The sequence below is a fragment of the Vibrio sp. 1159 genome, from assembly GCF_033340395.1.
Taxonomy (GTDB): Bacteria; Pseudomonadota; Gammaproteobacteria; order Enterobacterales; family Vibrionaceae; genus Vibrio; species Vibrio alginolyticus.
This window is the reverse complement of the sequence record NZ_JAWOWL010000023.1, coordinates 1-89738: the sequence shown is the minus strand read 5'-3', so window position 1 is coordinate 89738 and position 89738 is coordinate 1. Positions and strand designations below refer to the sequence as shown.

The 89738-nt window shown below is 46.2% G+C and carries 91 protein-coding genes and 3 pseudogenes; 47 read left to right on the top strand and 47 right to left on the bottom strand.

Translation table 11 applies throughout. From position 1 onward, the window contains the following. Nucleotides 1-84: 84 nt before the first annotated feature. The gene (locus R7127_RS17520; RefSeq protein ID WP_005379096.1) at nucleotides 85-633 is read left to right on the top strand and encodes a gamma carbonic anhydrase family protein; all 549 of its coding nucleotides are present in this window, start codon (nucleotides 85-87) and stop codon (nucleotides 631-633) included. Nucleotides 634-640: 7 nt separating this feature from the next. Here the strand turns inward: R7127_RS17520 and R7127_RS17515 are convergent, their stop codons facing one another. The 4 genes from R7127_RS17515 to R7127_RS17500 all read right to left on the bottom strand — a co-directional run bounded on the left by R7127_RS17515 (nucleotide 641) and on the right by R7127_RS17500 (nucleotide 3365). Beyond that, nucleotides 641-904 (bottom strand): DUF1488 domain-containing protein, encoded by a 264-nt coding sequence (locus R7127_RS17515; protein WP_005379090.1) that lies wholly within the window; start codon nucleotides 902-904, stop codon nucleotides 641-643. A 3-nt stretch (nucleotides 905-907) separates the two neighbouring features. Beyond that, nucleotides 908-1741, bottom strand: coding sequence for a shikimate dehydrogenase (gene aroE / locus R7127_RS17510; protein ID WP_005379088.1), 834 nt, complete (start codon nucleotides 1739-1741; stop codon nucleotides 908-910). Nucleotides 1742-1842: 101 nt separating this feature from the next. Beyond that, nucleotides 1843-2760 (bottom strand): oxygen-dependent coproporphyrinogen oxidase, encoded by a 918-nt coding sequence (hemF, locus tag R7127_RS17505; protein WP_053350839.1) that lies wholly within the window; start codon nucleotides 2758-2760, stop codon nucleotides 1843-1845. Nucleotides 2761-2807: 47 nt separating this feature from the next. Then, the gene (locus R7127_RS17500; RefSeq protein WP_005379084.1) at nucleotides 2808-3365 is read right to left on the bottom strand and encodes an L-threonylcarbamoyladenylate synthase; all 558 of its coding nucleotides are present in this window, start codon (nucleotides 3363-3365) and stop codon (nucleotides 2808-2810) included. Nucleotides 3366-3564: 199 nt separating this feature from the next. On the opposite strand from R7127_RS17500, the gene purE reads away from it, so the two are divergent. Together purE and R7127_RS17490 are read left to right on the top strand one after the other, a co-directional pair. Then, nucleotides 3565-4050 (top strand): 5-(carboxyamino)imidazole ribonucleotide mutase, encoded by a 486-nt coding sequence (gene purE / locus R7127_RS17495; protein ID WP_005379082.1) that lies wholly within the window; start codon nucleotides 3565-3567, stop codon nucleotides 4048-4050. 4 nt (nucleotides 4051-4054) lie between these two features. After that, entirely contained in the window at nucleotides 4055-5188 is a 1134-nt protein-coding gene (locus tag R7127_RS17490; protein ID WP_158157064.1) for a 5-(carboxyamino)imidazole ribonucleotide synthase, read from the top strand. A 65-nt stretch (nucleotides 5189-5253) separates the two neighbouring features. On the opposite strand, the gene R7127_RS17485 is transcribed toward R7127_RS17490, so the two are convergent. The 4 genes from R7127_RS17485 to R7127_RS17470 all read right to left on the bottom strand — a co-directional run bounded on the left by R7127_RS17485 (nucleotide 5254) and on the right by R7127_RS17470 (nucleotide 8569). After that, nucleotides 5254-5823: a type I DNA topoisomerase gene (locus R7127_RS17485; protein ID WP_047102572.1), complete on the bottom strand. Its 570-nt coding sequence runs from the start codon at nucleotides 5821-5823 to the stop codon at nucleotides 5254-5256. Nucleotides 5824-5899: 76 nt separating this feature from the next. Next, entirely contained in the window at nucleotides 5900-6379 is a 480-nt protein-coding gene (locus R7127_RS17480) for a DUF494 family protein (protein ID WP_005379074.1), read from the bottom strand. A 2-nt stretch (nucleotides 6380-6381) separates the two neighbouring features. Then, entirely contained in the window at nucleotides 6382-7491 is a 1110-nt protein-coding gene (gene dprA / locus R7127_RS17475) for a DNA-processing protein DprA (RefSeq protein ID WP_005379072.1), read from the bottom strand. Beyond that, nucleotides 7475-8569, bottom strand: a complete 1095-nt coding sequence (locus R7127_RS17470) for a LysM peptidoglycan-binding domain-containing protein (RefSeq protein ID WP_005379070.1) — start codon at nucleotides 8567-8569, stop codon at nucleotides 7475-7477. Before R7127_RS17470 ends, dprA begins: the two co-directional genes overlap by 17 nt. A gap of 138 nt (nucleotides 8570-8707) precedes the next feature. On the opposite strand from R7127_RS17470, the gene def reads away from it, so the two are divergent. The 6 genes from def to R7127_RS17440 all read left to right on the top strand — a co-directional run bounded on the left by def (nucleotide 8708) and on the right by R7127_RS17440 (nucleotide 15077). Further along, a complete protein-coding gene (gene def, locus R7127_RS17465; RefSeq protein ID WP_005379068.1) occupies nucleotides 8708-9226 on the top strand; it encodes a peptide deformylase in 519 nt (172 codons plus the stop codon). 33 nt (nucleotides 9227-9259) lie between these two features. Continuing rightward, a complete protein-coding gene (gene fmt / locus R7127_RS17460; RefSeq protein WP_318142057.1) occupies nucleotides 9260-10207 on the top strand; it encodes a methionyl-tRNA formyltransferase in 948 nt (315 codons plus the stop codon). Between the two features lie 80 nt (nucleotides 10208-10287). Then, a complete protein-coding gene (gene rsmB, locus R7127_RS17455) occupies nucleotides 10288-11571 on the top strand; it encodes a 16S rRNA (cytosine(967)-C(5))-methyltransferase RsmB (protein ID WP_258483906.1) in 1284 nt (427 codons plus the stop codon). Between the two features lie 63 nt (nucleotides 11572-11634). After that, the gene (gene trkA / locus R7127_RS17450) at nucleotides 11635-13011 is read left to right on the top strand and encodes a Trk system potassium transporter TrkA (RefSeq protein WP_005379062.1); all 1377 of its coding nucleotides are present in this window, start codon (nucleotides 11635-11637) and stop codon (nucleotides 13009-13011) included. 9 nt (nucleotides 13012-13020) lie between these two features. Continuing rightward, nucleotides 13021-14466, top strand: coding sequence for a TrkH family potassium uptake protein (locus R7127_RS17445; protein ID WP_017821575.1), 1446 nt, complete (start codon nucleotides 13021-13023; stop codon nucleotides 14464-14466). A 26-nt stretch (nucleotides 14467-14492) separates the two neighbouring features. Beyond that, complete coding sequence (locus R7127_RS17440) at nucleotides 14493-15077, top strand: DUF3157 family protein (protein ID WP_054575337.1); 585 nt, start codon at nucleotides 14493-14495, stop codon at nucleotides 15075-15077. Between the two features lie 33 nt (nucleotides 15078-15110). Here the strand turns inward: R7127_RS17440 and trhA are convergent, their stop codons facing one another. Both trhA and R7127_RS17430 read right to left on the bottom strand, forming a co-directional pair. Next, nucleotides 15111-15764 carry a PAQR family membrane homeostasis protein TrhA gene (gene trhA, locus R7127_RS17435; RefSeq protein WP_005379047.1) on the bottom strand — a complete coding sequence of 218 codons (654 nt, stop codon included), beginning with the start codon at nucleotides 15762-15764 and terminating at the stop codon, nucleotides 15111-15113. A 70-nt stretch (nucleotides 15765-15834) separates the two neighbouring features. Beyond that, the gene (locus R7127_RS17430) at nucleotides 15835-16641 is read right to left on the bottom strand and encodes a sporulation protein (RefSeq protein WP_005379045.1); all 807 of its coding nucleotides are present in this window, start codon (nucleotides 16639-16641) and stop codon (nucleotides 15835-15837) included. Between the two features lie 296 nt (nucleotides 16642-16937). Here R7127_RS17430 and R7127_RS17425 point away from each other — a divergent pair, with 296 nt between their 5' ends. From R7127_RS17425 to R7127_RS17405, 5 genes are all read left to right on the top strand, one after another. Then, nucleotides 16938-17105 carry a hypothetical protein gene (locus R7127_RS17425; RefSeq protein ID WP_005379043.1) on the top strand — a complete coding sequence of 56 codons (168 nt, stop codon included), beginning with the start codon at nucleotides 16938-16940 and terminating at the stop codon, nucleotides 17103-17105. 166 nt (nucleotides 17106-17271) lie between these two features. Next, entirely contained in the window at nucleotides 17272-17538 is a 267-nt protein-coding gene (locus R7127_RS17420; RefSeq protein ID WP_033906580.1) for a YihD family protein, read from the top strand. 307 nt (nucleotides 17539-17845) lie between these two features. After that, nucleotides 17846-19267 carry a cytochrome c oxidase accessory protein CcoG gene (gene ccoG, locus R7127_RS17415; protein ID WP_033906581.1) on the top strand — a complete coding sequence of 474 codons (1422 nt, stop codon included), beginning with the start codon at nucleotides 17846-17848 and terminating at the stop codon, nucleotides 19265-19267. Between the two features lie 53 nt (nucleotides 19268-19320). Then, nucleotides 19321-20307 (top strand): serine/threonine protein kinase, encoded by a 987-nt coding sequence (locus R7127_RS17410; RefSeq protein ID WP_005379037.1) that lies wholly within the window; start codon nucleotides 19321-19323, stop codon nucleotides 20305-20307. Nucleotides 20308-20341: 34 nt separating this feature from the next. Beyond that, nucleotides 20342-20944: a thiol:disulfide interchange protein DsbA/DsbL gene (locus R7127_RS17405; protein WP_005379036.1), complete on the top strand. Its 603-nt coding sequence runs from the start codon at nucleotides 20342-20344 to the stop codon at nucleotides 20942-20944. Nucleotides 20945-20990: 46 nt separating this feature from the next. Here the strand turns inward: R7127_RS17405 and R7127_RS17400 are convergent, their stop codons facing one another. After that, nucleotides 20991-21869 (bottom strand): acyltransferase, encoded by an 879-nt coding sequence (locus R7127_RS17400; RefSeq protein ID WP_033906583.1) that lies wholly within the window; start codon nucleotides 21867-21869, stop codon nucleotides 20991-20993. A gap of 149 nt (nucleotides 21870-22018) precedes the next feature. On the opposite strand from R7127_RS17400, the gene R7127_RS17395 reads away from it, so the two are divergent. Next, a complete protein-coding gene (locus tag R7127_RS17395; RefSeq protein ID WP_258483907.1) occupies nucleotides 22019-22975 on the top strand; it encodes a DUF2860 domain-containing protein in 957 nt (318 codons plus the stop codon). Nucleotides 22976-23033: 58 nt separating this feature from the next. Here R7127_RS17395 and R7127_RS17390 read toward each other — a convergent pair. Beyond that, nucleotides 23034-24370 (bottom strand): annotated as a pseudogene (locus tag R7127_RS17390) (YifB family Mg chelatase-like AAA ATPase); the annotation flags it as partial. Between the two features lie 52 nt (nucleotides 24371-24422). Between R7127_RS17390 and R7127_RS17385 the strand changes: the two are divergent. After that, a complete protein-coding gene (locus tag R7127_RS17385) occupies nucleotides 24423-25997 on the top strand; it encodes a recombinase family protein (RefSeq protein WP_053301539.1) in 1575 nt (524 codons plus the stop codon). On the opposite strand, the gene R7127_RS17380 is transcribed toward R7127_RS17385, so the two are convergent. Next, the gene (locus R7127_RS17380) at nucleotides 25990-26211 is read right to left on the bottom strand and encodes a helix-turn-helix transcriptional regulator (RefSeq protein ID WP_318148473.1); all 222 of its coding nucleotides are present in this window, start codon (nucleotides 26209-26211) and stop codon (nucleotides 25990-25992) included. The genes R7127_RS17385 and R7127_RS17380 overlap by 8 nt on opposite strands. Nucleotides 26212-26303: 92 nt before the next feature. Between R7127_RS17380 and R7127_RS17375 the strand changes: the two genes are divergently transcribed. The 11 genes from R7127_RS17375 to R7127_RS17325 all read left to right on the top strand — a co-directional run bounded on the left by R7127_RS17375 (nucleotide 26304) and on the right by R7127_RS17325 (nucleotide 32429). Next, nucleotides 26304-27209: a hypothetical protein gene (locus R7127_RS17375; RefSeq protein ID WP_258484760.1), complete on the top strand. Its 906-nt coding sequence runs from the start codon at nucleotides 26304-26306 to the stop codon at nucleotides 27207-27209. 270 nt (nucleotides 27210-27479) lie between these two features. Beyond that, nucleotides 27480-28244: a hypothetical protein gene (locus R7127_RS17370; RefSeq protein ID WP_276446297.1), complete on the top strand. Its 765-nt coding sequence runs from the start codon at nucleotides 27480-27482 to the stop codon at nucleotides 28242-28244. A 160-nt stretch (nucleotides 28245-28404) separates the two neighbouring features. After that, nucleotides 28405-28605 (top strand): hypothetical protein, encoded by a 201-nt coding sequence (locus R7127_RS17365; protein WP_024699606.1) that lies wholly within the window; start codon nucleotides 28405-28407, stop codon nucleotides 28603-28605. Further along, nucleotides 28602-28823: a hypothetical protein gene (locus R7127_RS17360; RefSeq protein WP_024699607.1), complete on the top strand. Its 222-nt coding sequence runs from the start codon at nucleotides 28602-28604 to the stop codon at nucleotides 28821-28823. Before R7127_RS17365 ends, R7127_RS17360 begins: the two co-directional genes overlap by 4 nt. Continuing rightward, nucleotides 28820-29281, top strand: a complete 462-nt coding sequence (locus tag R7127_RS17355; protein WP_318148472.1) for a hypothetical protein — start codon at nucleotides 28820-28822, stop codon at nucleotides 29279-29281. Before R7127_RS17360 ends, R7127_RS17355 begins: the two co-directional genes overlap by 4 nt. Then, on the top strand, nucleotides 29271-29675 hold the full coding sequence (locus R7127_RS17350) for a hypothetical protein (RefSeq protein ID WP_318148471.1): 405 nt from the start codon (nucleotides 29271-29273) through the stop codon (nucleotides 29673-29675). The genes R7127_RS17355 and R7127_RS17350 overlap by 11 nt, the downstream gene beginning before the upstream one ends. After that, the gene (locus R7127_RS17345; protein WP_318148470.1) at nucleotides 29672-30187 is read left to right on the top strand and encodes a hypothetical protein; all 516 of its coding nucleotides are present in this window, start codon (nucleotides 29672-29674) and stop codon (nucleotides 30185-30187) included. The genes R7127_RS17350 and R7127_RS17345 overlap by 4 nt, the downstream gene beginning before the upstream one ends. An 84-nt stretch (nucleotides 30188-30271) precedes the next feature. Further along, nucleotides 30272-30595: a hypothetical protein gene (locus R7127_RS17340; RefSeq protein WP_077672049.1), complete on the top strand. Its 324-nt coding sequence runs from the start codon at nucleotides 30272-30274 to the stop codon at nucleotides 30593-30595. Beyond that, nucleotides 30564-30830, top strand: a complete 267-nt coding sequence (locus tag R7127_RS17335; RefSeq protein WP_318148469.1) for a hypothetical protein — start codon at nucleotides 30564-30566, stop codon at nucleotides 30828-30830. The genes R7127_RS17340 and R7127_RS17335 overlap by 32 nt, the downstream gene beginning before the upstream one ends. A gap of 97 nt (nucleotides 30831-30927) precedes the next feature. Next, nucleotides 30928-31512, top strand: a complete 585-nt coding sequence (locus R7127_RS17330; protein WP_318148468.1) for a recombinase family protein — start codon at nucleotides 30928-30930, stop codon at nucleotides 31510-31512. 131 nt (nucleotides 31513-31643) lie between these two features. After that, on the top strand, nucleotides 31644-32429 hold the full coding sequence (locus R7127_RS17325; protein WP_318148467.1) for a hypothetical protein: 786 nt from the start codon (nucleotides 31644-31646) through the stop codon (nucleotides 32427-32429). 78 nt (nucleotides 32430-32507) lie between these two features. Here the strand turns inward: R7127_RS17325 and R7127_RS17320 are convergent. After that, nucleotides 32508-32714, bottom strand: a pseudogene (locus R7127_RS17320) (magnesium chelatase domain-containing protein); the annotation flags it as partial. Between the two features lie 465 nt (nucleotides 32715-33179). Here R7127_RS17320 and ilvG point away from each other — a divergent pair. Genes ilvG through ilvA form a run of 5 tightly spaced genes read left to right on the top strand, consistent with a single transcriptional unit; the run spans nucleotide 33180 to nucleotide 39478 of the window. Then, nucleotides 33180-34826: an acetolactate synthase 2 catalytic subunit gene (ilvG, locus tag R7127_RS17315; protein ID WP_005378960.1), complete on the top strand. Its 1647-nt coding sequence runs from the start codon at nucleotides 33180-33182 to the stop codon at nucleotides 34824-34826. Nucleotides 34827-34837: 11 nt separating this feature from the next. Next, entirely contained in the window at nucleotides 34838-35122 is a 285-nt protein-coding gene (ilvM, locus tag R7127_RS17310) for an acetolactate synthase 2 small subunit (RefSeq protein WP_005378958.1), read from the top strand. A 12-nt stretch (nucleotides 35123-35134) separates the two neighbouring features. Continuing rightward, nucleotides 35135-36073: a branched-chain-amino-acid transaminase gene (ilvE, locus tag R7127_RS17305; protein ID WP_258669683.1), complete on the top strand. Its 939-nt coding sequence runs from the start codon at nucleotides 35135-35137 to the stop codon at nucleotides 36071-36073. A gap of 13 nt (nucleotides 36074-36086) precedes the next feature. Next, nucleotides 36087-37928, top strand: coding sequence for a dihydroxy-acid dehydratase (gene ilvD, locus R7127_RS17300; protein WP_005383859.1), 1842 nt, complete (start codon nucleotides 36087-36089; stop codon nucleotides 37926-37928). Between the two features lie 2 nt (nucleotides 37929-37930). Beyond that, nucleotides 37931-39478: a threonine ammonia-lyase, biosynthetic gene (gene ilvA / locus R7127_RS17295; protein ID WP_017635600.1), complete on the top strand. Its 1548-nt coding sequence runs from the start codon at nucleotides 37931-37933 to the stop codon at nucleotides 39476-39478. Between the two features lie 54 nt (nucleotides 39479-39532). On the opposite strand, the gene punR is transcribed toward ilvA, so the two are convergent. Beyond that, nucleotides 39533-40435 carry a DNA-binding transcriptional activator PunR gene (punR, locus tag R7127_RS17290; protein WP_005378948.1) on the bottom strand — a complete coding sequence of 301 codons (903 nt, stop codon included), beginning with the start codon at nucleotides 40433-40435 and terminating at the stop codon, nucleotides 39533-39535. Nucleotides 40436-40587: 152 nt separating this feature from the next. On the opposite strand from punR, the gene punC reads away from it, so the two are divergent. Next, a complete protein-coding gene (gene punC / locus R7127_RS17285) occupies nucleotides 40588-41793 on the top strand; it encodes a purine nucleoside transporter PunC (RefSeq protein ID WP_005378946.1) in 1206 nt (401 codons plus the stop codon). Nucleotides 41794-41837: 44 nt separating this feature from the next. Here punC and R7127_RS17280 read toward each other — a convergent pair whose 3' ends face one another. Further along, nucleotides 41838-42614, bottom strand: coding sequence for a transporter substrate-binding domain-containing protein (locus tag R7127_RS17280; RefSeq protein WP_005378944.1), 777 nt, complete (start codon nucleotides 42612-42614; stop codon nucleotides 41838-41840). Nucleotides 42615-42729: 115 nt separating this feature from the next. Between R7127_RS17280 and R7127_RS17275 the strand changes: the two genes are divergently transcribed. Next, nucleotides 42730-43470 (top strand): amino acid ABC transporter permease, encoded by a 741-nt coding sequence (locus tag R7127_RS17275; RefSeq protein ID WP_005383852.1) that lies wholly within the window; start codon nucleotides 42730-42732, stop codon nucleotides 43468-43470. An 80-nt stretch (nucleotides 43471-43550) separates the two neighbouring features. Here the strand turns inward: R7127_RS17275 and glmU are convergent, their stop codons facing one another. The 23 genes from glmU to R7127_RS17160 form a co-directional block, all read right to left on the bottom strand. Then, a complete protein-coding gene (gene glmU / locus R7127_RS17270) occupies nucleotides 43551-44912 on the bottom strand; it encodes a bifunctional UDP-N-acetylglucosamine diphosphorylase/glucosamine-1-phosphate N-acetyltransferase GlmU (protein ID WP_017635597.1) in 1362 nt (453 codons plus the stop codon). Nucleotides 44913-45061: 149 nt separating this feature from the next. Further along, nucleotides 45062-45484 (bottom strand): F0F1 ATP synthase subunit epsilon, encoded by a 423-nt coding sequence (locus R7127_RS17265; protein WP_005378937.1) that lies wholly within the window; start codon nucleotides 45482-45484, stop codon nucleotides 45062-45064. 18 nt (nucleotides 45485-45502) lie between these two features. Beyond that, nucleotides 45503-46906, bottom strand: a complete 1404-nt coding sequence (gene atpD, locus R7127_RS17260; protein WP_005378933.1) for a F0F1 ATP synthase subunit beta — start codon at nucleotides 46904-46906, stop codon at nucleotides 45503-45505. A 35-nt stretch (nucleotides 46907-46941) separates the two neighbouring features. Then, on the bottom strand, nucleotides 46942-47808 hold the full coding sequence (atpG, locus tag R7127_RS17255) for a F0F1 ATP synthase subunit gamma (protein ID WP_005378932.1): 867 nt from the start codon (nucleotides 47806-47808) through the stop codon (nucleotides 46942-46944). A 44-nt stretch (nucleotides 47809-47852) separates the two neighbouring features. After that, nucleotides 47853-49394, bottom strand: coding sequence for a F0F1 ATP synthase subunit alpha (atpA, locus tag R7127_RS17250; protein ID WP_005378931.1), 1542 nt, complete (start codon nucleotides 49392-49394; stop codon nucleotides 47853-47855). A gap of 13 nt (nucleotides 49395-49407) precedes the next feature. Beyond that, nucleotides 49408-49941 (bottom strand): F0F1 ATP synthase subunit delta, encoded by a 534-nt coding sequence (gene atpH, locus R7127_RS17245; RefSeq protein WP_005378930.1) that lies wholly within the window; start codon nucleotides 49939-49941, stop codon nucleotides 49408-49410. 14 nt (nucleotides 49942-49955) lie between these two features. Next, nucleotides 49956-50426 (bottom strand): F0F1 ATP synthase subunit B, encoded by a 471-nt coding sequence (atpF, locus tag R7127_RS17240; RefSeq protein WP_005378929.1) that lies wholly within the window; start codon nucleotides 50424-50426, stop codon nucleotides 49956-49958. 74 nt (nucleotides 50427-50500) lie between these two features. Further along, nucleotides 50501-50755, bottom strand: coding sequence for a F0F1 ATP synthase subunit C (atpE, locus tag R7127_RS17235; RefSeq protein WP_002540812.1), 255 nt, complete (start codon nucleotides 50753-50755; stop codon nucleotides 50501-50503). 57 nt (nucleotides 50756-50812) lie between these two features. Next, a complete protein-coding gene (gene atpB, locus R7127_RS17230) occupies nucleotides 50813-51625 on the bottom strand; it encodes a F0F1 ATP synthase subunit A (RefSeq protein ID WP_005378922.1) in 813 nt (270 codons plus the stop codon). An 8-nt stretch (nucleotides 51626-51633) separates the two neighbouring features. Beyond that, nucleotides 51634-52023 (bottom strand): F0F1 ATP synthase subunit I, encoded by a 390-nt coding sequence (locus R7127_RS17225; RefSeq protein WP_005378921.1) that lies wholly within the window; start codon nucleotides 52021-52023, stop codon nucleotides 51634-51636. Between the two features lie 189 nt (nucleotides 52024-52212). Beyond that, complete coding sequence (locus R7127_RS17220) at nucleotides 52213-53094, bottom strand: ParB/RepB/Spo0J family partition protein (RefSeq protein WP_005383840.1); 882 nt, start codon at nucleotides 53092-53094, stop codon at nucleotides 52213-52215. A 24-nt stretch (nucleotides 53095-53118) separates the two neighbouring features. Further along, nucleotides 53119-53892 (bottom strand): ParA family protein, encoded by a 774-nt coding sequence (locus R7127_RS17215; RefSeq protein WP_005383838.1) that lies wholly within the window; start codon nucleotides 53890-53892, stop codon nucleotides 53119-53121. 10 nt (nucleotides 53893-53902) lie between these two features. Further along, the gene (rsmG, locus tag R7127_RS17210; RefSeq protein ID WP_005378902.1) at nucleotides 53903-54538 is read right to left on the bottom strand and encodes a 16S rRNA (guanine(527)-N(7))-methyltransferase RsmG; all 636 of its coding nucleotides are present in this window, start codon (nucleotides 54536-54538) and stop codon (nucleotides 53903-53905) included. Continuing rightward, on the bottom strand, nucleotides 54538-56433 hold the full coding sequence (gene mnmG / locus R7127_RS17205) for a tRNA uridine-5-carboxymethylaminomethyl(34) synthesis enzyme MnmG (RefSeq protein WP_005378901.1): 1896 nt from the start codon (nucleotides 56431-56433) through the stop codon (nucleotides 54538-54540). The genes rsmG and mnmG overlap by 1 nt, the downstream gene beginning before the upstream one ends. A 477-nt stretch (nucleotides 56434-56910) precedes the next feature. After that, nucleotides 56911-57345, bottom strand: coding sequence for an FMN-binding protein MioC (gene mioC, locus R7127_RS17200; protein WP_005378900.1), 435 nt, complete (start codon nucleotides 57343-57345; stop codon nucleotides 56911-56913). Nucleotides 57346-57445: 100 nt separating this feature from the next. Then, nucleotides 57446-58807 (bottom strand): tRNA uridine-5-carboxymethylaminomethyl(34) synthesis GTPase MnmE, encoded by a 1362-nt coding sequence (mnmE, locus tag R7127_RS17195; protein ID WP_005383836.1) that lies wholly within the window; start codon nucleotides 58805-58807, stop codon nucleotides 57446-57448. Nucleotides 58808-58937: 130 nt separating this feature from the next. Further along, complete coding sequence (gene yidC / locus R7127_RS17190; protein ID WP_005383834.1) at nucleotides 58938-60560, bottom strand: membrane protein insertase YidC; 1623 nt, start codon at nucleotides 60558-60560, stop codon at nucleotides 58938-58940. A 2-nt stretch (nucleotides 60561-60562) separates the two neighbouring features. After that, nucleotides 60563-60820: a membrane protein insertion efficiency factor YidD gene (gene yidD / locus R7127_RS17185; RefSeq protein WP_005378822.1), complete on the bottom strand. Its 258-nt coding sequence runs from the start codon at nucleotides 60818-60820 to the stop codon at nucleotides 60563-60565. Next, complete coding sequence (rnpA, locus tag R7127_RS17180) at nucleotides 60787-61110, bottom strand: ribonuclease P protein component (RefSeq protein WP_005394102.1); 324 nt, start codon at nucleotides 61108-61110, stop codon at nucleotides 60787-60789. The genes yidD and rnpA overlap by 34 nt, the downstream gene beginning before the upstream one ends. A 46-nt stretch (nucleotides 61111-61156) precedes the next feature. Further along, the gene (gene rpmH, locus R7127_RS17175; protein WP_005378825.1) at nucleotides 61157-61291 is read right to left on the bottom strand and encodes a 50S ribosomal protein L34; all 135 of its coding nucleotides are present in this window, start codon (nucleotides 61289-61291) and stop codon (nucleotides 61157-61159) included. A 242-nt stretch (nucleotides 61292-61533) separates the two neighbouring features. Then, nucleotides 61534-62271 carry an amino acid ABC transporter ATP-binding protein gene (locus tag R7127_RS17170; RefSeq protein ID WP_005378827.1) on the bottom strand — a complete coding sequence of 246 codons (738 nt, stop codon included), beginning with the start codon at nucleotides 62269-62271 and terminating at the stop codon, nucleotides 61534-61536. Next, nucleotides 62268-62939, bottom strand: a complete 672-nt coding sequence (locus R7127_RS17165; RefSeq protein WP_005378829.1) for an amino acid ABC transporter permease — start codon at nucleotides 62937-62939, stop codon at nucleotides 62268-62270. The genes R7127_RS17170 and R7127_RS17165 overlap by 4 nt, the downstream gene beginning before the upstream one ends. Nucleotides 62940-63053: 114 nt before the next feature. Beyond that, nucleotides 63054-63800 carry an amino acid ABC transporter substrate-binding protein gene (locus tag R7127_RS17160; protein WP_005378831.1) on the bottom strand — a complete coding sequence of 249 codons (747 nt, stop codon included), beginning with the start codon at nucleotides 63798-63800 and terminating at the stop codon, nucleotides 63054-63056. A gap of 412 nt (nucleotides 63801-64212) precedes the next feature. On the opposite strand from R7127_RS17160, the gene dnaA reads away from it, so the two are divergent. The 6 genes from dnaA (at nucleotide 64213) to R7127_RS17130 (ending at nucleotide 72034) form a co-directional block, all read left to right on the top strand. After that, on the top strand, nucleotides 64213-65619 hold the full coding sequence (gene dnaA, locus R7127_RS17155; protein WP_005378835.1) for a chromosomal replication initiator protein DnaA: 1407 nt from the start codon (nucleotides 64213-64215) through the stop codon (nucleotides 65617-65619). 63 nt (nucleotides 65620-65682) lie between these two features. After that, entirely contained in the window at nucleotides 65683-66783 is a 1101-nt protein-coding gene (dnaN, locus tag R7127_RS17150) for a DNA polymerase III subunit beta (RefSeq protein ID WP_005394106.1), read from the top strand. Between the two features lie 9 nt (nucleotides 66784-66792). Beyond that, the gene (gene recF, locus R7127_RS17145) at nucleotides 66793-67872 is read left to right on the top strand and encodes a DNA replication/repair protein RecF (RefSeq protein ID WP_005378839.1); all 1080 of its coding nucleotides are present in this window, start codon (nucleotides 66793-66795) and stop codon (nucleotides 67870-67872) included. Nucleotides 67873-67885: 13 nt separating this feature from the next. Continuing rightward, the gene (gyrB, locus tag R7127_RS17140; protein WP_104979886.1) at nucleotides 67886-70303 is read left to right on the top strand and encodes a DNA topoisomerase (ATP-hydrolyzing) subunit B; all 2418 of its coding nucleotides are present in this window, start codon (nucleotides 67886-67888) and stop codon (nucleotides 70301-70303) included. 343 nt (nucleotides 70304-70646) lie between these two features. Further along, on the top strand, nucleotides 70647-71063 hold the full coding sequence (locus tag R7127_RS17135; protein ID WP_025768940.1) for a GreA/GreB family elongation factor: 417 nt from the start codon (nucleotides 70647-70649) through the stop codon (nucleotides 71061-71063). A 533-nt stretch (nucleotides 71064-71596) separates the two neighbouring features. Beyond that, nucleotides 71597-72034: an Hsp20 family protein gene (locus R7127_RS17130; protein ID WP_005378857.1), complete on the top strand. Its 438-nt coding sequence runs from the start codon at nucleotides 71597-71599 to the stop codon at nucleotides 72032-72034. Between the two features lie 127 nt (nucleotides 72035-72161). Here the strand turns inward: R7127_RS17130 and R7127_RS17125 are convergent, their stop codons facing one another. The 4 genes from R7127_RS17125 to glyQ all read right to left on the bottom strand — a co-directional run bounded on the left by R7127_RS17125 (nucleotide 72162) and on the right by glyQ (nucleotide 78944). Further along, complete coding sequence (locus tag R7127_RS17125) at nucleotides 72162-73415, bottom strand: valine--pyruvate transaminase (RefSeq protein WP_005378868.1); 1254 nt, start codon at nucleotides 73413-73415, stop codon at nucleotides 72162-72164. 229 nt (nucleotides 73416-73644) lie between these two features. After that, nucleotides 73645-75729, bottom strand: a complete 2085-nt coding sequence (locus R7127_RS17120; protein WP_213962124.1) for an alpha-amylase — start codon at nucleotides 75727-75729, stop codon at nucleotides 73645-73647. Between the two features lie 217 nt (nucleotides 75730-75946). Next, complete coding sequence (gene glyS / locus R7127_RS17115) at nucleotides 75947-78013, bottom strand: glycine--tRNA ligase subunit beta (RefSeq protein ID WP_262585141.1); 2067 nt, start codon at nucleotides 78011-78013, stop codon at nucleotides 75947-75949. Nucleotides 78014-78026: 13 nt separating this feature from the next. After that, nucleotides 78027-78944 (bottom strand): glycine--tRNA ligase subunit alpha, encoded by a 918-nt coding sequence (glyQ, locus tag R7127_RS17110; protein ID WP_005383818.1) that lies wholly within the window; start codon nucleotides 78942-78944, stop codon nucleotides 78027-78029. Nucleotides 78945-79428: 484 nt separating this feature from the next. On the opposite strand from glyQ, the gene R7127_RS17105 reads away from it, so the two are divergent. Then, a complete protein-coding gene (locus R7127_RS17105) occupies nucleotides 79429-79983 on the top strand; it encodes a TMEM165/GDT1 family protein (RefSeq protein WP_005378877.1) in 555 nt (184 codons plus the stop codon). Nucleotides 79984-80143: 160 nt separating this feature from the next. Further along, nucleotides 80144-80404 (top strand): hypothetical protein, encoded by a 261-nt coding sequence (locus R7127_RS17100; RefSeq protein ID WP_005378878.1) that lies wholly within the window; start codon nucleotides 80144-80146, stop codon nucleotides 80402-80404. 44 nt (nucleotides 80405-80448) lie between these two features. On the opposite strand, the gene tusA is transcribed toward R7127_RS17100, so the two are convergent. Then, complete coding sequence (gene tusA, locus R7127_RS17095) at nucleotides 80449-80697, bottom strand: sulfurtransferase TusA (RefSeq protein ID WP_005378879.1); 249 nt, start codon at nucleotides 80695-80697, stop codon at nucleotides 80449-80451. A gap of 133 nt (nucleotides 80698-80830) precedes the next feature. Between tusA and R7127_RS17090 the strand changes: the two genes are divergently transcribed. Beyond that, entirely contained in the window at nucleotides 80831-81013 is a 183-nt protein-coding gene (locus tag R7127_RS17090) for a hypothetical protein (RefSeq protein WP_005378880.1), read from the top strand. Between the two features lie 167 nt (nucleotides 81014-81180). Continuing rightward, a complete protein-coding gene (locus R7127_RS17085) occupies nucleotides 81181-82125 on the top strand; it encodes a LysR family transcriptional regulator (protein WP_017821924.1) in 945 nt (314 codons plus the stop codon). A gap of 52 nt (nucleotides 82126-82177) precedes the next feature. Here the strand turns inward: R7127_RS17085 and R7127_RS17080 are convergent, their stop codons facing one another. The 3 genes from R7127_RS17080 to fadB all read right to left on the bottom strand — a co-directional run bounded on the left by R7127_RS17080 (nucleotide 82178) and on the right by fadB (nucleotide 86770). Then, nucleotides 82178-83158, bottom strand: a complete 981-nt coding sequence (locus R7127_RS17080) for an MDR family oxidoreductase (RefSeq protein WP_025768943.1) — start codon at nucleotides 83156-83158, stop codon at nucleotides 82178-82180. Between the two features lie 250 nt (nucleotides 83159-83408). Further along, nucleotides 83409-84584: an acetyl-CoA C-acyltransferase FadA gene (fadA, locus tag R7127_RS17075; RefSeq protein WP_006743176.1), complete on the bottom strand. Its 1176-nt coding sequence runs from the start codon at nucleotides 84582-84584 to the stop codon at nucleotides 83409-83411. A 14-nt stretch (nucleotides 84585-84598) separates the two neighbouring features. Continuing rightward, nucleotides 84599-86770, bottom strand: coding sequence for a fatty acid oxidation complex subunit alpha FadB (fadB, locus tag R7127_RS17070; RefSeq protein WP_172563439.1), 2172 nt, complete (start codon nucleotides 86768-86770; stop codon nucleotides 84599-84601). Nucleotides 86771-87031: 261 nt separating this feature from the next. Between fadB and R7127_RS17065 the strand changes: the two are divergent. The 3 genes and pseudogenes from R7127_RS17065 (at nucleotide 87032) to hemG (ending at nucleotide 89695) form a co-directional block, all read left to right on the top strand. Further along, nucleotides 87032-87654: pseudogene (locus R7127_RS17065) on the top strand (YigZ family protein). 46 nt (nucleotides 87655-87700) lie between these two features. Further along, nucleotides 87701-89158, top strand: coding sequence for a TrkH family potassium uptake protein (locus tag R7127_RS17060; RefSeq protein WP_005378893.1), 1458 nt, complete (start codon nucleotides 87701-87703; stop codon nucleotides 89156-89158). A gap of 9 nt (nucleotides 89159-89167) precedes the next feature. Continuing rightward, nucleotides 89168-89695 (top strand): menaquinone-dependent protoporphyrinogen IX dehydrogenase, encoded by a 528-nt coding sequence (gene hemG, locus R7127_RS17055; protein WP_005378894.1) that lies wholly within the window; start codon nucleotides 89168-89170, stop codon nucleotides 89693-89695. Nucleotides 89696-89738: the final 43 nt, after the last annotated feature.

Below are 89738 nucleotides of genomic sequence, written 5' to 3'. Positions count from 1 at the left end.
TGGGTGTTTTTTATTCTAAAAGGCGAGTTTTCACTACTATTCTACCTCCATACACCCTGTAATCGCCCTGAATAAGGAAAAAAGATGAGCTCAATGAGAAGCTACAAAGGTATAAAGCCTGAACTTGGTGAGCGTGTTTACGTTGACCCAACCTCTGTTTTAGTCGGTGATATCCGAATTGGCGATGATTCTAGCATTTGGCCACTGGTAGCAGCGCGAGGTGATGTAAACCACATTCACATTGGTGATCGAACGAATATTCAAGATGGCAGTGTTTTGCATGTCACCCATAAGAACGCCGAAAACCCAAACGGCTACCCATTGATTATTGGTAATGACGTTACGATTGGCCACAAAGTGATGCTGCACGGTTGTGAGATCCACGATCGTGTTTTGGTTGGTATGGGAGCTATTGTTTTAGATGCTGTTGTAATTGAGTCAGAGGTGATGATCGGAGCAGGCAGTTTAGTGCCACCTGGGAAAGTATTAGAAAGTGGCTACTTATATGTTGGAAGCCCAGTAAAACAAGCTCGCCCTCTATCAGAAAAAGAACGAGCTTTCTTGCAAAAGTCTGCCAACAACTATGTGCAGAACAAAAACGACTACTTAAATGAAGTAAAAGACTTGAACTAAAACCCTGTTAACCGATGATGATATGGCCTTCTTCGTTGAAGGCTTCATCTTCTATTAGCTCTTCAGCCATTTCTTCTAGGTCGAATCGGTAATCAGTAAACACTTTAATTGCCGCTTGCTCAGTTTCAATCAGTGAACCACTGAGCTTTTCTAACTTTTGTTTCGTCACAAAGCACTCTATTAGTGCGCCTGATTGTTGCGCCGAAAAGTTTACCGATTGTGATACTTCATCCCATGATTGAATATCTGGGAATAAGATGGATTGATTCATCGCTTATTGACCTTCAAGGTTCTTTCTTAGTTCTCTGAGAATTTGTTTGGCACCAGGACGTAAGCCACGCCAGAGCATAAAGCTTTCCGCAGCCTGCCCAACTAACATTCCAAGACCGTCATACGCATGAGCGGCACCATTCTCTTTTGCCCATAAGTTAAAGCTCGTCACCCCTTTGCCATAAATCATGTCATAGCTTGTACTGTTAGCGGCAAAGATGGAGGATGAAATAGTCGGCAGTTCACCACTAAGAGAAGCGGATGTGGAGTTAATGATGACATCATACTCTTCATCAATACTTGCTATCTCTTTGGCGAGGATAGGACCGTGAGAGACAAACAGCTCTGCAAGCTCCTGTGCTTTACTAAAGGTACGGTTGGTAATGGTTAAAGAGGTCGGCTTTTGATCAAGTAGTGGCTTAATAACACCACGAGCTGCACCACCAGCGCCAATAATTAGGATTCGCGCGCCTTCCAATACAACCTGATGCTGAAGCAGATCTTGCACTAAACCTGCACCATCAGTGTTGTCACCGATGATTTCACCATCGTCTAACTTCTTGAGGGTATTTACCGCGCCTGCTAACTGAGCCCGTTCTGTCAATCGACTAGCAAATTGATAAGCATCTTCTTTAAATGGCATAGTGATGTTGCACCCCTTGCCACCTTCAGCAAAAAACACCTTCGCCGCGTCAATAAAACCATCAACAGGTGCACTTTCTGCGGTATACACCAAAGATTGATTAGTTTGACGAGCAAACAAGGTGTGAATGAATGGCGACTTACTGTGTCCGATAGGATTACCAAACACGGCATAGCGATCAATTTGCTGGGTCATTTCCTTACCTTTGTTCCTTACTTAGATATAGAGAAAGCAGGGCCACCTGATTACAGATGACCCTATCACTATCTATCTATATAGAAAAGGAGATTCCGTGCTTACCACTCTCGTGGCGTTAGGTATCGCTCGTAAAGTTCAGCTTCTGGCGATCCCGCTTCTGGCTCGTAGCAGTACTCCCAGCGAGCGAGCGGCGGCATTGACATCAGAATCGACTCAGTACGCCCACCACTTTGTAAACCAAATAAGGTACCACGGTCATACACTAAGTTGAACTCTACGTAACGGCCGCGACGATATAGTTGGAATTCACGCTCACGCTCACCATACTCGATCTCTTTACGACGAGAAACGATCGGCAAGTAAGCCTGGCAATAGCCTTCACCGACTGCTTTGATGTAAGCAAAACACTTATCAAATTCCCACTGGTTTAGATCATCAAAGAACAAACCGCCAACACCGCGAGTTTCATTACGATGTGGTAGGAAGAAGTATTTGTCACACCATGCTTTATGCTCTTGGTAAACATCGTCACCAAATGGCGCACAAAGCAGTTTTGCAGTGTCGTGCCATGATTGGCAATCTTCTTCAAATGGATAGAACGGCGTTAGGTCAAAACCACCACCAAACCACCAAATTGGGTCTTCGCCATCTTTTTCTGCAATAAAGAAGCGGACATTGGCGTGTGAAGTCGGTACATAAGGGTTTTTAGGGTGAATAACCAAAGAAACACCCATCGCTTCAAAACGACGACCCGCTAGCTCTGGACGATGCGCTGTCGCAGATGCTGGCATTTCTTTCCCTTCCACATGCGAGAAGTTCACGCCTCCCTGCTCGAAAACAAGGCCATCACGCATAACACGTGAGCGCCCACCGCCACCAAGACGTTCGCCCGGTTCACGATGCCATGCATCCTCGACAAAGACGGCCTTTCCATCTTCTTGTTCTAACTGCTGACAAATGGAGTCCTGAAGTGACATCAAGAACTGCTTTACGGCGTGCTTATCGATCGCTGACATACGTTATTACCTATTACGTGAAACCTAATGATGGCTGGCTAGCAGGGTTAACCCTGTCTTAATATTTGTGAAGTTTTGGCGTCACGAATCTCGCTGGGTTTATCACGACCGCTGGTCTCGCCACGAAGAATGGCGACCAGCTTATCACCCAACTGCTCTTCGACTTCTTCCGTGGTCATACACGGTGGTAAGCCGGAAAGATTCGCGCTGGTAGAGGTTAACGGCTTTCCGAATGCATTACACATTTTTTGCACCAAAGGATGATCAGTCACACGAACCGCAATTGAATCAAACTGCCCTGAAACCCAGTTGGATACTTTATCGCTCGCTGGCATGATCCAAGTGTATGGGCCTGGCCAAGTGGCATGAACAGTCTGTAATTGTTCTTCAGTCAACTGAGATTCATCAATATAAGGCAAGAGCTGATCATAACTTGCCGCGATGAGAATCAGCCCTTTTTCTACCGGACGCTGCTTGAGCTCTAATAGCTTTTGAATTGCTTCTGGGTTATCTGGATCACATCCGACACCAAAAACCCCTTCTGTTGGATAGGCAATCACTTCGCCTTGCTTGAGTGCGTTGAGCACTTGTTCAAAGTTATCCACCGATTACTTCCTATTTGTTTGACTGTGTTGTTTTCACTAAGTGTACAAATATTCATTCTCAGACACTAAAGCAATTTTTTTATAAAATGTATCAATAGCGCCAACAACAAGACGCAAACGTTTGCTTGAGATAAAAATCCCCGTATAATGCGCACAAATTTATAGCTCACCTAATTTTTGCAGCTTAAAGGAGTTTGAGATGAAAGTCGGTATCATCATGGGTTCTAAATCCGATTGGCCAACCATGAAACTAGCAGCGGACATGCTAGACCAATTTGGCGTGCCTTACGAAACAAAAGTCGTGTCAGCACACCGAACTCCTCAATTACTGGCTGACTACGCTAGTGGCGCAAAAGAACGCGGCATCAAAGTTATCATCGCAGGCGCAGGTGGTGCAGCCCACCTACCAGGTATGGCGGCGGCGTTTACTAGTTTGCCAGTGCTTGGGGTTCCCGTTCAGTCTCGTGCACTGAAAGGTATGGATTCATTGCTTTCTATTGTACAGATGCCAAAGGGAATTGCGGTTGGTACATTGGCGATTGGCGAAGCGGGCGCAGCAAACGCCGGTATCCTAGCAGCGCAAATCCTAGGCACTCATGATGAAAACATCATGGCGAAGGTAGAAGCATTCCGTAATGAGCAAACGGAAACAGTTCTCGCAAATCCAAACCCTGCAGAGGATTAATCAGATGCATGTACTGGTTCTTGGTGCGGGTCAGTTGGCTCGTATGATGTCTCTGGCTGGTGCGCCACTGAATATTCAAATTTCAGCTTACGATGTCAGCAGCGGTGATGTCGTTCACCCTTTAACTCAACAGGTACTTGGCCATGGCTTGGAAAATGCGATTACGCAAGTTGACGTGATTACTGCCGAGTTCGAGCATATTCCACATGACGAGCTCAAGGTTTGCGAAGCGAGCGGCAAGTTCCTACCAAGTACGCAAGCCATCAAAGCAGGTGGTGATCGCCGTATTGAAAAAGCACTGCTTGATGATGCTGGCGTGCGCAACGCGAAATACTACGTCATTGAAACTCGTGAAGACTTTGACCGCGCAATTGAACACGTTGGTATGCCAATGGTTCTGAAAAGTGCATTGGGTGGTTACGATGGTAAAGGTCAATGGCGCTTAAAAGAAGCTTCTCAAGTCGACGACATTTGGACTGAGATGGCAGAGTGCATTGCCGCAACACCAACTCAAGCGATTGTTGCTGAGGAATTTGTCCCTTTTAACCGCGAAGTTTCACTGGTTGGTGCTCGCGGTAAAGATGGCAGCGTTGAAGTGTACCCTCTGGCAGAGAACGTCCACACCAATGGTGTATTGAGCCTTTCTACTGCGATTGATGCACCAGAGTTGCAAGAGCAAGCAAAACAGATGTTCACGGCCGTTGCCAACAGCTTGAATTACGTTGGTGTGCTAACGCTGGAGTTCTTCGATGTTGACGGTACTTTGCTAGTCAATGAAATCGCACCACGCGTACACAACTCTGGTCATTGGACTCAACAGGGTGCAGAAACCTGTCAATTTGAGAATCATCTACGCGCCGTGTGCGGCATGCCTTTGGGTAGCACGAAGTTGGTTCGTGAAACCTCGATGATTAATATTCTTGGTGAAGACACACTACCAGAAGCATTGCTAGCGATGGATGGTTGCCACATTCATTGGTACGGCAAAGAAAAACGTGCGGGTCGCAAGATGGGACACATCAACGTATGTGGTGACTACACTGGCGAACTTAATCGTAAACTTTGTGCATTAGCAGACGTATTGGATGAACAGGCTTTCCCTGCCGTACATGAATTTGCCAAGCAGTGGCAAGCATAGAAAAGCAGCGGAATAAATAGCAAAAGGGTCGCACGATGCGACCCTTTTTAATTCCTTTGATATATTTACCCTTGCTGGGTGTGCTGACACTTACGATTAGCACATTGCAATTTCACACCACTGGCGAGTTTCTTCTCCACCAACAGAGTAAAACCACACTCTTCGCATCGCCCCTTGACCGGAGCAAGGTTCACAGCAAATTTGCATTTAGGGTAGTTGTCACACGCGTAGAATGTTTTTCCAAATCGGGTTTTACGCCCAACCAAATGTCCTTTGCCACATTCAGGGCAAGCGTGTTGCTCTTGTGACTGCGCCTCTGGCTCTGGTTGATTAATCGACTCAATATGATGACAAGCCGGGTAGTTACTACAACCGACGAACATACCGTAGCGCCCTTGGCGGAGAACCAACTCATTGCCACACTCAGGACAAGGCACACCCAACTCTTTCACGATGTGACCATCATTGCTGTGTAGCGGTTTAATGTAATCACAGCTTGGGTAATGGTTACAGCCGAGGAATGGGCCATGTTTTCCGTGCTTGAGAGTCAGCTCACCACCACATTTTGGACACGGCTCGTGCTCCAAAGCGTGTTCATGGGCAGAGAAAAGGGTGTTGTCGATTTTACTACTCATACTTACCGTTTCGTGAAAAACACACAAAAAGACAAGCTCGCGTTTATTCTAGTTAAACTCGAACTTGCCCAGATGGTTAGTGAAGAATCCCTTGTTCCTTGGTGTACAACAGCTCTTCCATTAGCGTGTAAGCGTTTTCGTTGCCAGGCACATTAAACAGCACCATCAGAATGATCCATTTGAGGTCTTCAAGCTCAAACTCACTCGTTTCTAATCCCATCACTCGGTCAATCACCATTTCGCGAGTTTCTGTGGTTAACACATTGATTTGCTCGAGAAACAATAGAAATCCTCGGCATTCCAAATCTAAACGCTGCATCTCTTTCGCTGTGTAGATACGAGTTGATGACGAAGCCATGCAAGTCGAGATTGCAGAAGAGGTGTCACTTTGCTGCAATGCGGCAAGCTCTTCTAACCAGACAAGGGCTTTGTAGATATCTTTTTGTTGGAAGCCTGCACGAAGCAACTCTTCTTCCAACTCGTCTTGTTCGACCTGTAACTCTGCATCGCTATGGATGTAGGTTTCGAATAGATACATCAGTATATCCATCATCATAGCTAGCCCCTCCCCTTTCGAATATAGCCACCTGAAACCGCAACGACATGCCCAGAGAGTTCTAACTCTAAGAGCTGCATCATGACTTCTTGGACAGGTATATTGGTCCTGTTTGCAAGAATATCAACCGGTGTAGCTTCACTTCCTACGTTAGCTAACAGCTGAGGAAATGGCAATTCTTCTTCATCATTTAACGTAGAAAATAAATCGGTACTCTGATTAATAGACCAATCAAGCAAGGACTGTATTTCATCTAAGACATCTTTCGTCTTTTCTACGAGGCAAGCGCCATGACGTATCAACTGGTTTCCACCGCAGGCATTGGGGGCATTAATTGACGCTGGCAGCGCAAATACTTCTCGACCTTGCTCAAGCGCGTAACGAGCTGTAATTAACGAGCCGCTCTTTTTCGCCGCCTCGACGACCAGTACACCAAGCGATAATCCACTAATAATACGATTACGACGCGGGAAGTTTTCTGGGCGCGGCTTGGCATTAGGCCGAAACTCAGACACCAAAGCCCCATGTTCAATAACACGTTGCGCTAAACCACGATGACGTGCCGGATAAATATTTGCTAAGCCAGATCCTAGCACCGCAATCGTCTTACCACCCGCTTGCAACGCACCATCATGCGCATGACCATCAATGCCTAAAGCGAGACCACTGGTGACAATAAAATCGTGCTGAACAAACTCTGCAGCAAACTGACGTGCATGCTGTAATCCATCAATACTCGCATTTCGACTGCCAACCATCGCGATTTGTGGCTGAGAGAGACAAGTAGAACTTCCTTGCACAAAAAGCAGAGGTGGCGGCGCAACGATTTGTTTGAGTTGAGGTGGATAATGCGGGTCAGTCAGTGTCAGGATATGATGATTTGTAGAAGCTTCAAGCCAGCTTAAACAAGCATCGACTTCTTTATCTGTTGAAGCCCAAGCTTGAATTTGCTTAGTTGTTAACCCAAGTTGTTGTAGCTGTTCAGGAGAGAAGTTTACGATGTTACGTGGCGTGTCTCTTGCCAGTAGCTTATTCATTTTGACGCCGCCAATGCCTGGCAAACAACTCAGTTTTAACCAGGCAGCGAGATCATCGTTATTTCGTCGATTCATCGATGGTTAATTCGTCCGCCAACGGTGACACCACCGAAATATCTTGGTTAATGGGTTTCTTACTGTTAGTGATCAGTGCCAAGCTAAAGTACTCATAAGGACGAATGACCAGCAACTCACCAACTTTGCTTTGAGGCAAAGTGATTTTCTTATCAAGCACGCCAAACTCTTTCTTGAACTCATCGCCGTCTTTGTAAACTGGGTGCGCGTCTTCTTTTAAATCAAACACACTGCCTTGCTTGAGATTATCTGACGTGCCTTTATCAATCACCACGACTTGGTTAGTTGAACTAAAGCGAATACCTTCGATATTACCTAGCAACTTTGCAGAACTGCCTTGTGGCGACGGCAGCGGATAGAACGTAGTCGTGAAGTCAGTATTCTCAACCGATTGATTTGGCAACGCGATATCGTTACGTAGGATTTCTTGCATTTGCGATGTAAGCTTCAAACCTGAATAATCACTCGAAGCTTCAACGAGCTCGCCTTTGGCAATCAAACGCAGCGCGGTAATCTCTTCGGACACATCGTCACGCGAAAAGGTAGCTACTGGTCGGTAAATAGCCCAACCTGTCGCGGTCTGATTGCCATTGATATACAGCACATCTTCTGTAGTCAGATACTTACTGCCTTTGCTGCTACCCATCACTTTTGCAGCATTGTTCAACGAATCTTTATCTAGCAACCGATCCGATTTGAGGTAAGGCATCACCAAACCTTCCGCGACCGTTGGTACGGCTTTCTTTTCTGTGATGCGAGCTTTCGGGCTCAGCTTCTTAACCGGTTTTAGGCTCAACACGGGCTGACCGTTAATCCATACCAAAGACAGCTTGTCTCCGGGATAAATTAAATGAGGGTTATCGATTTCCGGGTTTACTTGCCATAAACGAGGCCACAACCACGGGCTATCCAAGTACATGGCCGAAATATCCCATAGCGTATCGCCCTTCACAACTACATATGTTTGTGGCGCATCATCTTTAACAGTCAGTGGGTTCGCATCCACATTTGCTACAGCGTTGAAAGAGAAAAGTAACGGCAACGTAACACTGGCAACGTTGCGGAAAATTCGATTCATGACCCTCGTCCTTGGTCTATTAAGCAGGAACCAGAATGGAAATTGGTGCAAGGATGCTGTCATTTAGGCTATAAAATGTCTAGAATTGAGCCAACAAGGTTTGTGCTGTTTCGGCACAGTTCAATATTTCGAGTGAATATGTCTGTATTACAAGTATTAACATTCCCGGATGATCGCCTGCGCACAGTCGCAAAGCCTGTTGAAGCGGTGACACCTGAGATTCAAAAAATCGTCGATGACATGATTGAAACCATGTACGACGAAGAAGGTATTGGCCTTGCTGCAACGCAGGTTGATATCCACAAACGTATCGTAGTGATTGATATTTCAGAAACTCGCGATGAGCCGATGGTGCTAATCAACCCTGAGATTCTGGAAAAGCGTGGCGAAGATGGCATCGAAGAAGGCTGTCTGTCGGTACCAGGTGCGCGCGCACTTGTGCCTCGCGCTGCAGAAGTTACCGTTAAAGCACTGGATCGTGATGGCAAAGAGTTCACCTTTGAAGCCGACGACCTGCTAGCGATTTGTGTTCAACACGAGCTTGATCACTTACAAGGTAAGCTGTTCGTGGATTACCTATCGCCACTGAAACGCAAACGCATTCAGGACAAGCTAGCGAAAATCAAACGCTTTAACGAGAAGCAGCAAAACGCTTAATCTCGAACCATACCAATTAGAAGGAAGTCTACCTTGAGTCAGTCTTTACGAATTGTCTTTGCAGGTACTCCGGATTTCGCCGCCCGTCACTTGGCGGCGTTGTTGTCTTCGGAGCATGACGTCATCGCGGTTTACACAAACCCAGATCGTCCAGCGGGTCGTGGCAAAAAATTGGCTGCGCCACCGGTAAAACAACTGGCGCTAGAACACAATATCCCGGTTTACCAACCTGAAAGCTTTAAGTCCGACGAAGCGAAACAAGAACTTGCCGATCTGAACGCCGACCTCATGGTTGTCGTGGCGTACGGTATGCTGCTGCCACAAGCGGTTCTTGATACACCTAAACTGGGTTGTATCAACGTACATGGTTCTATCCTACCTCGTTGGCGTGGTGCGGCTCCAATCCAACGCTCTATTTGGGCGGGCGATGCAGAAACTGGCGTGACCATCATGCAGATGGACATCGGTCTCGATACTGGTGATATGCTGAAGATTGCAACTCTGCCAATCGAAGCGACAGATACCAGCGCTTCAATGTACGAAAAATTGGCTGAGCTTGGTCCAGAAGCCCTGATTGACTGCCTAGTAGACATTGCTGCGGGTAAAGCAGTGCCAGTGAAGCAAGACGATGAGCTAGCGAACTATGCGAAAAAGCTCAGCAAAGAAGAAGCACGCATCAACTGGAACGACGATGCGGCGCACATTGAGCGCTGCGTTCGTGCATTTAACCCATGGCCAATGAGCCACTTTGAGGCGGCAGAAAACAGCATCAAAGTATGGCAAAGCCGTGTGGCAGAGCAAACCAGTGACAAGCCAGCCGGCACCATCGTACAAGCAGATAAAACCGGTATTTATGTTGCGACAGGCAACGGCGTACTGGTGCTAGAGCAACTGCAAGTTCCTGGCAAAAAAGCCATGTCAGTTCAGGATATTCTAAATTCGCGTGCGGCTTGGTTTGAAGTTGGCACTCTGCTGGTTTAAGCCATACTAGGGGTTATTATCCCCGATTATACGAACTTTTAGAGGGCAGAGATGCCCTCCTTTACTTTAAGGTACTCATCATGAATGTTCGCGCTGCGGCTGCTAACGTCCTGTATCTTGTCGTCGACAAGGGCCACTCACTTTCAAGCGCTCTTCCAGCGGCTCAACAAACGGTACGACCTCGTGACCACGCTCTGTTACAAGAGATCTGTTACGGTGCGCTACGTTACCTCCCTCGCCTAGAAATGATCGCAAACCAGTTGATGGATAAGCCCCTCAAAGGCAAACAACGTGTATTCCATCACCTAATTCTGGTTGGTATTTACCAACTGAGCTTCATGCGCATTCCTGCGCACGCAGCAGTTGGTGAAACGGTTGAAGGCACTAAAGAGCTGAAAGGTCCTCGTCTGCGTGGTTTGATTAACGCTGTATTGCGTAACTACCAGCGCAACCAAGAAGAACTCGACCAAATGGCCGTCAGCAACAACGCTGGCAAGTACGGTCACCCAAGCTGGTTACTAAAACTGCTGCAAGAGGCCTACCCACAGCAATGGGAAAGCATTGTTGAAGCGAACAACCAAAAAGCACCAATGTGGCTGCGTGTGAACCATCAACACCACACTCGTGATGAATACCTTGCGCTGCTCAAAAATGAAAACATTGATAGCACGCCACACACAGAAGCAATGGACGCCATAAAATTGGCCGCACCATATGATGTGATGAAGCTACCTGGTTTTGAAAAAGGTTGGGTTTCGGTCCAAGATGCGGCGGCGCAGCTCTCGATCAACTACCTAAAACCACAAGACGGCGAACTGATTTTAGATTGCTGTGCAGCGCCAGGTGGCAAGACGGCGCACATTCTAGAGCGCACGTCAGGCAGTGAAGTGGTCGCGATTGACTGCGACGACACACGCTTGAAACGTGTGCATGAAAACCTGAAGCGTCTCAACCTTCAGGCAAAAGTGGTTTGCGGTGATGCGCGTAATCCACAAGAATGGTGGCAAGGCGAGCAATTTGATCGCATTTTGCTGGATGCCCCATGTTCTGCGACTGGCGTGATTCGTCGTCACCCAGACATCAAATGGCTACGTCGTGCAGACGACATCGCCGCATTAGCAGAGCTGCAAAGTGAAATTTTTGATGCCATGTGGACGCAACTGAAGCCCGGCGGCACAATGGTTTACGCGACTTGTTCAATCACACCGCAAGAAAACGTGGAGCAAGTAAAAGCGTTTTTAGCACGTACCGCGGATGCGCAACTGCTGGATTCTGATCCCGACCAGCCTGGTCGTCAAATTCTACCAGGCGAAGAAGATATGGATGGTTTCTACTACGCAGTGCTAACTAAAACACACGCGTAACAGCATGCTAAATAGGGCGATTGAAGTGATTTCAATCGCCTTTTTCAGATACGAGAAAAGAGTATGAAGATCATTATTCTTGGTGCAGGTCAGGTTGGCGGCACACTGGCAGAAAACCTAGTGGGTGAAAACAACGACATCACCATCGTCGACAATAATGCCGACCGACTGCGTGAATTGCAGGACAAATACGACCTGCGTGTGGTCAATGGCCATGCGAGCCACCCAGACGTGCTGCATGAAGCTGGCGCGCAAGACGCCGATATGCTCGTCGCAGTAACCAACACTGATGAAACCAACATGGCTGCCTGTCAGGTCGCGTTCACTCTATTCAATACCCCAAACCGCGTTGCACGTATTCGCTCTCCAGAATACTTGGCAGAAAAAGAAGCCCTGTTTAAATCTGGCGCCATTCCTGTCGATCACCTTATCGCCCCAGAAGAACTCGTTACGAGCTACATCGAACGTCTGATCCAATACCCGGGCGCGCTGCAAGTGGTGAGCTTTGCTGAACAGAAAGTCAGCCTAGTGGCGGTGAAAGCCTACTATGGTGGCCCGCTGGTGGGTAATGCGTTGTCTGCTTTGCGTGAGCACATGCCGCACATTGATACCCGTGTGGCAGCTATTTTCCGCCAGGGTCGCCCGATTCGCCCACAAGGCACCACGATTATTGAAGCCGACGATGAAGTGTTCTTCGTTGCAGCAAGTAATCATATTCGCTCAGTGATGAGTGAGCTTCAGCGCCTAGAAAAACCGTACCGCCGCATCATGATTGTTGGCGGGGGTAACATCGGCGCAAGCTTGGCAAAACGCCTAGAGCAAACTTACAGCGTGAAGCTGATTGAGCGTAACTACCAGCGTGCAGAAAAGCTCTCTGAGCAACTAGAAAACACCATCGTGTTCTGCGGTGATGCGGCAGACCAAGAGCTTCTCTCGGAAGAGAACATCGACCAAGTCGACGTCTTCATCGCGCTGACCAACGAAGATGAAACCAACATCATGTCTGCAATGTTGGCAAAACGCATGGGCGCTAAAAAAGTGATGGTGCTGATCCAACGTGGCGCTTATGTAGACCTGGTACAAGGCGGCGTAATTGATGTAGCAATCTCACCTCAGCAAGCCACTATTTCAGCCTTGCTAACGCACGTTCGTCGCGCTGATATCGTAAACGTATCCTCACTTCGCCGCGGCGCTGCGGAAGCGATTGAAGCCGTCGCTCACGGTGATGAAAGTACATCTAAAGTGGTTGGACGTGCGATTGGAGATATAAAGCTTCCACCTGGGACCACCATTGGTGCTATCGTTCGTGGCGAAGAAGTTCTTATTGCCCACGACCGTACGGTCATCGAGCAGGATGATCATGTGGTGATGTTCCTGGTCAACAAAAAATACGTATCAGACGTCGAAGCGCTATTCCAACCGAGTCCATTTTTCCTCTAGGATTTTCCTATGGTCAACTTACGTCCCGTACTGTTTGTTATCGGGCTGGTTTTATCCAAACTGGCCCTGTTTATGTACGTGCCGACTTTGGTCGCTTTCTTTACCGGTACGGGGGGATTCCTCGATTTCGCCCAAGCCGTTGTGATCACGCACCTTGCCGCCTTCATCTGCCTAACGATAGGTCGAACCGCCAAGTTCAAACTCAGCGTACGCGATATGTTCCTCATCACCAGTTTGGTTTGGACCATCGCGAGTGCGTTTGCCGCCTTGCCATTTGTGTTTATCAACCACATCAGCTTCACCGACGCCTACTTCGAAACGATGTCGGGTATCACCACGACGGGCTCAACGGTGCTCAGTGGCCTAGACAACATGGCGCCGAGCATATTGCTGTGGCGCTCTATTTTACAATGGCTTGGTGGCATTGGTTTTATCGTGATGGCGGTAGCAGTGTTACCTATGCTGAATGTCGGTGGTATGAAGCTATTCCAAACCGAATCATCAGATTGGTCGGATAAAAGTAGTCCAAGAGCGAAAACGGTCGCCAAAAACATCGTAGCGGTTTATTTGATGCTAACGGGCCTATGTATTTTGGGCTACTTGATCACCGGCATGAACCTGTTCGAAGCAATCAACCATGCCTTTACTACGCTATCGACGGGTGGATACTCTACATCTGATGGGTCAATGAACCACTTCTCTAATGGCGCACATTGGGTGGCCACTACCTTTATGTTCTTAGGTGGTTTGCCGTTTTTGCTCTTTATCGCCGCATTACGTAAACGCCGTATTGATGTGTTGGTTAACGACGCTCAAGTTAGAGGATTTGCGTACCTGTTCGTATTCTCAAGCTTAGTGATTTCAGCTTGGCTAGTGATTCGAGATGGGTACACCATTTTGGATGCCCTGCGAGTGTCGATGTTTAATATTGTCTCTGTCGTCACCACAACTGGCTTTGGCTTAGAAGACTTCACCGCATGGGGCGCATTACCCACCACTCTTTTCGCATTCTTAATGATGGCGGGGGCATGCTCAGGATCAACGTCTGGCGGGATCAAAATCTTCCGCTTCCAAATTGCAATGACGCTGCTAAACAAACAAATGATGAAGTTGATTCACCCTTCAGGGGTGTTTGTACAGCGTTATAACCAGCGACCGGTGAATGATGATATTGTTCGCTCAGTGGTGGCATTTGGCTTGATGTTTTTTATCACCATTATCTTTATCGCGGGTTGTTTAAGTGCTCTTGGCCTCGACCCTGTGACCAGTATTTCTGGCTCAATCACCGCCGTTGCCAATGTTGGCCCTGGTATGGGTAGTGTGATTGGCCCGACAGGCAACTTCGCGCCTCTGCCCGATACTGCCAAATGGCTCTTAAGCTTTGGGATGTTAATGGGCCGCTTGGAAATTCTGACTATTCTTGTACTGTTCTTTCCTGCGTTTTGGCGCCGCTAAGCAGACTCTAATTAAAAGGTATAACAATGAAAACATGGATTACTCTGGCGACCCTACTTGCCGCCTCATCCACATACGCCGCCGAGGTCATCACTTTAGCCGATGGTCGAGAAGTGAAGTTGAACGATGACTTTACCTGGGAATACGTCATGAAAAAACCGGCGCAGCAAGCGACGGAGACACAAACAACAGCAAGCGTAGTTGAAACAATCGCAGCTCCTGCGATTGCGACAATTCCAGTGGTAACGAAAACCGTTGGCACGACCGTGGTGGTAAATGCCAAAAAGCCAACCATGCAGCTATCAGATTCAGGTGTGGATGTATTGATTGGTTCAGCAAGCTATCAAAGCGGTGAGCTTGTTTTACCTACATCAATCACCAACCAAAGCTCTCAATCTGTCATTCAAGTGGAAGTTGAGGTGCAAGTGTTTGATATGTCTGGTCAGCAACTGGCAAAAGAAAACGTAACAGTTTGGCAATCCATCAAGCGCATGGCGGATACCTACCTGCGACCACAGCAAGCGGAACAAGGTAAGAGCATTAAATTGGCTGTACCGCAATCACAGCAATATCAGTTTTCTGCCAAAGTGCTAGAGGTAAAAACTCGCTAATACGTGTTTAATATTCTTTGTTGAGCCTATCGGCTAGATAGGCTCAACAAAGTAATAAATCGCAAAGAAATGGCACACGCAGCCAGCCAAAACAAAGCCGTGCCAGATCGCATGGTTAAAAGGAATGCGCTTCGCAACGTAGAAAATCACCCCCAGTGAATACACAATTCCACCAGCGGCAAGCAGTGTAAGTCCGCCGACATCCAAGTTAATAGCTAATTGATAAATCACAATCAACGATAACCATCCCATCACCAAGTACGTCATCAAAGAAAGCTTTTTAAATCGATAGACGAACGCAACTTTCATGATGATGCCGATCAACGCAATGCTCCAAATAACGATCATCAACCCAAATGCTAGAGGTGTTCTTAAGCTGACTAACAAGAAAGGGGTATAGCTGCCTGCTATCAAAAGATAAATAGCACAGTGGTCGAAGGTTTTTAGCCAACGTTTCGCTTTGGGATGAGGGATCGCATGATAGAGCGTCGAGGCCAAAAATAGCACGATAATACTCGCACCATAAATCGCCATACTGGTAAGCGTTAAAGTGTCAGCTTGATGGTCTATGGCTTTAACTAACAGCAGTATCAAGCCAACAATACCAAAAATCATCCCTATACCGTGGGTGATGGTATTGGCCAGTTCTTCACGTTGACTGTATTGAGGTTTCTGCAGCTCGGACATCAATGCGCCTATACTAGAGTTTGAAATTTGCTCTAGTATGGCACATTAGGCTTACACGTGTAAGCTTAAATTAAGACTCATGAACGGCAGTAGTTTGATCGAGATAATTGAGTACCAGTTCGCCAACTTGATCTGGCTTAGTCGTGGCAGGAATGGTCAGCTCTCGCTTGAGTTTGCCACTACCCAGTAAGCTTGCGAGCATGCCACCTTGCCCCTTGCGTGTGCGGTCAACTTCAAACCACAACTTGAGCTCTTGCTCACTGCGGTGGGCAACAAATTCTAATTCGCGCCACACGCCGTGGTAAGGTCCGTCGGTTGGCACCAGTTCAAACTCTTGCACAAATGGTAGATCGAATCCTTTCACTTCCTCGCATTCCACCTGGCGAATTCGTAAACCTTGCGCTTCAAATGCAGATAGTACCGCATCCATCAGTGGATCAGGTCGGACGGTGAGGATGTCTTTATCAGTCGGATCCAAAGCAGCAGCAACGTCTAAGCCAGTTTCTAACCATACTTTGGCATCACCAATGGTGACAGGCGTGTTCCAAGGCACATCGAGCTTAACATCGAAGGTACGCTCTTCGCCGGAATGGATGGTAAATGCGTAAGGGAGACTCCACTTAGCAAGCACATGAGTTTGAGGTACTCGGCGCATGCTGTGTCCTTCTCGCGCACCACGGTCATCAGGGGCTTCGGCGATGTAGCGGCAACAGAGTTTTAAATCAATGTTGTCGATCGCTTGTTCAGTCGCACCACCATATACATGGATAGACACATCCACACTTTGACCTGGGTATAGCACGTCTTGGTTTAAGATTGAGTCGACCTTCGCGCTCCCAATCCCAAAACTGGCAAGTGTCTTCTTCAAAAATGACATAGGCACCTCCTTCATCGAGATCTCATACTACTACTGCTGATCGTGGGATCAAACAAAAATTGCCTCGAACATCGCGACAAAATGACAAAATCTAAACAATTCAATTGCTCAACTATCGACCAATTATTACAAGGATGCTAATCTTACACTTGATATGCATGCATATCGGTATTCCTGACTCATTAACTGGATTGGCGAGAGCCAGAAGAGTGATTCTTCAATCTTGTTGGAGCCTAGCTCATAATGATTCAGGCCATTACATCGGCAATGGATATGCCTGACAGTTAGGTAAATTAATGCGCCCAACAACAGTCAGGTTCGCACACACTAATACTAGTGCAATGCGCCGCCGCAGTGGCTTTACTACTGCACCAAAGGCAAAGCAAGTTGCGCCAGCAATGACATTGGTTGAGAAGACAGCAATGATGTCGAGTGTTCCGGCCAAAGTTATCAAAGCAGCTTAATCAAAAGCGCGGCGCCAGCTGCGCTTTTTTCTTTGCACGAGACTCATAAAGCTTCAAAGACTTAGAACAAACCACGGTGAAAGAGATCGTTTTTCCTATTTGGTCTTCGCAAAGCAATTTGGTACCTTTACTGCTAATTACACCTATAAATTCTGTGGAGAAAGAAATGAAGTGTCATCGCATTGAAGAGCTGCTTGAGCTACTAGAGCCTGAATGGCATAAAGAGCAAGAGCTGAACCTATTGCAGTTCATCGTTAAGCTGGCAAAAGAAGCAGGCTATGAAGGAAAGCTAGAAGATCTGACCGACGATGTACTGATCTACCACCTTAAAATGCGTAATAGCAGCAAAGATGAAATGATCCCTGGACTCAAAAAAGACCAAGAAGACGATTTTAAAACGGCGATCCTACGCGCTCGTGGCATCATCAAATAACCAGCTCAACAGCCAGTATTCTTTAAGCGACTCTCCTGTGAGTCGCTTTTTTATAACCAAAGTTTTTAGTCCCACAATTGGTTATAACTGTTCAGCCAATTATCAGGTTAACTGTACTGATTTTTGTTGTTAAACATTGACTGCGTTAAAGAAACGGAATTGTTATTGATTGTATAATCGCCGTTCATCAGTATTTACTAAAATAATTATGTTCGGTCATCTTTATGACGGAACGAGCAGCAATGTCATCGAGCGACATCAATAGAAATGACGCCGTACATTATAAAAGCCTAAGAAGGATGAGTGCATGAGTCAGGACAAGATCGATATCAAAGATGTGACTCCTAAAACCTATAATCCCAAAACCCACAAAGGAAACGGGGATCGGTTTAACCCAAGTAATCGCATCTATGTACGCGAAAGCAAAGGGACTTACCAGAAACTGCGTCGTTACGGTGGTTGGTTCTTACTACTTCTCTTCGCTTTGATACCGTGGATCCCTTACGGTGAACGTCAAGCGATCTTGCTTGATATTGGCAACCAGCAGTTCAACTTTTTCGGTACCACACTGTACCCACAAGATCTTACCCTACTCGCCTTGCTGTTTGTGATCGCGGCGTTTGGGTTGTTCTTTATTACCACCTTCTTAGGTCGAGTTTGGTGTGGCTATCTCTGCCCACAAACCGTCTGGACCTTCATGTATATCTGGTTTGAAGAGAAGCTCGAAGGTAGTGCCAATAAACGCCGTAAACAAGACTCCAATAAGCTGACGGCGAATTTAGCGATGCGTAAAACCGTCAAACATATAGCTTGGTTTGCCATTGCACTCGCCACTGGTTTTACTTTTGTTGGCTACTTCGTGCCAATGAAGCAATTGGTTATCGACTTTTTCACCTTTAACGCCAACTTCTGGCCCGTCTTTTGGGTAATGTTCTTTGCCATTTGTACTTATGGTAATGCTGGTTGGATGCGTTCCATCATGTGTATTCACATGTGTCCTTACGCGCGCTTCCAGTCTGCCATGTTTGATAAAGACACCTTCATCGTTGGCTACGATGCAAAACGTGGGGAAAAACGTGGCCCACGTCCGCGTAAAGCCGATCCAAAGCAGCTTGGTTTGGGTGATTGTATTGATTGTGATTTGTGTGTGCAGGTGTGCCCAACAGGTATCGATATTCGTGACGGCTTGCAGTATGAATGTATCAACTGTGGCGCCTGTATTGATGCGTGTGACAACACCATGGATCGCATGGGCTACGAGAAAGGCCTAATTAGTTACACCACCGAACATCGCTTATCGGGTAAGAGTACCAAAGTCATGCGTCCGAAGCTGCTAGGCTATGGTGCCGTACTACTCGTCATGGTCGGTCTTTTCTTTGCCCAAATTGCAGCGGTAGACCCAGCCGGCATGAGTGTTATTCGCGACCGTAACCAACTGTTCCGCGTTAATAGCTCGGGAGAAGTAGAAAACACCTACACCCTCAAAGTGATCAACAAAACTCAGCAAGTGCAAGAGTACTCGTTGGATGTTGAAGGGCTATCCGATGTAAGCTGGTATGGTAAGCAGACAATTCAGGTCCAGCCAGGTGAGGTATTAAACCTGCCAATGAGTCTTGGTGCCGATCCTGACAAGCTAAACTCTGCGATTACGACAATTCAGTTTATACTCACCGATAAGAGCAACGAATTCACCATTGAAGTAGAAAGCCGTTTTATTAAAAAACTATAGTGCTACTTCAGTGACTAACGGAAAAAGGCTCAGTAATGAGCCTTTTTGTTTATATGTCCCAAAGTATGTTTAACTTTGACGCCCTTACCCCAGACTTTATGTGGTACGCGTTAGAAAGCATCGGCGTTCGCGCAGAATCAGGCTTTCTTCCCCTCAATAGCTACGAAAACCGTGTTTATCAATTTACTGACGAAGAGCGTCGTCGTTATGTCGTCAAGTTTTACCGTCCTGAACGTTGGAGCAATGAACAGATCCAAGAGGAGCACGACTTTACTTTAGAGCTGATTGGCAATGAGATACCCGTCGCACCACCTGTGCGCATCAACGGTGAAACCCTGCATCACTATCAAGGCTATGCTTTTGCGCTGTTTGATAGCGTGGGTGGTCGCCAATACGAGGTTGACAATTTAGATCAGCTCGAAGGTGTAGGGCGTTTCCTTGGCCGCATCCATAAAGTCGGCAGCCGCCAAGCGTTCCAACATCGCCCTACGATCGGCTTACAAGAATACCTGTATCAACCAAGAGAGATTCTGCAAAACGCCAATATGATTCCAATGCACTTGGAGAACAGCTTCTTCAATGACTTGGATATGCTGATCAAATCAATTGAAAGCCACTGGCAAGAAGGCTTCAATATGATTCGTTTGCATGGCGATTGCCACCCAGGCAATATTTTGTGGCGAGATGGCCCTATGTTTGTTGATTTGGATGACGCTCGTAACGGCCCTGCAGTACAAGACTTATGGATGCTATTGAACGGTGAACGCCAAGACAAACTGATGCAGTTGGATATTGTTTTAGAGGCTTACCAAGAGTTTTGCGACTTTAATCCTGCAGAATTGAAACTAATCGAGCCACTTCGCGGTCTACGAATGGTGCACTATATGGCATGGCTAGCAAAACGTTGGCATGACCCTGCATTTCCTCTCGCTTTTCCATGGTTTAATGAGCCAAAATACTGGGAAGGTCAGGTCCTTGCATTTAAAGAGCAGATCGCCGCTTTAGAAGAAGCACCGCTGTCTTTAATGCCTCAGTGGTAAGTCAGGCCAAAAATTCAAAAATGGAGATATTTCGATGAAAAAACTGTTCGCACTGTTTTCTATGCTGATGTTAAGCCTGTCGGCACATGCAGCGCAATTCAAAGAAGGTGAACATTACAAAGTATTGGATCTTGAGGCATCAAAAAAACCTCTTGTGACGGAGTTTTTCTCTTTCTACTGCCCGCACTGTAATAGCTTTGAACCGGTTATCCAGCAACTGAAAAAGCAGTTGCCAGAAGGTACTAAGCTATTAAAAAACCACGTTTCTTTCATGGGTGGCAACATGGGCCCATCAATGAGCAAAGCCTACGCAACGATGGTTGCACTAAAAGTGGAAGACAAAATGGTGCCAGTGATGTTTAACCGCATCCACAATCTAAAGAAAGCACCACGTAATGATGAAGAACTTCGTCAAATCTTCCTTGATGAAGGTGTAGATGCGAAAAAATTCGATTCTGCATTCAAAGGCTTCGCGGTTGATTCAATGGTTCGCCGTATGGACAAGCAATTTGAAAACAGCGGTCTAACCGGCGTTCCTGCGGTTATCGTTAACAACAAATACCTAGTTCAAGCACAAAGCATCAAAACGATGGATGAGTACTTCTCTCTGGTGAACTACTTGCTGACACTAAAATAAGCACATCGATATCAATCAAAAGGGGAACACGTCGCTCCCCTTTTGTTTATTTGTAAATCTCTTGTAGCAACCGATCTTTTTCTTGCCACACATCCCCCAACCATTGCTGAAATTGTCGCTTATAGGGCTTATCGTTGAAGTAATCACCAAGCACTCTTTCATCAACGGGTAACACATTTACACGCACAACCACCTTGCTCATGCGGCCCATCAATAAATCCTTGAACGGTTTATGCGTATTTTCTGGGTACGCCAACGTAACGTCGATAATGCTCTCGAACTGCTCCCCCATCGCCGCTAACGTGTACGCAATCCCGCCCGACTTTGGTTGCAGCAAATATTGATAGTTTGCTTTACTCTTACGCTGCTTTTCTTCGGTAAATCGGGTTCCTTCGACATAGTTAACCACTGTGGTTGGAGTGTGTTTGAATTTAGCGCACGAGCGACGTGTCGTCTCTAAATCTTTACCTCGCTTATGAGGGTTGCGGATCAGATACTCTCGCGAATAGCGACGCATAAATGGCATATCGAGCGCCCAACACGCCATCCCGATGAAAGGCACATACAGCAGTTGTTGCTTGAGGAAAAACTTCGGCATGGGAATACGGTCTTTAAACACGCAGCAAAGCACAACAATATCTGTCCAACTGAGATGGTTACTGATCAGCAGATACCACCCGTCTTTTTTAAGCGCTTCACCGCCCTGAACATCCCACTCAACACGGTTAGATACCGCCAGAATGCACGCATTAACGGTAGCCCATAACCACATCACCTTATTGGCACAAACGGTCGCTAGTGCTTTTAGCTTTACGCCAGGAAGCAATATTTTAAATACAGCGATAACACAAATTGCGAGTGAACAAACCGCAGAATTGAGAATCACAAAAGAAGCGTTAAAAAAAAATAACAAATATGCCAACATGATAGTCAAACAACAGTGATAATGTGTGAAGAATAAAACAGCGTGTAATTATACTGCGCCTTTGCCACATTGGAACATGCGTGGAAATGGTCAGATTTGTTACCGCAACCAATATGTGCACCATTCATTCGACAACAAGGAGATAACGAATGAAACCAAGGCTACTTCTCTTGCCTTTGGCCTTTGTCGTCAGTTCTGCTCAGGCTCAACTCGCTGAAACCGCAGGTTTTGGCGGTGAAATTTCGCTGAATGCCGGATTCATATCATCAGAATCCAATTTCAATACAGAAAATAGTAACACCATCGATTCTCTCGATAAGCGTGCCGATAGTGACAGTTCTGTTATCGCTGCACCGCTAGGGAGTGTGACATACACCTTTGGTAGCCGACTCAACCACCAAGTTTACGCCGGTACCACACGCTCAGATGTCGCGGTAGGTACACTCGCTTTTCAGTTGGGCTATCAACACGAGCTACAATCTGGCACCGTGCTCGATGTTTCCTATCTGCCGACGGTACTCAAAGGCGAAACTTGGCGCAACCCTTATCAAGTAGGAACCGCACGTAAAGAGACGGATGTTGACGGCAATGCGTATCGCTTTCAGATCAAAGGGTTGATTGATAAGAACTTCAACCTTGATCTTGCTTATGCTGATAAAGACATCGAGCAGGAGGAAGTGACAGACCGCTCACTTGCTCGCGATGCTAACCTTTACTATGTCAAAGGCGACTATCGCATTCCACTCAACCAAACATCTATGTTGCAACCCGCTTTCACCTACATCAATCAAGATGCCGACGGTAAGGCGGAGTCATTTGATTCGTACGGATTTGACATTAGCTGGTTTAAATTTATCAACCGTCATCGATTGGCCCTCACCGCGGGTTATGCATGGAAAGACTATCAAGCAGCTAGCCAAACTTTTGCTAAAACACGAAATAACGACACCATCAGCCTATTTGCGGCCTACGAATATCAAAACGTATTTGACTGGCAAGACTGGTCGTTCATTTCTTTAGCCGGCTATAGCCAAACTGACTCGAATATCACGTTTTATGAGGAGAAAGAGTACCTATTGTCGCTTGGTCTCAACTACACCTTCTAACGTCCTTCATCGCAACAAGGCGCTCACAACACTTGTTGCGATGACATTTTGCATGTCTCTATACCGCTTGCGCCGTAAGCTGTTTCAGTAAACGGTCCATCGCTCGATACCCAAGTGCCTCGGCCAAGTGCGTTCGTTCAATTTGCTCCGCCCCATCCAGATCGGCGATTGTTCGCGCCACTTTGATAATACGATGATATGCACGAATAGAGAGTCCTAAACGATGCAAAGCGGTTTCAAGAAACTCAGCATCACTCTTATGCAAGGGACAAAACGCCTCAATTTCTCGACTACCTAGCAGTGCATTGACCTTACCACTGCGGTTTAGCATATTGTTACGCGCATGGCTCACACGCGCTTTTACGATAGCAGTCGGCTCACCGCGATCACCACCTTCTGCTAATGTCCCTTTGGGCAAAGCTGGGATTTCTAAAGACATATCAAAGCGATCTAACAGTGGTCCAGATAATCGACCAAGGTAGCGCAAAATAGCTTGTGGATTGGTGCGCGCTTGATTGCCTTCGTAATATCCTGTCGGCTTGGGTTCAAGGCTCCAACTAATTGGAAACGAGCCGGAAAGCGTGTTTTACCTTGCGCTCGAGAGATAATGATCTCGCCAGATTCGAGCGGTTCGCGTAACGAGTCCAGAACTTTACGATCAAATTCGGGCATTTCATCGAGAAACAATAACCCGTTGTGGGCTAAAGAGATCTCCCCTGGTCTGGGTACCGAACCACCGCCGACTAATGCCGCCATTGAACTTGAATGATGCGGAGAACGAAACGGACGCGACTTCCAGTTATGCTCATTAATTTCACTCTGAGTCAACGATGCCACCGAAGCGGTTTCCATTGCTTCTTCGTCACTCATTTCCGGTAATAAGTCACACAAACGCGAAGCCAACATCGTTTTTCCAGTACCTGGCGGGCCAAGGAAAAGTAAGTTGTGGTTTCCAGCGGCAGCAATCTCCAGTGCTCGCTTACCTTGTTGTTGGCCAATAATATCTTGTAAGTCTCGACCATGTTTTTCGATCGTTTTTCGCTTAGGCGTTTGAAAAAGATTCAGTCGATGTTGACCACAAAGCTCGGCACATACTTCCAGTAATGATTGGGCCGATTTATGTTGTTCCTTCCCCACCAGCGCCGCCTGATCGCCATTCACATGTGGGACGACCAAATGGCGTTGAATCTTACTAGCTTCCAGCGCAGCAGGCAGCACACCTTTTACAGGTCTCAGACCACCAGATAGTGCTAACTCACCAACAAATTCGTAATTTTTGAGCTTATCTGTCGCGATTTGCTCCGAAGCGGCCAAAATTCCCAATGCAATAGGAAGATCAAAACGTCCTCCCTCCTTGGGTAGATCTGCCGGAGCCAAGTTCACGGTAATAAACTTTTTGAAATAGACAACTGTGATATAGTTTGTGGCTATTACAGGAAGGGGCGCAATGAAAACAGCTTACTCGTACATTAGATTCAGCAGCAAAGCACAAGAGTTAGGTGACTCACTGCGAAGACAGCTAGACGATACTCGGCGTTATTGCACTGAACACAATTTAAAACTGTCTGAAACGTCATATCAAGACTTAGGTATCAGTGCTTTTAAAGATAGAGATAGGGCGTCTCTTGAGGACATGCTCTCAGCAATTAAGAACGGCTCAATACAACACGGAAGCGTAATCATTCTGGAATCAGTTGATAGGCTTAGTCGCGCAGGTATTGATAAGACTCAAGAGATTGTGAAATCAATACTAAGGCACGATGTTGAGATCGTTTCGCTTCATGATGGTTTGCACTTAACAAAGGATTCTCTGAATGATTTGATTGCTGTAATACGTTTAGCTGCATCAGCAGACTTAGCTCACCAGGAGTCGGTGAAAAAAGCTGAACGAGTTAAAGCGGCGAAGAAGCGGCAGAAAGACGACGCAAGGCAAGGTAAGGCTATCAAAAAGCGCTTGGTTTGGTGGTTATCACGGGAAAGCGATACATATAAACTAAATGAGAACGCTCAGTACGTTCGTAAAATGATTAAGCTACGTCAGCAGGGAGCTGGTTATCACAAAATTGCAATGAAATTAAATGAGTTAGGCATTCAGACAAGGTATGGGAAAACATGGTCTGATACTGCTGTTCGTGAAATGCTATCTCATGATGCACTGTATGGTGGATATCAGGTAGGGACAGTTAAGGATGGCAAATTTATAAAAGAGGAGCTAATTCATAATTACTACCCTCCTCTAATATCCTACAGCGAGTTCAAAGAATTACAGTCTGAATACGTAAATCGGACAGGTGGTCACAAAAAACACAATCATTTAAGTGGGCTGGTTCGATGTGGTCACTGTGGTTCAGCAATGCAAAAAAAACTCAGCAAACGTACTACGAAAAAGCGCACTATCGAATACAAGCAATGGATATGCGTGGCTTCAGTGAGCGGTGGATGTGAATTTAAAAATGGTATACGTGACTTAGATGAGCACATATTCAAGGTTGCTAAAAATTTGGTAATTGAGAATAGCGCGACAATATCGGAGGCTGAAGATACTGCTATCGCAAGGGTAGATGAGCTTCAGTCACGGCTAATAATGCAAAAAGATAAGCTGGCAAATGCAGATGGTGTAACGTTTGATTTAATCTTAGAGGCGACAGAAAGAACAAAAGCAGAGCTAGACTCAGCAAGTTCACACTTAGCTCAGCTTCAAGCAAATTCGCGAGATATTACAACTGAAGATGTGGATAGACTTGCGGAGTATTCAGACGATGCTGTTAGGTTCAACTTACATCTGAAAAAGCTAATTCAGCGGATAGTAGTCAGCAAAAAAGGTGACAACTTGTGGCACGTGAAATTATTTCAACGTAATCAACATACGGTTAATCTGACTGTCTTTAGAGAAACACAACGCAGTGCTTTTAAGTACTATTTGAGTGGTTCAGAAGATAGAGCTAGCTTGATTGAAGACGCTAAGCGAGGCTTCGCGGAAATGCATGAGTGGGAAAAAGACTACTGTGACGAAGTTACTTAAAAAACTCACTCACATCAACTTTTAGCGCTTTAGCGAAGGCAATCAGCTCAAAGTCACGAACTTGTCTAATCTCAAGCTCTACTTTGGAGTAGGTAGAGCGGCTCATGTCTAGGCCGCTCAATTGCAAACGGGCGATCATATCTTTCTGAGTGATTTTTTTACTCTTTCTTATCTCTCTGATTTTCTTGCCGGTCACATTTGGGTTCATAGTCATTTTGCTCTGGTTGTGGAGCAAAATTTTCTCATTTAACATATGTCAAAATGCTCTACTGGCGGAGCATTTGTTTTTTGTATCAAGGGAAAATAATGACAATTTCAAAATCTGATAACGGTAAGAAGCTGCTACGCTTATCTGGAATTACAGCATCGGTACTTCTGGTTACTGCGTGTCAATCTACAGGTGGCGGTCAGTATTCAGGTGGTATCACTCGCACAGCCGAAAGCAACTTACTGCCTTACTCAAATTACGTGTATATCTCAACAGCAAACGAGGAACGGTATACTTTTTACAAAGATAATGGACAGTTTAGGCTTACTCAGCAGCTAACATTTGATCTGCCGCTATCTGAGGTTATTGGTTCTTGCGGATGGAGCTCTTCTTCATCATGGGAAGGTAAGCGTGGCACTCTAACGATCACGCAAGCGAATACGATTCGTAACAAGTCAGGTGGCTCTGGGTACGAACGGAACTATGTTGCACTACAAGGTTATGTGGCCAGCGACGAATACGACGTATCTAACTGCAAGGCATCTGTAGACGTGAGAGAAGGTAAGCAGACTGCTGGCTTTGCTCAAACAGTGCTGCCAGAACTAAAAGCGCAGAAGGATGCAGAGTTTGAAAAACGATATTTAGCAGCATCAGGTAAAGCAAAAGCGGAGCATGAGCAAAAGGTAAACAAGAGCTGGCACATTAATGAGCTGGCTGATACTGCGGAAGGTATCGCAACGCTAAAGGTATGCATGGAAAAAGGTGTGTACTTCTTACCAGGTGACAAGAAAGCAAAACAGGTTATCAGCTCTGCTGAGTCATACGCGAAAAATGACATTAAGTCGAAGGTAGATGGCAAACATTACTGGGACAAAGCAGCATATGAGAAAGCTTATCAAGGCGGTTTGAACAAGGCTCGGTATCATTGGCAAAATGACTTCTTAACGTTCTCAGATCAATGCGCAGCTCTTCGTAATGGGGTTGATGCTGTCACTAACAAGTAGTAATTCACATATGCAATCAGGATTATAATCTTGGTTGCATTTTTTCTTTATACAAGTCAAATGGGATCATGGTTTGCGAAGCAAGGCAGGAAAAGCGCTTTCAAGGTGAGCATTTTTGCAAAAAAATGCGCAATCTTAGAGGCTTAGTACTTTAGAACGTTAGTACTTTAGTGGGTTAGATATTTCGATGGTTAGATGATTGAAAATATATTGTTTAAGATGCACTAGTTGGCGCTTATCATAACTTTACACGCAAATGAGGAGCGCAAAATGCTAACAAAAACAATTGAACTAAACTACGCTAACTACACGATTCCAGATACATCATCGCTAAGAGCAAGCGATTTCAACGTAATCTCACACAGTATCATCAAAAATGTCAACGAACGCGACGTGCTAAAATTCGGCGTGTTTGCATCAGATGTCAACTTTGCTCATGACGATAGCTTTCATGTCGTAAAAGGCCGTGATATGTACGGCGGTATTGACACGAAGCTAGCGTGCATCAGCAATTTTCACAAAAACTCTAAGTCGTTATCCAGACTCAGAGACGCAATAGATCGCAATCAAAAGCTATCTGTCTATGAGCGCGAATCTCAATATCAGTGGCTAAAAGATACACAGATATACTTCAAGAGCTTATTGCAAGAACGTAAGACACAGCGTAAGCAGCCGAATTATTACACGGGTGCGCTCAAGCATAAGAAAACGCGCAGATTTATGCAAAATGCAGCATTCTTGATTATCGAAAATGAAGATAAGTCACTGCACTTATTCGCGAGGATCGGCAAAACTGAATATGACTTTCAGTTCTCAGTGACTGAAGTTGATGTTAAATCAGGTAAGCAGTTACGCTGCGATCACTCAGTCTATGACGCTTCAACGATCGGCGAAACTGATGACTTTTTGCTCGATGATATTGAACTAGAGTGCGATACGCGCTCAGATCTTGCTCAAAATTACATTGAACATTCAGACTTAGCACTGAGAAAAGTGCTTGAGACTGTAGATGCAGAGTATGCTGTTCAGCACTAAATATATGCGAGTGCGTCGCTCGCGATACTCGATTCCTTAATGAAAGCAACTTCGTAATGAAGTTGCTTTTTTTTGCTTGGAACTCGCTCAGTCAGGTTAATCACGCAAAATTAAAGCATAAATAATCACGTAATACATATTAAAAACAAAAGGGTTATGAATGGGATTTACACGTGAAAACGCTGCGCATTATGGAGCGCTTGGCGGCAAAAAATCGAAACGGCTTTCAGCGCAAGAGAAGCAGCGACAATTGAGAATGGCTGATCTGGCTTGGTTGCGTCAGATCTTGGATGGTGAGCATGGAAAAGAGCTTCAGCTTGCATATCTCAACACGATCAAAGATGCATGGGGGCTGGCATGAATTTTTACATTAATCGAGTAGCTGATAGTACGTGGCTTGAATTGCATATCAATGGCAACGTAATCATGCGAGACGAGCTGGCAGAAGACTGTGAAGCACAGATTCGGGATATGAAGTCACGTCTGGAATACATCGTAAAAGTAGAGCAACGCAAAAACGTTCACAAACTGGTAGCAGATCATCTGCTGAACAATGACTTGACGAGGTTTTTCGCATGATCGTAAACGAAGTTCATCTGGCGCACTGTATGCGGAATGTAGATGGTCACTGGTTGCTGGTGGACGTTTTGCATTCGATTGAGGTTCAGCAGGAACATAAACATTACGCAGCACTGGAACACGCTAAAACAAATGCTCTTGGGAAATGGTTAAGAGAGTTCGAAGTTAACGAGCTTTGCTCAGCGTATGACAAAGCTCTGGCAGCAAGAACTTCTGAGCAGAATCTGGCGCTAGCCAATTTTAATCGAGAACAAGCGAAGCTGGTTTATGTAGACGGCATGGCGTTGTTCAAAGTGGAAAAGTCGATTGATGCAGACATGACAGTATCGGATCTAAAAGACTTCATAGAGCAATATCGATCAGGGCTGGGCGTTAAGGATTTAGAGCAGGTTTCTGGGGTGCTGTATAAGTTGGCTTTGACAGGGACAGACAAAATCAGGGTAAAAAATGATGTTTAAAGAATTATACAGCGCTCTGGCGGCACTCACTGACAAAAGCGTATTTGCAACAAGGGTCATAAAACAACTGGCAGATATTGAAGCTCAGGGGCATACAGCAAAGCTACTCAACGTTGACGAAATGGCGGAAATTCGCAGTAGGTTCACAGCTTATCTGGACGGTGATATTGAGGCTCTGCACAAGCTAATTTCAGTTAAAGGAAGGCTAATCGTTGACGGTGAGCAGGACATCAAGGCTGATGTGGACTGGCTTCTGAAAGGTCAGACATTTCAACAGCTAAATCACGAGCTGAAGAATGGGCTGATTCGGACTGTTACAGTAAAGCGCTCTGGCAAAGGCGCATCAATACAGAATAAAAAATATACGATAAAAGACTTTTTGGGAGAAAGATGATGCTTTCATTCGCAGAACATGTATCGGTGATCGACGAAGAGATCGCTAACAGTAAATTTTTAAGCTCTGCAATGGCAGAGGCTCGCGGTGAGCTGAAGAAATGGCTACTCGATAGAGAAAGCGAAAACAACAGGTTGGATTTTGAGCAACGCATCATGATAGCTAAGGCGCGGGAATACAATGCTCAACGCATCAATAAACTGGCTTTCGAGATTGCAGATCTACAGACAGGGTTTACGGCTGATCAGGTGGCTCAGGTAGCAGGGTTTCAGGCGGTAGACACACTAATTCAGCTTGGGGAAGAGTTCGAAGACGACGTGATCGACGAGATGTTAAACGTGGTGCATTCGGTATCAACGGCAAAACTGCTGGTAGTGCTCTTTCGTGATGAAGGGTCGATTGAGGCAAATTTAGACTTAGTACGTGAACTACGCGAAGCAAAAATCACTGGTGACATTGACTTGATCGTATCTGTCTTAGCGAAAGCAAAAGCGCTACGAGCGGTCGAGTAAGCACAGTTAAGGCATGGGAGCACTGGTATTTGAGCGCGAACATGTCTTTTGTGAAGAATAATAACGATAAAATAACGGGGAAATATGGCTAAATTTAATTCAGAAACAGCGTCAACTGCTGGCAGTAAGAGCAAACGTGGTAAGGCTAAAACATTTGATATTGATACTCTGGATGGCGATGATCTTATGCGTAAGTCACTGGCTGGCGAGTTCGGAGCGGTAGTTCAGAGGCAGGTACTACTACTAGCGATTCAAAGTCACTTGAAATCACAGGAGCGTCTCAGCAAGCAGAAAATCGATGAAGAGAACATGGTTTCAGTGTCGTACTTGAAGCATTTAAGTCGCGCTGAGATTGAGGCCATCATGGAGAACGGCAATGCTCAAGGCAGTCAAAGTAGAGTTAACTGATGATGCGGAGTGTCAATGCTGGGAGGGAACGCAACTTGATTTACTTCGTATGGTAGGTTCGCTTGATGAACAGCAGCGACAACGTAAAACTGATGGTAGCGAATTGGATGAGATTCGAGAACGTGTGGAACAGGTGGAACAACAGCGCGCAGAATCTAACAAAGAGTTGCTTCGTACTCAGGCAGAACGGCAACAAAAAATTCGTGAGCTGACACGGCAAATTGAAGAGAGCTAAGTGCTCTCTATTTTACGTCTGGTGTACGGTTGTTTGTCTGGCAATACGCACATGTACGAAAGGTATAGGTTGAGGCATTCGTACGGTGGAGCCTAAGATGTACGAAACTACAAAGATTCGTACAGGTGGGAACATGGCTCTAATTGGGTATGCAAGGGTAAGTACAGCAGATCAAGATTTATCAGCACAACTGGAAGCACTAACAACAGCTGGTTGTCAGAAAGTATTTTACGGCAAACAAAGCGGTAAATCAGACGACAACAAAAATAAACTGGCAGAGCTGCTGCATTATGTTCGAGAGGGAGACACTGTAGTTCTTACGAAGCTTGATCGCATGGGGCGCAGCTTGAATACGATTTTAGCGACAATTCAGCAATTACAAGAGCAAGGTGTGCAGGTAAAGACGCTTGATGGGCAGGTTGATACAGCGAGCGACAACGCTATGCAGAGAGCTATGACTCAATTACTTGGTGTGTTTGCTGAGCTTGAGCACTCAATAATTGTAGATCGTCTTCAATCTGGCAGAGAACGTACGGGAAACAAAGGAGGGAGAAAATCAGCGATTAGTGAGGCTCAGCGTAAAGAGATAAAGCAAAAGCTTTCGGATGGGTCTTCCATTTCAGCACTGGCACGAGAATACTGCACAAGTAGAACAACAATATACCGCATCCAAGTATTGTGAGTGATTGCATGGAAAATATGCAATCAAATTGTTACTATATTGGTTCAAAATATTTAATTATCGCTGCGATATTTAATGACGGTTGAATTTTAATCGGTATAATGCGCGGTCAGTTAAGAGTAAGAATAATAATGACAACAACGGTATATGACGTTGGCGCGTCACTTGTAGCGTCGGACTCTCGATGGTCTGCTTACGTAAATCTGTATGATGGGCAATACTTATTTTTTGTTGATAATACTGGATTCAATAAGCTAGTGGACAGACTAGGTGCAGTGCTAGTTTTAGCGGGTGACGGCGAACTAATCGCAGAATGGAAAAAGTGGTGGGCATGTGATGTATTAAACATCGACAATATGCCGCAAGTTGCACTTGATGAGATTCGAAAAATCTCTGTCATGATAGTATCAAAAGAAGACAGAGAAATTCTCTTTGATGCAGGGCCGAAACTAGCAATAGCGGACGAGTTTGAAGAGGACAATGCAAAGCGATACTTAGCAGTATTTTCAGGCTCAGGGCAACAGTTTGCATCGCAATGTTGGTTTGATAATAGATGCTATAATCAATCAATTACTACAGCATCAGCCAACGATCCATGCACTGGCGGTGACGTGAAATATATTAATTTTGCGACTAACACGCACAATACGAATGATGAAAATTTCGACTACACTTCAATACAGAAGTTATTAATGGAAAGGGGTATGCTTATGAAATTAGCAGATAAAAATGTTATTCCTCTGGACGAACATCTTCAATCTAAAGAGATTAAAGACAAAATCGCAAATGGTGCAATTAGAGCGTCTGCGCCATCTGGTAAAGAATCAACTTTTGTTTGGAATGATGCTCGTCTAGCAAAACTTAGCAAAGCTATCAACAAAGTTGCTGAAATTGAGAATCGAATGAACGCTCAATAAACATAATGTTTTATGTAGAAAGGGAGGCATAGCCTCCCTTTCTTATTTTATTTATTGATATTGAGTTGTCTACTTTAATAAGTTAATTGTGATCCGCTTAGCAGGAAATTGAAAGTTAGAATTAATGATCGCACTGCGTACGCGATCTTTGGACTCTTTTACCGTTGTCTCTGGCAAGCCTACTAAGGTAAACCCTGGCATGCCGTTGCTGATATGAACTTCTACACTAACCGATGGCGCTTGCACCCCGACGCTTGCTCGACTATGAATGATTGCCAGCCCCATACGTTCCTCAATTTTTTTGAACACTCTGTAAACAAATGTTTTATCTGGTTGGTTATGTTATATACCGCGTCCCAATTGAGAGTTAATGTGAAAAAAGAATGACTTTTTGCTTGTCATGCAGCGGAATTGTGTGATACCACTAATGACGCAAACAATTTCGTAGAACATTACACAACATTTTTTAACGAAAAAAGAACGACAGACAGATGAACCTTTTCGCTCATATCAACGCACTGCTAGCCCTGATTATCGTGGTCATTATTGGCACCGCGCGGGGTATTGTGGGCGAAAGGTAACCACAAATTACAAAAAACCCCCGCACTGAAAAGTCCGGGGGTTTTTTTACAACTACAAGTTGTCATCTGTCTAACCCTCGGACAGTTTAACGGGAAGAATGGGAGTGCACATGAAGTGCAATAAATATGGCAATCGCTACGAGCCACAACGTAGCAAAGGAGGTTTACGATGACTGGTGCACAACTTGTCGTAGCCGCTTTAAGACAGCAAGGCATCGAAACCGTTTTTGGCTACCCCGGCGGGGCCATCATGCCAATCTATGATGCTTTGTATGACGGTGGGGTGGAACACATCCTATGCCGTCACGAGCAAGGGGCCGCTATGGCAGCTATCGGGATGGCTCGTTCCACTCAAGACGTTGCTGTGTGCATGGCAACTTCTGGCCCAGGAGCCACTAACCTTGTTACCGGCCTTGCCGACGCTTTCCTTGACTCCGTACCTCTAGTTGCCATCACAGGCCAGGTTGCTAGCTCTCATATCGGTACCGATGCATTCCAAGAAATGGATGTGATCGGAATGTCCCTAGCCTGTACTAAGCACAGCTATCTCGTGACCGAAATTGAAGATCTAGCTCCGACACTTGCCGAAGCCTTTGAGGTCGCAAAAACCGGTCGTCCGGGTCCTGTCATTGTCGATATCGCCAAAGACGTTCAACTCGCTCAAGCACCTACAGACCTTCTTCCTCCATACATAGCACCAGCAATCGAAGATGTCAGCGCTGAAGATATCAAACGTGCGCAAGATGTGCTGGCAGCATCTACTCGCCCAGTGTTGTATGTTGGTGGTGGCGTGCAACTTGCGAAAGCAACCGATGCAGTACGCGAATTTCTTCGCTTAAACCCAATGCCTGCAGTTAGCACATTAAAAGGCCTCGGTACCATTGAACGCCATGATCCTCACTATCTTGGTATGTTGGGTATGCATGGCACCAAAGCCGCCAACCTAGTGGTTCAAGAAGCCGATCTATTGATCGTGGTTGGCGCGCGTTTTGATGACCGTGTGACGGGTAAGCTCGATACGTTTGCACCAAATGCGAAAGTGATTCACATCGACATTGATGCTGCGGAGATTCATAAACTGCGCCACGCCAACGCACCATTACGTGGCGACATCAACACCATTCTTCCTCAGCTAGAGCTGACTCAAGATATCTCACCGTGGGTTCATCACAGTGAAAGTCTGCGCAGCGGCTTTAAGTGGCGTTACGACCACCCAGGCGAGTTAATCTACGCACCGCTATTGCTTAAACAACTGTCTGACATGATGCCAGATAGCTCAATTGTCTCGACCGACGTCGGTCAGCATCAGATGTGGGCAGCGCAACATATCCAGCCACGCGAACCACAAAATTTTATCACTTCTGCTGGCCTTGGCACCATGGGCTTTGGCTTGCCAGCAGCGATGGGCGCTGCAGTCGCACGTCCTGATGATCAGTCTATCCTTATTACAGGTGACGGTTCATTTATGATGAACGTTCAGGAATTGGGCACGCTGAAGCGTCGGCAGATTCCAGTGAAGATTGTCCTTCTTAATAACCAACGTCTTGGCATGGTTCGCCAATGGCAGTCATTGTTCTTTGACGGTCGCCACAGTGAAACCATTCTTGATGACAACCCAGATTTCGTGATGTTAGCAAAAGCATTCGATATCCCGGGCAAAACCATCACCAAGAAAGAAGAAGTCGAACCTGCTCTCAAAGAGATGCTAGCGAGTGAAACTTCTTACATGCTTCACGTTTTGATTGATGAAGAAGAAAACGTGTGGCCATTGGTGCCACCTGGCGCATCAAACAGTGATATGTTGGAAAATACATAGGAGACAATCGCATGGACAGATATTTACTCGACATCAAAGCCGATGACAAACCGGTACTGTTGGAGCGCGTTCTACGTGTGATTCGTCACCGAGGTTTCGTGATCAAACAAGTCGCTGCTACGCAAAACCACGAAAGCAAAGTAGCCAGCGTCGAGATCATCGTCGACAGCGATCGACCAATCTCGTTTTTGATCAATCAAATAGAGAAGTTGTGGGACGTTCGTAAGGTTGAGGTGCTAAAAATCCGCAACGATGAACTGCCAAATCACAACTTACAACAACACGTAAGTGCATAAGGAAGGCAACAAATGGCAACGAAAACTGCAGATTTCATTTGGTTTAATGGTGAGATGGTTCCATGGGCAGAGGCGAACGTTCACGTTCTGACTCACGCAATGCACTATGGTACATCCGTGTTTGAAGGTGTGCGCTGTTACAACACACCAAAAGGCCCAATTGTCTTCCGTCACCGTGAGCATGCACAACGTCTAAAAGATTCTGCCAAGATTTACCGCTTTCCGATCCCTTTCTCTGTAGAAGAAATCATGGAAGCGACCCGCGAAACACTGCGCCAAAACAAACTCGACAGCGCTTACATTCGTCCATTGGGTTTTGTCGGGAATGTTGGCTTAGGCGTATGTCCACCAGTTGGCACTGAGATGGATCTAATCATTGCAGCATTTCCTTGGGGCTCTTACTTAGGCGAAGAAGCGCTAGAAAAAGGTGTCGATGCGATGATTTCAAGCTGGAATCGCGCTGCGCCAAACACCATCCCAACTGCGGCTAAAGCAGGCGGTAACTACCTATCTTCACTACTGGTTGGTGGTGAAGCGCGTCGTCACGGTTACGACGAAGGTATTGCGCTAAGCGTAGATGGTTACCTATCGGAAGGGGCTGGTGAAAACATCTTCGTTATCAAAGATGGCGTAATCACTACACCACCAGCAACTAGCGCGATTCTACCGGGCATCACTCGTGACTCGATCATGACAATTGCACGCGATAAAGGCTACAAAGTACGTGAGGCGAACATTGCTCGTGAAGCCCTTTACCTTGCCGATGAAGTCTTCATGACAGGTACTGCGGCTGAGATTGTACCAGTGGCAACCATCGACAAAATTGAAGTAGGTACAGGTAAACGCGGCCCAACCACTAAAGAACTACAAGCAGCCTACTTTGGCCTATTTGACGGCACCACGGAAGATAAGTGGGGCTGGTTAGACTATGTGTACCCAGAACAGAAGTAAGAAGGATTAGGAAATGCCAAAATATAGATCAGCTACCACCACACATGGTCGTAACATGGCGGGTGCACGAGCACTGTGGCGTGCAACGGGTGTGAAAGAAGAAGACTTCGGTAAACCAATCATCGCCGTTGTAAACTCGTTTACTCAATTTGTTCCGGGTCACGTACACCTGAAAGACATGGGCCAGCTTGTAGCGCGTGAAATCGAAAAAGCCGGCGGCATCGCAAAAGAATTCAACACCATCGCGGTTGATGATGGTATCGCAATGGGTCACGGCGGCATGCTGTACTCACTGCCTTCACGCGAACTGATCGCAGACTCTGTGGAGTACATGGTCAACGCGCACTGTGCCGATGCCATGGTATGTATCTCTAACTGTGACAAAATCACTCCGGGAATGTTGATGGCATCTATGCGTCTCAACATCCCGGTTATCTTTGTTTCTGGTGGTCCAATGGAAGCGGGTAAAACCAAGCTTTCTGATCAGATCATCAAACTAGACCTTGTAGATGCGATGATCCAAGGCGCGGATCCAAAAGTGTCTGATGAGCAAAGCGAGCAGATCGAACGCAGCGCATGTCCAACGTGTGGATCGTGTTCAGGCATGTTCACTGCAAACTCAATGAACTGTCTAACGGAAGCACTGGGTCTTTCTCAACCAGGTAACGGTTCTATGCTGGCAACGCACGCTGACCGTGAACAACTGTTCCTTAATGCAGGTCGTCGTATCGTTGAACTGACTCGTCGTTACTACGAGCAAGATGACGAATCAGCACTGCCACGCAACATCGCTACGTTTGATGCGTTCGAAAATGCGATGGCACTGGATATTGCAATGGGTGGCTCAACCAACACCATTTTGCACCTGTTGGCTGCAGCGCAAGAAGGTGAAGTGGATTTCGATATGGAAGATATCGATCGCCTATCACGCCAAGTACCACACCTATGTAAAGTGGCACCATCTACCCAGAAATATCACATGGAAGACGTACACCGCGCTGGTGGCGTCATGGCAATTCTTGGTGAGTTAGATCGTGCAGGTCTTCTACACAATGATGCGCGCACCGTGCTTGGCCTTTCGATGAAAGAGCAGCTGGCGAAATACGACATCATCCAAACTGAAGACGAAGAAGTACTTAAGTTCTACCGCGCAGGTCCTGCGGGAATTCGTACTACTCAAGCGTTCTCACAAGATTGCCGCTGGGATCGCCTTGATGACGACCGTGCGGAAGGCTGTATTCGTACTATCGATCATGCCTTTAGCCAAGAAGGTGGCCTAGCCGTTCTATCAGGCAACATCGCATTAGATGGTTGTATCGTTAAGACTGCTGGTGTGGATGAGAGCATTCATAAATTCACTGGCCCAGCCGTAGTTTTCGAAAGCCAAGAAGACGCCGTAGAAGGCATCTTAGGCGGCAAAGTAAAAGCTGGCGACGTGGTTGTTATCCGTTACGAAGGCCCTAAAGGTGGTCCGGGCATGCAAGAAATGCTTTACCCAACCACTTATCTAAAATCGATGGGCCTTGGCAAAGAGTGTGCACTTCTGACTGACGGCCGTTTCTCTGGCGGCACATCAGGTCTTTCTATCGGCCACGCCTCTCCTGAAGCAGCAAACGGCGGTGCAATTGGCCTGGTAAAAGAAGGCGATATGATCGCAATTGATATTCCAAACCGTTCAATTTCACTCCAAGTGTCTGAACAAGAACTTGCTGAGCGCCGTGCAAAACAAGACGAACTAGGCTGGAAACCAGTTGACCGCCAACGTGAAGTTTCATTTGCACTCAAAGCGTACGCGAGTATGGCAACCAGTGCTGACAAGGGTGCAGTACGAGACAAGTCGAAGCTAGAGGGCTAGCAATGATGGAAGCTCAACCCGAAAAACAAGTGAACCAAACTGGCGCAGATTATCTGCGCCAAATCCTTCGCGCACCTGTTTATGAAGTAGCAACAGTGACGCCACTGCAAGAAATGCCTCGTTTATCTGCACGTATCGGGAATAACGTGCAGATCAAGCGTGAAGATCGCCAACCCGTACACTCGTTCAAATTGCGCGGTGCATACAACATGGTGGCGAGTTTATCTGAAGCACAAAAAGCCGCTGGTGTCATTGCAGCATCGGCAGGTAACCACGCTCAAGGCATGGCGCTCTCTGGTACTAAGCTAGGCATCAAAACCACCATCGTGATGCCTAAAACCACACCAGACATCAAAGTCGATGCGGTACGTGGCTTCGGTGGCAATGTAGTGCTGCACGGCAGCAACTTTGATGAGGCAAAAGCGGAAGCGGAACGCCTTTCTGATCTGCATGGGTACACATTTGTCCCTCCTTTCGATCACCCACTGGTGATTGCAGGTCAAGGCACCATCGGCATGGAAATGCTGCAGCAAAATGGTCACCTTGATTACATCTTCGTCCCTGTCGGTGGTGGCGGTTTGGCTGCCGGTGTTGCGGTACTCGTGAAGCAGCTCATGCCAGAAATCAAAGTGATTGCGGTCGAGCCAGAAGATTCTTCATGCCTCAAAGCGGCATTGGATGCAGGTGAACCAGTAGTATTAGACCAGGTCAGCATGTTTGCCGATGGCGTTGCAGTAAAACGCATTGGCGAAGAGACGTTTCGTCTATGCCAAAAGTACATTGATGGCCATATTGCAGTCTCTAGCGATGAAATCTGCGCAGCAGTAAAAGACATCTTTGAAGACACCCGTGCGATTGCAGAGCCTTCTGGCGCGCTTGCTCTGGCGGGTTTGAAGAAGTTTGCTGAGCAAAACAAACTGCAAGGTAAGAATTTAGGTACTGTGCTGTCTGGTGCCAACACTAACTTCCATGGCTTACGTTATGTTTCTGAGCGTTGCGAGCTTGGTGAGAAACGTGAAGGTTTGCTTGCCGTCACCATTCCTGAGCGTCAAGGTGCCTTCTTTGAGTTCTGTAACCTCATTGGCGGCCGCGCCGTAACGGAGTTTAACTACCGCTACAACGATGACGCATTGGCAAATATCTTTGTCGGTGTGCGTTTGCAAGGCGGTCAGGAAGAGCTAGAACATATCATTCACGACTTACGTGATGGTGGCTACCCAGTGGTTGATTTGTCTGATGATGAAATGGCGAAGCTGCACGTGCGCTACATGATTGGTGGTAAGCCGTCTAAGCCGCTTAAAGAGCGCCTCTACAGCTTTGAATTCCCAGAATATCCGGGAGCGCTACTCAAGTTCTTAAGCACACTCGGTACTCATTGGAATATCAGCTTGTTCAACTACCGTAACCACGGCGCTGACTACGGACGTGTTTTATGTGGTTTCGAGTTAGATGAAAGCGATTTAGCTCAGTTTTCTGCACATTTACGTGAACTTGGCTATCAATGCAAAGACGAGACAGACAACCCATCGTATAAGTTTTTCTTGTCATAAAACGCCACATTTTAAACATATCAATGAAAACACCTCGCTAATGCGAGGTGTTTTTTATGACTGTAACCAATCTTTATGTAGCTGATTAGGCGACCCAAGATAGTCCACCATCCACTGGATCAATTTATGATTATCATCTTTGCGCCATACTAAGCAGCAGTGACTGAGCGGTTTATCATCCGGCATGACCTTCTCCACCAGCACACCATCATTGATTAAGGGTGTTGCAATATGACGTGGCATGTAACCCACGCCCACCCCATTTTTTAAACATTCAATCGCACTATACCAATTGGGCAATAATAATCGGCGCTGTTGCGGATAATGGCCAGTATGGCGTTTTGGCAGCACGTTCGAAGTATCATCAAGACAGATCGCCGGAAATTGACTCACAAACGCTTCAGTAAGCACTTGTTGTCGAACGCAAGGATGAGCGGGTGACATTACAAATGCCCAATCTAATACGCCCATATCTTTGACTTCAAAATCTCCCCCAACGGGAACCGCAGATGTCGCGCCAACGACAATGTCGGCTCGACCTTGTGCTATGGCTTCCCAAGAACCATTGAAGACCTCCATATTGATCTGCAATTCAGCAAATTCAAACTCGCGATAGAAATCTTCCACCAAAGGTTTGAGTTTTTCTAACTTCACCACGTTATCTAAGGTCAGCTTTAACGTGCTTTTCCATCCTTGAGCCGCTCGCCGCGTTTGTGCTTTCACCTCTTCCATTTGACGCAGCAAAGAGCGCGCCTCGGCCATAAAAAGTTCACCCGCTGGAGTTAGCTCGACTTTCCTTGGTAAACGTCGAAACAGCACCACATCTAAATCTTGCTCGACCTGCCTTACTCCATAGCTGATGGCTGAGGGGACTTTATGCAATACCTCAGCCGCAGCGGTGAAACTGCCTAAACGGGCAACCGTATCCAGCATTTCCAAAGACGCTTTAGAGAACATGATTTAACCTTTCAAAAAATTTGATTGATAACCAACAATTTTAGCGTTTTATTTTCTCAAAATCGAAAAATAGAATAATAAGGTAAATAAATCAGGGTTGGCGCCAACTGATGTTGATTAAAAAATGATTAAATAATTTGACTGGTTGAATCATGAAAATCTCAAAACTACAGCTCATTTATCTGGCAGCATTATCGATGCTTGGCTTCGTTGCTACCGATATGTATCTGCCAGCATTCAAAGCGATGGAAATCGACTTTGCAACAGGCCCTGAGCAAATTGCGCTCTCTTTAACGGTATTCCTCGTTGGTATGGCGATTGGCCAGCTAATGTGGGGATTGGCATCCGATAAATTTGGCCATCGTAATACACTCGCAGCCGGGTTGGTGCTATTTACTATCGCGTCATTCGGTTTGGCTTTCTGTGATCAAGTATGGCAACTACTCACACTGCGCTTTATCCAAGCTATCGGTGTGTGTGCACCAGCCGTGATCTGGCAGGCTATGGTCATTAAACGCTACTCAAGCAGTAGCCAACAAATTTTTGCGACAATCATGCCACTCGTCGCGCTATCACCAGCACTAGCACCTCAATTAGGGGTTGTGTTGGCAGATAACTTCGGCTGGCACAGTATCTTTATTACGCTAACACTAGTTGGCGTCTTTTTGGTCTTTGCGACCATGGCACAAAAAGACGAGAAAGCAGAAATCAAACAAACCAGTATGTCTGCCGACATCAAAGCGCTGCTGAGTTCTAAAAAATACCTTGGCAACGTGTTTATGTTTGCGACGGCTTCAGCTGCATTCTTTGCTTACCTAACTGGGATGCCAGAAATCATGGCGCAACTGGGCTACGAAGCAAAAGATATTGGTTTGAGCTTTATCCCACAAACCATCGCGTTTATGGCTGGTGGCTACTTAGGTAAAGTAGGCGTTCGAAAATTTGGTGATGAAAAGGTTCTGCGCCAACTGATTGGCCTATTTAGTGTCGCGGCATTAATGATTTTCATTGCTTCACAGTGGGAGCTGTCATCGATTTGGCCTATTCTTGCGCCATTCTGTTTGATTGCCGTTGCTAACGGCGCACTGTACCCAATCGTGGTAAACCGTGCACTGGCCAGCGCACAACAGAGCCCTGCAACAGCAGCAGGTCTGCAAAACAGCCTGCAAATCTGTGTAAGTAGCTTCTCAAGTGCATTGGTAGCCGCAATGGCAAGCCAAGCTCAGATGGTTACTGGCATCGCAATCATCATCTGTATGGGTGGGCTGTGGATGGGATACATTCTGTCGAATCGCGAATTATCCAAGCACTTTACGACTCCTGACAACGCCCGAGTCGTGAGTGAAGACGAACTTTAATCGTTCAGATAATAAAAAGAGCCGCGCAATGCGGCTCTTTCTGTTTATAAGCTTTTCAACCCCCATTTCTTGGCAGTCTGCTTAAAAAAGCCTTGAGTCTTTTTCAACTCTACCCAGTGATTGATGTAATTAATCCATACTTGATCGTCTTGCGGCAACAACATAGCAATTGGGGTTGGTTTACGCGGTGCGGTCACTGGCACTATCGCCAACTGTTTAAACTTATCCACCAACGTCGCTGCTTCCACATTGGACGTCACCGATACATCGGCCCTGCGAGCTAGTAGTTCTTGGAAGTCGCGCGCTGGCGCTTCAATAACAATATGCTGAGCAGACGGGAAGAACTCTTTCACCATTTTTTCTTGTACCGTACCTAACGTCGCTGCGACTTTTACTTCTGGTTTATTAAAATCCGCCCAATCAGAAAATTTGGCGAGATCTTTCTTTTGCACCACAGGTACAAAGGCAAGGTAGAAATACGGCTGGCTGTATCCAGCTACTTTCGCGCGCGACATGTTCAGAGATGCGCTGCCAGTAATATCGTATTTGTTGGCGGTAATGCCATTAACTAGCGTCTTCCAATCCGTGGGCACATACTCCACTTTTACACCGAGATCTTTAGCAAGTTCTGTTGTTACATCGATATCGAAGCCACGATAACTGTTTGTCGCGGGGTCTTTCATCGTCATCGGATTCCAATCTCCCGTCGTTCCAACTCGGAGTACGCCATTGTCTAAAATGGATTGAAGACGGCTTTCAGCGTGAGCGACTTGAGTCGCAGCAAGCAAACACATTCCTAGCACTAGTAAAATCTTTCTCATTTTTATTCCCTTAAAAATAATGACCTTATACGGTTTAATAATTAACCTTTATTAGAGCTCTACTGATAACATAGCAGCAACAAAGGAAGTTTTTTAGTTAATTCAGGGAGTAAATGTGACGTTTCGAACTCTATGGCTGTTTTCACTGCTATTACTCACTGGTTGTTCAGATTATCAATGGGGCTGGTATGTACTTGACCCTTCGACGGATCAAGGGCTCACCAATCTAAAGTTTTTAATCGCTGGGTTTAACGACACCATTCAGGTATCACTCCTCAGTATGTTATTTGCGATGAGCTTGGGTCTGATCGTTGCGTTACCCGCTCTGTCGGACTCAGCCTCTCTGAAGTGGATAAACCGTATTTATGTCGAGGTGATCCGTTCAGTGCCAGTTTTAGTCTTACTACTTTGGGTGTATTACGGCATGCCTACACTATTGGATGTCTCACTCAATCACTTTTGGGCGGGTGTTATTGCACTGACTATCGCTGAGAGCGCGTTTATGGCGGAAGTATTTCGCGGTGGAATACAAGCTATCAGCCGTGGCCAGCATGAAGCGGCTGAATCTTTGGGCTTAAGCTATTGGCAAAAGATGCGCTTGGTAATTCTTCCCCAAGCGTTTCGGCAAATTCTCCCACCACTGGGCAATCAATTCGTCTACATCCTCAAGATGAGTTCTTTAGTCAGTGTGATTGGTTTAAGCGATCTCACTCGCCGTGCTAATGAGCTGGTGGTGAATGAGTACTTACCCCTAGAAATTTATACCTTCCTCGTTTTGGAGTACTTGTTGCTCATCCTATTTGTATCTCAAGCCGTTCGTTGGCTCGAAAAACGTATTGCCATTCCTAGCTACTAGCGATGAAGCCTTAGCTAGAAACAACAAAGCCGCTCTTGTTGAGCGGCTTTGACAATATAGAGACAGAGTGTAGGTAATGCTTATTTTTGTTTTACAGGACGCTGCCAGCCAGTAATTTTGCGCTCTTTGACGCGAGTAATTACTAACTCACCTTCTTCAACATCTTTTGTTAGTGTCGTGCCTGCACCGATGGTTGCGCCATCAGCGATAGTGACAGGCGCCACCAGCTGGCTATCAGAACCAACAAAAACATCATTACCGATGATGGTTTTAAACTTGTTCGCACCATCGTAGTTACAAGTGATAGTACCTGCACCGATGTTAGTACGTTGACCGATCTCTGCATCACCTAAGTAAGTTAGGTGGTTCGCTTTTGAACCTTCTCCGATGCGCGCATTTTTCACTTCAACGAAGTTACCCACATGGGAATCGTTACGCATTTCAGCACCAGGACGAAGGCGAGTAAATGGACCAACCGTACATTCTTCACCAACCGTTGCACCTTCAATCACACTGTAAGGGCGAACGATGGTGTTGTCGTCGATTTCACAATCTTTCAGTACACAACCCGCACCGATAACCACGTTATCACCCAGTGAAACTTTACCTTCGATGATAACATTCACGTCGATTTCACAGTCCATACCGCACTGTAACTCACCACGCAAATCAAAGCGTGCTGGATCGCGTAGCATGACACCTTGCTCTAGTAGTTTCTGAGCTTGCATTGACTGGAAAGCACGCTCTAGACGAGCAAGCTGTGCGCGGTCGTTGACCCCTTCCACCTCAATGGCATTGACTGGGTGTACTGCCTCAACGGCACGACCTTCATCGTGTGCAGCTGCAATAACGTCAGTTAGGTAGTATTCGCCTTGTGCGTTGTTGTTGTTTAAGCCAGACAACCAACGCTTAAGATCCCCACCAGTCGCAACCATCACGCCAGTGTTGATCTCTTTAATTTGTTTTTGTTCTTCTGTTGCATCTTTTTGCTCAACGATCGCCACAACAGGACCATTCTTACGGATAATACGACCGTAGCCTGTCGGGTTATCTAGAATCACTGTTAGTAGTGCAATACCGCCTGTTGGCTGTGCATCTAATAGGTTTTCAATCGTTTCAGCTGAAATCAGTGGAACATCACCGTAAAGCACCAGTACTTTTTCATCGTCTTCAAACTTCGGAGACGCTTGATCAACCGCATGACCTGTACCTAGTTGCTCCGCTTGCAGTACCCAGTTTACAGGCTCTTCTGCTAGCGTTTGCTGCATTTGATCACCACCGTGACCATATACTAAGTGGATGTTTTGTGCGCCAAGACCTGTACATGTATCAATCACATGTTTTGCCATTGGCTTCCCTGCCAAAGTGTGTAGCACTTTAGGCATGTTTGAATACATACGGGTACCTTTACCCGCAGCAAGGATCACAGCACTGAATTTCATTAATAACCTATTGACGTTCTATTTTAATTGGGCGTTATTTTAAACACCTTGGAAGGATTAGTTAATGGTGGGATGTAAATTTCCAACTAAAATTAATCAAAAAGGCGACCAATTGGCCGCCTTTTTTCATGCAACGTTGCTAATTGAGCTTAGCGACGCTTTTTTGTCAGCTCGATAACTCGTAGCTGAGCAATGGCTTTAGCCAGTTCACTGGCCGCTTGTGCGAAGTCCATGTCACCATGCTGATTCTGGATTTGCTCCTCAGCGCGGCGTTTGGCTTCTTCTGCCTTCGCTGCGTCTAGCTCTTCACCACGGATAGCTGTATCAGCTAGTACAGTCGCTGTACCAGGCTGAATCTCTACCATACCACCAGAAACATAAATAATTTCTTCGTGGCCGTGCTGTTTCACAATACGCACCATACCAGGCTTGATAGCGGTCAGCAGCGGTGTGTGACCATGGAAAATACCAAGTTCACCTTCGCTACCGGTCACCTGAAACGTTTCAACACGACCAGAGAAGATTTTCTTCTCAGCGCTTACTACGTCTAGGTGAAAGGTTATTGCTGCCATATCGCCTCCTAGTTAGCCTTATAGCTTCTTCGCATTCTCAATAGCATCGTCGATGCTACCGCAGTACATAAATGCCTGCTCAGGAATGTCGTCGTATTCACCAGCTAGTAGACCTTTAAAGCCACGTAGAGTCTCTTTTAGAGGTACGTAAATACCAGGGTCACCTGTAAATACTTCTGCTACGTGGTAAGGCTGAGTTAGGAAACGCTCAATCTTACGTGCACGAGATACAACTTGCTTATCTTCTTCAGATAGCTCGTCCATACCTAGGATAGCAATGATATCTTTCAGCTCTTTGTAGCGCTGAAGAGTCTGCTGAACACCACGAGCAACTTCGTAGTGATCTTGACCAACGACTAGTGGATCAAGCATACGAGATGTTGAATCTAGCGGGTCGATCGCAGGGTATAGACCCATTGCAGCGATGTTACGGTTAAGTACAACCGTTGCATCCAAGTGCGCGAACGTTGTTGCTGGAGACGGGTCAGTCAAGTCATCCGCAGGTACGTATACCGCCTGTACAGACGTGATAGAACCTGATTTCGTTGACGTGATACGCTCCTGAAGTACACCCATCTCTTCTGCAAGAGTTGGCTGGTAACCTACCGCAGAAGGCATACGACCTAGTAGTGCTGATACCTCTGTACCTGCAAGTGTGTAACGGTAGATGTTATCAATGAACAGTAGTACGTCACGACCTTCGTCACGGAAACGCTCTGCCATTGTTAGACCAGTCAGTGCAACACGTAGACGGTTACCTGGTGGCTCGTTCATCTGACCGTAAACCATCGCTACTTTTGATTCTTCAGGCTTCTCAACGTTTACAACGCCCGCTTCCTGCATCTCGTAGTAGAAATCGTTACCTTCACGAGTACGCTCACCAACACCAGCAAATACTGATAGACCTGAGTGCTGTAGTGCGATGTTGTTGATAAGTTCCATCATGTTAACGGTCTTACCTACACCTGCACCACCGAATAGACCGATTTTACCACCCTTAGCGAATGGACAAATTAGGTCGATTACTTTAACGCCCGTTTCTAGAAGTGCAATTTCGTTTGATTGCTCTTCGTAGCTTGGTGCACTACGGTGGATAGAGTAAACCTCTTCCGCACCCACTTCACCACGCTCGTCAATCGCGTCACCTAGGACGTTCATGATACGACCTAGAGTTTTAGTACCTACTGGTACTGAAATTGGAGCGCCAGTGTTAACCACTTCTACTCCACGACGTAAACCATCAGAGCTACCCATTACGATACAACGAACTACGCCACCGCCTAGCTGTTGTTGAACTTCAAGAACTAGACGCTCTTTTGAGTCCGTTACGTTTAGAGCGTCATATACACTAGGTACATCGCTCTGTGGGAACTCTACGTCGACTACCGCACCGATGATCTGTACGATCTTACCTGTAGCCATCGTTAATCCTCTAAACTATTTCGTTTTACCTAAGCTTAAACCGCAGCTGCACCACCAACGATTTCTGATAGTTCTTGTGTAATCGCAGCCTGACGGGCTTTGTTGTACACAAGTTCCAAATCGTCAATCAAACTGGTTGCGTTATCCGTTGCAGCCTTCATCGCAATCATTCGAGCCGCTTGCTCACAAGCAAGGTTCTCAACCACACCTTGGTATACCTGAGACTCTACGTAACGCACTAATAGCGTATCCAGTAGAGGTTTTGGTTCAGGCTCATAGATGTAGTCCCATGAATGCTCACGCTGCATCTCTTCGCTGTCCGATTTAGGCAAAGGTAGCAATTGATCGATCGTTGGTTGCTGAACCATAGTATTTACAAACTTGTTGAATACTACATATAGACGGTCCAGTTCACCTTCATCGTATTTCTTCAGCATTACGCCAACAGAGCCGATTAGGTCTTGTAGGCTTGGATTATCTCCAAGACCAGAAACCTGTGCCGCAACTTTTGCGCCACCATGTTTAAAGAAAGCTGTTGCTTTTGAGCCAACAACGGCTAGCTCAATCTCAGCACCTTTCTCTCTCCATGCTTGCATGTCTGTAACGGCTTTTTTGAACACGTTAATATTCAAACCACCACACAGACCACGGTCTGTCGAAACGATGATGTAACCAACACGTTTAGCTTCACGCTCTTCTAGGTACGGATGACGGTACTCTAGGTTTGCGTTAGCCACATGACCGATCACTTTACGCATTGTTTCAGCGTATGGACGAGAAGCTTCCATTGCATCTTGAGAACGACGCATTTTTGAAGCTGCTACCATTTCCATCGCTTTCGTAATTTTCTGAGTGCTTTTAACACTACCGATTTTATTACGTATCTCTTTTGCGCCGGCCATCGTTACTCTCCGTTAGTTGGTGGCAGAAACTGCCACCGACCTAATTACCAAGTTTGGGTTGCTTTGAAGTCGTCAGTCAGTTTCTTCAACTGAGCTTCGATTTCATCGTTGTAAGCGCCAGACTTGTCGATCTCAGCTGCTAGTTCAGCGTATTGACCGCGAGCGTACGATAGTAGAGCCGCCTCGAAATCTAGAACTTTGTTAAGTTCTACATCATCAAGGTAACCGCGCTCTGCCGCGAAGATAGTTAGAGCTTGGTCAAATACAGACATTGGAGCATACTGCTTCTGCTTCATTAGTTCTGTAACTTTTTGACCATGGTCTAGCTGTTTCTTCGTTGCGTCATCAAGGTCAGAAGAGAACTGAGCAAATGCCGCTAGTTCACGGTATGCAGCTAGTGCTGTACGGATACCACCTGATAGTTTCTTGATGATTTTCGTCTGAGCTGAACCACCTACACGAGATACTGAGATACCTGGGTCAACAGCAGGACGAACACCAGCGTTGAATAGCTCAGTTTGTAGGAAGATCTGACCATCGGTAATCGAGATTACGTTAGTCGGTACGAATGCTGAAACGTCACCTGCTTGAGTTTCGATGATAGGAAGAGCAGTCAAAGAACCAGTCTTACCTTTCACTTCACCGTTAGTGAAACGCTCTACGTACTCTTCGTTTACACGAGCTGCACGCTCTAGTAGACGCGAGTGTAAGTAGAATACGTCACCTGGGAATGCCTCACGGCCTGGTGGACGTTTAAGTAGTAGAGAGATCTGACGGTAAGCTACCGCTTGCTTAGATAGATCATCGTAAACAATCAGTGCGTCTTCACCGCGATCGCGGAAGTATTCACCCATCGCACAACCTGCGTAAGGCGCTAGGTATTGAAGCGCTGCAGATTCAGAAGCTGATGCGACTACAACGATAGTATTTTGTAGTGCGCCGTGCTCTTCTAGTTTGCGAACAACGTTAGCGATAGTCGATGCTTTCTGACCGATTGCTACGTAGATAGAGAAAATACCAGAGTCTTTCTGGTTGATGATCGCGTCGATCGCCAGTGCTGTTTTACCAATCTGACGGTCACCGATGATAAGCTCACGCTGACCACGACCGATTGGGATCATTGAGTCAACTGACTTATAACCAGTTTGCACAGGTTGGTCTACCGATTTACGGTCGATTACACCTGGTGCGATCACTTCTACAGGCGAAGTCATTTTCGCTTCGATTGGACCTTTACCATCGATAGGCTCACCCAGCGTATTTACTACGCGGCCTAGTAGTTCTGGACCAACTGGCACTTCAAGAATGCGGCCAGTACCTGTAACTTTCATGCCTTCCTTAAGGTCAGCATATGGGCCCATTACAACCGCACCAACCGAGTCACGCTCAAGGTTAAGTGCCAGTGCATAACGGCCACCCGGTAATTCAATCATTTCACCTTGCATCACGTCCGCTAGGCCGTGGATGCGGATGATACCATCGCTTACCGATACGATAGTACCCTCGTTGCGAGCTTCACTAACAACTTCGAAAGATTCGATACGTTGTTTGATCAGATCGCTAATTTCCGTGGAATTAAGTTGCATGCTCCAATCCCCATTAAGACTGCAATGCATCGCTCAGGCGGTTCAAACGACCACGCGCTGAGTCATCGATGACTAGGTCTCCGGCTCGAATAATAACCCCACCAAGTAGGGTCTCATCTACACTGCAATTCAGCTTCACTTTGCGTTCAAGACGCTTTTCAAGTTTGCTGCCAATGTTTGCAAGTTGTTCATCAGAAAGCTCTGTTGCTGAAATTACTTCAACATCAATTTCTTTCTCATGTTCTTTTTTCAGAGTAAAAAACTCTTTACAAACATCAGGAAGGGCCGCTAAACGACCATTCTCAGCCATTACCTTCAAAAGGTTTTGACCGTGCGCATCAACTTGTTCGCCGCAAACTGCAACAAAAATTTCTGCCATTTTATCAGCAGAAACCGAACCCGTTAGTAGTTCGTTCATTTGTTCGTTTTTGGCCACTTCAGCAGCAAAAGATAACATTTGGCCCCATTGGTCCAACTGGTCTTTCTCTAAAGCAAAGTCGAAGGCTGCTTTAGCATAGGGGCGTGCGATAGTAGTCAAATCAGACATATGCGCCCCCAGACTTAAAGTTTTGCAGTAATGTTGTCGAGAATATCTTTTTGCGCATCTTTATCGATAGAACGCTCAAGGATTTTCTCAGCACCAGCTACAGCCAGAGTAGCAACTTGTTTGCGCAGCTCATCGCGTGCACGATTGCGTTCAGCTTCAAGTTCTGCTTCTGCTTGCGCTAGGATTTTCTGGCGTTCTGCCTGAGCTTCCTCGCGAGCTTCATCAAGAATTTGAGACTTACGTTTGTTCGCTTGTTCGATGATCTCAGTTGCTGTGCGCTTCGCTTCTTTCAATTGATCAGAAGCGTTGGCTTGTGCTAGATCCAAGTCTTTCGCAGCACGTTCTGCTGCTTGAAGACCATCAGCAATTTTCTTCTGACGCTCTTCGATCGCTTGCATCAATGGTGGCCATACATACTTCATGCAGAACCATACAAATAGTGCGAACGAGATTGCTTGACCTAGCAGAGTTGCGTTTATGTTCACAACAGCTACCCCTCTATTTGGACTTAGTGTTAATCAGTGACAAGCGATAATCGCCCGTCCCGAGTTAAAGGTGATTAACCTAGTTGACCAACGAATGGGTTTGCGAAAGTGAATAGTAGCGCGATTACGATACCGATCATTGGAACCGCATCAAGTAGACCCGCGATGATGAACATCTTAACTTGTAGCATAGGAGCCATTTCTGGTTGACGTGCAGCACCTTCTAGGAATTTACCACCTAGCAGTGCGAAACCAATCGCTGTACCAAGAGAAGCAAGACCGACGATAATACCTACGGCGATTGCAGAAAAGCTCAGTAAAGTTTCCATTACTATCTCCAATTTATAGTTGTTGGCTTAGTGCCCAAATAAAAAGCTTTAAAAAAATTAATGATCAGGATCTTCGTGTGCCATTGACAGGTAAACAATTGTCAACATCATGAATACGAAGGCTTGAATCGTAATAACCAAGATATGGAAGATTGCCCACGGTAGTGAACCCATCCATTGTAAGTACCATGGTAGCATTGCCGCACAAAGAATGAATACAACCTCACCCGCGAACATGTTACCGAATAGACGCATACCAAGTGATAGAGGTTTCGCTAATAGCGATACCACTTCAATTAGTAGGTTAAACGGAATCATCAGTGGGTGATTGAATGGATGTAGTGCAAGTTCTTTTGCGAATCCACCTAGACCTTTTACTTTGATGCTGTAGTAAATCATCAATGCAAAAACGCCTAGAGCCATAGCCATGGTGATATTCACATCAGCAGACGGTACAACCTTAAGGTAAGGAATACCTAGCCAATGCTCTGCTGGGTATGGTAAGAAGTCGATAGGAACTAAGTCCATCACGTTCATCAAAAATACCCAACAAAAGATAGTCAGTGCTAAAGGCGCGATCAGTGGGTTGCGTCCATGGAACGTGTCTTTGACGTTATCGGCGACAAATTCAACGATCATTTCTACAGCACACTGAAGCTTACCCGGTACACCCGCTGTTGTTCTCTTTGCTACTTTGTAAAAAATTCCGAGGAAGATTAAACCAGTAAACCAAGAAAAAAACAGGCTATCGATATGTACGTTCCAGAAACTTGTCTCCGACCCTACTAAACCCAACTTGTATAGCGATAGGTTAGAAAGGTGGTGGGCAATGTAACCGGACGATGTTAGCGCTTCACCTGGCGCAGCCATAACTCATCCTATTTTTTGTTGTTAATGAATAGCACTGGTGCACAGATATTAATACCTAGTACCAGCAAATAGGTTAGTTTGAGGGGAACAAGTTCCACCTGCATATACATGTAGGCAACATAGAACAGTGCAACCGTGATGAGAATTTTCAGTACTTCACCCGTATAGAAGGAAGCAGCGATGCGCTTGGCAGCGCGAGCTCCACTAAACATGAAAGCACACAGCGCGAATACTGCATTGGCAACAACAAAAATGCCTCCGCCAATCAGCGCTGAAAATCCCCAGTCAGGATTTATGGCTACCGCCATTCCTGCTGCCACAAAAATAACCGCGCCAGACTGGATCATTAACAATTGCCTTGCGAGCTCTCGTCCTGGTCTAGCTAACGCAGCTACCATGTATTCGTACCTCTAGTAATATCCACTTCGCACTTAACTCTCTGTGCTGGGAAATTGGCGAAAATTATACGTTCAGTTCAACGTAAAGCAATTCGATTGCATCAAAAACTTACAGTTTTGTTTACAAAACGACAACTTTCGCACAAAATTCGATTAATTAGATTAATTGACCTAAATCAATTATCTCATCTAGGCCTCAAGCTTGGCAATTAGTTGGTCCAATTTGTGAGGCTCATCAAGACTTATCGTCAATTTCGCTTTTCCGTTTGCAGAACGGGTAAGAGAAACTTTTGCATCAAGCAGCTGACTCAATTTATGCGACATTTGCTCGGCTTCGGTATCCTCTTGTTGCCCTTTTTGCTCATTTTGTGGGGCTAAGCACTTTTTTACTAACTGTTCAGTTTGGCGAACAGTCATTTGCTTCTTAGCCACTTGTTGAGCTACTTCGACTTGCTGTTCGCCTTCTAACGCTAACAGAGCTCGAGCATGACCCATTTCCAATTTTTTATCTGCAACCAGACCTTTTACATCAACTTCCAACTGATTCAGACGTAATAGGTTACTCACCGTCGTTCTTGATTTACCAATCACATCGGCCACTTGCTGATGTGTCAGCGTGAATTCATCTTGTAGACGCTCAAGCGCTTGGGCTTCCTCAATCACATTCAAGTCTTCACGTTGAATGTTTTCAATCAACGCCATGGCGATGGCGGCACGATCTTCAACTTTTTTCACCAAACACGGCACGCGTTTTAAACCCGCCTGCCTTGCAGCACGCCAGCGGCGCTCACCTGCGATGATCTCAAACTGACCATTTTCGACCTGGCGAACCACGATTGGTTGAATAATGCCTTGTGATTGAATCGAAGCCGCTAGTTCTTCTAGCGCTTCAGGCGCCATATCTTTACGCGGTTGGTATACGCCCGGCTGCAATTGACCAATCGCTAAATCGGTTAACTCACCGTCTGCCGATAATTCTTGGCTATGCGATGCAATATGCTGTTTTTCACGAGCAAACGAACTGGTCGACAATAACGCATCCAGTCCTTTTCCGAGACCACGCTTAGACATGGGATTGAATTCCTTAGGTTAGAGTTAAACTGGGATTTCTTCGCGGCGGAGCATTTCGCCCGCTAGAGCAAGATACGCTTTGGCACCTGCGGAGTACTTATCGTAGTACATTGCTGGCTTACCGTGACTTGGCGCTTCAGCCAAACGAACATTACGCGGAATGACAGTACGGTAAACTTTATTCCCAAAGTGTTTTTTAAGTTGATCGGATACTTCATTCGATAAGCGGTTGCGTGGGTCGTACATGGTACGCAATAAACCTTCGATTTTTAGGTTTTCATTCACAACAGCCGCTAACTTGCTGATTGTATCCATAAGAGCAGTTAAACCTTCTAACGCAAAGTATTCACATTGCATCGGCACCAGCACAGAGTCAGCTGCCGCCATCGCATTGATTGTAAGAAGGTTTAGAGAAGGAGGACAATCAATAAAGATGAAATCATAGTTATCGCGAACTGACGACAATGCATTTTTTAGACGCACTTCACGAGCGAAAACTTCCATCAATTTGATTTCTGCCGCGGTTACGTCTCCGTTCGCCGCGATCAAATCATACTTCCCTGTTGTTTGGGTACAAACGACTTGATCGAACGGTGTATCTTCGACCAAAAGATCGTATGCGGTGGCGTCGACCATATACTTATCCACGCCACTGGCCATCGTAGCATTGCCTTGCGGGTCGAGATCGATCACCAAAACCTTGCGCTTTGTTGCCGCCATCGAAGCCGCTAAGTTAATGCACGTTGTTGTTTTGCCGACCCCACCTTTCTGGTTGGCGATTGCTACAATTTTACCCACGATTACCTCGCTAATTTTCCTTGCGCGATAAGATTACTAGATGACGATCACCTTCCAACTCAGGAACAGCCAAAGATATGATCTCTGTCACACTGCACCATTCAGGAAGCTGATCCATTTCATCTTTAGGGTGCTGTCCTTTCAGCGCTAGAAACACCCCGTGCTCTTGTTTCGGCAAATGGTGGCACCATTCCACCATGTCTGTCATTGAAGCAAAAGCTCGACTCAAAACGCCATCAAATTTTTCTTCAGGTTGGAATTCTTCGACGCGACTTTGAATTGGTGTCACGTTTTTCAGCCCTAATGTGTGCACGACTTGCTTGATAAAACGAATGCGTTTGCCAAGACTGTCGAGCAAAAAGAAGGTTTTCTCAGGGTTCATTATTGCCAAAGGGATGCCCGGTAACCCCGGACCAGTACCAACATCAATGAAGCGCTCACCGGGCAGGTGTGCGCTTACAACGATACTATCAAGAATATGTTTCACTAACATATCAAGCGGATCACGTACCGATGTTAAATTGTACGCTTTGTTCCATTTGTCGAGCAGTTCGACATAACCAACTAACTGCTCTCGTTGCTGTTCTGACACTTCCAAATCGGTTTTCGCGATCAGTGAATCCAGCTTTGTTCGCAATGCGCTCATTATTCTTCCTCACCTTTCTTCAGCAAACCATGCTTTTTCAAGTGAACAAGTAGAATAGAAATTGCAGCAGGCGTAATACCAGAAATGCGTGATGCAATACCGATGCTCTCTGGTTTGGCCTCGCTCAGTTTAGCAACGACTTCGTTTGATAAACCTTTTACATCGCGGTAATCCAAATCAGCAGGTAACTTGGTATTTTCGTGACGCAGTGATTTTTCGATCTCTTCCTGCTGACGCTTGATGTAACCATCGTATTTCACTTGAATTTCAACTTGCTCAGCCGCTTGCTGATCTTCAAGTGCAGGAGCAAACGCTTCAAGTTGCGTCAGTTGCGAATAAGTGATCTCTGGACGACGCAGAAGATCCTCACCACTCGCTTCACGGGCCATTGGGGTTTTCAGCAGCTTGTTCAGCTCATCAACACCCTCTGACTTCGGATTCATCCACGTTGCTTTCAAACGCTGACGCTCCGTTTCCATATTGTTGATTTTCTCGTTAAAGCGAGCCCAACGAACATCATCAATCAAGCCTAGCTCGCGCGCTTTTTCCGTTAAACGTAAATCGGCGTTATCTTCACGAAGTAGCAGGCGGTATTCCGCACGAGAAGTGAACATTCGGTACGGCTCTTTGGTACCCATGGTCGATAAGTCATCAATCAACACGCCCATGTAAGCTTGGTCACGACGTGGGCTCCAGCCTTCTTTGTCTTGGCTAAACAAGCTTGCGTTTAGACCGGCCATCAAGCCTTGCGCTGCGGCTTCTTCGTAGCCAGTCGTACCATTAATCTGGCCAGCAAAGAACAAACCATGGATGAACTTCGTCTCGTACGTTTGCTTCAAATCACGTGGATCGAAGAAATCGTATTCAATCGCATAACCTGGGCGAACGATGTGTGCATTTTCAAACCCTTTCATTGAGCGCACGATTTGTACTTGCACATCAAATGGCAAGCTGGTCGAGATACCATTAGGGTATAACTCGTGCGTGGTTAGGCCTTCTGGCTCAATGAAGATTTGGTGGCTGTTTTTGTCAGCGAAACGCATCACTTTGTCTTCAATAGACGGACAGTAACGCGGACCAATACCTTCAATCACACCTGCGTACATTGGACTGCGATCCAAGTTACTACGGATCACATCGTGAGTTTGTTCATTGGTGTGGGTGATGAAACATGGAATCTGACGCGGATGCTGTTCACGTTTGCCCATGAACGAGAATACAGGCGTTGGGTTATCACCGTGCTGAGCTTCTAGCACTGAAAAATCAACAGTACGAGCATCAATGCGCGGTGGAGTACCTGTTTTTAAACGATCCACACGGAACGGCAGTTCACGCAGTCGATCCGCTAATGCGATCGATGGTGGATCCCCGGCACGACCACCAGACGAGCTTTCCATACCTATGTGGATCTTACCACCAAGGAAGGTACCCACGGTTAGCACAACGGCTTTCGCATGGAAGCGAAGTCCCATTTGAGTTACCACACCAACTGCGCGATCTTGTTCAACAATCAGATCATCAACTGATTGCTGGAACAACGTTAAGTTAGGCGCATTTTCTAATGCATTACGAACGTACGCTTTGTACAGAGCGCGATCGGCTTGAGCTCGAGTTGCTCGTACTGCAGGACCTTTGGAGGCATTTAGTGTACGAAACTGAATACCTGCATGGTCGATGGCTTCAGCCATCAAACCGCCCATAGCATCTACTTCTTTTACTAAGTGACCTTTACCAATACCACCGATCGCCGGATTACAAGACATCTGGCCTAATGTATCGATGTTATGGGTAAGGAGAAGCGTTTTTTGTCCTGTGCGTGCAGATGCGAGCGCGGCTTCCGTTCCTGCGTGTCCGCCACCGACAACAATGACGTCAAAGTTTTCGTGATAAAGCATGAACTGACCTCAGGTATTCAAAGGGATTTAATGGACAGATAAAGGAGCCGTATTTTACCTGCTTTATGCCAGAGAGAAAAACGTTTTCTCGTTTTATCCGTTTTAAGCTTCAAGATAAATATATATAAGATCTATATATATGATCTTTTATTAGATCTACTATTAGGATCGACCATTTCTGTGGATAACCTAAAAATGATCAACAAGATCATGGATCTTCTTTGGATCATATCTTGTGATCATGATTGGATCAGATCGAGGATTACCTGGGATCAAAAGTGGTGGTTATACACAGGGGGTAAAATTGATCAAAGTTGTTATTGGGATAACTAAAGGAAAATCACTGGATCTTATTGTAGTTATCCACAGTCTGTTTGGTTGGTTTTTGAGCGGTTAAACAAAATAATTTGGTGGGAGTTATTCACATGGGAGAAAACAGAGCCGAATTTCGACTCTGTTGAAGGGAAAGTCGTGAGTTTAAAAACGTTCGATATTCTCTTTTAACCACATTTCTGCGGCGTCTTCTGGCACATCATGGCTCAGTACATCGATTTTAAAGCAATCTGCGAGAGGGGTTGCACCAATATCCTCTAATAAATCATAAGCGTGTTGACCAGCGGCACAGAACGTATCGTAGCTAGAGTCACCAATCGCAATCACCGCAAATTTTACATCAGTCATTTTTGGCGGTGTATTTTGTAATGCTGCGATAAAAGGTTGGATATTATCAGGATACTCACCAGCTCCATGTGTAGAGGTGATCACCAACCACGTACCTTGATTTTCGATATCACTGAGGGAAGGCTGGTTGTGGATCGTTGTTTCAAATCCATTCTCGTTGAGTAGATCACTCAGGTGATCCCCTACGTATTCTGCGCCACCTAACGTGCTGCCTGTAATAATGTGGATCATACTTCTTCCTTATTGAATGCGACGGCTAAAGCTCATGGATGGCTTGCCGTACAAAAAGAAACGCGGTGTGAGTTAAGCTCAGCACCGCGCGTTCGATTATTTACTTCCCGATACAGAATGAAGAGAAGATTCGTCCCAGTAAGTCGTCAGAACTGAACTCACCGGTAATCTCATTGAGATGTTGTTGGGTGATGCGTAGCTCTTCAGCCAATATTTCACCTGCCATATAGCCTTCAAGCTGCTCCTGGCCTATTTGAAGGTGCTGTGCGGCACGTTCTAATGCATCGAGATGACGACGACGAGCCATAAACCCACCTTCACTGTTGCCAGAGAAGCCCATACACTCCTTGAGATGATCGCGCAGAGCTTCAACCCCTGCACCAGTCTTCGCTGACAAACGGATAAGAGTAGGGTTATTGACGTGGCAGATCCCCATATCTTCACCCGTTTGATCCGCTTTATTACGGATCACAGTTATGCCAATGTTGTCTGGTAGGCGATCCACAAAATCTGGCCAGATATCTTTCGGATCGGTGGCATCGGTTGTCGTGCCATCCACCATGAACAACACGCGGTCTGCTTGGGCTATTTCATCCCACGCGCGTTCGATACCGATTTTCTCTACTTCATCGGAAGCATCACGCAAACCTGCAGTATCGATGATGTGCAGAGGCATGCCATCAATATGGATATGCTCACGCAGTACATCACGCGTAGTTCCTGCGATGTCGGTTACGATTGCAGACTCTTTACCCGATAGCGCGTTCAGCAGGCTTGATTTGCCCGCATTTGGACGACCCGCAATCACGACTTTCATCCCTTCACGCATAATAGCGCCTTGGTTAGCTTCTTTGCGCACCGCATCTAGGTTGTCGATGATGGCTTGTAGGTCACCAGCCACTTTACCGTCGGCCAAAAAGTCGATCTCTTCTTCAGGGAAGTCGATGGCTGCTTCAACATAGATACGCAAATGAATCAGCGACTCAACTAAGGTATTAATGCGGCCTGAAAATGCGCCCTGTAAGGATTGCAGCGCCGATTTTGCTGCTTCTTCAGAACTGGCATCAATGAGGTCTGCAATCGCTTCGGCTTGAGCTAAGTCGAGTTTATCGTTCAGAAATGCGCGTTCAGAGAACTCACCAGGGCGAGCAGCTCGAATACCATCTATACCTAGAATGCGTTTTATCAGCATATCCATCACGACAGGGCCGCCATGGCCTTGCAGCTCAAGTACGTCTTCACCTGTAAATGAGTGTGGGTTAGGGAAGTACAGTGCGATGCCCTGATCAAGCACAGTGCCATCTTCTGACTTAAACGGCAGGTACTCTGCGTAGCGGGGCTTTAGTGTTTTGCCAGTGACTTCTAACGCCACTTGGTTGGCTTTAGGGCCAGAAACTCGAATAATACCGACACCGCCACGACCAGGCGCGGTCGCTTGAGCGACAATCGTATCTGTAGTCATAATTTTGCCTTTTGAGCTGGGCTATAGGGAAGATACCTAGGGAGCCATCACAATTAATTAGCTGAATTGTAATCAGCCAAAAACAAAAAGGCGACCTTTTGGCCGCCTTTCTCAATCATTTCCTAAAAGGTTACTTGCTGTGTAAGCCTTTTTTCTCTAATCCTTTGTAGATCAGAGTTTGCTGGATAAGCGTTACGATGTTCGACACCAACCAGTACAGAACGAGACCTGATGGGAAGAACAAGAAGAAGAAGGTAAACATAACCGGCATAAAGGTCATGATCTTCTGCTGCATTGGATCCGTTACCGTTGTCGGGCTCATCTTCTGGATTAGGAACATAGACGCACCCATCAATAGCGGCAGGATGTAGTAAGGGTCCTGTGCTGAAAGGTCATGAATCCAACCGAAGAATGGAGAGTGACGTAGCTCTACCGATTCCATTAGTGCCCAGTAAAGCGCGATGAAAATAGGCATCTGTAGGATAAGAGGTAAACAGCCACCTAGTGGGTTCACTTTCTCTTTCTTGTACAGTTCCATCATTTCTTGGCTCATGCGCTGACGGTCATCACCGATACGCTCACGCATTGCTTGCAGCTTAGGCTGTAGCATGCGCATTTTCGCCATAGACGTGTATTGCGCTTTTGTTAGTGGGTACATTGCACCACGAACGATGAAGGTCAGACAGATGATTGCCACACCCCAGTTACCAACAAAGCTCTGGATGAATGAAAGCAACATATGAAGAGGCTTCGCAATGAACCATAACCAGCCGTAGTCCACTACTAGGTCTAGGTTAGGTGCCACTTCTGCCATTTCATCTTGCAGTTTTGGACCAACCCAAAGTGTTGCTTCAAACTTAGCCTGATCGCCTGTTGCGATAGTTTTGTTCGGCATACGAACGCCGATGTCGCCTAGGTTGCCAATTACACGAGTGTATAGGTTAGTACCTGGTTCGTTACGTGGGATCCAAGCTGCGGCAAAGTAGTGCTGAATCATTGCTGCCCAACCTTGGCCATCGGCTAGGTTAAGAGACAGGTTGCGATCCTGCATATCATCAAAGCTGTACTTCTTGTAACGCGTATCTTCTGTTGAGTATGCGCCACCACGGTAAGTAGGCATTGTGATGCTACCACCATCGTCCATTAGGTTTTGACGTAGGTGAGCGTACATACCAAATGTTGCGTTGTTGCCTGAGTTGTTCACTACATCGTATTCAACATTAAGCGCGTAGCTGCCGCGTTTAAAGATGTAAGTTTTGGTGTATTCGATGCCGTTTGCAGTGAATGTCATCGGAACGCGAAGTTCATCTTGACCGTCAGCCATTGTGAAGCTGTCTGCACTTACGTTGTAGTGAGGGCGATTTGTGCTGCTCAAGTCGATACCTTGAGGACCCACTAGACCGCTTTGAGCGATAAATTGGTGACCTTGAGCGTCTTTAAGCAGAACAAAGGAATCTGATGAATCTAACTCAGCAGAGTATTCGTTAAGGTTGGCATGTACCACATCGCCACCAACGGTGTCGATCGACAGAGTTAAAACATCAGTCGTTACTGTGATAGTTTTTGCAGAAGCTTGCTGTTGACCAGGAACTGGGTCAAGTTCATCAGCAAAAGATGGTGCAGGTAGAGTGCTGCTTGATTGAGCCTGTTCAACTGCTTGAGGTTCTGGATTCTTTGCAACTTGCCATTGTTGAAACAGCAAAAAAGAAACCAGGGCCAAACCGATGAGCAGGATATTACGTTGAGAATCCATCGTTAGTTATCTCTGTCTTGTTTTTGGACTGGTGGAACGGGGTCATACCCCCCTTCATTCAAAGGGTGGCATTTTAATAGACGTTTGCCTGATAACCAACATCCTTTTACAAAACCGTGAGCTCTCAAAGCTTCTAGCGCGTAAGTGGAACAGGTTGGTGTGAACCGGCAACGAGGACCAATCAAAGGGCTGATAAACCAGCGATACAGATAAACGAGCCCAATGGCTATCCACGTGAAGGGCGAGACAGGCGTTGCCATAGCTTATCAAACAACTTAAAAATTTCCTCATTGCTTAAATCTTGCGCGCTTTTCTTCGCAATCACAACAAAATCTTTGTTTGGAAGCTGATGTTGATTGTTACGAAAGCTTTCACGAGCCAAACGCTTAAATCGGTTACGACCGACAGCCGTTTTGATTTGCTTTTTGGGAACCGCTAAACCTAATCGTGGGTGAGAAAGTTTGTTATTGCGAGCAATGATGGTGAAATGAGGCGAGCCAGCTCGATGAGCTTGCTGGAAGACGTTTTGATAATGCTCGGGAGTTAACAAACGTAACTCCCGATTAAACGCGTACGTGTTCAAAATAAACTAGCGATTATTTTGATAGGCGCGCACGGCCTTTTGCACGACGTGCGTTGATAACTTTACGACCGTTCTTAGTTGCCATGCGAGCACGGAAGCCGTGAGTACGCTTGCGCTTTAGAACTGTAGGTTGAAAAGTGCGTTTCATGATAATTACCTTTACTGATCAGTAGTTTTAGGTTCTTGTTAAACCCGGCGTGGGTATTTGCTTTCTTATATAAAGAAGCTCTTTATATAGAGAAGGACAACCGACGCCTCTCAACAAAGAGGCGGAATTGTAATCACACTCACATAATGTGTCAATGACTCAATGAGTACGAAATTCCGGCCGGGCGATTATACGTAGTGTGAGTAAAATCTCAAGGATCAATCGATCCTGATGCTTGATCGTTACTCTATTCCTACTTGGTTAAGGAATTTTTTCAAACGAGGATCTTGTGGATTATCGAAGATATCCTGTGGAGAACCTTGCTCAACGATATTGCCTTCCGCCATGAAGATCACTCTATCAGCTACTTCTTTCGCGAATTGCATCTCGTGCGTCACCACCAGCATGGTTTGATGCTGATTAGCTAACTTCTTCATTAATGAGAGAACTTCACCGACCCATTCAGGATCCAGCGCAGAAGTTGGTTCGTCAAACAACAGCAGTTCTGGTTGCAGCGCCATCGCTCGGCCGATACCCACACGTTGTTGTTGGCCGCCAGATAATGCCGCTGGATAACTATCGCCTTTATCCCCAAGGCCGATGTCATCCAGAATTTGTTGCGCTCGTTTGAGAGCATCGGCTTTTTTCCAACCTCGAACGGTCACTAGACCTTCGGCAATGTTCTGGCGCGCATTCATGTGGGCAAACAAGGCATAGTTTTGGAACACAAAGCCAGTTCGACGACGCAGCGCTAATACTTCGGCTTTAGTGTGTTTTTGAGTATCAACGGAGATGTCATCTATCGTGATACGACCTTCATCTGCCTGCTCTAGAAAGTTCACCGTACGCAGCAAGGTTGATTTACCCGTTCCACTTGAGCCGATAATCACGATGATCTCACCTTGCTTAATATCGAGGTCGATGCCTTTCAGCACTTCAGTCTCGCCAAAACGTTTGTGAATATTTTCTAACTTAATCATCGTACGTACGCCTTATTCAGTTTTGCTTCTGCCCAGATTTGTACGCGAGTCAGAATTACCACCACGCCCCAGTAAATAAGAGCAACCGCAAGGAAAGCTTCAAAGAAACGGAAACTTGATGAGGCTTCCATCTGTGCTTTCGCCATGATTTCGGCCACACCAAGCGTGAAAGCGAGAGACGTTGACTTGATCATATCGATGAAATAGTTCATCAATGAAGGCAGTGCGACACGCGTTGCTTGAGGTAAAATCACTCGGCGCATTGCTTGGGATGTCGTCATACCGACCGATAAGCTCGCTTCCATTTGGCTGCGATCAATGCCAATAATGGCGGCACGAATACTTTCCGCCATATAAGCGGCAAAGTGCAGCGTTAAACCGATCACCGCTGCTGAAAAGGCGTCGATACCGACCATCAATGGAAAAATTTGCGGTAAGCCGTAGTAAAGCAGGAAAAGCTGAACCAACAGTGGGGTGCCACGGAAGAAGCTGATGTACAGTTGGCTTAATTGATCCAGAACTGGCAGTTTAAATACGCGAATATTGGCTAAAATGACGGATAAAATCAGCGAAAACACCAATCCCCATGTCGCCATTTCCATGGTTGTGCCAAGATATTTCAGCAATATCGGCAGCAGTTCCAACATGTAATTAAAGTCAAATCCCATACGGCTTACCTAAAGGCTAGAGAAAAGAAAAGGTGGAAAACAAGTTCCACCTTTACGTAAGTTTATTTTAGTCCGAGAGTGATACCACTTTGCGGCCTAAAGTACAAAGAGTTCTTATTTCGTGATGTCAGCGCCAAACCACTTCACGGAAATTTTCTCTACTGTACCATCTGCGCGCATCTCAGCCAGTGCTTTGTTTACTTCTTCTTGCAGCTTACGACCTTTCTCGTTGTCAACGAAAGGCCATGCGTTTTGAATGGTCTCAAACGGTTCACCTGCCAATTCCAGAGGAAGGCCAGTTTTCTTAATCAGCTCTAACGCAGAAAGACGATCCATTACAAACGCGTCTGCACGACCGAGCGCCACGTCATGTTCGATACCTGTGTCGTACGTTTTAATGTTGATCTTGCCGTCTTTGTCGTATTGACGCAGTAGTTGCTCAAAGTTAGAGCCTAGGTTGACCGCAACGGTTTTGCCCGCAAGATCGTCAACACCTTTGATGCTGTCGTTGCCTTTACGCACGGTAATTTGTGCGCCATCTACAACGTAAGGGTCAGCAAATAGGTATTTAGCTTTACGCTCATCAGTCATGGTGATTTGGTTGGAGATCGTATCGATACGACCAGTTTCTAAAAGACCAAATAAACCAGAGAAGTTGGCTGTTACGTATTCGATTTTGTAATCGTTACGTTTACCGATTTCATCCCACATGTCGACTTCAAAGCCTTGTAGCTTGTCTTGCTTTACAAAAGTAAACGGGAAGTAGCGACCTGACATACCAACTTTGACTTCAGTAGCGGCTTGTACGGTTGCTGCCGACAGTGCAATGGCTGCAACGGCAACCTTAATCCAGTTTTTCATAATACATCTCCATAATTTTATGGTTGGAAATACTACTGTTAGTTAGCTCAATTAAATAAATAACCAAGAGCAATAACCTAGACCTGTGAGTTATTAGATAATAGAAGAAGAATGTTAAATGTGACGAAAATGCGAACTGAACCTAGCGAAATGATCGACAAAATCAGCATTGGGAATAAAATAATACACAGACTTATCACCAATCGCTCGATCTTGTGAATTTTGCCCAATTGTGGATCGTTGTGTGGGCAAATTTGGGGCAAGGTGTGTTGATCTCATCAAGTTTGCAGAAATAATTGTGAATAACTTGGATCTTATTCACTGGAACGTCGATCAATCGCTGGCGATCTTGGTTATCAACAGGTAAAATTGCCAGTCTTTTCCGATAATTCAATTACTCAGTGGGGGCACCGTGTCATCTTCGCTTTGGCTGCAATGTTTGCAGCAGCTTCAAGAAGAGCTACCAGCTACAGAATTCAGCATGTGGGTTCGTCCGCTACAAGCGGAGCTCAATGACAATACTCTCACTCTATTCGCGCCAAACCGCTTTGTGTTGGACTGGGTGCGTGATAAGTATCTGAACAATATTACTCGCTTACTGCAGGAATACTGCGGTGGCGATATTCCTAACTTACGTTTTGAAGTGGGGAGCCGACCTGTCTCTGCTCCAAAACCAGCGCCGACACGTACGCCTGCAGATGTGGCTGCCGAGTCATCTGCACCTGCGCAATTACAGGCGCGTAAGCCAGTACACAAAACCTGGGATGACGACGCTCAAGCGATTGCGGCTATCAATCACCGCTCAAACATGAACCCAAAACACAAGTTCGACAACTTTGTTGAAGGTAAGTCGAACCAACTGGGTTTGGCTGCGGCGCGTCAGGTATCGGATAACCCAGGTGCAGCTTACAACCCACTATTCCTATACGGCGGCACGGGTTTGGGTAAAACCCACTTATTGCATGCGGTGGGTAACGCGATTGTGGATAACAACCCGAACGCAAAAGTGGTCTACATGCACTCAGAACGTTTTGTGCAAGACATGGTGAAAGCGCTTCAAAACAATGCGATTGAAGAATTCAAACGCTACTACCGCAGTGTGGATGCACTCCTTATCGATGACATCCAATTCTTTGCTAATAAAGAACGTTCACAAGAAGAATTCTTCCATACCTTCAACGCACTATTGGAAGGTAATCAGCAGATCATTCTAACGTCTGACCGTTATCCTAAAGAAATTAATGGCGTTGAAGATCGTCTTAAATCTCGCTTTGGTTGGGGTCTTACTGTTGCGATCGAGCCGCCTGAGCTTGAAACGCGTGTGGCGATCTTGATGAAAAAAGCCGAAGATCACCAAATCCACCTTGCTGATGAAGTGGCATTCTTCATTGCCAAGCGTCTGCGTTCGAACGTTCGTGAGCTCGAAGGTGCACTGAACCGTGTTATCGCGAACGCGAACTTTACTGGTCGTCCAATTACGATTGATTTTGTTCGTGAAGCGCTGCGCGATCTGCTTGCTCTACAAGAGAAGCTGGTGACGATCGATAACATTCAAAAGACAGTGGCGGAATACTACAAGATTAAAGTAGCGGACTTGCTGTCTAAGCGTCGTTCTCGTTCTGTTGCGCGTCCTCGTCAGCTGGCCATGGCGTTAGCAAAAGAACTAACCAACCATAGCTTGCCTGAAATTGGCGATGCGTTTGGGGGCCGCGATCATACGACCGTACTTCATGCTTGTCGCAAGATTGAGCAGCTGCGTGAAGAGAGCCACGACATTAAAGAAGATTACTCTAACTTGATTCGCACCCTGTCTTCGTAATCGGTTAGAATAACGGTATTCTAAGCAAATCATTTATTGAGCTGACAGCGTAAAGAGCCAAGCATGAAATTTACCATTGAACGTAGTCATTTAATCAAACCGCTACAGCAGGTTTCGGGCGCTTTAGGTGGCCGACCAACTCTGCCAATCTTGGGTAACCTACTTCTTAAAGTAGAAGAGAACGTATTGTCGATGACGGCAACCGATCTTGAAGTAGAGTTAGTAAGCAAAGTGACGCTAGAAGGTGATTTTGAAGCGGGCAGCATTACCGTTCCTTCGCGTAAGTTTCTCGATATCTGCCGTGGTTTACCGGACGATGCGATCATCACATTTGTATTAGAAGGTGATCGCGTACAAGTTCGCTCTGGTCGCAGCCGTTTCTCATTGGCAACGCTTCCTGCGAACGATTTCCCTAATATTGAAGACTGGCAAAGCGAAGTGGAAGTATCACTGAGCCAAGCCGATCTACGTACGCTGATCGACAAAACTCAGTTCTCGATGGCGAATCAAGACGTTCGTTACTACCTCAACGGCATGTTGTTTGAAATTGACGGCACCACGTTACGCAGCGTGGCGACGGACGGCCACCGTATGGCGGTATCGCAAACTCAGCTAGGTGCGGACTTTGCGCAGAAGCAAATCATCGTGCCACGCAAAGGTGTGCAAGAATTAGTAAAGTTGATGGATGCGCCAGAGCAGCCTGTAGTACTTCAGATCGGTAGCTCCAATGTTCGTGCTGAGGTGAATAACTTTACTTTTACCTCTAAGTTGGTTGATGGTCGTTTCCCTGACTACCGCCGTGTATTGCCTCAGAGCACCAATAAGACACTAATAGCAAGTTGTGACGAGTTGCGCCAAGCCTTCTCTCGCGCTGCTATTCTTTCCAACGAAAAATTCCGTGGCGTGCGTGTGAATCTGGCTGATACTGAAATGCGCATAACCGCGAATAACCCAGAACAAGAAGAAGCGGAAGAGATGCTTGATGTAACCTTTGAAGGTGACGCCATCGAAATCGGCTTTAACGTAAGCTATGTACTTGATGTCCTGAACACGTTGCGTTGTGAAAATGTACGTGTGTCGATGTCGGATGCTAACGCTAGCGCGTTGATTGAAAATGCCGACGATGACAGTGCCATGTACGTGGTGATGCCAATTCGTCTATAAGCCAACTGAATGCCTCTTTCTCGTCTCATCATTCAGCAGTTTCGAAACATTAAAGCCTGTGATATTGAGTTATCAGCAGGCTTTAACTTTCTTATCGGGCCGAACGGCAGCGGTAAAACCAGTGTCTTAGAAGCGGTTTATCTGCTCGGGCATGGCCGCTCATTCAAGAGCTCTCTCACCGGACGAGTGATACAAAATGAGTGTGACGAACTGTTTGTTCATGGTCGTTTTTTGAACTCGGATCAATTTGAGCTACCTATCGGCATTAATAAGCAGCGTGATGGCTCAACAGAGGTTAAAATAGGCGGTCAATCTGGACAAAAATTAGCGCAGCTGGCACAAGTTCTGCCTCTGCAGTTGATACACCCAGAAGGGTTTGATTTACTGACAGATGGCCCTAAACATCGTCGTGCGTTTATTGATTGGGGCGTGTTTCATACCGAGCCCGCTTTTTATCAAGCATGGGGAAGGTTCAAGCGCCTGAACAAGCAGCGCAACGCGTTGTTGAAAACCGCCAATAGTTATCGTGAGCTCAGTTATTGGGATCAGGAAATGGCAGGATTGGCTGAAAACATCAGCCAATGGCGAGCAAGTTACATCGAGCAGATGAAAACTGTCGCAGAAACTATCTGTCAGACATTTTTGCCAGAATTTGAGATCCAATTGAAGTATTATCGTGGCTGGGATAAAGACACTCCATACCACGAGATACTAGAAAAGAATTTTGAGCGTGATCAGGCATTGGGATACACCTTTAGTGGCCCAAACAAAGCTGATTTGCGCATTAAAGTGAACGGAACGCCCGTTGAAGATGTTCTGTCACGCGGTCAATTAAAACTCATGGTGTGTGCATTGCGTGTAGCGCAAGGGCAACACCTGACAGAGATGGCCGGTAAACAATGCATTTACCTAATTGATGACTTCGCGTCGGAATTAGATAGCCAACGTCGCAAGCGTCTTGCTGACTGCTTAAAAGAGACGGGCGCACAAGTATTTGTAAGCTCTATCACTGAAAGCCAAATCGCCGATATGTTGGACGATAACGGTAAATTGTTTCATGTGGAACATGGCAGGATAGAGTCAAACTAGAAGAGAGAAACTCATGTCTGAAAATTACGATTCATCGAGTATTAAGGTACTGAAGGGTCTGGATGCGGTACGTAAGCGTCCAGGAATGTACATCGGCGATACGGACGACGGCACCGGCCTTCACCACATGGTTTTCGAGGTGGTGGATAACTCAATTGATGAAGCGTTGGCAGGTCACTGTAAAGACATCGTTGTGACAATTCATGAGGATAACTCGGTTTCCGTTAGCGATGATGGTCGTGGCATTCCAACAGAAATCCACTCAGAGGAAAATGTCTCTGCAGCAGAAGTAATCATGACGGTTCTTCACGCGGGTGGTAAGTTCGACGATAACTCATACAAAGTATCGGGTGGTCTTCACGGGGTAGGTGTTTCAGTAGTAAACGCACTATCAGAGAAAGTTGAGCTAACGATTCATCGTGGTGGCCATATCCATACGCAAACCTACCGCCATGGTGAGCCTCAAGCGCCACTAGCCGTTGTGGGTGATACGGATAAAACCGGTACACAAATTCGTTTCTGGCCAAGTGCCGAGACGTTCTCTAACACAGAGTTCCACTATGACATTCTGGCGAAACGCCTGCGTGAACTGTCATTCCTGAACTCTGGTGTGTCGATCAAATTGGTTGATGAACGTGAAGCGGACAAACATGATCACTTCATGTATGAAGGTGGTATTCAAGCGTTCGTTGATCACCTAAACACCAACAAAACGCCAATCATCGAAAAAATCTTCCACTTTAACTCTGAGCGTGAAGACGGCATTTCAGTTGAAGTGGCGATGCAATGGAACGATGGTTTCCAAGAGAACATCTTCTGCTTTACCAACAATATCCCACAGCGTGATGGTGGTACTCACCTTGCTGGTTTCCGTGCTGCGCTAACACGTACATTGAACAGCTTTATGGATAAAGAAGGTTTCTCGAAGAAAGCGAAAACAGCGACTTCAGGCGACGATGCGCGTGAAGGCCTAACTGCGGTTGTTTCGGTGAAAGTGCCTGATCCTAAGTTCTCAAGCCAAACAAAAGACAAACTAGTTTCTTCTGAAGTGAAATCAGCTGTTGAGTCTGCAATGGGTGAAAAACTGTCTGAGTTCCTGATTGAGAACCCGACAGAAGCGAAGATGGTTTGTTCGAAAATCATCGATGCAGCACGTGCACGTGAAGCTGCGCGTAAAGCTCGTGAAATGACGCGCCGTAAAGGTGCACTAGACCTAGCTGGTCTTCCAGGTAAACTTGCAGACTGTCAGGAAAAAGATCCGGCACTCTCTGAACTATACATAGTGGAGGGTGATTCGGCAGGCGGCTCCGCAAAACAAGGCCGTAACCGCAAGAACCAAGCAATCCTACCGCTAAAAGGTAAGATTCTTAACGTAGAAAAAGCACGTTTCGACAAGATGCTATCTTCTCAAGAAGTAGCAACACTGATCACCGCACTAGGTTGTGGTATCGGTCGTGACGAGTACAACCCGGACAAGCTTCGTTACCACAACATCATCATCATGACCGATGCCGATGTCGATGGTTCGCACATCCGTACGCTACTGTTGACCTTCTTCTACCGTCAAATGCCAGAGCTTATCGAGCGTGGCTATGTGTACATCGCTCAGCCACCACTATACAAAGTGAAAAAAGGCAAACAAGAGCAGTACATCAAAGATGAAGAAGCGATGAACCAATACCAAGTATCATTGGCTCTGGACAATGCATCGCTACACGTAAACGCAGAAGCACCTGCACTGGCAGGTGAAGCACTAGAGAAGCTTGTTCAACAGTACAATGCGGGTATTAAACTGGCGGAACGTATGAGCCGTCGCTACCCAAGTGCTTTGGTAAACGAGTTGATTTACACTCCTCGCCTAACGCCAGAGCAATGCCATGACGCATCAGTTGTGGAAGCTTGGACGAAGCAGCTTATTGAACAGCTGAATGCGAAAGAAGTGGGTGCAAGTCAGTACAGCTACGAAGTTGAGCAGCACGAAGAGCTAGGCTTAAACTTGCCTAAGATTGTGGTTCGTACTCACGGCGTGACGCACGGACATGCAATTAGCATCGACTTCCTAAACTCGAAAGAGTACGGCAAGTTGGCCGATCTATCAGAAGCACTTGATGGACTTCTGGAAGAAGGCGCGTACATCAAACGTGGTGAGCGTACTATGCCAGTGGCAAACTTTGCAGAAGCGCTTGACTGGTTAGTGAAAGAGTCAATGCGTGGATTAAGCCGTCAGCGCTACAAAGGTCTAGGTGAGATGAACCCAGACCAACTTTGGGAAACCACCATGGACCCAGAAACACGTCGTATGATGCAGGTAACGATTGAAGATGCGGTAGGCGCAGATCAACTGTTCACGACGCTAATGGGTGACCAAGTAGAGCCTCGTCGTAACTTCATCGAAGAGAACGCACTGAAAGTAGCGAACCTAGACGTATAACGACACTGTTCGTGATAGTAAAAAGCAGCGAGAAATCGCTGCTTTTTTTGTTTTACCACCAGCTAAAATCGCCACTTTCTGCTAAAGCGGATGTTTTTCTGGTACTAACTGCCAACAACGCGATCAAGCCTGCCATTTTATATCTGTTTTCTTTTTTTCTCGCCATTTTGTTCGCTTGAGCGCTTTTGCTTTCTTTTTTCTGCTCGCTATAGTGCTGAAGAGCTGTTGATTAAGGAGACTAAGAAAATGGTGATGACTTTCCTGAACTAAGCCGGAAGTGATGCACTTCCGGTTCAATGCACTGAATTTATTTGTAAGACAAGGCATTAAGAAGGAAATAATCATGTTTGAACGCTGGTTCTCGGCGTACTGCTTGGCGCTGCGAACTTGGTGGTTAACCAGTCGCTTTTTAACCTATCAATCACCACTAAGGTTGTTATCGCTATTTGAAACCTGCGAGCAACAAGCCCATTGCCGTAACCGAGCTCGTATTGCGGTTGGGGACACGGTTCGCTTAGTGGATGTTGAACGCGCCTATCAATATCGCATGACATTGGTCAGCTCGCGTAAGGGGCAACCCATGACAGGTATGCTCGCGGTCGATTCTTATTTGGGGTCTCGACTGTTAGGTCGAGCTAAAAATGATGCGCTCGAAGTGGAAATTTTTAATCAGCGACGCTGCTTTGTGATTACTGAAATTGTTCATCAATCGCAGCCACCAGCTCAGAAAATGCTGTGTGGTTGTCTGTTGTGCCAATAAATAGAGGTGAAGTCATGAGTAAGAAAGAAAAGAAACAACCGCAGTTGAGTCTAAAAGAAAAGCGCAAACTAAAGCAGGAAAAGGCGGCAGAAAAGGGCGTTGTAAAAGCGCGTAAATCCTCCCGCAAGTAAAGTGTAGATTGAGCCCTCCAGAACGGCGGGCTTTTTATCACTGATCGCGAAGTGATGAGGAACTAAGCTGTTCAAGGGGATAGTGGATGCTTTAAAAATTTTTTATTTTTTCCCTTGAAAGTCATTTTTGACGACCTTATATCTAGTTGTGAAGAGGGTGACTGGCTTGCTAGAGACTAGAAGACCAGCCCTCTGAAATCGCTAAAACGAGATCGCTCAGAAGAGGATATGGCGTTTTAGCACACAACTTAAACCTTTAGATTCAATATCATGTCTCCGAGCCAAACCAAGGCCAGTGGAATGATAAGAATCTCTTAGTTCGGCGTTGGTTTTTGCATAAACACGCCAGTAGGATGAAACTCATCTGAACTAAGACTATTGCTTAATTAAGAGGATAGATTTATGCGTAATGTAGATTTCTCACCACTATACCGTAATGCAATTGGCTTTGATCGTCTACTAAACCTGATGGAAGCGAATACAGCGAAAAATACTTCTGGCGGTTACCCTCCATACAACATTGAGCAAAAAGACGAGCACAACTACCGTATTACTATGGCCGTTGCTGGCTTTGCTGAAGAACAGCTCGATCTGACTCAAAACGAAAACATGTTGATTGTGAAGGGCGAACGTAAAGCAGAAGAAGGCAAAAACTACGTTTACCAAGGTATTGCAGAACGTGATTTTGAACGTAAATTCCAGCTAGCGGATTACGTAAAAGTCGTGGGTGCATCAATGGAAAACGGTCTGCTTCATATCGATTTAGTTCGTGAAATCCCTGAAGCCATGCAACCACGTAAGATTGCTATCGGTGGTAACAACCTGATTGAGAACAACTAATCAGTTAACCACCCGGTTATAGAATGAGAAAGAGCGCCATATCGGCGCTCTTTTTAGTTTGGGGGTTTTCAAATCCGCTATTTTAAAGCCGTAATTTCAAAGAGAAGAACGGCTGAGTTCAATCCGTCTATTTACCTTCGCGGTAAGCCTTTTCCACTTCTTCAGCGATAATCGCAATGCCTTTTTGCATCATCTCATCATCTTGAACGTAGTTCATACGCAGGCATTGGTGCGCGTGATCCCACTCGTCTTGCTGACCAATAAAGAAATATTCACCAGGGACAATCAATACGCCACGCGCTTTCAAGCGTTGGTACAGTTCCATTGTTGTGATTGGCAGTTCATCAAACCATAACCACAAGAAGATAGCGCCTTCCGGCTTGTGGATGCGGAATCGCTCATCGGTAATTGCTTGTTGGAGCAGTTCAACCGCACGTTGTGATTTTTGCTTGTAGAACGGCTTAATCACCTCTGAACTCAGTTTAAGCAGATCACCTTTGCCAATTATATGGTTTGCTAGCGCTGGACCAACACTGCCCGGCGCTAGGCTGATGATGCCGTTCATATTGGTTAACGCTTGAGTGATTTCTTCACTCGCAATCACAATGCCACAACGCCCGCCCGGTAAACCAAGCTTAGATAGGCTCATGCATAGGATGGTGTTTTCATTCCAGAACGGTTCGACATCTTCAAAGATGATGTTCGGGAAAGGTAGACCGTAGGCGTTATCGATGATCAGTGGGATGTTGTTCTCACGTGCTAGCTTGTCCAGCTTACGTACTTCTTCATCTGTCAGTACATTACCCGTTGGGTTAGTTGGGCGAGACGCGCAGATTGCCGCAACAGAGTCGTCGACGGTTAGCTGCTCAAAATCGACGTGGTATTTAAACAGGCCGTTATCTAACAGCTCGATTTCTGGGTGGTAAGAGATAAAGATATCTTCATCAATGCCAGCATCACCATAACCGATGTATTCAGGCGCGATAGGCAGTAGCACTTTCTTGTGCGAACCGTCTGGCTGTTTACCTGCCAACAAGTTGAACAAGTAGAAAAAGCCACTTTGGCTACCGTTAGTTAGGCTGATGTTTTTTTCGGAAATATCCCAGCCGTAAGTTTCACGGAATAACTGAGCTAGCGCTTTGACGAACGCGTCTTTACCCTGCGGGCCATCGTAGTTGGCGAGGGCGGCGACGAGCTCCCCACTGGCGAGCATTTCCTCACTGGCTTGGTGAAAGTAATCGAGCATGGCAGGAATGGCGGCAGGATTACCTCCACCGAGCATGATGGCACCTGGTGTGCGCAGACCATCGTTCAAATCGTCCATTAACTGCGTAATACCTGAATACTGATTAAATTTTTCACCAAACTTTGAGAACTGCATGCTGACTTATACCTAATTCATTGTGATTGCTTTGTGTATGTTTATGCCGATGTTTTATCGGCTTATCGAGTAATCCTTGACCTTACCTCAATGTGTAATTAACGCAAAGTGTGAATTAAGCCGAAAAAGAAAAAAGTGCGTCATCAGACCAGAGGAACGAGACAAAAGGGCAAAAAGAACAATAAAAAAGGGAAGCTTATGCTTCCCTTGCTGGTGGAGAGAGTGTGATTTACTCACCGGTGTAAACAATCAGCACCTTGTCGTCTTGGTATTGGCGTTCGAACGCGTAGTAACCTTCTTGGTTGCGAGTGATGTGCTTACCTTGAGCTACCGCTGGGTGGCGTTTACGGAATTCGCCCAACTTTTGCCAATGTTGCAGTAGATCTTCTCGCTCGCCATGAATCTTATCCCATGGCATATCTGAGCGTGTGCCTTGGTGGGTGTCTGAACCAGTAATGCCAAAATCACGAGCTATCTCATCACCGTAATAGATCTGTACTGCACCGGGAGCCAGCATCAGTGCATTCGCGGCACGAGCTTGGTCATCAAAACTGCGGCTGCGAGCCGACCAAAACAGCTGTGTATCGTGTGAAGACAGGTAGCTCAACACATTGAACTCAGGATCGGTATTGATGCGTTCTGCATAACGGCGGTAATCATTATCAAGTTGAGCGAAACACTTCAGCGCTTTTGGTGCTACATCAGATTGGAACTCGAAGTTGATGATGGAGTCGAAGCCGTTATCGAAATACGGGCTTTTCACCACGCTGTGTGCCCATACTTCACCTGTCATCCAGAAAGGTAGGTCATCCAAGGCTTTGTCCGGGTTGTTTTGTTTCCATTGAGCAAGCGCTTGGGTGGTGCTGGCTTTCAACTCTGCCCACGCTTCCATTTCAACGTGTTTAGCGGTGTCGACACGGAAGCCGTCAATGCCATAGTCGCGCACCCAATCGGATAACCACGTAATCAGATGTTCACGTGGGGTTTGCAGCTCATCTTGCGCATTGGTGTCTTTATTGCGGAAGAAGTTTGGTAATCCGGTTTTCTGAGTCGATTCGGTTTTGAGATCCGGTAGGTAGTTCAAAGACATGGTGATGTCGTTGTAGCCCGGAGCATCGTAGTCACCAATGTCAGTGCGAATCCAGTCTTTGCCCCACCATTTATCCCACGCTTCGCTATCACCGTATTTGATGTAGTCGTTGAAGCTGTGCCAGCTTTGTCCTGATTTTGGCTGCCAGTCGGTCCATTTTTCACCAAAGACTTCTTTGGCTTCTTGGTCATCAAGGTAAAGCTGACCAAATCCGAATTCCTGCATGTCTGCTAATGTCGCATAACCTGTGTGGTTCATGACCACATCCCAAATCACGCGGATACCTTTCTTATGGGCAGTATCGACGAAGGTTCTGAGTTCATCTTCGGTACCCATGTTGGCATCAAGCTTGGTCCAATCTTGGTGATAGTAGCCGTGGTAGCCGTAGTGCTTAAAGTCGCCTTTATCGCCGCCGCCAACCCAGCCGTGGATTTGTTCCAGTGGTGAGGTTATCCAGATAGCATTGACACCAAGTGATTCGATGTAATCGAGTTTTTTCGTTAGACCCGATAAGTCACCACCGTGGAAGGTACCAATCTCATATTTTCCGTCTTTGCTGCGACCGTAGCTGTTGTCGTTGTCTGGGTTGCCATTGTAGAAGCGGTCGGTCATGACGAAGTACACCGTCGCATTGTCCCAACTGAACGGTTTGTCGGCTTGCTGTTCAACTTCTTCTAGCAGCAATAGACCTTGGCTCATAGGACCCGGTTGCATGGTGACGCTGCCATTGGCGACAGTGGTTTCTTGTCCGGTTAAGGCATCACGAACGACAGTGCCATCATTAAAGGTTTGGGCAACGTTGATGGTTTTTGGCGTGTCAGTTGCGACAGGGCAAGAGTAGGTGATGTCCTGACTCTGTTTTGGTTTGATTTTTACCGTCAGCTCATTGGTGGTTGGATTGAGCGTAAATTGATAGGTATTGGCTTTGAAGATGCGCAGCGGCATTTCTGCGTCAGTGGCGCAGTTATCCATTTTTAATGGACGATTGAATTTGATGCGATCTTCTTCTGCTAGGGCAAAGCTACTGCCACAGCTTTGATTACTGTCGGCAATGGTAAAGGTGTAGCTGCCTTTTTCGAGTTTTTGCTCAGCGACAAGTAAGCCTTGTGAGTTTTCCTCAAAAACAGCAGTGTCATCACCAACGTTTAATACGATGGCATTTTCTGGTATCTGGCTGCAGGCGCTCAGTAGACCGATAGAGAGTGCGAGAATTGTTTTTTTCATTGTGTCCTTCCCCCGAATAAACAGTCCAGTTATAGCAAAACTGTGCCTCTACAATCCGAGCTCTACACCAACAAGTTAAACGCGTCTCACCCTACAAATTTTAGTCTTGTTCACAAAATGAATAATAAGCGTCACCTTCATCGGTTTGAAGGCAACAAAAAAGGGAAGCATCAGCTTCCCTTTTAGTTATTTCTTAATCACTTCGAAGAGTAATGAATTACTTTTGAAGCAAAGAAATGTCTGCGATCTGTAGGAACAGGTTACGCAGGTTGTTCAGTAGTGTCAGACGGTTCTTCTTAAGTACTTCGTCGTCTGCCATTACCATTACGTTATCAAAGAACGCATCAACTGGTTCACGTAGGTCAGCTAGCTTGCTTAGGGCTTCTTGGTAGTTACCTGTAGCAAATGCTGGCTCTAGCGCTTCAGTCATTACTTCAACGCTTTCTGCTAGTGCTTTCTCTGCGTCTTCTTGTAGAAGTGCTAGGTCGATGTCTGCTGCTAGTTCGCCGTCGAATTTCGCTAGGATATTACCTACACGTTTGTTCGCTGCTGCTAGAGACTCTGCTGCTTCTAGTTCACGGAAGTGAGAAACCGCTTTAACTCGTTGGTCGAAGTCTGCTGGTTTCGTCGGACGACGAGCTAGAACCGCTTGAATGATGTCTACGCTGAAGCCTTCGTCTTGGTACCAAGCACGGAAACGACCAAGCATGAACTCGATAACGTCTTGCTCAACGTTGTCGTTGGTTAGGCGGTCGCCAAACAGTGACTTCGCTTTCGCGACTAGGTCAACAAGATCTAGGTTGTAGCCGTATTCAACGATGATACGTAGTACACCTAGAGATGCGCGGCGAAGTGCGAATGGGTCGCTGCCTTTAGGCGCTTGACCAATACCGAAGATACCTACGATAGTGTCTAGCTTGTCTGCCATTGCAACTGCAGTTGAAACGCCGTTAGATGGTAGTTCATCACCTGCGAAACGAGGCATGTATTGCTCGTTCAGTGCGACTGCAACTTCTTCTGCTTCACCGTCGTGGCGAGCATAGTGCATACCCATAACACCTTGAGTATCCGTGAATTCGAATACCATTGAGGTCATTAGGTCACATTTTGCTAGTAGACCAGCACGCTTTGATTTCTCAACGTCAGCACCGATTTGCTCAGCAATGTAGCCAGCAAGTTCTGTGATGCGGTCTGTTTTGTCTTTGATCGTACCCAGTTGCTTTTGGAAGATCGCTTGCTCTAGTTCAGGTAGACGGTCGATAAGCGGACGCTTACGGTCTGTGTTGAAGAAGAACTCTGCGTCAGCAAGACGAGGGCGAACTACTTTCTCGTTACCTTCGATTACGTAACGAGGCTCTTTTGATTCGATGTTCGATACGAAGATGAAGTTAGGTAGTAGCTTCTTGTTTTCGTCATAAACAGGGAAGTACTTCTGGTCACCTTTCATGGTGTAAACCAACGCTTCAGAAGGCACTTTTAGGAACTCTTCTTCAAACTTCGCTGTTAGTACCACTGGCCATTCAACCAGAGACGTTACTTCTTCTACTAGGTCATCTTCTAGGTCAGCGATACCGCCAACCGCTGCTGCCGCTTTTTGTGCGTCAGCGAGGATGATTGCTTTACGCGCTTCGTAATCTGCCATTACTTTACCGCGCTCTTCTAGGATCTCAGGGTATTGTTCAGCAGAATCGATAGTGAACTCTTGCTCACCCATGAAGCGGTGACCACGGATAGTGCGGTCAGAAGCGACACCAAGGATCTCGCCTTCGATTAGGTCGCTGCCCATTAGCATGGTTAGCGTCTTAACTGGACGGATAAATTGAGTCGTTTTGTTACCCCAGCGCATTGGCTTTGCGATAGGTAGGTTTGCTAGTGCTTTCGCTGCAAGTTCAACTACGATCTCAGACGTTGGCTGACCTTTCACTTCTTGTTTGAACAGTAGCCATTCACCTTTGTCTGTAGCCATGCGCTCTGCTTGGTCAACCGTGATGCCACAACCGCGTGCCCAGCCTTGAGCCGCTTTTGTTGGGTTGCCTTCCGCGTCAAACGCTGCAGAAACCGCAGGACCACGCTTTTCAACAACTTTGTCAGACTGGCTGTCTGCTAGTGCTGCGACTTTAAGTGCAAGACGACGAGGTGCCGCGAACCATTTCACGCCTTCGTGAGCAAGCTCAGCGCCTTTTAGTTCTGCTTCGAAGTTTGCTGCGAATGCTTCAGCTAGAGTGCGAAGTTGCGTTGGTGGTAGCTCTTCTGTACCTAGCTCGATTAGAAATTCTTTTGCCATGTTACTCTACCCCTTACGCTTGTTCTTTCTTACACATTGGGAAGCCAAGAGCTTCACGCGATGCGTAGTATGCTTCTGCAACTGCTTTCGTCAGGTTGCGGATGCGTAGGATGTAACGTTGGCGTTCAGTTACTGAGATCGCTTTACGTGCGTCTAGTAGGTTGAATGCGTGACCGGCTTTTAGGATGCGCTCGTAAGCAGGTAGTGGCAGTGGCTTTTCAAGCTCAAGTAGCTCTTTACACTCTTTTTCACACTGTTCGAAGAAGCCAAATAGGAATTCAACGTCTGCGTGCTCGAAGTTGTAAGTCGATTGCTCTACTTCATTTTGGTGGAAGATGTCACCGTAAGTCACTTTGCTGCCGTCTGGTGCGATGTTCCAAACTAGGTCGTAAACAGAGTCTACTTCTTGGATGTACATTGCTAGACGTTCGATACCGTAAGTGATCTCACCAGTTACTGGCTTACACTCAAGACCACCAACTTGCTGGAAGTAAGTAAACTGAGTCACTTCCATGCCGTTTAGCCAAACTTCCCAGCCCAGACCCCATGCGCCTAGTGTTGGGTTTTCCCAGTTGTCTTCTACGAAACGGATGTCGTGTACAAGAGGGTCAATACCAAGAACTTCAAGGGAGCCAAGGTACAACTCTTGAATATTGTCAGGCGATGGTTTTAGCGCTACTTGGAATTGGTAGTAGTGCTGAAGACGGTTAGGGTTTTCACCGTAACGGCCATCAGTAGGACGACGTGAAGGTTGTACGTAAGCTGTCGACATTGGCTCTGGGCCAAGCGCTCGTAGACAGGTCATTGGGTGAGAGGTACCCGCACCCACTTCCATATCTAGCGGTTGAACAATGGTACAACCATTTTGAGCCCAATAATCCTGCAGCGCGAGGATCATTCCCTGGAAGGTTTTGATATCGTATTTTTGCATAAGTCAGGTTCGCGCGATTCTCTTGTTACTCGTTAATTCGTCATCTATGCCGAGTTTTTCAACTCTAACAACGGCGATAAAGAGTAATTACGGTTGAATAAATTAACAATCTAGTATAACCAGATATTGAGCATGGGAGTAGAGCTAATCTTGATTAATTCGTGGGCGATTTTCTCCTTTAATGAATTTTTACCGCGTTATCTGCTGTATTTTTCCTAAAAGGGAGTTTTTGCCTGCTTTGGCTCTTGAGAAGCGCAACAAAGGTGGCTAGAATTGCGCCTGTCTTTGGGGAGTAGCTTACCTGATGAAGTTTCTGTTTCATCTGGTTCGTCCGTCAACATAATTGGTGCAAAATCACCATGGCGTTCGAGACTTGAAGCCTTTCAAGTTTAGCAAGACCTTAGACAAATCATCACGAACCGGGGTAGGGGCGTGAGGTTTGTCTTCGGTTAAAAATAATAATCCCTGCCCCAATGAGCATGTCGTGAGCGTTTTAGCTATTTCAATTACTACTGTAGCGTTAGCAGAAATTGGCGATAAGACCCAATTGCTATCTCTATTACTCGCAAGTCGTTACCGAAAACCAATCCCAATTATTGCAGCAATCTTTTTGGCAACTATTGCCAACCACGCTTTGGCTGCATGGTTAGGTGTGGTTGTCGCAGACTATCTATCACCTGAGATTTTAAAGTGGGTGCTGGTGGTCAGTTTTGTCGCGATGGCGGCTTGGGTTCTGATCCCGGACAAACTGGATGATGACGAGCAGATTTCTAATCGAGGCCCATTTATTGCCAGCTTTATCGCGTTCTTCGTTGCGGAGATAGGCGATAAAACTCAGATCGCCACTTCCATCTTAGGGGCGCAATACGCGGATGCGTTAAGTTTGGTGATTATCGGTACCACAATCGGTATGCTGCTGGCGAATGTACCTGTGGTCCTGATTGGTAAATTGTCGGCCGACAAGATGCCTTTAGGGCTGATCCGTAAAATCACCGCATTTTTGTTTATTGCTCTGGCAATAGGGGCTGCACTGTTCTGATTTTTTGCACGTGAAATGATGTGAGTTATCAATCATTAGTGGCGTGCTGCGCGAGTTCAAACTCTGACTCAAAATCGTTCCGTTGCGTGACGGATGACATATAAGTGTCATACTTGTCATGGTAGTTTAATGGTGTGAATGATAGCGAGAGGGCAAGTTTATGCTTACACGTTACATGGGGATGTCCCCGAAGAGTCAGAGTTATTTATTCACTTTTGGTTTAGCGCTGTGTTTACTAGCGATGGTGCTAACTGATATGTGGTTACCGATTGTAGCAGGATCGTTCGTTCTTACTGGATTGACAGTAGAAGCGTGGATTCGTGTCGCTCACATCATTCCTATGCATGAAGAGATGCGGGCAATGAAGAAACAACTTAACAAGCTCCAATCAGAAGTTCGCACACTCGAATACGACGAATAAACAAACGGCAGCCAATATAGGCTGCCGTTTTTAGTTCGACCAGATTATTCCAATCCTTTCTTGATCAGGTACTGATACGGAACTTGCTCCGTTTGTGCCGCAACTAATTGATGGTCCATAAAGCGGCAGAAACTCGGAATGTCTCGAGTTGTGGATGGATCGTCTGCTTTGACCAGCAAAATCTCACCATCTTGCATGTTGCGAATTGTCTTCCTGACCATCATCACTGGCTCTGGGCAGCGCAGTCCTTCCGCCTCTAATGTCTTGTTTGCCAGTTCAGGATTAAAGCTCATAGTGTGATTCTCGTAACTAACTGAGCGTTGAATTTTACTTTCGTTGAAAAAATATTCAATAACCACTTGGCAAACCGAATTTTTTGTTTTACCTTAAATTAACAATTTGGTAACAACTGGCAAGGGAGAGGCAATGTTAACAGCGTTAGACAGACTTACGATTTACTCAGTGCTGTGTTTTATCTCGTTTTGTGCATTGGTACTCAGGACGCCAGCTGACACCTCTTTGACGCCTCTAGTAGGCATGGTTGCCACTATTATTGGGATTTGGATCGAGATGCGCAGATGGTCTGGCGCATCTGAGCAAGAAAATTAGCGCTTCTTGCTTGGATCAGAATGCTTTTAATAACGCTCACCTATTTTTACCGACACTTCATTCCGACACTATCCCCATTTTTCTTGGGCTTCCCCGCTGAAAGGCGGGATTTTTTTTGCCTAAAGAGTACAATTTACCCAAACACATACAAAATAAGTGGCTAATTCGTGGAACTGGAAGACATCTATCGCCGAGATTTAAATTTACTGGTTGCGTTGCGAGTACTGATAGAAGAAAACAGTGTCAGTAAGGCGGCAACACGTCTGAACTTGAGTCAATCGGCAATGAGTCGTGTGCTTGGTCGTCTACGCGACTTATTGGGAGACCCGCTGTTTACTCGTCAGGGACAGCATTTGATCCCAACTCAGAAAGCGTTAGAGATCGATCGCTCATTGGGCGAACCATTAGAGTCTTTACGTCAGTTGTTATCTCCGGTTGAGTTTGACCCATTGCAATGCGTACAGACTTTCAACATCGTGACCACCGACTATGCCATGCAAACGATCTTACCGTTCGCTTTGCCGAGAATTTACCAAGAAGCGCCAAACGTGTCTTTCAACTTCTTACCACTGCAACACGACCGTTTATCAGATCAGCTCACTTATGAAGGTGCAGACTTAGCGATTTGTCGCCCGACAGGCCCGGTGGAGCCTCTACGCAGTGAAGTGTTGGGGCGAGTGGGGGTGCTGTGTATGCTTTCAAAACAGCATCCATTAGCGAATAAAGAAATGAGCTTGGATGATTATCTGAGTCATCCACATGCCATGATCGCCATCAGTGATGGTGTTAAGGCACTGATCGAACAAGCTTTGATGGAGAAACCTAAGCGTAAAATGGTCCTGCGGGCGTACCATTTAGAAGCCGCATTGGCGATCATGGATACCTTGCCAATTATCATCACAGTGCCAGCGGATTTGGCGTATCTGGTTGCCGAGCGTTATGACTTGGTGGTGAAACCGTTACCATTCCAATTCACGCCGTTTGAATACTCGATGATTTGGCATGCGCGTTGCGAGCATTCTCCCGCTCAAGAATGGTTAAGAACGATTGTGCGTGAAGAGTGTAGTCGTCTGATAGCTAAACGTATCGAAGATATGGGACTGAACTGCTAACAAAAAAGAGCCAGCAATGCCGGCTCTTCGTCTGTTTACACTGAGTCAGTGTTTATAGCTTGATAACCACACGACCCGTTACTTGACCGTTGGTGATGTCTTCTGCATATTTCGGTGCTTCAGCAAGAGCAACTTCAGTACACGCTTGCTCGAAGTAGCTGTCTGGTAGTAGCTCTACCAGCTTTTCCCATGCAGCGATACGTTTCTCTGTTGGGCACATTACTGAGTCCACACCTTGTAGGCGAACATTACGTAGGATGAACGGCATCACTGTGGTTGGTAGATCAAAACCACCTGCAAGACCACAAGCTGCAACTGCACTGTTGTAATCCATTTGCGCCAATACTTTTGCTAGTACTTTGCTGCCTACAGTATCAACCGCACCTGCCCATACTTGTTTTTCAAGCGGACGTGCTGGTTCTTCAAATTCAGTACGGTCGATGATGCGGCTAGCACCTAGTTTTTCAAGTAGCGGGCCATTTTTCTCTACACGACCTGTCACTGCAGCAACTTTGTAGCCAAGCTGTGCTAGAAGCGTTACTGCGACTGAGCCTACACCGCCACTTGCGCCAGTTACTAGGATTTCGCCATTTTCAGGTTTGATGCCTGCATCAAGCAGTGCTTGAACACACAGCATACCAGTGAAGCCAGCAGTACCAACCATCATTGCTTTCTTGCTGTCTAGACCTTTTGGTAGTGGTACTAGCCAATCCGCTTTTAGACGAGCACGCTGAGACATACCACCCCAGTGGTTTTCACCCACGCCCCAGCCAGTAAGGACAACTTTGTCACCAACTTGGTAGCGGTCGTCTTCTGAGCTTACTACCGTACCTGCTAGGTCAATACCTGGCACCATCGGGAAGTTACGGATGATTTTACCTTTACCTGTGATCGCAAGACCGTCTTTGTAGTTTAACGATGAGTAATCAACGTCAATCAGAACGTCGCCTTCAGGCAGTTGTGTTTCATCGATTTGCTCGATGTTAGCGATAGTACGTTTGTCTTCTTGATTTAGAACTAGAGCATTAAACATAAGGTTCTCCGATTGTGCGGTAGCATGACTCTGGGTCACATGCAGCAAGATATCAACTGGTCTAAGTGTATGTCTTCTTTGTCTATGAATAAAATGAAACTTGAGCATTTAATGTATGCTCTTCATGCATGTTTGATGTAAAACAAAGGGCGACATCAATTGTCGCCCTTAAGTGTAATACTAAAAATTTTAGTACTAGTTCATTTGCTTATGATTGTTGGCTCGATCACTACAACAACGTCTTGAACTGTTATGGTCGTTCAAATACTGTCGCAATGCCCTGACCCAAACCGATACACATGGTGGCCAGACCGTATTTCGCGTCTTTCGCTTCCATTAGGTTGATCAACGTTGTTGAGATACGTGAACCAGAACAGCCTAGTGGATGACCCAATGCTATCGCACCACCGTTAAGGTTGACCTTCTCATCCATAACATCAAGCAGGCCTAAGTCTTTAGCACACGGCAGAGACTGCGCGGCAAATGCTTCGTTTAGCTCAACCACATCCATGTCTTCAATTGAAAGACCGGCACGCTTGAGCGCTTTTTTCGTCGCAGGTACAGGACCGTAACCCATAATAGAAGGATCGCAGCCCGCAATGGCCATGCCTTTAATACGTGCACGAATCTTCAAGCCAAGCTCATTGGCTTTCTCTTCACTCATGATCAACATCGCTGATGCACCATCAGACAGAGCCGATGATGTACCGGCTGTTACTGTACCGTTTGCAGGGTCGAACACTGGGCGAAGTTGAGATAGACCTTCAACGGATGTTTCAGGGCGAATCACTTCGTCGTAATCCAGAGTGAACAGTGTGCCGTCTGCTGCGTGGCCTTCAATTGGTAGAATTTCGTTTTTAAAACGACCCTCTACGGTTGCTGCGTGCGCACGAGCGTGAGAGCGAGCGGCAAACTCGTCTTGTTGCTCACGGCTAATACCATGTAATTTACCAAGCATTTCAGCCGTTAAGCCCATCATACCCGCAGCTTTTGCTACGTTCTTTGACATACCTGGGTGAAAGTCTACACCGTGGTTCATTGGCACATGCCCCATGTGCTCAACACCACCAATTAGGCAGATTTCAGCATCGCCAGTCATGATGGCACGTGTACCGTCGTGAAGCGCTTGCATTGATGAGCCACACAAGCGGTTCACCGTCACGGCGCCAATTTCAATCGGCAGACCAGCAAGCAGCGCCGCATTACGTGCAACGTTAAAGCCTTGCTCTAGTGTTTGCTGTACACAGCCCCAGTAGATGTCTTCAATCTCGCTTGGGTTCACTTGTGGGTTACGCGCAAGAATGCCTTTCATTAGGCGCGCAGATAGATCTTCTGCTCGTGTATGACGGAAAGCACCACCTTTAGAGCGACCCATTGGAGTACGTAGACAATCGACTACGACAACATTTCTTGTTTGATTAGTCATTTTAGAATCCCTCCTTAGATAGAACCTTGCTGTTGTGCACCGTAAAAGCTTTCACCTTTCGCCGCCATATCAATCAGCATTTGCGGTACTTGGTACATCGCACCTAGCTCGGCGTGTTGTTTTGCCATTTCAACGTATTCAGCAATACCCACGCTGTCTAGATAGCGGAATACGCCACCGCGGAATGGAGGGAAACCAAGACCATAAACCAATGCCATATCTGCTTCCTGCGGAGTCGCGATGATGCCTTCTTGTAGGCACAGCACCACTTCGTTAATCATTGGAATCATCATACGTTGAATGATGGTCTGATCGTCAAAGTCCTGCTTATCGGCACAAACGTCAGCAAGTACCGGTAAGATCGCTTCGGAGAAGGTTTTCTTCGGCTTACCTTTTTTATCTATGGTGTAGCTGTAGAAGCCATTACCATTTTTCTGACCATATTTGTCTGCTTCGAACAGTGCATCAATCGCATCACGACCTTGTTTACCCATACGCTCAGGGAAACCGTCAGCCATCACAGCTTGTGCGTGGTGCGCGGTATCAATGCCGACTACGTCAAGCAAGTACGCCGGTCCCATCGGCCAGCCAAACTTACGCTCCATGACTTTGTCGATTTTCGTAAAGTCAGCACCATCACGAAGTAGCATGCTGAAGCCGCCAAAGTATGGGAACAATACGCGGTTAACGAAGAACCCTGGGCAGTCATTAACGACAATTGGTGATTTGCCCATTTTCGCAGCATACGCCACAACACGATTGATGGTTTCATCAGAGGTGTGCTCACCACGGATGATCTCAACAAGAGGCATACGATGCACTGGGTTGAAGAAGTGCATACCACAGAAGTTTTCTGGGCGTTTTAGTGATTTTGCCAATAGGTTGATAGGAATCGTTGAGGTGTTTGAGGTGATAACGGTGTCGTCACCGACATGGGATTCAACTTCACTTAAAACTGCTGCTTTTACTTTCGGGTTTTCAACGACAGCTTCAACAATCACATCAGAGTTTTCAATACCTGCGTAATGTAAGCTCGGTGTGATTGACGCTAAAATACCCGCCATCTTAAAGCCATCAATGCGACCGCGAGATAAGCGTTTATTCAGCAGCTTAGATGCTTCAGTCATGCCTAGGTCGAGCGACCCTTGCGCGATGTCTTTCATTAAGACTGGCACACCTTTTAGCGCTGATTGGTAAGCAATGCCGCCACCCATGATACCTGCACCTAATACGGCTGCACGTTGCGTGTCTTTACTTGCTGACTTCGCTGCTTTTTTCGCAATGCCTTTGATGTATTGATCATTAAGGAATAGGCCAACGAGTGATTTTGCTTCTTCCGATTTAGCCAATTTCACGAAGTGCTTACGTTCAATGTCTAACGCTTCATTACGTGCAAAGCGAGCACCTTCTTCAATCGTGATAACGGCTGTCATTGGGGCAGGGTAGTGAGGACCTGCTTTTTGTGCCACCAGACCCTTCGCCATGGTGAAGCTCATCATTGATTCAAGCTTACTCAGCGTTAGCGGAGATGTTTTCTGTGCTCGGCGTGCTTGCCAGTCAAGTTTCTCGTTAATTGCAGAGTTAAGAGTTTGTAGTGCTGATTCGTATAAAGCATCAGTCTCTACAACAGCATCGAGTAAGCCAATTTTCAATGCTTCATCAGCTCGGCATGCTTTACCTTGGGTGATGATTTCCATTGCGCTGTCTGCGCCAATAACGCGAGGCAAGCGTACACAACCACCAAAGCCAGGCATGATTCCCAGTTTCGTTTCTGGTAGGCCGATGCTGGTGGTTTTGTCACCAATACGCATGTCTGTTGCTAGCACACATTCACAACCGCCACCAAGAGCGTGGCCTTTGATCACTGAGATGGTCGGAACGGGTAAGTCTTCTAATTTGTTAAAGATGCTATTAGCAAATTGCAGCCATTGGTCGAGCTCGGCATCCGTTTTAGCAAACAGACCTAAAAACTCGGTAATGTCTGCGCCTACAATGAATGCGTCTTTATCTGAAGTGAGCAACAACCCCTTGAGGCCTTGATGGGCAATGAGCGCATCAAGAGCTTTATCTAGCGATTCTAATGTCGCTAGGTCGAGTTTGTTGACGGATTTTGGAGAGCAGAAGCTTAGCTCTGCAATACCATCTTGTATTTCCTTTACCTGTAGGGTTTCGGCTTGGTAAATCATTGTCTATCTCCATGACATACAATCGTGGATTGTCTGTATACCTATTTCAACGACGCCGTGTACCTCGGCAAATAGGTATCGAGGAAGTCGTTTTATTTTTGTTCTGGTTTGACCAGTAAAGTTAGTTTGGATCGTGGATTGTCTAATTTCAATACATTTTTTAAACAAGTGTTTAACATTGTGCGCTGTGGCAGATCTTATGCGACGGGTAAATCACACTCGTGATAGACTTCAGGCAAATAGACCTGAATCCATAATCCTATGAATGACAAGCCTTATCTGATTCCAGCAGAGCCCGCTCAATTTGAAGAAGAAATTAAAAAGAGCGTCTTCATTACTTATTTGGCACACACGCCAAGTATCGAAGCTGCAAAAGCATTTGTTGATCAAATCAAAGCTAAACACGCTGATGCTAGACATAACTGTTGGGGCTTTGTTGCTGGTCGACCAGAAGATTCGATGCAGTGGGGCTTTAGTGATGATGGAGAACCTTCAGGGACGGCAGGTAAACCGATCCTTGCTCAGCTGTCTGGATCTGGTGTGGGGGAGATCACGGCTGTGGTCACGCGATACTCTGGTGGAATCAAGTTAGGTACAGGCGGCTTGGTTAAAGCGTATGGGGGGGGGTTCAACAAGCGCTCAAGCTGCTTCAAACTATTGAGAAAAAAATAACCACAAAGCTCAGACTAACGTTAGACTATGGGTTTATGCCTATCGCACAATCAATCATGCCGCAATTTGGTGCGATAGAAGTCGAGGCTGAATACAGCGATCAGGTCGTATTAGTGGTGGAAATTGAGCTTCGAGAAGTGAGCGCGTTTACCCAAGCAATCATCAATAAAAGCGGGGCAAAGGCAATTGTCACTCCGCTAGACGGACAATAATGAAAAACAGGAAGCAACAGGGACAGCTTCGCTAGTCAATTTATCCATGCAATTTCGTTCAATTATTCGAATCGTCGGGCTACTGCTCGCACTCTTTAGTGTCACTATGCTTGCGCCAGCACTCGTTGCGCTGATCTATCGAGATGGTGCTGGTGTGCCTTTTGTCACGACATTTTTTGTTCTGCTGTTTTGTGGGGCCGTTTGTTGGTACCCAAACCGCAGGTATAAGCACGAGCTTAAAGCTCGAGATGGCTTTCTTATTGTCGTCTTATTCTGGACAGTACTTGGCAGTGCAGGCTCGATCCCCTTTCTCATTGCTGACAACCCGAACGTCTCAGTGACAGATGCGTTTTTTGAATCGTTTTCTGCTCTCACTACGACCGGGGCGACCGTTATTGTTGGTTTGGATGAGTTACCTAAAGCGATTCTATTCTATCGACAGTTACTGCAGTGGTTCGGCGGTATGGGAATCATCGTATTAGCGGTGGCGATTTTGCCAGTACTTGGCATCGGTGGTATGCAGCTTTACCGCGCCGAGATCCCAGGTCCAGTCAAGGATACTAAAGTGACGCCGCGCATAGCAGAAACTGCTAAGGCGCTTTGGTACATCTATTTGAGCCTGACTATCGCCTGTGCTTCGGCTTTTTGGTTAGCTGGTATGACGCCATTTGACGCCATCAGTCACAGCTTTTCCACCATTGCTATTGGCGGCTTTTCTACCCACGATGCCAGCATCGGATACTTTGATAGTTACGCGATTAACCTGATTACGGTGGTTTTTCTGCTTATATCTGCATGTAATTACACACTGCACTTTGCTGCATTTGCATCAGGTGGCGTACATCCCAAGTATTACTGGAAAGATCCTGAGTTTCGCGCCTTCTTGTTTATTCAAGTGCTGCTATTTATCATTTGCTTTCTATTATTACTGAAACATCACTCTTACACATCGACATACGATGCTTTCGATCAGGCTCTGTTCCAAACCGTATCAATATCCACAACAGCGGGCTTTACGACAACAGGTTTTGCGGATTGGCCGCTCTTCTTACCTGTGCTGTTATTGTTCTCTTCCTTTATAGGTGGTTGTGCTGGTTCAACAGGCGGCGGCATGAAAGTGATCCGTATCCTGCTTCTTACCTTACAAGGTGCGCGTGAACTAAAACGTTTAGTCCATCCACGCGCGGTTTACACCATCAAAGTTGGTGGTAGTGCCCTACCGCAACGTGTTGTCGATGCGGTTTGGGGTTTCTTCTCCGCATACGCATTGGTATTTGTGGTTTGTATGTTGGGGTTGATTGCAACAGGAATGGATGAGCTTAGTGCGTTCTCAGCGGTGGCTGCGACTCTGAACAACCTCGGTCCTGGCTTGGGAGAAGTGGCGCTTCACTTTGGTGATGTTAACGACAAAGCAAAATGGGTATTGATAGTTTCTATGCTGTTTGGTCGTTTGGAAATCTTTACCTTACTTATTCTACTTACGCCGACGTTTTGGCGTAGCTAAGGGGAAATCGTGGCAAAAGCATTATTTCTATACTCTTCCCGCGAAGGGCAGACTAAAAAAATTCTCCACTATATAGATGAACAACTTCCAGATTTCGATTGTGAGCTGGTGGATTTACATAATGTTGAGACGATTGACTTCAGCCAATACGACAGAGTATTGATAGGCGCCTCTATTCGCTATGGCCATCTTAATAAAAAGCTATACCAGTTTATTGAGCGAAACCTCAATCAATTGGAGCAAAATAAAGTGGCATTTTTCTGCGTAAACTTAACCGCTCGTAAAGAGGACCAAGGAAAGGATACACCTGAAGGTAGTGCCTACATTCGCAAGTTCCTAATTAAGTCGCCTTGGAAACCAACGCTAATCGGTGTTTTTGCTGGTGCACTTTATTACCCACGTTATAGCTGGTTCGACAGAACTATGATTAGGTTCATTATGTCGATGACGGGTGGCGAAACCGATACGACCAAAGAGGTGGAGTACACCAATTGGGAAAAAGTGGCTCTTTTCGCAGATAAATTCAGAGAACTGTAGAAATAACGTGCTCTTTTGACCGCTTTTGATGCAAATTTATCCG

Excerpts from the sequence above, each read along its gene's own strand:
- R7127_RS17520 (WP_005379096.1), top strand. The coding sequence starts at position 85 with ATGAGCTCAATGAGAAGCTACAAAGGTATAAAGCCTGAACTTGGTGAG.
- R7127_RS17355 (WP_318148472.1), top strand. The coding sequence starts at position 28,820 with ATGATCGTAAACGAAGTTCATCTGGCGCACTGTATGCGGAATGTAGAT.
- glyQ (WP_005383818.1), bottom strand. The coding sequence starts at position 78,944 with ATGCAAAAATACGATATCAAAACCTTCCAGGGAATGATCCTCGCGCTG.
- R7127_RS17165 (WP_005378829.1), bottom strand. The coding sequence starts at position 62,939 with ATGGGATTTGACTTTAATTACATGTTGGAACTGCTGCCGATATTGCTG.
- atpH (WP_005378930.1), bottom strand. The coding sequence starts at position 49,941 with ATGTCTGATTTGACTACTATCGCACGCCCCTATGCTAAAGCAGCCTTC.
- rsmB (WP_258483906.1), top strand. The coding sequence starts at position 10,288 with ATGAATGTTCGCGCTGCGGCTGCTAACGTCCTGTATCTTGTCGTCGAC.
- R7127_RS17265 (WP_005378937.1), bottom strand. The coding sequence starts at position 45,484 with ATGGCAGCAATAACCTTTCACCTAGACGTAGTAAGCGCTGAGAAGAAA.
- fadB (WP_172563439.1), bottom strand. The coding sequence starts at position 86,770 with ATGATTTACCAAGCCGAAACCCTACAGGTAAAGGAAATACAAGATGGT.
- atpB (WP_005378922.1), bottom strand. The coding sequence starts at position 51,625 with ATGGCTGCGCCAGGTGAAGCGCTAACATCGTCCGGTTACATTGCCCAC.
- R7127_RS17170 (WP_005378827.1), bottom strand. The coding sequence starts at position 62,271 with ATGATTAAGTTAGAAAATATTCACAAACGTTTTGGCGAGACTGAAGTG.
- hemF (WP_053350839.1), bottom strand. The coding sequence starts at position 2,760 with ATGTCAGCGATCGATAAGCACGCCGTAAAGCAGTTCTTGATGTCACTT.
- R7127_RS17280 (WP_005378944.1), bottom strand. The coding sequence starts at position 42,614 with ATGAGAAAGATTTTACTAGTGCTAGGAATGTGTTTGCTTGCTGCGACT.
- R7127_RS17160 (WP_005378831.1), bottom strand. The coding sequence starts at position 63,800 with ATGAAAAACTGGATTAAGGTTGCCGTTGCAGCCATTGCACTGTCGGCA.
- punC (WP_005378946.1), top strand. The coding sequence starts at position 40,588 with ATGAAAATCTCAAAACTACAGCTCATTTATCTGGCAGCATTATCGATG.
- mioC (WP_005378900.1), bottom strand. The coding sequence starts at position 57,345 with ATGATCCACATTATTACAGGCAGCACGTTAGGTGGCGCAGAATACGTA.
- dprA (WP_005379072.1), bottom strand. The coding sequence starts at position 7,491 with ATGAATCGACGAAATAACGATGATCTCGCTGCCTGGTTAAAACTGAGT.
- dnaN (WP_005394106.1), top strand. The coding sequence starts at position 65,683 with ATGAAATTTACCATTGAACGTAGTCATTTAATCAAACCGCTACAGCAG.
- R7127_RS17365 (WP_024699606.1), top strand. The coding sequence starts at position 28,405 with ATGGGATTTACACGTGAAAACGCTGCGCATTATGGAGCGCTTGGCGGC.
- R7127_RS17375 (WP_258484760.1), top strand. The coding sequence starts at position 26,304 with ATGACAATTTCAAAATCTGATAACGGTAAGAAGCTGCTACGCTTATCT.
- glmU (WP_017635597.1), bottom strand. The coding sequence starts at position 44,912 with ATGAAATTCAGTGCTGTGATCCTTGCTGCGGGTAAAGGTACCCGTATG.
- R7127_RS17405 (WP_005379036.1), top strand. The coding sequence starts at position 20,342 with ATGAAAAAACTGTTCGCACTGTTTTCTATGCTGATGTTAAGCCTGTCG.
- mnmE (WP_005383836.1), bottom strand. The coding sequence starts at position 58,807 with ATGACTACAGATACGATTGTCGCTCAAGCGACCGCGCCTGGTCGTGGC.
- R7127_RS17080 (WP_025768943.1), bottom strand. The coding sequence starts at position 83,158 with ATGTTTAATGCTCTAGTTCTAAATCAAGAAGACAAACGTACTATCGCT.
- gyrB (WP_104979886.1), top strand. The coding sequence starts at position 67,886 with ATGTCTGAAAATTACGATTCATCGAGTATTAAGGTACTGAAGGGTCTG.
- rpmH (WP_005378825.1), bottom strand. The coding sequence starts at position 61,291 with ATGAAACGCACTTTTCAACCTACAGTTCTAAAGCGCAAGCGTACTCAC.
- recF (WP_005378839.1), top strand. The coding sequence starts at position 66,793 with ATGCCTCTTTCTCGTCTCATCATTCAGCAGTTTCGAAACATTAAAGCC.
- glyS (WP_262585141.1), bottom strand. The coding sequence starts at position 78,013 with ATGGCAAAAGAATTTCTAATCGAGCTAGGTACAGAAGAGCTACCACCA.
- R7127_RS17225 (WP_005378921.1), bottom strand. The coding sequence starts at position 52,023 with ATGGTAGCTGCGTTAGCTAGACCAGGACGAGAGCTCGCAAGGCAATTG.
- R7127_RS17345 (WP_318148470.1), top strand. The coding sequence starts at position 29,672 with ATGATGCTTTCATTCGCAGAACATGTATCGGTGATCGACGAAGAGATC.
- R7127_RS17220 (WP_005383840.1), bottom strand. The coding sequence starts at position 53,094 with ATGTCTAAGCGTGGTCTCGGAAAAGGACTGGATGCGTTATTGTCGACC.
- R7127_RS17395 (WP_258483907.1), top strand. The coding sequence starts at position 22,019 with ATGAAACCAAGGCTACTTCTCTTGCCTTTGGCCTTTGTCGTCAGTTCT.
- R7127_RS17470 (WP_005379070.1), bottom strand. The coding sequence starts at position 8,569 with ATGAATCGAATTTTCCGCAACGTTGCCAGTGTTACGTTGCCGTTACTT.
- R7127_RS17485 (WP_047102572.1), bottom strand. The coding sequence starts at position 5,823 with ATGAGTAGTAAAATCGACAACACCCTTTTCTCTGCCCATGAACACGCT.
- yidC (WP_005383834.1), bottom strand. The coding sequence starts at position 60,560 with ATGGATTCTCAACGTAATATCCTGCTCATCGGTTTGGCCCTGGTTTCT.
- R7127_RS17420 (WP_033906580.1), top strand. The coding sequence starts at position 17,272 with ATGAAGTGTCATCGCATTGAAGAGCTGCTTGAGCTACTAGAGCCTGAA.
- ilvG (WP_005378960.1), top strand. The coding sequence starts at position 33,180 with ATGACTGGTGCACAACTTGTCGTAGCCGCTTTAAGACAGCAAGGCATC.
- mnmG (WP_005378901.1), bottom strand. The coding sequence starts at position 56,433 with ATGCTTTATCACGAAAACTTTGACGTCATTGTTGTCGGTGGCGGACAC.
- yidD (WP_005378822.1), bottom strand. The coding sequence starts at position 60,820 with ATGGCAACGCCTGTCTCGCCCTTCACGTGGATAGCCATTGGGCTCGTT.
- atpE (WP_002540812.1), bottom strand. The coding sequence starts at position 50,755 with ATGGAAACTTTACTGAGCTTTTCTGCAATCGCCGTAGGTATTATCGTC.
- R7127_RS17430 (WP_005379045.1), bottom strand. The coding sequence starts at position 16,641 with ATGTCATTTTTGAAGAAGACACTTGCCAGTTTTGGGATTGGGAGCGCG.
- trkA (WP_005379062.1), top strand. The coding sequence starts at position 11,635 with ATGAAGATCATTATTCTTGGTGCAGGTCAGGTTGGCGGCACACTGGCA.
- atpA (WP_005378931.1), bottom strand. The coding sequence starts at position 49,394 with ATGCAACTTAATTCCACGGAAATTAGCGATCTGATCAAACAACGTATC.
- R7127_RS17445 (WP_017821575.1), top strand. The coding sequence starts at position 13,021 with ATGGTCAACTTACGTCCCGTACTGTTTGTTATCGGGCTGGTTTTATCC.
- ccoG (WP_033906581.1), top strand. The coding sequence starts at position 17,846 with ATGAGTCAGGACAAGATCGATATCAAAGATGTGACTCCTAAAACCTAT.
- R7127_RS17410 (WP_005379037.1), top strand. The coding sequence starts at position 19,321 with ATGTCCCAAAGTATGTTTAACTTTGACGCCCTTACCCCAGACTTTATG.
- R7127_RS17425 (WP_005379043.1), top strand. The coding sequence starts at position 16,938 with ATGCGCCCAACAACAGTCAGGTTCGCACACACTAATACTAGTGCAATG.
- R7127_RS17515 (WP_005379090.1), bottom strand. The coding sequence starts at position 904 with ATGAATCAATCCATCTTATTCCCAGATATTCAATCATGGGATGAAGTA.
- fadA (WP_006743176.1), bottom strand. The coding sequence starts at position 84,584 with ATGACTAATCAAACAAGAAATGTTGTCGTAGTCGATTGTCTACGTACT.
- atpD (WP_005378933.1), bottom strand. The coding sequence starts at position 46,906 with ATGGCTACAGGTAAGATCGTACAGATCATCGGTGCGGTAGTCGACGTA.
- R7127_RS17370 (WP_276446297.1), top strand. The coding sequence starts at position 27,480 with ATGCTAACAAAAACAATTGAACTAAACTACGCTAACTACACGATTCCA.
- rsmG (WP_005378902.1), bottom strand. The coding sequence starts at position 54,538 with ATGAGCGCATTGCGAACAAAGCTGGATTCACTGATCGCGAAAACCGAT.
- ilvE (WP_258669683.1), top strand. The coding sequence starts at position 35,135 with ATGGCAACGAAAACTGCAGATTTCATTTGGTTTAATGGTGAGATGGTT.
- R7127_RS17120 (WP_213962124.1), bottom strand. The coding sequence starts at position 75,729 with ATGAAAAAAACAATTCTCGCACTCTCTATCGGTCTACTGAGCGCCTGC.
- punR (WP_005378948.1), bottom strand. The coding sequence starts at position 40,435 with ATGTTCTCTAAAGCGTCTTTGGAAATGCTGGATACGGTTGCCCGTTTA.
- trhA (WP_005379047.1), bottom strand. The coding sequence starts at position 15,764 with ATGTCCGAGCTGCAGAAACCTCAATACAGTCAACGTGAAGAACTGGCC.
- R7127_RS17130 (WP_005378857.1), top strand. The coding sequence starts at position 71,597 with ATGCGTAATGTAGATTTCTCACCACTATACCGTAATGCAATTGGCTTT.
- aroE (WP_005379088.1), bottom strand. The coding sequence starts at position 1,741 with ATGACCCAGCAAATTGATCGCTATGCCGTGTTTGGTAATCCTATCGGA.
- R7127_RS17380 (WP_318148473.1), bottom strand. The coding sequence starts at position 26,211 with ATGACTATGAACCCAAATGTGACCGGCAAGAAAATCAGAGAGATAAGA.
- R7127_RS17480 (WP_005379074.1), bottom strand. The coding sequence starts at position 6,379 with ATGATGATGGATATACTGATGTATCTATTCGAAACCTACATCCATAGC.
- R7127_RS17335 (WP_318148469.1), top strand. The coding sequence starts at position 30,564 with ATGCTCAAGGCAGTCAAAGTAGAGTTAACTGATGATGCGGAGTGTCAA.
- R7127_RS17490 (WP_158157064.1), top strand. The coding sequence starts at position 4,055 with ATGCATGTACTGGTTCTTGGTGCGGGTCAGTTGGCTCGTATGATGTCT.
- R7127_RS17400 (WP_033906583.1), bottom strand. The coding sequence starts at position 21,869 with ATGTTGGCATATTTGTTATTTTTTTTTAACGCTTCTTTTGTGATTCTC.
- purE (WP_005379082.1), top strand. The coding sequence starts at position 3,565 with ATGAAAGTCGGTATCATCATGGGTTCTAAATCCGATTGGCCAACCATG.
- def (WP_005379068.1), top strand. The coding sequence starts at position 8,708 with ATGTCTGTATTACAAGTATTAACATTCCCGGATGATCGCCTGCGCACA.
- R7127_RS17360 (WP_024699607.1), top strand. The coding sequence starts at position 28,602 with ATGAATTTTTACATTAATCGAGTAGCTGATAGTACGTGGCTTGAATTG.
- ilvM (WP_005378958.1), top strand. The coding sequence starts at position 34,838 with ATGGACAGATATTTACTCGACATCAAAGCCGATGACAAACCGGTACTG.
- R7127_RS17330 (WP_318148468.1), top strand. The coding sequence starts at position 30,928 with ATGTACGAAACTACAAAGATTCGTACAGGTGGGAACATGGCTCTAATT.
- R7127_RS17350 (WP_318148471.1), top strand. The coding sequence starts at position 29,271 with ATGATGTTTAAAGAATTATACAGCGCTCTGGCGGCACTCACTGACAAA.
- R7127_RS17135 (WP_025768940.1), top strand. The coding sequence starts at position 70,647 with ATGTTTGAACGCTGGTTCTCGGCGTACTGCTTGGCGCTGCGAACTTGG.
- R7127_RS17060 (WP_005378893.1), top strand. The coding sequence starts at position 87,701 with ATGCAATTTCGTTCAATTATTCGAATCGTCGGGCTACTGCTCGCACTC.
- ilvA (WP_017635600.1), top strand. The coding sequence starts at position 37,931 with ATGATGGAAGCTCAACCCGAAAAACAAGTGAACCAAACTGGCGCAGAT.
- R7127_RS17385 (WP_053301539.1), top strand. The coding sequence starts at position 24,423 with ATGAAAACAGCTTACTCGTACATTAGATTCAGCAGCAAAGCACAAGAG.
- R7127_RS17340 (WP_077672049.1), top strand. The coding sequence starts at position 30,272 with ATGGCTAAATTTAATTCAGAAACAGCGTCAACTGCTGGCAGTAAGAGC.
- ilvD (WP_005383859.1), top strand. The coding sequence starts at position 36,087 with ATGCCAAAATATAGATCAGCTACCACCACACATGGTCGTAACATGGCG.
- R7127_RS17100 (WP_005378878.1), top strand. The coding sequence starts at position 80,144 with ATGCTTACACGTTACATGGGGATGTCCCCGAAGAGTCAGAGTTATTTA.
- R7127_RS17325 (WP_318148467.1), top strand. The coding sequence starts at position 31,644 with ATGACAACAACGGTATATGACGTTGGCGCGTCACTTGTAGCGTCGGAC.
- tusA (WP_005378879.1), bottom strand. The coding sequence starts at position 80,697 with ATGAGCTTTAATCCTGAACTGGCAAACAAGACATTAGAGGCGGAAGGA.
- R7127_RS17440 (WP_054575337.1), top strand. The coding sequence starts at position 14,493 with ATGAAAACATGGATTACTCTGGCGACCCTACTTGCCGCCTCATCCACA.
- R7127_RS17125 (WP_005378868.1), bottom strand. The coding sequence starts at position 73,415 with ATGCAGTTCTCAAAGTTTGGTGAAAAATTTAATCAGTATTCAGGTATT.
- atpG (WP_005378932.1), bottom strand. The coding sequence starts at position 47,808 with ATGGCCGGCGCAAAAGAGATACGTAATAAAATCGGTAGTGTTAAAAGC.
- R7127_RS17090 (WP_005378880.1), top strand. The coding sequence starts at position 80,831 with ATGTTAACAGCGTTAGACAGACTTACGATTTACTCAGTGCTGTGTTTT.